This window comes from Streptomyces sp. NPDC046308, from assembly GCF_055588065.1.
On record NZ_JBVJFB010000004.1, the window covers coordinates 1 to 113,994 of the forward strand.

Annotated in this window: 99 protein-coding genes, 1 tRNA gene, 1 rRNA gene and 4 pseudogenes (1 of these 105 only partly in view); 44 read left to right on the plus strand and 61 right to left on the minus strand. The window is 71.5% G+C overall.

What is annotated here, in order from left to right; translation table 11 throughout:
• Positions 1-761 precede the first annotated feature (761 nt).
• Positions 762-1,760 (plus strand): tryptophan--tRNA ligase, encoded by a 999-nt coding sequence (gene trpS / locus ACZ6JT_RS17495; protein ID WP_469210748.1) that lies wholly within the window; start codon positions 762-764, stop codon positions 1,758-1,760.
• Between the two features lie 47 nt (positions 1,761-1,807).
• Here trpS and proC read toward each other — a convergent pair whose 3' ends face one another.
• From proC to ACZ6JT_RS17520, 5 genes are all read right to left on the minus strand, one after another.
• A complete protein-coding gene (gene proC / locus ACZ6JT_RS17500; RefSeq protein WP_030720587.1) occupies positions 1,808-2,617 on the minus strand; it encodes a pyrroline-5-carboxylate reductase in 810 nt (269 codons plus the stop codon).
• Between the two features lie 116 nt (positions 2,618-2,733).
• Complete coding sequence (locus tag ACZ6JT_RS17505) at positions 2,734-3,471, minus strand: ABC transporter permease (RefSeq protein WP_469210749.1); 738 nt, start codon at positions 3,469-3,471, stop codon at positions 2,734-2,736.
• Positions 3,468-4,265 (minus strand): ABC transporter ATP-binding protein, encoded by a 798-nt coding sequence (locus tag ACZ6JT_RS17510; protein WP_469210751.1) that lies wholly within the window; start codon positions 4,263-4,265, stop codon positions 3,468-3,470. The genes ACZ6JT_RS17505 and ACZ6JT_RS17510 overlap by 4 nt, the downstream gene beginning before the upstream one ends.
• 85 nt (positions 4,266-4,350) lie before the next feature.
• Positions 4,351-4,908 (minus strand): hypothetical protein, encoded by a 558-nt coding sequence (locus ACZ6JT_RS17515; protein ID WP_469210753.1) that lies wholly within the window; start codon positions 4,906-4,908, stop codon positions 4,351-4,353.
• A 96-nt stretch (positions 4,909-5,004) separates the two neighbouring features.
• Entirely contained in the window at positions 5,005-5,304 is a 300-nt protein-coding gene (locus ACZ6JT_RS17520; protein ID WP_469210755.1) for a peptidase, read from the minus strand.
• Between the two features lie 105 nt (positions 5,305-5,409).
• Here ACZ6JT_RS17520 and ACZ6JT_RS17525 point away from each other — a divergent pair, with 105 nt between their 5' ends.
• A complete protein-coding gene (locus ACZ6JT_RS17525; protein WP_469210757.1) occupies positions 5,410-7,554 on the plus strand; it encodes a serine/threonine-protein kinase in 2,145 nt (714 codons plus the stop codon).
• A 51-nt stretch (positions 7,555-7,605) separates the two neighbouring features.
• On the opposite strand, the gene ilvD is transcribed toward ACZ6JT_RS17525, so the two are convergent.
• The 3 genes from ilvD to ACZ6JT_RS17540 form a co-directional block, all read right to left on the minus strand.
• Complete coding sequence (ilvD, locus tag ACZ6JT_RS17530) at positions 7,606-9,456, minus strand: dihydroxy-acid dehydratase (protein WP_469210759.1); 1,851 nt, start codon at positions 9,454-9,456, stop codon at positions 7,606-7,608.
• Between the two features lie 124 nt (positions 9,457-9,580).
• Complete coding sequence (locus ACZ6JT_RS17535) at positions 9,581-10,204, minus strand: TetR/AcrR family transcriptional regulator (protein WP_385814124.1); 624 nt, start codon at positions 10,202-10,204, stop codon at positions 9,581-9,583.
• Positions 10,201-11,028, minus strand: coding sequence for a sugar phosphate isomerase/epimerase family protein (locus ACZ6JT_RS17540; RefSeq protein ID WP_365471861.1), 828 nt, complete (start codon positions 11,026-11,028; stop codon positions 10,201-10,203). The genes ACZ6JT_RS17535 and ACZ6JT_RS17540 overlap by 4 nt, the downstream gene beginning before the upstream one ends.
• A gap of 202 nt (positions 11,029-11,230) precedes the next feature.
• On the opposite strand from ACZ6JT_RS17540, the gene ACZ6JT_RS17545 reads away from it, so the two are divergent.
• Positions 11,231-12,340 carry an endonuclease/exonuclease/phosphatase family protein gene (locus ACZ6JT_RS17545; protein ID WP_469210761.1) on the plus strand — a complete coding sequence of 370 codons (1,110 nt, stop codon included), beginning with the start codon at positions 11,231-11,233 and terminating at the stop codon, positions 12,338-12,340.
• 31 nt (positions 12,341-12,371) lie between these two features.
• On the opposite strand, the gene ACZ6JT_RS17550 is transcribed toward ACZ6JT_RS17545, so the two are convergent.
• Entirely contained in the window at positions 12,372-13,307 is a 936-nt protein-coding gene (locus ACZ6JT_RS17550) for a Ppx/GppA family phosphatase (RefSeq protein ID WP_469210762.1), read from the minus strand.
• 63 nt (positions 13,308-13,370) lie between these two features.
• Here ACZ6JT_RS17550 and ACZ6JT_RS17555 point away from each other — a divergent pair, with 63 nt between their 5' ends.
• Positions 13,371-14,255 carry a DUF3109 family protein gene (locus tag ACZ6JT_RS17555; protein WP_469210763.1) on the plus strand — a complete coding sequence of 295 codons (885 nt, stop codon included), beginning with the start codon at positions 13,371-13,373 and terminating at the stop codon, positions 14,253-14,255.
• A 43-nt stretch (positions 14,256-14,298) separates the two neighbouring features.
• Here the strand turns inward: ACZ6JT_RS17555 and ACZ6JT_RS17560 are convergent, their stop codons facing one another.
• Positions 14,299-16,116: a BACON domain-containing protein gene (locus tag ACZ6JT_RS17560; protein WP_469210764.1), complete on the minus strand. Its 1,818-nt coding sequence runs from the start codon at positions 16,114-16,116 to the stop codon at positions 14,299-14,301.
• A gap of 170 nt (positions 16,117-16,286) precedes the next feature.
• Between ACZ6JT_RS17560 and radA the strand changes: the two genes are divergently transcribed.
• Both radA and disA read left to right on the plus strand, forming a co-directional pair.
• Positions 16,287-17,699, plus strand: a complete 1,413-nt coding sequence (gene radA / locus ACZ6JT_RS17565) for a DNA repair protein RadA (RefSeq protein WP_469210766.1) — start codon at positions 16,287-16,289, stop codon at positions 17,697-17,699.
• A gap of 188 nt (positions 17,700-17,887) precedes the next feature.
• A complete protein-coding gene (disA, locus tag ACZ6JT_RS17570) occupies positions 17,888-19,012 on the plus strand; it encodes a DNA integrity scanning diadenylate cyclase DisA (protein ID WP_469210767.1) in 1,125 nt (374 codons plus the stop codon).
• Between the two features lie 331 nt (positions 19,013-19,343).
• Here the strand turns inward: disA and ACZ6JT_RS17575 are convergent, their stop codons facing one another.
• The gene (locus tag ACZ6JT_RS17575; RefSeq protein ID WP_469210769.1) at positions 19,344-20,147 is read right to left on the minus strand and encodes a hypothetical protein; all 804 of its coding nucleotides are present in this window, start codon (positions 20,145-20,147) and stop codon (positions 19,344-19,346) included.
• A gap of 204 nt (positions 20,148-20,351) precedes the next feature.
• On the opposite strand from ACZ6JT_RS17575, the gene ACZ6JT_RS17580 reads away from it, so the two are divergent.
• From ACZ6JT_RS17580 to ACZ6JT_RS17605, 6 genes are all read left to right on the plus strand, one after another.
• Complete coding sequence (locus tag ACZ6JT_RS17580; RefSeq protein ID WP_376618147.1) at positions 20,352-21,269, plus strand: HhH-GPD family protein; 918 nt, start codon at positions 20,352-20,354, stop codon at positions 21,267-21,269.
• Between the two features lie 307 nt (positions 21,270-21,576).
• Positions 21,577-22,137, plus strand: a complete 561-nt coding sequence (locus tag ACZ6JT_RS17585; protein WP_030010715.1) for a SigE family RNA polymerase sigma factor — start codon at positions 21,577-21,579, stop codon at positions 22,135-22,137.
• The gene (locus ACZ6JT_RS17590) at positions 22,125-22,820 is read left to right on the plus strand and encodes a hypothetical protein (protein ID WP_469210771.1); all 696 of its coding nucleotides are present in this window, start codon (positions 22,125-22,127) and stop codon (positions 22,818-22,820) included. Before ACZ6JT_RS17585 ends, ACZ6JT_RS17590 begins: the two co-directional genes overlap by 13 nt.
• A gap of 34 nt (positions 22,821-22,854) precedes the next feature.
• The gene (gene cseB, locus ACZ6JT_RS17595; protein ID WP_469210772.1) at positions 22,855-23,568 is read left to right on the plus strand and encodes a two-component system response regulator CseB; all 714 of its coding nucleotides are present in this window, start codon (positions 22,855-22,857) and stop codon (positions 23,566-23,568) included.
• Entirely contained in the window at positions 23,565-24,881 is a 1,317-nt protein-coding gene (gene cseC / locus ACZ6JT_RS17600) for a two-component system sensor histidine kinase CseC (protein WP_469210774.1), read from the plus strand. Before cseB ends, cseC begins: the two co-directional genes overlap by 4 nt.
• A 105-nt stretch (positions 24,882-24,986) precedes the next feature.
• Positions 24,987-26,168, plus strand: coding sequence for a LamG-like jellyroll fold domain-containing protein (locus ACZ6JT_RS17605; protein ID WP_469210775.1), 1,182 nt, complete (start codon positions 24,987-24,989; stop codon positions 26,166-26,168).
• A gap of 58 nt (positions 26,169-26,226) precedes the next feature.
• On the opposite strand, the gene ACZ6JT_RS17610 is transcribed toward ACZ6JT_RS17605, so the two are convergent.
• Together ACZ6JT_RS17610 and ACZ6JT_RS17615 are read right to left on the minus strand one after the other, a co-directional pair.
• Complete coding sequence (locus ACZ6JT_RS17610) at positions 26,227-26,880, minus strand: M23 family metallopeptidase (RefSeq protein ID WP_469210777.1); 654 nt, start codon at positions 26,878-26,880, stop codon at positions 26,227-26,229.
• A 544-nt stretch (positions 26,881-27,424) separates the two neighbouring features.
• Positions 27,425-29,950, minus strand: a complete 2,526-nt coding sequence (locus ACZ6JT_RS17615) for an ATP-dependent Clp protease ATP-binding subunit (protein WP_183066669.1) — start codon at positions 29,948-29,950, stop codon at positions 27,425-27,427.
• Positions 29,951-30,412: 462 nt separating this feature from the next.
• Between ACZ6JT_RS17615 and ACZ6JT_RS17620 the strand changes: the two genes are divergently transcribed.
• The gene (locus tag ACZ6JT_RS17620; RefSeq protein ID WP_469210779.1) at positions 30,413-31,012 is read left to right on the plus strand and encodes an SCO3374 family protein; all 600 of its coding nucleotides are present in this window, start codon (positions 30,413-30,415) and stop codon (positions 31,010-31,012) included.
• Here the strand turns inward: ACZ6JT_RS17620 and ACZ6JT_RS17625 are convergent.
• From ACZ6JT_RS17625 to ACZ6JT_RS17655, 7 genes are all read right to left on the minus strand, one after another.
• On the minus strand, positions 30,991-31,329 hold the full coding sequence (locus ACZ6JT_RS17625; protein ID WP_030720514.1) for a histone-like nucleoid-structuring protein Lsr2: 339 nt from the start codon (positions 31,327-31,329) through the stop codon (positions 30,991-30,993). The genes ACZ6JT_RS17620 and ACZ6JT_RS17625 overlap by 22 nt on opposite strands.
• A gap of 164 nt (positions 31,330-31,493) precedes the next feature.
• A complete protein-coding gene (locus ACZ6JT_RS17630; protein ID WP_365471818.1) occupies positions 31,494-32,024 on the minus strand; it encodes an amino-acid N-acetyltransferase in 531 nt (176 codons plus the stop codon).
• A gap of 11 nt (positions 32,025-32,035) precedes the next feature.
• Complete coding sequence (locus ACZ6JT_RS17635; RefSeq protein WP_469210781.1) at positions 32,036-32,536, minus strand: BlaI/MecI/CopY family transcriptional regulator; 501 nt, start codon at positions 32,534-32,536, stop codon at positions 32,036-32,038.
• Between the two features lie 120 nt (positions 32,537-32,656).
• On the minus strand, positions 32,657-32,821 hold the full coding sequence (locus ACZ6JT_RS17640; RefSeq protein ID WP_351302752.1) for a hypothetical protein: 165 nt from the start codon (positions 32,819-32,821) through the stop codon (positions 32,657-32,659).
• A gap of 14 nt (positions 32,822-32,835) precedes the next feature.
• Positions 32,836-33,420: a hypothetical protein gene (locus tag ACZ6JT_RS17645; RefSeq protein WP_469210782.1), complete on the minus strand. Its 585-nt coding sequence runs from the start codon at positions 33,418-33,420 to the stop codon at positions 32,836-32,838.
• Between the two features lie 48 nt (positions 33,421-33,468).
• Positions 33,469-33,660, minus strand: coding sequence for a DUF397 domain-containing protein (locus tag ACZ6JT_RS17650; protein ID WP_030720495.1), 192 nt, complete (start codon positions 33,658-33,660; stop codon positions 33,469-33,471).
• Between the two features lie 142 nt (positions 33,661-33,802).
• Positions 33,803-34,933, minus strand: a complete 1,131-nt coding sequence (locus tag ACZ6JT_RS17655; RefSeq protein WP_469210785.1) for a threonine aldolase family protein — start codon at positions 34,931-34,933, stop codon at positions 33,803-33,805.
• Between the two features lie 111 nt (positions 34,934-35,044).
• Here ACZ6JT_RS17655 and ACZ6JT_RS17660 point away from each other — a divergent pair, with 111 nt between their 5' ends.
• The 5 genes from ACZ6JT_RS17660 to ACZ6JT_RS17680 are packed head-to-tail and all read left to right on the plus strand — an operon-like array spanning position 35,045 to position 40,483.
• Positions 35,045-35,956: a Rossmann-like and DUF2520 domain-containing protein gene (locus ACZ6JT_RS17660; RefSeq protein WP_469210786.1), complete on the plus strand. Its 912-nt coding sequence runs from the start codon at positions 35,045-35,047 to the stop codon at positions 35,954-35,956.
• Positions 35,953-36,942, plus strand: coding sequence for a pantoate--beta-alanine ligase (gene panC / locus ACZ6JT_RS17665; RefSeq protein ID WP_469210788.1), 990 nt, complete (start codon positions 35,953-35,955; stop codon positions 36,940-36,942). Before ACZ6JT_RS17660 ends, panC begins: the two co-directional genes overlap by 4 nt.
• Positions 36,939-38,699, plus strand: coding sequence for an L-aspartate oxidase (locus tag ACZ6JT_RS17670; RefSeq protein ID WP_469210789.1), 1,761 nt, complete (start codon positions 36,939-36,941; stop codon positions 38,697-38,699). Before panC ends, ACZ6JT_RS17670 begins: the two co-directional genes overlap by 4 nt.
• A gap of 2 nt (positions 38,700-38,701) precedes the next feature.
• Positions 38,702-39,670: a carboxylating nicotinate-nucleotide diphosphorylase gene (gene nadC, locus ACZ6JT_RS17675; protein WP_469211546.1), complete on the plus strand. Its 969-nt coding sequence runs from the start codon at positions 38,702-38,704 to the stop codon at positions 39,668-39,670.
• A gap of 3 nt (positions 39,671-39,673) precedes the next feature.
• Positions 39,674-40,483, plus strand: a complete 810-nt coding sequence (locus ACZ6JT_RS17680; RefSeq protein WP_319732869.1) for a type III pantothenate kinase — start codon at positions 39,674-39,676, stop codon at positions 40,481-40,483.
• 247 nt (positions 40,484-40,730) lie between these two features.
• Here the strand turns inward: ACZ6JT_RS17680 and ACZ6JT_RS17685 are convergent, their stop codons facing one another.
• Positions 40,731-40,940, minus strand: a complete 210-nt coding sequence (locus ACZ6JT_RS17685; RefSeq protein ID WP_030720471.1) for a hypothetical protein — start codon at positions 40,938-40,940, stop codon at positions 40,731-40,733.
• 198 nt (positions 40,941-41,138) lie between these two features.
• On the opposite strand from ACZ6JT_RS17685, the gene ACZ6JT_RS17690 reads away from it, so the two are divergent.
• Both ACZ6JT_RS17690 and ACZ6JT_RS17695 read left to right on the plus strand, forming a co-directional pair.
• Positions 41,139-42,263, plus strand: a complete 1,125-nt coding sequence (locus ACZ6JT_RS17690) for a DUF5937 family protein (RefSeq protein WP_469210792.1) — start codon at positions 41,139-41,141, stop codon at positions 42,261-42,263.
• A 260-nt stretch (positions 42,264-42,523) separates the two neighbouring features.
• A complete protein-coding gene (locus tag ACZ6JT_RS17695) occupies positions 42,524-44,074 on the plus strand; it encodes a M28 family metallopeptidase (protein WP_469210793.1) in 1,551 nt (516 codons plus the stop codon).
• An 88-nt stretch (positions 44,075-44,162) separates the two neighbouring features.
• On the opposite strand, the gene ACZ6JT_RS17700 is transcribed toward ACZ6JT_RS17695, so the two are convergent.
• On the minus strand, positions 44,163-45,110 hold the full coding sequence (locus ACZ6JT_RS17700; RefSeq protein WP_469211548.1) for an SAM-dependent methyltransferase: 948 nt from the start codon (positions 45,108-45,110) through the stop codon (positions 44,163-44,165).
• 154 nt (positions 45,111-45,264) lie between these two features.
• On the opposite strand from ACZ6JT_RS17700, the gene ACZ6JT_RS17705 reads away from it, so the two are divergent.
• Together ACZ6JT_RS17705 and ACZ6JT_RS17710 are read left to right on the plus strand one after the other, a co-directional pair.
• Positions 45,265-46,467: a sensor histidine kinase gene (locus tag ACZ6JT_RS17705; protein WP_376618180.1), complete on the plus strand. Its 1,203-nt coding sequence runs from the start codon at positions 45,265-45,267 to the stop codon at positions 46,465-46,467.
• A gap of 17 nt (positions 46,468-46,484) precedes the next feature.
• Complete coding sequence (locus ACZ6JT_RS17710) at positions 46,485-47,159, plus strand: response regulator transcription factor (protein ID WP_365471784.1); 675 nt, start codon at positions 46,485-46,487, stop codon at positions 47,157-47,159.
• Between the two features lie 213 nt (positions 47,160-47,372).
• Here the strand turns inward: ACZ6JT_RS17710 and ACZ6JT_RS17715 are convergent, their stop codons facing one another.
• Together ACZ6JT_RS17715 and ACZ6JT_RS17720 are read right to left on the minus strand one after the other, a co-directional pair.
• A complete protein-coding gene (locus ACZ6JT_RS17715; RefSeq protein WP_469210796.1) occupies positions 47,373-48,767 on the minus strand; it encodes a PH domain-containing protein in 1,395 nt (464 codons plus the stop codon).
• The gene (locus ACZ6JT_RS17720) at positions 48,764-49,255 is read right to left on the minus strand and encodes a PH domain-containing protein (protein ID WP_469210797.1); all 492 of its coding nucleotides are present in this window, start codon (positions 49,253-49,255) and stop codon (positions 48,764-48,766) included. Before ACZ6JT_RS17720 ends, ACZ6JT_RS17715 begins: the two co-directional genes overlap by 4 nt.
• Before the next feature lie 31 nt (positions 49,256-49,286).
• On the opposite strand from ACZ6JT_RS17720, the gene ACZ6JT_RS17725 reads away from it, so the two are divergent.
• The 4 genes from ACZ6JT_RS17725 (at position 49,287) to ACZ6JT_RS17740 (ending at position 52,595) form a co-directional block, all read left to right on the plus strand.
• Complete coding sequence (locus tag ACZ6JT_RS17725) at positions 49,287-50,429, plus strand: NADH-quinone oxidoreductase subunit D (protein WP_469210799.1); 1,143 nt, start codon at positions 49,287-49,289, stop codon at positions 50,427-50,429.
• 65 nt (positions 50,430-50,494) lie between these two features.
• Complete coding sequence (locus tag ACZ6JT_RS17730) at positions 50,495-51,439, plus strand: nucleoside hydrolase (RefSeq protein WP_469210800.1); 945 nt, start codon at positions 50,495-50,497, stop codon at positions 51,437-51,439.
• A 59-nt stretch (positions 51,440-51,498) separates the two neighbouring features.
• A complete protein-coding gene (locus ACZ6JT_RS17735) occupies positions 51,499-52,350 on the plus strand; it encodes an arylamine N-acetyltransferase family protein (protein WP_469210802.1) in 852 nt (283 codons plus the stop codon).
• 29 nt (positions 52,351-52,379) lie between these two features.
• Positions 52,380-52,595 carry a hypothetical protein gene (locus ACZ6JT_RS17740; protein WP_030720437.1) on the plus strand — a complete coding sequence of 72 codons (216 nt, stop codon included), beginning with the start codon at positions 52,380-52,382 and terminating at the stop codon, positions 52,593-52,595.
• A gap of 65 nt (positions 52,596-52,660) precedes the next feature.
• Here ACZ6JT_RS17740 and ACZ6JT_RS17745 read toward each other — a convergent pair whose 3' ends face one another.
• From ACZ6JT_RS17745 to ACZ6JT_RS17760, 4 genes are all read right to left on the minus strand, one after another.
• The gene (locus tag ACZ6JT_RS17745) at positions 52,661-53,665 is read right to left on the minus strand and encodes a hypothetical protein (RefSeq protein ID WP_469210804.1); all 1,005 of its coding nucleotides are present in this window, start codon (positions 53,663-53,665) and stop codon (positions 52,661-52,663) included.
• A 108-nt stretch (positions 53,666-53,773) separates the two neighbouring features.
• Complete coding sequence (locus ACZ6JT_RS17750; protein WP_469210806.1) at positions 53,774-54,751, minus strand: ABC transporter substrate-binding protein; 978 nt, start codon at positions 54,749-54,751, stop codon at positions 53,774-53,776.
• A gap of 32 nt (positions 54,752-54,783) precedes the next feature.
• Positions 54,784-55,452, minus strand: coding sequence for an ABC transporter permease (locus tag ACZ6JT_RS17755; RefSeq protein ID WP_469210808.1), 669 nt, complete (start codon positions 55,450-55,452; stop codon positions 54,784-54,786).
• Between the two features lie 4 nt (positions 55,453-55,456).
• A complete protein-coding gene (locus ACZ6JT_RS17760) occupies positions 55,457-56,155 on the minus strand; it encodes an ABC transporter permease (RefSeq protein WP_469210810.1) in 699 nt (232 codons plus the stop codon).
• Between the two features lie 147 nt (positions 56,156-56,302).
• Between ACZ6JT_RS17760 and ACZ6JT_RS17765 the strand changes: the two genes are divergently transcribed.
• Positions 56,303-57,265 (plus strand): ABC transporter ATP-binding protein, encoded by a 963-nt coding sequence (locus ACZ6JT_RS17765; RefSeq protein WP_469210812.1) that lies wholly within the window; start codon positions 56,303-56,305, stop codon positions 57,263-57,265.
• Between the two features lie 64 nt (positions 57,266-57,329).
• On the opposite strand, the gene ACZ6JT_RS17770 is transcribed toward ACZ6JT_RS17765, so the two are convergent.
• Positions 57,330-58,439: an alpha/beta hydrolase gene (locus ACZ6JT_RS17770; protein WP_376619274.1), complete on the minus strand. Its 1,110-nt coding sequence runs from the start codon at positions 58,437-58,439 to the stop codon at positions 57,330-57,332.
• Between the two features lie 152 nt (positions 58,440-58,591).
• Here ACZ6JT_RS17770 and ACZ6JT_RS17775 point away from each other — a divergent pair, with 152 nt between their 5' ends.
• The 6 genes from ACZ6JT_RS17775 to ACZ6JT_RS17800 all read left to right on the plus strand — a co-directional run bounded on the left by ACZ6JT_RS17775 (position 58,592) and on the right by ACZ6JT_RS17800 (position 63,503).
• Positions 58,592-60,439: a phosphatidylglycerol lysyltransferase domain-containing protein gene (locus ACZ6JT_RS17775; protein ID WP_469210814.1), complete on the plus strand. Its 1,848-nt coding sequence runs from the start codon at positions 58,592-58,594 to the stop codon at positions 60,437-60,439.
• Between the two features lie 84 nt (positions 60,440-60,523).
• Positions 60,524-61,396 (plus strand): dihydropteroate synthase, encoded by an 873-nt coding sequence (folP, locus tag ACZ6JT_RS17780; RefSeq protein WP_469210816.1) that lies wholly within the window; start codon positions 60,524-60,526, stop codon positions 61,394-61,396.
• An 82-nt stretch (positions 61,397-61,478) separates the two neighbouring features.
• A complete protein-coding gene (locus ACZ6JT_RS17785; protein ID WP_469211550.1) occupies positions 61,479-61,865 on the plus strand; it encodes a nuclear transport factor 2 family protein in 387 nt (128 codons plus the stop codon).
• Between the two features lie 130 nt (positions 61,866-61,995).
• Positions 61,996-62,355: a dihydroneopterin aldolase gene (folB, locus tag ACZ6JT_RS17790; protein ID WP_030010912.1), complete on the plus strand. Its 360-nt coding sequence runs from the start codon at positions 61,996-61,998 to the stop codon at positions 62,353-62,355.
• The gene (folK, locus tag ACZ6JT_RS17795; RefSeq protein ID WP_469210818.1) at positions 62,352-62,960 is read left to right on the plus strand and encodes a 2-amino-4-hydroxy-6-hydroxymethyldihydropteridine diphosphokinase; all 609 of its coding nucleotides are present in this window, start codon (positions 62,352-62,354) and stop codon (positions 62,958-62,960) included. Before folB ends, folK begins: the two co-directional genes overlap by 4 nt.
• 54 nt (positions 62,961-63,014) lie before the next feature.
• Positions 63,015-63,503 carry a DUF3180 domain-containing protein gene (locus tag ACZ6JT_RS17800; RefSeq protein ID WP_030720407.1) on the plus strand — a complete coding sequence of 163 codons (489 nt, stop codon included), beginning with the start codon at positions 63,015-63,017 and terminating at the stop codon, positions 63,501-63,503.
• 41 nt (positions 63,504-63,544) lie between these two features.
• On the opposite strand, the gene folE is transcribed toward ACZ6JT_RS17800, so the two are convergent.
• From folE to dacB, 6 genes are all read right to left on the minus strand, one after another.
• A complete protein-coding gene (gene folE, locus ACZ6JT_RS17805) occupies positions 63,545-64,153 on the minus strand; it encodes a GTP cyclohydrolase I FolE (protein WP_362801310.1) in 609 nt (202 codons plus the stop codon).
• A gap of 112 nt (positions 64,154-64,265) precedes the next feature.
• Positions 64,266-66,302, minus strand: a complete 2,037-nt coding sequence (gene ftsH / locus ACZ6JT_RS17810) for an ATP-dependent zinc metalloprotease FtsH (protein WP_376619280.1) — start codon at positions 66,300-66,302, stop codon at positions 64,266-64,268.
• A 225-nt stretch (positions 66,303-66,527) separates the two neighbouring features.
• A complete protein-coding gene (gene hpt, locus ACZ6JT_RS17815) occupies positions 66,528-67,088 on the minus strand; it encodes a hypoxanthine phosphoribosyltransferase (protein ID WP_030010907.1) in 561 nt (186 codons plus the stop codon).
• Between the two features lie 65 nt (positions 67,089-67,153).
• Positions 67,154-68,188 (minus strand): tRNA lysidine(34) synthetase TilS, encoded by a 1,035-nt coding sequence (gene tilS, locus ACZ6JT_RS17820; RefSeq protein WP_469210820.1) that lies wholly within the window; start codon positions 68,186-68,188, stop codon positions 67,154-67,156.
• Positions 68,189-68,483: 295 nt separating this feature from the next.
• Positions 68,484-69,620 (minus strand): zinc-dependent metalloprotease, encoded by a 1,137-nt coding sequence (locus ACZ6JT_RS17825; RefSeq protein WP_469210821.1) that lies wholly within the window; start codon positions 69,618-69,620, stop codon positions 68,484-68,486.
• A 60-nt stretch (positions 69,621-69,680) separates the two neighbouring features.
• Positions 69,681-71,165, minus strand: a complete 1,485-nt coding sequence (dacB, locus tag ACZ6JT_RS17830) for a D-alanyl-D-alanine carboxypeptidase/D-alanyl-D-alanine endopeptidase (RefSeq protein ID WP_469210822.1) — start codon at positions 71,163-71,165, stop codon at positions 69,681-69,683.
• A 134-nt stretch (positions 71,166-71,299) separates the two neighbouring features.
• Between dacB and ACZ6JT_RS17835 the strand changes: the two genes are divergently transcribed.
• The gene (locus ACZ6JT_RS17835) at positions 71,300-71,794 is read left to right on the plus strand and encodes an inorganic diphosphatase (RefSeq protein ID WP_008742522.1); all 495 of its coding nucleotides are present in this window, start codon (positions 71,300-71,302) and stop codon (positions 71,792-71,794) included.
• A gap of 222 nt (positions 71,795-72,016) precedes the next feature.
• Positions 72,017-73,657 (plus strand): threonine/serine exporter family protein, encoded by a 1,641-nt coding sequence (locus tag ACZ6JT_RS17840; protein ID WP_469210823.1) that lies wholly within the window; start codon positions 72,017-72,019, stop codon positions 73,655-73,657.
• A gap of 129 nt (positions 73,658-73,786) precedes the next feature.
• Here the strand turns inward: ACZ6JT_RS17840 and ACZ6JT_RS17845 are convergent.
• The 9 genes and pseudogenes from ACZ6JT_RS17845 to ACZ6JT_RS17885 all read right to left on the minus strand — a co-directional run.
• A pseudogene (locus ACZ6JT_RS17845) lies at positions 73,787-74,467 on the minus strand (DedA family protein); the annotation flags it as partial.
• A gap of 142 nt (positions 74,468-74,609) precedes the next feature.
• Positions 74,610-75,368, minus strand: coding sequence for a MerR family transcriptional regulator (locus ACZ6JT_RS17850; RefSeq protein WP_469210824.1), 759 nt, complete (start codon positions 75,366-75,368; stop codon positions 74,610-74,612).
• 82 nt (positions 75,369-75,450) lie between these two features.
• Positions 75,451-76,251, minus strand: coding sequence for an ABC transporter permease (locus tag ACZ6JT_RS17855; protein WP_469210826.1), 801 nt, complete (start codon positions 76,249-76,251; stop codon positions 75,451-75,453).
• Positions 76,248-77,183, minus strand: coding sequence for an ATP-binding cassette domain-containing protein (locus ACZ6JT_RS17860; protein ID WP_469210828.1), 936 nt, complete (start codon positions 77,181-77,183; stop codon positions 76,248-76,250). The genes ACZ6JT_RS17855 and ACZ6JT_RS17860 overlap by 4 nt, the downstream gene beginning before the upstream one ends.
• A 103-nt stretch (positions 77,184-77,286) precedes the next feature.
• Positions 77,287-77,901, minus strand: coding sequence for a PadR family transcriptional regulator (locus ACZ6JT_RS17865; protein WP_469210830.1), 615 nt, complete (start codon positions 77,899-77,901; stop codon positions 77,287-77,289).
• A 24-nt stretch (positions 77,902-77,925) separates the two neighbouring features.
• A complete protein-coding gene (locus ACZ6JT_RS17870) occupies positions 77,926-78,438 on the minus strand; it encodes a DinB family protein (RefSeq protein ID WP_469210832.1) in 513 nt (170 codons plus the stop codon).
• 109 nt (positions 78,439-78,547) lie between these two features.
• Positions 78,548-80,623, minus strand: a pseudogene (mrdA, locus tag ACZ6JT_RS17875) (penicillin-binding protein 2); the annotation flags it as partial.
• 41 nt (positions 80,624-80,664) lie between these two features.
• The gene (locus ACZ6JT_RS17880; protein ID WP_469210833.1) at positions 80,665-82,122 is read right to left on the minus strand and encodes an aldehyde dehydrogenase family protein; all 1,458 of its coding nucleotides are present in this window, start codon (positions 82,120-82,122) and stop codon (positions 80,665-80,667) included.
• Positions 82,123-82,211: 89 nt separating this feature from the next.
• Positions 82,212-83,090 carry a helix-turn-helix domain-containing protein gene (locus tag ACZ6JT_RS17885; protein ID WP_469210835.1) on the minus strand — a complete coding sequence of 293 codons (879 nt, stop codon included), beginning with the start codon at positions 83,088-83,090 and terminating at the stop codon, positions 82,212-82,214.
• Positions 83,091-83,451: 361 nt separating this feature from the next.
• Here ACZ6JT_RS17885 and ACZ6JT_RS17890 point away from each other — a divergent pair, with 361 nt between their 5' ends.
• Entirely contained in the window at positions 83,452-83,940 is a 489-nt protein-coding gene (locus tag ACZ6JT_RS17890; RefSeq protein ID WP_469210837.1) for an ATP-binding protein, read from the plus strand.
• A 102-nt stretch (positions 83,941-84,042) separates the two neighbouring features.
• Here ACZ6JT_RS17890 and ACZ6JT_RS17895 read toward each other — a convergent pair whose 3' ends face one another.
• On the minus strand, positions 84,043-84,288 hold the full coding sequence (locus ACZ6JT_RS17895) for a DUF397 domain-containing protein (protein ID WP_069920830.1): 246 nt from the start codon (positions 84,286-84,288) through the stop codon (positions 84,043-84,045).
• A gap of 148 nt (positions 84,289-84,436) precedes the next feature.
• Positions 84,437-85,615, minus strand: coding sequence for a DUF2786 domain-containing protein (locus tag ACZ6JT_RS17900; protein WP_376619293.1), 1,179 nt, complete (start codon positions 85,613-85,615; stop codon positions 84,437-84,439).
• Between the two features lie 219 nt (positions 85,616-85,834).
• Between ACZ6JT_RS17900 and ACZ6JT_RS17905 the strand changes: the two genes are divergently transcribed.
• Positions 85,835-87,535: a bifunctional 3'-5' exonuclease/DNA polymerase gene (locus tag ACZ6JT_RS17905; protein WP_469210839.1), complete on the plus strand. Its 1,701-nt coding sequence runs from the start codon at positions 85,835-85,837 to the stop codon at positions 87,533-87,535.
• A gap of 40 nt (positions 87,536-87,575) precedes the next feature.
• Here ACZ6JT_RS17905 and ACZ6JT_RS17910 read toward each other — a convergent pair whose 3' ends face one another.
• The 4 genes from ACZ6JT_RS17910 to ACZ6JT_RS17925 all read right to left on the minus strand — a co-directional run bounded on the left by ACZ6JT_RS17910 (position 87,576) and on the right by ACZ6JT_RS17925 (position 91,517).
• Positions 87,576-88,841: a hypothetical protein gene (locus tag ACZ6JT_RS17910; protein WP_469210841.1), complete on the minus strand. Its 1,266-nt coding sequence runs from the start codon at positions 88,839-88,841 to the stop codon at positions 87,576-87,578.
• Between the two features lie 129 nt (positions 88,842-88,970).
• A complete protein-coding gene (locus tag ACZ6JT_RS17915; RefSeq protein ID WP_469210843.1) occupies positions 88,971-89,492 on the minus strand; it encodes a SigE family RNA polymerase sigma factor in 522 nt (173 codons plus the stop codon).
• Positions 89,493-89,569: 77 nt separating this feature from the next.
• Positions 89,570-90,097, minus strand: coding sequence for a GNAT family N-acetyltransferase (locus tag ACZ6JT_RS17920; protein WP_469210845.1), 528 nt, complete (start codon positions 90,095-90,097; stop codon positions 89,570-89,572).
• 178 nt (positions 90,098-90,275) lie between these two features.
• Positions 90,276-91,517, minus strand: a complete 1,242-nt coding sequence (locus tag ACZ6JT_RS17925; RefSeq protein WP_469210847.1) for a serine hydrolase domain-containing protein — start codon at positions 91,515-91,517, stop codon at positions 90,276-90,278.
• Between the two features lie 142 nt (positions 91,518-91,659).
• Between ACZ6JT_RS17925 and ACZ6JT_RS17930 the strand changes: the two genes are divergently transcribed.
• The 5 genes from ACZ6JT_RS17930 (at position 91,660) to ACZ6JT_RS17950 (ending at position 95,736) form a co-directional block, all read left to right on the plus strand.
• Complete coding sequence (locus ACZ6JT_RS17930) at positions 91,660-93,279, plus strand: outer membrane protein assembly factor BamB family protein (RefSeq protein ID WP_469210849.1); 1,620 nt, start codon at positions 91,660-91,662, stop codon at positions 93,277-93,279.
• Between the two features lie 64 nt (positions 93,280-93,343).
• Positions 93,344-94,180 carry a DUF8017 domain-containing protein gene (locus ACZ6JT_RS17935; RefSeq protein WP_469210851.1) on the plus strand — a complete coding sequence of 279 codons (837 nt, stop codon included), beginning with the start codon at positions 93,344-93,346 and terminating at the stop codon, positions 94,178-94,180.
• A 463-nt stretch (positions 94,181-94,643) separates the two neighbouring features.
• The gene (locus tag ACZ6JT_RS17940; protein ID WP_469210853.1) at positions 94,644-94,934 is read left to right on the plus strand and encodes a hypothetical protein; all 291 of its coding nucleotides are present in this window, start codon (positions 94,644-94,646) and stop codon (positions 94,932-94,934) included.
• Between the two features lie 23 nt (positions 94,935-94,957).
• Positions 94,958-95,224 (plus strand): hypothetical protein, encoded by a 267-nt coding sequence (locus tag ACZ6JT_RS17945; protein ID WP_469210855.1) that lies wholly within the window; start codon positions 94,958-94,960, stop codon positions 95,222-95,224.
• On the plus strand, positions 95,221-95,736 hold the full coding sequence (locus tag ACZ6JT_RS17950; RefSeq protein ID WP_469210857.1) for a hypothetical protein: 516 nt from the start codon (positions 95,221-95,223) through the stop codon (positions 95,734-95,736). The genes ACZ6JT_RS17945 and ACZ6JT_RS17950 overlap by 4 nt, the downstream gene beginning before the upstream one ends.
• Positions 95,737-95,749: 13 nt before the next feature.
• Here ACZ6JT_RS17950 and ACZ6JT_RS17955 read toward each other — a convergent pair whose 3' ends face one another.
• Positions 95,750-97,816, minus strand: coding sequence for a sensor histidine kinase (locus ACZ6JT_RS17955; protein ID WP_469210859.1), 2,067 nt, complete (start codon positions 97,814-97,816; stop codon positions 95,750-95,752).
• Positions 97,817-98,179: 363 nt separating this feature from the next.
• Here ACZ6JT_RS17955 and rrf point away from each other — a divergent pair.
• A 5S ribosomal RNA gene (gene rrf, locus ACZ6JT_RS17960) occupies positions 98,180-98,296 on the plus strand.
• A gap of 57 nt (positions 98,297-98,353) precedes the next feature.
• On the opposite strand, the gene ACZ6JT_RS17965 is transcribed toward rrf, so the two are convergent.
• The 3 genes and pseudogenes from ACZ6JT_RS17965 to ACZ6JT_RS17975 form a co-directional block, all read right to left on the minus strand.
• On the minus strand, positions 98,354-99,331 hold the full coding sequence (locus ACZ6JT_RS17965; protein ID WP_469210861.1) for a BsuBI/PstI family type II restriction endonuclease: 978 nt from the start codon (positions 99,329-99,331) through the stop codon (positions 98,354-98,356).
• Positions 99,332-100,879 (minus strand): Eco57I restriction-modification methylase domain-containing protein, encoded by a 1,548-nt coding sequence (locus ACZ6JT_RS17970; RefSeq protein ID WP_469210862.1) that lies wholly within the window; start codon positions 100,877-100,879, stop codon positions 99,332-99,334.
• 223 nt (positions 100,880-101,102) lie between these two features.
• Positions 101,103-101,447: pseudogene (locus tag ACZ6JT_RS17975) on the minus strand (relaxase/mobilization nuclease domain-containing protein); the annotation flags it as partial.
• A 282-nt stretch (positions 101,448-101,729) separates the two neighbouring features.
• Between ACZ6JT_RS17975 and ACZ6JT_RS17980 the strand changes: the two are divergent.
• Positions 101,730-103,337: pseudogene (locus tag ACZ6JT_RS17980) on the plus strand (tyrosine-type recombinase/integrase).
• 117 nt (positions 103,338-103,454) lie between these two features.
• Here ACZ6JT_RS17980 and ACZ6JT_RS17985 read toward each other — a convergent pair.
• The 7 genes from ACZ6JT_RS17985 to ACZ6JT_RS18015 all read right to left on the minus strand — a co-directional run.
• A tRNA-Thr gene (locus ACZ6JT_RS17985) sits at positions 103,455-103,528 on the minus strand.
• 242 nt (positions 103,529-103,770) lie between these two features.
• A complete protein-coding gene (locus ACZ6JT_RS17990) occupies positions 103,771-105,369 on the minus strand; it encodes an alpha/beta hydrolase (RefSeq protein ID WP_469210863.1) in 1,599 nt (532 codons plus the stop codon).
• Between the two features lie 259 nt (positions 105,370-105,628).
• The gene (locus ACZ6JT_RS17995; protein ID WP_469210865.1) at positions 105,629-106,840 is read right to left on the minus strand and encodes a DNA polymerase III subunit delta'; all 1,212 of its coding nucleotides are present in this window, start codon (positions 106,838-106,840) and stop codon (positions 105,629-105,631) included.
• A gap of 71 nt (positions 106,841-106,911) precedes the next feature.
• Complete coding sequence (gene tmk / locus ACZ6JT_RS18000) at positions 106,912-110,112, minus strand: dTMP kinase (RefSeq protein WP_469210867.1); 3,201 nt, start codon at positions 110,110-110,112, stop codon at positions 106,912-106,914.
• A 143-nt stretch (positions 110,113-110,255) separates the two neighbouring features.
• A complete protein-coding gene (topA, locus tag ACZ6JT_RS18005) occupies positions 110,256-113,081 on the minus strand; it encodes a type I DNA topoisomerase (RefSeq protein WP_469210868.1) in 2,826 nt (941 codons plus the stop codon).
• A 346-nt stretch (positions 113,082-113,427) separates the two neighbouring features.
• Positions 113,428-113,565, minus strand: a complete 138-nt coding sequence (locus tag ACZ6JT_RS18010) for a hypothetical protein (protein ID WP_469210870.1) — start codon at positions 113,563-113,565, stop codon at positions 113,428-113,430.
• 112 nt (positions 113,566-113,677) lie between these two features.
• Positions 113,678-113,994: the final stretch of a DUF7059 domain-containing protein gene (locus ACZ6JT_RS18015; protein ID WP_469210872.1), read on the minus strand. 1,210 nt of this gene lie beyond the right edge of the window; the window shows 317 of its 1,527 coding nt (coding positions 1,211-1,527); the start codon falls outside the window, past its right edge; the stop codon is at positions 113,678-113,680.

A 113,994-nucleotide genomic window follows, 5' to 3' on the forward strand; every position in this document is an offset into this window, starting at 1 on the left:
TCTGGCGTTGATTTTTGGCACGCTGTTGAGTTCTCAAGGAACGGACGCTTCCTTCGTACTCACCCTCGCGGGCTTTCCTCCGGGCTTTCGTTCTGCGTTCTTGCTGTGTTCTTGCGTTTCCGACTCTATCAGACTCTTTCGGGCCTGACTTCCTCGGCGCTTTCCAGTTCCAGCCGCTTTCGCGCTTTCCCTTTCCGGCGATTCCGACTCTATCAGATCCTTTCGGGCCTGACTCCCGGTCAGCGGGCTTTGCCTCGGGGCTGTTTGGCCCCTTCGGCGAGTGAGACAGTAGCGGATTCCCTGCCCCCGAACCTAATCGGCGGCGGCGTCCTCGGACGCGGATTCCTCATTCGCAAATACGCATGAAAACAAGACGACGGAGTGCGTCGTTCGTTCGAATGTGTAGTGCGGGATGGCTGTCCGGGGACCGACCGAGGTCAGCGCTCACTTCGGACAACTCGAAGAACCTTACGGATCGGGCACACCTGTGTCAACCCCCGGCTGACCGGCGACGCGCGGCCTCCCGAAACCCGCCCCGTCCTCCTCCCCGGCCCTCTACCCTGGGCCCATGACTACGCATGTGCTCACGCCCAGCCTTCGCTGGTGGGCCGCCTGACGGCGGCCGACCTTCCACGCGAGCACGCATGCGCTCACGGCCGCCGCTACGGCGGCCGTTCTTGTTTCTCCCCTCCCGGGAGTGGCTCGGTCGCCCGACGCGGTGGCCCCGAGACCACTCACACCACACACAGGGAGAGCAGGACATGACGAGGATCTTCAGCGGGGTCAAGCCGACAGGTCATCTGACGCTGGGGAACTACCTGGGGGCCGTACGGCAGTGGGTCGCCACCGACCAGGAGCCGGACGAGGCGCTGTTCTGCGTCGTCGACCTCCATGCGCTGACCGTCGAACACGAGCCGGCGCGCGTGCGGAGGCTGAGCCGGCAGGCGGCGACGCTGCTGCTCGCCGCCGGGCTGGATCCGCAGCGGTGCACGCTCTTCGTGCAGAGTCACGTCGACGAGCACACGCGGCTGGCGTACCTCCTGGAGTGCACCGCCACCGACGGGGAACTACGGCGGATGATCCAGTACAAGGAGAAGGCGGCGAAGGCGCAGGCCTCCGGGGAGGGCGTCCGGCTGTCGCTGCTCACCTATCCCGTGCTGATGGCCGCCGACATCCTGGCGTACGAGACCCAGGAGGTGCCGGTCGGGGAGGACCAGCGGCAGCACGTGGAGCTGACGCGCGATCTGGCGGTGCGTTTCAACCAGCGGTACGGGCACACCTTCACCGTGCCCAAGGCGACGCTCCCGGCGGTGGCCGCGCGGGTCATGGACCTGCAGGAGCCGACCTCGAAGATGGGGAAGTCCCACGAGAACGGGGCGGGGATCGTCTATCTGCTGGACGAGCCCGGGGTCGTGCGCAAGAAGGTGATGCGGGCGGTGACCGACAGCGGGGACGGCGGCGTGGTCTACGACCGGGAGGCGCGGCCCGGTGTCGCCAATCTGCTGGACATCCTGGCGGCCTGTACCGGGGGTGATCCGGCCGTGCTGGCGCAGGGGTACAGCGGGTACGGGGCGCTCAAGCGGGATGTCGCCGACGCCGTGGTCGAACTGCTGCGGCCGGTGCGGGAGCGGCACGCGGAGCTGGCCGGCGATCCGGCGGAGGTGGAGAAGGTGCTGCGGCAGGGGGCAGGGCGGGCCCGGGAGCTGGCGCGGCCCGTGGTGGACCGGGCGTACCGGGCCATCGGGTTGCTGGAGCCGTGACGGGTGGGGGTCCCGCGTGCTGCGGGACCCCCACCGGTACGGGTGGCTCAGCTGTTGCCGGAGGCGAGCTCGCGGCTGCGGTCGCGGGCCGCTTCGAGGGCGGCGATGAGGGCGGCGCGGACGCCGTGCCGCTCCAGCTCGACGATGGCGTTGATCGTGGTGCCGGCCGGAGAGGTGACGGCCTCGCGGAGCTTGACCGGGTGCTCGCCGCTGTCGCGGAGCATCACGGCGGCGCCGATGGCGGCCTGGACGATCAGGTCGTGGGCCTGGGCGCGGGGCAGGCCGAGGAGGATGCCGGCGTCGGTCATGGCCTCGACGAGGAAGTAGAAGTACGCGGGGCCGGAGCCGGAGAGGGCGGTGGCCGCGTCCTGCTGGGACTCGGGGACGCGCAGGGTCTTGCCGACGCCGCCGAAGATCTCCTCGGTGTGGGCGAGGTGCTCGGCGGTGGCGTGGCTGCCGGCGGAGATGACGGACATGGCCTCGTCGACGAGGGCGGGGGTGTTCGTCATGACGCGGACGACGGGGGTGCCGGGGCTGAGCCGTTCCTCGAAGAAGGAGGTGGGGATGCCGGCGGCGCCGCTGATGACGAGGCGGTCGGCGGGGACGTGCGGGGCGAGCTCGTCGAGGAGCTTGGCCATGTCCTGGGGCTTGACCGTGAGGATGAGGGTGTCGGCGCGCTTGGCGGCCTCGGCGTTGGAGACGGCCTCGACGCCGTAGCGGGTGCGCAGTTCCTCGGCCCGGTCGGCGCGGCGGGCCGTGACGAGGAGCTTCGAGGCGGGCCATCCGCCGCGGATCATTCCGCTGAGCAGGGCCTCGCCGATCTTGCCGGTACCGAGGACTGCGACTGTCTGGGTCATGCCCGATCCACCTCGCCGAACTGTGTCTTGCGCGTGAGCTGCCTATACGTCTTCATCCTTGCACCCGGGCGGCCGGCGGGGCGGGGCCGTCCGGAGTGCGGTCAGGCCCGTAGGAGTCAAGGCGTCCGGCGGCGGAGGGTGGCCGCGCCGAGGGCGAGTACGAGCAGGGCGCAGGCGGCGACGATCACGGCGTCGCGGACGAAGTCGGCGGTCATGTCGGTGTGGGTGAGGACCTGGGTCATGCCGTCGACGGCGTACGACATGGGCAGGACGTCGGAGAGGCCTTCGAGGACCGGGTGCATGGTGTCGCGGGCGGCGAAGAGGCCGCAGAGGAGCAGCTGGGGGAAGATCACCGCCGGCATGAACTGGACGGCCTGGAACTCGGACGCGGCGAAGGCGGAGACGAAGAGGCCGAGGGCCGTGCCGAGGAGGGCGTCGAGGAGGGCGACGAGCAGGAGCAGCCAGGGGGAGCCGACGACGTCGAGGCCGAGGGTCCAGAGGGCGAGGCCGGTGGCGAGGAGGGACTGGAGGACGGCCACGGCGCCGAAGGCGAGGGCGTAGCCGGCGATGAGGTCGCCCTTGCCGAGCGGCATGGCGAGGAGGCGTTCGAGGGTGCCGGAGGTGCGCTCGCGCAGGGTGGCGATCGAGGTCACCAGGAACATGGTGATGAGGGGGAAGATCCCGAGCAGGGACGCGCCGATGCTGTCGAAGGTGCGGGGGTTGCCGTCGAAGACGAAGCGCAGCAGCGTGAGCATCAGTACGGGGACCAGGAGCATCAGCGCGATGGAGCGCGGGTCGTGGCGGAGCTGGCGCAGGACGCGGGCGGCGGTTGCGGTGGTGCGGGCAGTGTTCACGGCGTCGTCTCCTGGGCGGCGAGTGCGTTGGCTTCGTCGACGAGGCGGAGGAAGCCCTCTTCGACGGTGGCGGAGCGGGTACGGGTGCGCAGGGCGTCGGGGGTGTCCTGGGCGAGGATGCGGCCTGCGCGCATGAGGAGGAGGTCGTGGCAGCGCTCGGCTTCGTCCATGACGTGGGAGGAGACGAGGAGGGTGGCGCCGCGGGTGGCGGCGATGTCGTGGAAGAGGTTCCACAGGTCGCGGCGCAGGACGGGGTCGAGGCCGACGGTGGGTTCGTCGAGGACGAGGAGCTCGGGGGTGCCGAGCAGGGCGACGGCGAGGGAGACGCGGCTGCGCTGGCCGCCGGAGAGGTTGCCGGCGAGTGCGTCGGCGCGGGTGGTGAGGTCGACGTCCGCGATGGCCCGGGTGACGGTGTCGCGGCGGCGGTCCGCGGCGGCGCGGCCAGGGTCGAGGACGGCGGCGAAGTAGTCGAGGTTCTGCCGGACGGTGAGGTCGTCGTAGACGCTGGGGGCCTGGGTGACGTAGCCGATGCGGGAGCGGAGCTCGGGGTGGCCGGCGGGGCGGCCGAGGACGTCGAGGGTGCCGGTGACGTGGGCCTGGGTGCCGACGATGGCGCGCATGAGGGTGGATTTTCCGCAGCCGGAGGGGCCGAGGAGGCCGGTGATGCGGCCGCGGGGGACGTCGAAGGCGATGGAGTCGATGACGGTGCGGGGGGTGCGGCCGGTTCCGCGTCGGACGGTCAGGCCGTGGGCGTGCACAGCTGCCGGGGCTCCCCCGGACGGGTTATTCATCATGTGATGAATAATGCTCCTGGCTGTGCCGGACGTCAATCGCCCGTCGGTTACGGGTTCGGTTGCGGGGCCCGGGCCCGGGCTCGGGCTACTTCTTGCGCTTGGGGCGGCGGGCGGCCGGGTTTCCCGTACGGGAGCTGCGGCGGCGGGCGAAGTCGGCCCGGGCCCGCTCGTACTCGGCACGGCGGAGCTTCTCACCCGGGGCCTCGCCGAGGCAGCGCAGGAAGTACGCGATCAGGGAGCCGATGAAACCGATCGCCTTCAGGCCCTTGAGCGCGGCTTCGTCGGAGGACGGGGCGGGGCGGCGGCTGAAGGAGTCCCAGGTCTTGACGAAGGCGATGGCGCTGGCGATCGCGAAGAGGACGACGACCGAGATGCTGAGGAAGGGGCCGACGTTGCCGATCTCCAGGCCCTCGTAGGACAGGCGCAGCAGCAGGGCGGCGGCGACGGCGGTGAGCAGCGAGCCGATCGCGACGCCGGCGCGGCGCAGGGCGTAGCCGCCGTCGTGGTTCACCCAGGTGGTGCCGAAGAACGGGATCGGCTCCGGCTCGGGGCCGACGGCGTCCGGGGCCTGCGCGGCCGGCTCGGTCGGGGGTCCCCCCAGCGGTTGCCGGGGAAGGGGCTGGTCTCGCTGGTCGTCGCTCACGGCAGCGATTATCTCCCGCCGGGCCGGCCGGGCCGGGTGTGTCTCACGTGTCAGACGGGTCCCCGGACGGACACTCGCTCGGAAGGCCGGCGAACGTCAGCAGCGGGTGGCGACGTAGCCGTCGCTGCCCGTCTTGACGTAGGCGTCGGAGACGAACTGGCCGTTGCCGATGCAGTCCCAGATGTCCGTCGTGCCGTACGGACCGGAGACCGTCGTACCGGGACCCTGGCAGCGGATCGAGACGTACGAGTCGTACGGCAGGACCTTGACGATGGAGTAGCTGGTGCCCGGGCCGCTGCGGACGTTCACGCGGTAGCCGGGAGCGACCGGAAAGGTCTGGAAACCGGACTCCGCGGCGAGGCTCTGGACCTGGCCGGACTCACTCTTTTCGGACATGCGAAAACTCCCCCCTGAGCGTTGCGCTGCGCAACTCGCGCAGGGTAGCAGGACCTTGGAGATCGCCAGGTGCCATCGACTAGGCTCCGGCGGGGGTGGTCAGCGGTGCAGTCGCTGCACAGGGATCGGGCGGGCTTTCCGGAGTACGCCGGGCAGTACCGGCTGGAATCCGTCCTGGGTTCGGGCGGTATGGGCGTCGTCCACCTCGCCACCTCCGCGTCGGGACTGAAACTCGCCGTCAAGATCGTGCATCCCGAGCACGCGGTGGATCCGGAGTTCCGGGCCCGGTTCCGGCAGGAGGTCGCCGCGGCGCGTCGGGTGAGCGGGGCGTTCACCGCGCCCGTCGTGGACGCGGATCCGGACGCCGAGCGGCCCTGGATGGCCACCCTGTTCATCGACGCGCCGACACTCGCCGAGCGGGTGCGGGAGCGGGTGCTCGATCCGACCGAACTGGCCCGGCTCGGCGCCGGACTCGCGGAGGCGCTGCGGGACATCCACCGGGCCGGTGTGGTGCACCGGGACCTGAAGCCCAGCAACGTTCTGATGGCGCCCGACGGAGTGCGGGTCATCGACTTCGGGATCTCCCGGCCGACCGACAGCGACCTGCGGACCGAGACCGGGAAGCTGATCGGGACACCGCCCTTCATGGCACCCGAGCAGTTCCAGCGGCCCAGGGAAGTGGGACCCGCGGCGGACGTGTTCGCGATGGGCGCCGTACTCGTGCACGCGGCCACCGGGCGCGGCCCCTTCGACTCCGACAGTCCCTATCTGGTGGCGTACCAGGTCGTCCACCACGACCCCGATCTGACCGGTCTTCCGACGGCCCTGATCCCCGTCGTCGAGTCCTGCCTCGCGAAGAACCCCGCCGAACGCCCGACCCCCGACGCGCTGATCGGTGAACTGCGGGCCCTGGCCTATCCGACGTCGGAGGACACCCGGGCCTTCATCCCCGGGCCGCGCGGACCGAACCGGCTGGAAGAGGTCACCCACCGGCGGGACCGGATCGTCGCCGAGCAGGCCGTACCCACGCCGCGGCGGCGGTCACGGCTGGTCCTGTCGGTCTGCGGCGCGTTGCTGCTGAGCGGTGGGGCGCTCGGCGGATACCTCTCGTACGGGACGGACGCGGATCCGACCGCGCACTCCACCGTGCACGCGGGGACCGCGGAGCCCGGTCCCGGGGCGAAGGCCGGCCCGCCGTGGGCGGTGCGCCTGGGCGAAGGGAGCGGGGGCAATCCCGTTCCGGCCTGCTCGTGGTCGGCAGGAGCCCTCTACTGCTCGGGGCCGGGGCTGGCGGCCGCCCGGCTCGACCCCGCCAACGGCTCGGTGATGTGGTCCGTGCCGGGAGCGGCACCCGCATCGCGGATGACACCCCATACGGCTCCGCTGCACGCCGCGGGACTGGTGTTCGCGGTGGACGACGGCGGAAGGATCCTGCGGGCCCTGGACGCGGCAGCCGGTACGCAGCGGTGGAAGCGGGCCCTGCCGGAGGGCGGGCGGGTGGTGCCGGTGGGAAGTCTGCTGCTCGTCACGAGCGCGGACGGAAGGGCCACCATGCTCGACGCGGCCACGGGCGGGACACGCTGGGAGCAGCGCCTCGGCGGAGCCGGCGCCGCGTGGCTCGCCGAACCGGACCCGTCGGGGGGCGCCGGCCTGTACCTCTGCGCGCAGGGAGCCGACGGGAAGTCGACCCAGGTCTCCGCCGTCGATGCCGCGAACGGCTCGGTGCGCTGGCAGGTCCGCAGTCCGGCGCTGCTGGAACCGGTCGGCGCGGCGGCCGGCGGGCTCTACCTGCTGGAGGGTGACACGCGGTCCGCGTCCGGCGCTGTGAGCAGGGCGGTCGTGCGGGTGGACCTGACGACGCGGGCCGTACGCCGGATCCCGCTCTCCTCGCCCTTGCTGGAGGCCCAGGCCACGGTCGGCCCCGAGGGCCGGGTGTACGTCTTCGGTACCTCGGGCGCCCTGGCCGCGGTGGGGGCGGAGCGCGAGGAGTGGCGGCTGGAGACGGGCGTGGCCGTGGGCTCGCGGCCGGTGGTCCACGACGGCCGGATCCATCTGACGGCCTCCGACGGGCGGCTGCTGGCCGTCGACGGCGCGAGCCGGCTCCTGGGGCAGACGAAGCCCAGGCTGGGCGGTGAGCAGGGCTACACCTCCACGCTGCCCGCGCCCGTCGTCGGGGGTGGGCGGGTGTTCGCGGGGGCGCCCGACGGGTCGGTGTTCGCGGTGGCGGCGGGGGATCCGGGCGGGTGGTGAGACGGCGGCGCCCCCGCACCGGGGGGTGCGGGGGCGCCGTGGGGGTCGGTGTCAGCCCAGGCGGGTGACGTCGCGGACCGCGCCCTTGTCGGCGCTGGTGGCCATGGCGGCGTAGGCGCGCAGGGCCGCGGAGACCTTGCGCTCGCGGTTCTTCGGCGCGTAGATGCCACCGAGGGCCTGGTGGCGGGCGGCCAGCTCCGCTTCGGGGACGAGGAGCTCGATGGAGCGGTTCGGGATGTCGATGCGGATGCGGTCGCCGTCCTCGACGACGGCGATGTCGCCGCCCGAGGCCGCCTCAGGGGAGGCGTGGCCGATGGACAGGCCCGAGGTGCCGCCGGAGAAGCGGCCGTCGGTCACGAGGGCGCAGACCTTGCCGAGGCCGCGGCCCTTGAGGAACGAGGTCGGGTAGAGCATCTCCTGCATGCCGGGGCCGCCGCGCGGGCCCTCGTAGCGGATGACGACGACGTCGCCGGCCTTGATCTCCTTGCGCAGGATCTTGTCGACGGCCTCGTCCTGGGACTCGCAGACGACCGCCGGACCCTCGAAGGTCCAGATCGACTCGTCGACGCCGGCCGTCTTGACGACGCAGCCGTCGACGGCGATGTTGCCGCGCAGGACGGCGAGGCCGCCGTCCTTGGAGTACGCGTGCTGCACGGAGCGGATGCAGCCGCCCTCGGCGTCGAGGTCGAGGGTGTCCCAGCGCTCGGACTGGGAGAAGGCGGTGGCGGAGCGCTTGCAGCCGGGGGCCGCGTGCCACAGCTCCATGGCCGTGCCGGAGGCGGTGCCGGAGCGGGCGTCCCACTTCGCGAGCCAGTCCTCCAGGCCCTCGGAGTGGACCGTGGTGACGTCCTTGTTGAGGAGGCCGCCGCGGTGCAGCTCGCCGAGGATGGCGGGGATGCCGCCGGCCCGGTGGATGTCCTCCATGTAGTACGTGCCGCCGGGCGCCACGTTCGGGGCGACCTTGGCCAGGCACGGGACGCGGCGGGAGACGGCGTCGATGTCGGTGAGGTCGTAGTCCAGGCCCGCCTCCTGGGCGGCGGCGAGGAGGTGGAGGATCGTGTTCGTGGAGCCGCCCATCGCGATGTCGAGGGCCATGGCGTTCTCGAAGGCCTCGCGGGTGGCGATGTTGCGCGGCAGGACGGACTCGTCGCCGTCCTCGTAGTACCGTTTGGTGATCTCGACGACCGTGCGGCCGGCGTCCTCGTACAGGGCGCGGCGGGCGGTGTGCGTGGCGAGGACCGAGCCGTTGCCGGGGAGGGCGAGGCCGATGGCCTCGGCGAGGCAGTTCATCGAGTTGGCGGTGAACATGCCGCTACAGGAGCCGCAGGTGGGACAGGCGTTCTCCTCGATGCGCAGCACGTCCTCGTCGGAGACGTTCTCGTTGGAGGCGTCGACCATGGCGTCGATCAGGTCGAGCTTGCGGACGGTGCCGTCGACGAGGATGGCCTGGCCGGCCTCCATCGGGCCGCCGGAGACGAAGACGACGGGGATGTTGAGGCGCATGGCGGCCATCAGCATGCCCGGGGTGATCTTGTCGCAGTTGGAGATGCAGATCAGGGCGTCGGCGCAGTGCGCCTCGACCATGTACTCGACCGAGTCCGCGATCAGGTCGCGGGAGGGCAGGGAGTACAGCATGCCGCCGTGGCCCATGGCGATGCCGTCGTCGACCGCGATGGTGTTGAACTCGCGGGGGATGGCACCGGCGGCGCGGATGGCGTCGGAGACGATCCGGCCGACGGGCGCGAGGTGGGTGTGGCCCGGGACGAACTCGGTGAAGGAGTTGGCGACCGCGATGATCGGCTTGCCGATGTCCTCGCTCGCTACGCCCGACGCGCGCATCAGCGCACGAGCGCCTGCCATGTTGCGGCCGTGGGTGACGGTGCGGGACCTCAGCTCGGGCATGCGGTTTCACTCCCCATGAGTGCGGCTGTGGAAGGACAGCCGCGACTGCGGATATGGCTCAGATACGAGGCTACGCCCACCGCCCGCGATCCGGACGCCCTGTCCGCATGACGGGACGACCGGCTCACTCCTCGGTCAGGTACCGCTGCAGCGTGGGGGCCACGAGCGCCACGATGTCCTCGGCGTCCGCGGAGGCCAGGGGCTCGACCCGGACGACGTAGCGCAGGATCGCGATGCCGACCATGTGGGAGGCGGCGAGCTCGGCGCGGAAGGTCGGATCGGGGACGTCGAGGTCGGCGGCGACCCGCTCCAGGACCCGCCGCAGCACCAGCCCGCGCAGCACCTTCGCGGCCGCCTCGTGGGTGAGGGCGGAACGGATCACGGCGAGCAGCGGGGCCCGGGTGACGGGGTTCTCCCAGACGCCCAGGAAGTACCTGGCCAGCCGCTCCCCGATGCCGTCGGGTCCGCTGCCGACGATGGCGGGGACCACGAGGGCCGGCTCCAGGCTCATCTCGATGGCGGCGGCGAAGAGGTCGTCCTTGCTGCCGAAGTAGTGGTGGACCAGTGCCGGGTCCACCCCCGCCACCTTCGCGACGCCGCGTACGGACGTCTTGTCGTACCCGCGCTCCGCGAACACCTCGCGGGCGGCCAGCCGGATCCGCTCCTGGGTGCCGGGCCCCTCGTCGGCCTCGTCCTGCCGGGGCCGGCCGGGACCGCGGCGGCGCGGCTTCTCCGCTCCCGCCGTCATGCCCGCCGCGCCCCGTCCCGGGTGGCGGTGGCGAGGTGCAGCCGCGTGAAGGCCAGCGCCTCGGCGAGGTCGGCCTCGCGCTCGGCGGAGGACATCGCCCGCCGCGTGTTCACCTCGATCACCACGTGCCCGTCGAAGGAGGTCCGGGCGAGCCGCTCCAGCAGCTCGGCGCAGGGCTGCGTACCCCGCCCCGGGACCAGGTGCTCGTCCTTCGCCGAACCGTTTCCGTCGGCGAGGTGGACGTGCGCGAGCCGCTCACCCATCCGGTCGATCATGGCGGTGGCGTCCGTACGGGCGGTGGCGGTGTGCGAGAGGTCGACGGTGAAGTGCCGGTAGTCGTCCTTCGTCACGTCCCACTCGGGTGCGTACGCGAGCATCTCGCGGTCGCGGTAGCGCCAGGGGTACATGTTCTCCACGGCGAACCGGACGTCCGTCTCGTCGGCCATCCGCCAGATGCCGGTGACGAAGTCCCGCGCGTACTGGCGCTGCCACCGGAACGGCGGGTGCACGACGACGGTGGACGCGCCGAGCCGCTCGGCCGCGGCCTGCGCCCGCTGCAGCTTGGTCCACGGGTCGGTGGACCACACGCGCTGGGTGATCAGCAGACACGGCGCGTGCACGGCGAGGATCGGCACCTGGTGGTGGTCCGACAGCCGGCGCAGGGCGTCGACGTCCTGACTGACCGGATCCGTCCAGACCATGACCTCCACGCCGTCGTACCCGAGGCGCGAGGCGATCTCGAAGGCGGTCGCCGTCGACTCCGGATAGACGGAGGCGGTGGAGAGGGCGACTTTCGCGGTCGGGACGCGGACTGGTTCTGCCACGGAGACAGGGTACGGGGCCGACGCCCGCCCGGTACGTGACGGCCGCCACCTTGCGCCGGCCCGGGCCCGCCCGTGGCCGGTCTCCGCCCGCGACGGGCGTAGGCCGCCCGGCCCACATCTGGATCGCGACGCTCCGTCAACCGTCTTAGGTTGCGGCCAGGATGCGGGTGTCCGCCCGCTTTTCACCGAGAGGGCTGCCCGCATGACTCGCCGTTGGCTCACATCCGCCCTGTGCGCGCTCGCGCTGCTCGCGACCGGATCGCTCGGCACGGCCTCGGCCGCCGAGGGGGGCCGGACCCCCTTGCGGGTCACGACCCGCAACCTCCACCTGGGCGCCGACCTCGCCCCCGTCCTCGCCGCCACCACCCCGCAGGACCTCGTCGCCGCGGTGGGGGCGGTGTGGGCGGGCGTCCGGGCGACGGACTTCACGGAGCGGGCCGCGGCGCTGGCCGACGAGATCGCCGAGAGCGAGCCCCACCTCGTGGGCCTCCAGGAAGCGGTGCTGTGGCGCAGCCAGAGCCCGGCCGGACCGGGCGGCGCCACCCACGTCGAGTACGACTTCCTGCGGATCCTCCTCGACGAGCTCACCGCCCGCGGCAAGCACTACGCCGCCGTGGGCGTGAGCGTCGGCGGCGACTTCGAGGCCACCCGCTCCACGCCCGGCGGCCTCCAGGACATCCGCCTCACCGACCGCGACGTGCTCCTGGCCCGCACCGACCTGCCCGCGCGCGCCTTCTCCGTGGCCCACGCACGGGCCGCCCGGTTCCGCGACCACGTCTCCGTCTGCCGGCCCGCGCTGGGCTGCCCGCCCGGTCCGGCCCTCAAGAGCGAGCGCGGCTGGGTCTCGGCCGACGTCACGCTCCGCGGCCGCACCGCCCGGGTGGTCACCACCCGTCTCGAACCCGCCGCACCCGCCGTCCAGGAAGCACAGGCCGCCGAGCTGCTCGCGGGCCCGCTGGACACCGGGCTCCCCACCGTGCTGCTCGGCGACCTCAACTCGGCGGCCGGCGGGGTCGGCGCGACGCCGGCGACCGCCACCCGGAGCTACGAGCGCCTCCTGGCCGCCGGCTTCCAGGACGTCTGGACCGCCAACCGGCACCGCCCCCGCACCCCGGGCTTCACCTGCTGCCGGGCCCCCGAGCTGCGCAGCGCCGCCTCCGGCCTCACCCAGCGCATCGACTACGTCCTCTTCCGCGGCAAGATCAACGCGCTGACGGCCGAGCTGGTGGGCGAGACCCCGGCCGACCGCACCCCCTCGGGCCTGTGGCCGTCCGACCACGCCGGCGTCACGAGCGCGCTCCGGCTGGGCTGACCCCGGCGGGCGGCGGCCCCCGGTATCCCGATCAGGATCCCGTCGGCATGTGGTCCAGCCTGCGGAGGATCACGCCCTCGCGCAGGGCCCAGGGGCAGATCTCCAGCTCGTCGACACCGAAGAGGTCCATCGCGCCCTCCGCGACGAGCGCGCCCGCCAGGAGCTGGTTCGCCCGGCCCTCCGAGACACCGGGGAGGGCCGCGCGCTGGGCCGTGGTCATCGCCGCCAGGCGGGGCACCCACTCCTCCAGGGACTTGCGGCTCAGGTCCCGCTGCACGTACAGGCCCTCCGCCGAGCGGGCGGCGCCCGCGATCCGGGCCAGCTGCTTGAAGGTCTTCGACGTCGCCACCACGTGGTCGGGGACCCCGAAGCGGCTGAACTCGCGGACCGTGCGGGCGATCTCCGCCCGCACGTGCCGCCGCAGCGCCCGGATGTCCAGCGCGTCCGGCGGGTCGCCCGGGAGCCAGCCCGAGGTGAGGCGGCCCGCGCCCAGCGGCAGCGAGACGGCCGCGTCCGGGTCCTCGTCGATGCCGTACGCGATTTCCAGCGAGCCGCCGCCGATGTCCAGGACCAGCAGCTTCCCGGCGGACCAGCCGAACCACCGGCGGGCCGCCAGGAACGTCAGCCGGGCCTCGTCCTCGCCGCTCAGCACCGGCAGGTCGACGCCCGTCTCGGCCTTGATCCGCTTCAGGACCTCGTCGGCGTTCGTGGCCTCGCGCACGGCACTGGTCGCGAAGGGGAGGACGTCCTCGCAGCCCTTGTCCTCGGCGGCCTGCACGGCGTCGGCGATCACCGAGACGAGGCGCTCCACGCCCTCGGGGGTGACGGCGCCGCCCCCGTCGAGGAGCTCCGCCAGCCGCATCTCCACCTTGTGGGAGTGCGCCGGCTGGGGGCGCGCGCCGGGGTGCGCGTCCACCACCAGCAGATGGACCGTATTCGAACCCACATCCAGGACACCGAGTCTCATAGGGGGAAACGCTACTGCGAGGAACGCTCGGGGGTTCTGTAAGGGGCGCTTAGGCTTGGGTTTGTGCCAAATACGAAGAAGGCCAACAAGACCCGGTCGCAGAAGGACACGGGCAAGGACACCACCGCGGGCAAGAACGCCGGCGCCGAGAACGCCGCGGGCAAGAGCGGCGGCAGGAACGGCAAGGGCAAGCCCCCCGTCGTCTCCGACGAGAAGGGCCTCGACTTCCCCCGGGCGTGGGTGGAGTTCCCCGACCCCGCCGACGACGAGCAGGTCTTCCGCTGCGACCTGACGTGGCTGACCTCCCGCTGGACCTGCATCTTCGGCAGCGGCTGCCAGGGGATCCAGGCGGGCCGGGCGGCCGACGGCTGCTGCACGCTCGGCGCGCACTTCTCCGACGAGGACGACGAGAAGCGCGTCGCGCAGCACGTGGCCCGGCTGACGCCCGAGCTGTGGCAGTTCCACGACGTGGGCAGTGAGAGCGGCTGGACCCAGTACGACGACGACGGGGAGAAGCAGACCCGCCGCTGGGACGGCGCGTGCATCTTCCTGAACCGGCCGGGGTTCCCCGCGGGCGCCGGCTGCTCGCTGCACATCCTGGCGCTGAGGAGCGGCCAGGAACCGCTGGAGACCAAGCCCGACGTCTGCTGGCAGCTGCCGATCCGCCGGACGTACGACTGGATCGAACGGCCCGACGACACCCGCGTGCTCCAGGTGTCGATCGGCGAGTACGACCGCCGGGGCTGGGGTCCCGGCGGCCACGACCTGCACTGGTGGTGTACGTCGGCCACCTCCGCGCACGGCGCCGGGGACCCGGTGTACGTGTCGTACCGCGCCGAGCTGACGGAGCTGATGGGCAAGGAGGGGTACGAGGCGCTCGTGAAGCTGTGCGAGGCGCGGCTGGCCTCCCTGCTGCCGATGGCCCCGCACCCGGCGGACCCGGTCTGAGCTGCCCCGGCCGGTCCGGTCCGGTCGGCCGGGCGGTGTGCCGCTAGCCCGGGGAGCCCGACGGGTCCGGGCCCGGGGCCGGGGAAACCGTTCCGCCTGAGCCGTCCGGCGGCGTCGCGGTCGGCGTGGGCGTCGGGGACGGCGGCGGGATCGTCGGCTCCGTGGGCGTCGGGGTCGGCGTGGACGGCTGCGTCGGGTCCGGGGTCGGCGACGGCGGCGAGGGCTGCGTCGGGTCCGGCGTGGGCGTCGGGGTCGCTGCGGGGCGGCCGCGGCCCTGGACGGAGACCACCGCGCCGCTCGGATCGACGCCGACCCGGGCCGTCCAGGCGCCCACGGGCTGGGCCTCGGGGTCCACGGCGATCCGTAGGGTGACCGATTCTCCGGGGGCCAGCGTGCCCGCGGTGCGGCTCGCGCGCAGCCACGGCGCGTCGGACCAGAGCCGCCAGTCCACGGGGGCGCCGCCGGAGGCGGTGAGGGTCAGCAGCGTGAGGGAGCCGCGGGAGGACGCGGCGATGGAGAGGTGGCCGGCGTGTACTCCGGCGTGGTCGGCTCCGGCCGGCGGGCCGGTGCTGATCACCTCGACGGAGACGTCGGAGTCGTCGCTGCTCTGGGCGAAGCCGGGGCCGCCGGTGGTGCTGGCCGCGTTGCCGGTGTTCTCGTACGCCGTCAGGGGGCGCCCGTCGGTGCGCGCCGTCGGGAGTTCGGACTCGCTGGCGGAGATGCGGGTGGAGTCGCCGCCGACGGGCTCGCCCGTGCTGGGGGCGCCGCGGTACGCCGCCCACAGCGCGAGCACCGGGGCGGCGACGACGGTGGCGACGACGGTCGTGGTCACCGCCCGGGCTCGCAGCCGGTCGCGGCGGGCCGCGCGGTCCCTGGGGTCCATCGGGAAGCCGGTGCGGTCGAAGCGCGGGCCCGGCCCGCGGCCGCGGCCCCGGCCGGAGCGGAGCATCGCCGCGTGGACGGCGGTGCGGGGGGCGGGTACGAGCGGGAGGGCGGCGGTGTTGATGCCGCCGGAGCCGGGCCAGGGGGCGGCGACGCCCACGCGTTCGGCGACGCGGCGGCACCGCGGGCAATCGTCGACGTGGCGGACGAGTTCGGCGCGCAGGGTGCTGGACAGCAGCACGTTTCCGTCACCGTCCCCGTCCCCGTCGTCGCCCGTGAGCAGGGAGACGGCGGAGCAGTTCCCGGTCTCCACGACGGCGAGGGCGGCGCGGGTGCGCTCCACCTCGCAGGCGGCGCCGGACAGGAGCTCGCGGGCGGTCGCCGGGGGCGTGCCGAGGACGGCGGCGAGCTCGGGGACGCCGAGACGGTGGCGGACGGCGAGTTCGAGGGCCTCGCGCTGCGCGGGCGTGGTGCCGGCGGCCTCGGGCCAGGCGAGCCGGGCCAGCTCGGTACGGCGGTAGGCGTTCACGTCAACGGGCCGGTGTGCGTCCGGGGCGCGTCCGGCGTCCGGGCCGCGTCCGGCGTCCGCGGCGGCCCCCGGGGCCGTGTCACCCCCCGGCGCACGGTCGCGCTCGGTGTGCTCCGGCGCACGCCGGGCGGAATGCGCTCCCGGCCGGGTGCGCCGTTGCTCTGCCAGCCGGCGCAGACAGCCCCAGCGGGCGAGCGCGTAGAGCCAGGCCCGCCGGTCCCCCTCGTCGGGGCAGCGGCCGGGGTGCCGCTCGGCCACGGCGAGGACGTCGCCCAGCACGTCGGTGGCGGTGTCGTGGTCACACAGGACCGACAGGCAGTACGTGAACAGACCGTCCAGGTAAGGCTCGTGCCGGAAGGGGGGCGGCTGCTCCCCCTCGCTGTGCGTGCGCCCGTGCGCCCGGTGTGCGCCGGTGCGCGCTGAGGGGTGTGCCTGGTTGCTGCTGTTCACCTGGCGACCGTAGGCGGCACGCCGGTGGCGCCCTGGAAGCCTTCCCCACTTTTAGCCCTTACGGGTGAACAGATCGGTGGTCCGCTGACGTGGCCCCTGACGTGGGACGGCTCCGGCGGCCGCGGAGCCCTCCCGCCGCGTTGTCGGTGCGGGCGGCTACCGTGAGCGGCATGGCTGCCCGCACCGCTCGTTCATCCGCCAAGGACCGGCCGTCCTACCGCTGTACCGACTGCGGCTGGACGACCGCGAAATGGCTCGGGCGGTGTCCCGAGTGCCAGGCCTGGGGCACCGTCGAGGAGATGGGCGCACCCGCCGTGCGGACCACCGCCGCCGGCCGGGTCTCCACCGCCGCCCTGCCGATCGGCCAGGTCGACGGCCGGACGGCCACCGCCCGAAGCACCGGCGTGGACGAGCTGGACCGCGTCCTCGGCGGCGGGCTCGTGCCCGGCGCCGTCGTCCTGCTCGCCGGCGAGCCCGGCGTCGGGAAGTCGACGCTGCTCCTGGACGTCGCCGCGAAGGCGGCGAGCGAGGAGCACCGCACCCTGTACGTCACCGGCGAGGAGTCGGCGAGCCAGGTGCGGCTGCGCGCCGACCGCATCGACGCGCTCAGCGATCACCTTTACTTGGCCGCCGAGACGGACCTGTCCGCCGTGCTCGGACACCTCGACGCCGTGAAGCCCTCCCTGCTGATCCTGGACTCCGTACAGACCGTCGCCTCCCCCGAGATCGACGGCGCGCCCGGCGGCATGGCCCAGGTGCGCGAGGTCGCCGGGGCGCTCATCCGGGCCTCCAAGGAACGCGGCATGTCCACCCTCCTCGTCGGCCACGTGACCAAGGACGGGGCCATCGCCGGCCCCCGGCTGCTGGAGCACCTCGTCGACGTCGTCCTGAGCTTCGAGGGCGACCGGCACGCGCGGCTGCGGCTGGTGCGCGGCATCAAGAACCGGTACGGCGCCACCGACGAGGTCGGCTGCTTCGAACTGCACGACGAGGGCATCACCGGGCTCGCCGACCCGAGCGGGCTGTTCCTGACCCGCCGCGCCGAGGCCGTTCCGGGCACCTGTCTGACCGTGACCCTGGAGGGCAAGCGCCCGCTGGTCGCCGAGGTGCAGGCGCTGACCGTGGACTCCCAGATCCCCTCCCCCCGGCGCACCACCTCGGGCCTGGAGACCTCGCGCGTCTCGATGATGCTGGCGGTACTGGAGCAGCGCGGCCGGATCACGGCGCTCGGCAAGCGCGACATCTACAGCGCGACCGTGGGCGGGGTGAAGCTGACCGAGCCGGCCGCCGACCTGGCCATCGCCCTCGCGCTGGCCTCCGCCGCCAGTGACGTGCCGCTGCCGAAGAACCTCGTGGCGATCGGCGAGGTCGGCCTGGCCGGCGAGGTGCGGCGGGTGACCGGCGTGCAGCGGCGCCTCGCCGAGGCGCACCGGCTCGGCTTCACGCACGCGCTGGTCCCGGCGGATCCGGGGAAGGTTCCGGCCGGGATGAAGGTGATCGAGGTGGCCGACATGGGGGACGCGCTGCGGGTGCTGCCGCGCGGGCGCTCCCGTACGCCGGCCAAGGAGCGGGCCACCGACTGACGGGGCAGCGGCTGACGGGCCACCGGCCCTGGTCAGGGGGTCCGTACGGGGCCCCCGCACGCCCTACCTGGCCAAGCCACGGCGGGGCCGCAGCGCGCGCCGGTAGACTTTGGCCTGGTCCGCCCGGCCGTACGCACGTCCTCGTGCCCGCGGCGCGGGGCGGCGCAACCCGCGACCGGAGGAGTGCAGTGGCAGCCAAGGACGGGGCAGCAGCATCCGGAAAGTCGGGCGCGAGCTCCAAGCAGGAGGCCATGATGCGCGCCTCGCTGAGCGCGGTCGCACCTGGTCAGCCGCTGCGTGACGGCTTGGAACGGATCGTCCGCGGCAACACCGGCGGGCTCATCGTCCTCGGCATGGACAAGTCCGTCGAGGCCATGTGCACCGGTGGTTTCGTCCTCGACGTGGAGTTCACCGCGACCCGGCTGCGGGAGCTGTGCAAGCTCGACGGCGCGCTCATCCTCGACAAGGACATCACCAAGATCCTGCGGGCCGGTGTGCAGCTGGTGCCGGACGCGTCGATCCCGACGGAGGAGACCGGTACGCGTCACCGCACGGCCGACCGCGTCTCCAAGCAGTGCGGCTTCCCGGTGGTGTCGGTCTCCCAGTCCATGCGGCTGATCGCCCTGTACGTGGACGGCGAGCGGCGGGTCCTCGAGGAGTCCGGCGCGATCCTCTCGCGGGCGAACCAGGCACTGGCCACGCTGGAGCGGTACAAGCTGCGCCTGGACGAGGTCGCAGGCACGCTGTCGGCGCTGGAGATCGAGGACCTGGTCACGGTCCGCGACGTGACGGCGGTCGCGCAGCGGCTGGAAATGGTCCGCCGGATCGCGACCGAGATCGCCGAGTACGTGGTCGAACTGGGCACGGACGGGCGACTGCTGTCGCTGCAGCTGGACGAGCTGACGGTGGGCATCGAGCAGGAGCGTGAGCTGGTCATCCGGGACTACGTGCCGGAGCCGACGGCCAAGCGTTCCCGCACGGTGGACGAGGCGCTGGCGGAACTGGACGCGCTGACCCATCCGGAGCTGCTGGAACTGGCGATCGTGGCGAAGGCGCTGGGGTACACGGGCTCGCCCGAGACCCTGGACTCGGCGGTGTCGCCCCGCGGGTACCGGCTGCTGGCCAAGGTGCCGAGGCTGCCGGGCGCGATCATCGAACGGCTCGTGGAGCACTTCGGCGGCCTGCAGAAGCTGCTCGCCGCCGGCGTCGACGACCTGCAGACGGTGGACGGCGTCGGCGAGGCGCGTGCGCGCAGCGTCCGCGAGGGCCTGTCCCGCCTGGCGGAGTCCTCGATCCTGGAACGCTACGTCTAGCCGGGCTCGGCACCACACCCCGCGCGGGTGAAAAGACCTGGGGCTCCGCCCCAGACCCCGCTCCTCAAACGCCGGAGGGGCTGGGTTTTCCAGCCCCGCCGGCGTTTGAGGCGCGGGGGTCCGGGGGCGGAGCCCCCGCAGCGGCGCCGCGGACGCTAGTCCTGCTTCAGAACGAACGAGGTCCGGGCGACCGGCATGCCCGGGGACTTGACCTCGACCACATACGTATCGGGAGCCGCGGACCCCGCCGGAGGCGCTGGGTTTTCCAGCCCCGCCGGCGTTTGAGGCGCGGGGGTTCGGGGGCGGAGCCCCCGCAGCGGCGCCGCGGACGCTAGTCCTGCTTCAGGACGAACGAGGTCCGGGCAACCGGCATGCCCGGGGACTTCACCTCGACCACGTACGTGTCGGGAGCCGCGGACCCCGCCGGAGGCGCCTGGCACTGGTCGGCCGCGCTGAACCTGCGGTCCCATTCCAGCGACTGCTTCGTCTCCCCCTGCGCCGGCAGGCGGAAGAAGGCGTTGCCCGCGCCCGCCGGGCAGTCCGCCGAGGACCACACCGCCTTGCTGCTGCTCGCCTGAAGGATGGTCAGGACCGCCTGCCGCGGGCCGAGGTCGACCTTGCAGGTGGTGCCGGAGATGTTGCGGGCGACCAGTTCGAGCTTGGGCTTCTCGTTCGCCTCGTACTCGTTCTTCACGCTCTTGACCTCCCACTGCAGCGCACCCGGCGCGCACGTGGGCAGCGGGGAGTCCGCCGGGACCTGGGCCGGGCCGGGCGCCGCGCCCGCGCCGCCCGCGCCGGACCCGCCGCTCGCGGCCGTGCCGCTGCCCGGCTCGCCGTTCTTGCCCGCGCCGCCCGTTCCGCCGCCTTCGGAGCCGGTGGTTCCACCGCCCGACTCCGGGCGCCCGCCGGGGGCCGCGCTGATCGCGGGGCCCGTCCCGGCCGGCCCGGGGGTGATCGAGGCGACGGGGTCGGGGCGGCCCTGGCCCTTTCCGTTCGTACTCGTCCTCCCCCCACCGGAACTGACGGTCCATACGGCGAGGAGCGCGAGGAGCGCGACGACGGACGCCAGCACAGCCCTCCGTCGCCAGTAGATGGAGGAGGGGAGCGGCCCGACCGGATTGCGCAGAGATCCCACGGACGGAACTTTACGAGAGTTCGCGGCCCGATCAGTGCCCCACATGCCGCGCGGCAGGCTCGATTTGCCGATGATCATCCTGCGGGAGTACGCGGAACCGCCGGGAACCGGCCAGAGGTCCGACGTGCGGATCCGCCCGGCCGTCCGATTCACCGGCCCGGGCCCGACGGGGCGGCCCTGAAACGTGTCAGGATGCCGTATGTCATGACTGCATCCCCCGCTTCCGCCACGGCCACGTCCCCCGACTCCTCCCACGCGCTGCACTCCCCCGTCATCGCGTGGTTCGACGAGCACGCCCGCGATCTGCCCTGGCGCCGCCCCGAGGCCGGCCCCTGGGGGGTCATGGTCAGCGAGTTCATGCTCCAGCAGACCCCGGTGAGCCGGGTCCTCCCGGTCTACGAGCAGTGGCTCGCCCGGTGGCCCCGCCCCGCCGACCTGGCCGCCGAGGCCCCCGGCGAGGCCGTACGGGCCTGGGGACGCCTCGGCTACCCGCGCCGCGCCCTGCGGCTGCACGGCGCGGCCGTCGCCATAACGGAGCGGCACGGGGGCGACGTACCGCGGGAGCACGCGCAGCTCCTCTCGCTGCCCGGGATCGGCGAGTACACGGCGGCCGCCGTGGCCTCCTTCGCGTACGGGCAGCGGCACGCCGTCCTCGACACCAACGTCCGGCGGGTCTTCGCGCGCACCGCCACCGGCGTCGAGTACCCGCCGAACGCCACCACCGCCGCCGAGCGGCGCCTGGCCCGGGCCCTGCTGCCCGAGGACGAGGCGACGGCGGCGCGCTGGGCTGCGGCCTCGATGGAGCTCGGTGCGCTGGTGTGCACCGCGAAGAGCCCCGACTGCGGGCGCTGCCCGGTGGCCGGGCTGTGCGCGTGGCGCCTCGCCGGGAAGCCGGCGCACGAGGGGCCGCCGCGGCGCGGGCAGACGTACGCCGGGACCGACCGCCAGGTGCGCGGCAAGCTCCTCGCGGTGCTCCGGGAGGCGGTGGGCGCCGTTCCGCAGGCCGTGCTCGACACCGTGTGGGACGAGCCGGTGCAGCGGGCCCGGGCGCTGGACGGGCTGGTCTCCGACGGACTGGTGGAACCCCTCGACGGGGGCTTCTACCGGCTCCCGCAGACCTGAGCGCGACCGTCGCCGGGGGTCCGGACGCGGGTCCCGACACGGGTCCGGACGCAGGTCCGGGTGACGTGCGGATGGCCGCCCGGCGAGCGCTCGGCGACGGCTTCGCGACCACCCGTAGTCGACCTTGAACTGAGTCGACCATTCCGCTTCTCGCCGACAAACCGCAGCTCACGGCACTGTTACACAACCTATGGGTGTCCGTGCGTCCACCGAAGGCTGGCCCGCACAGGCCCGTGACAACCCCTCCGTACCTTCGAAATCCGTAAGGCAGCGGATGAGCGGTGGACGGTAGCGGAGGCGGTCTCAGATGGCGCACGGTGAGGTACTCGGATTCGAAGAGTACGTACGCACCCGGCAGGACGCGCTGCTGCGCAGTGCCCGGCGTCTGGTCCCGGACCCCACCGACGCCCAGGACCTCCTGCAGACCGCGCTCGTGCGCACGTACGGCCGCTGGGACGGCATCGCCGACAAGTCCCTGGCCGACGCCTACCTCCGGCGCGTCATGATCAACACCCGGACCGAGTGGTGGCGCGCCCGCAAGCTCGAAGAGGTCCCCACCGAGCAGCTCCCCGACGCCTCCGTCGAGGACGGCTCCGACCAGCGCGCCGACCGCGCCCTGCTGATGGACATCCTCAAGGTGCTCGCGCCCAAGCAGCGCAGCGTGGTCGTGCTGCGACACTGGGAGCAGATGAGCACCGAGGAGACCGCCGCGGCGCTCGGAATGTCTGCGGGTACCGTGAAGAGCACTCTGCACCGCGCGCTGGCCCGCCTCCGGCAGGAGCTGGAGAGCCGGGACCTCGACATGCGGGCGCTGGAGCGCGGTGACCACACCATGCGGTACGAGGGGCGTGAGCGGTGCGCGGCCTGAACGGCCAAGTCCTGACCAGCGGGAGATCGCTGGTACTCGTGTCGGCGGGGGCTGTCGTCCTCGTCGGCACTGCCGTGTTCGCGGTCGGTTGCGCGACCGGCGGCACCGGTCTGCGCGACGGCGGCCCCGCCCGCTCCGACGCGGTCGCGAAGGCCAGCCCGGTCAGTCCGTCCACACCCGTCGACCCCTCCTCGGGGGCGGCCTCCGCGTCCGGCCGGCCCGTCAAGAAGGTCGACCCCGTCGCGCTGCTCAAGGCGGACCCGAAGGTCAGCGCCGAGATCAAGCGGGACCTCAAGCCCTGCGCGGGCAAGGAGTACCCGGTGGACGTGAGCTACGGGAGGGTCACCGGCGGCCCCGTCGTCGACATCGTCGTCAACGTCCTGTCCTGCGCCGACGCCCTGGGCCGCGGCACGTACGTGTACCGGGCGGACGACGGCTCGTACGAGAATGTGTTCTCGGACGAACAGCCACCCGTCTACGCGGAGATCGACCGGGGCGACCTGGTGGTCACCAAGCAGGTCTACGGAAAGAGCGACCCGCTCTCCTACCCGTCGGGCGAGGACGTGATCACCTACCGCTGGAACGGGGAGACGTTCATCGAGCACGACCGAGTGCACTCGGAGTACAGCAACGTGATCGACGGCGGTGCCCAGCCCGCCCCGGCCACGAGTCAGAAGAACTGAGCACAGAAGAGAAGAACCGAGGCGAGGCTCCCGCATGGCCGAGACCCATGTCCTGTTCGTGGAGGACGACGACGTCATCCGTGAGGCCACGACCCTGGCGCTGGAACGCGACGGGTTCGTGGTCACCGCCATGCCCGACGGCCTGTCCGGCCTGGAGTCCTTCCGCGCCGACCGGCCGGACATCGCGCTGCTCGACGTGATGGTCCCCGGAATGGACGGCGTGAGCCTGTGCCGCCGCATCCGCGACGAGTCCACCGTCCCCGTGATCATGCTGTCGGCGCGCGCCGACTCCATCGACGTGGTGCTGGGCCTGGAGGCGGGCGCCGACGACTACGTCACCAAGCCCTTCGACGGCTCCGTGCTCGTCGCCCGGATCCGCGCCGTGCTGCGCCGCTTCGACCACTCCGGCGGATCCCAGAACGGCGGACCGGGCTCCTCCCACGAGGCCTCGGACCCGGAGCGCGGCGTGCTCTCCTTCGGCGACCTGGAGGTGGACACCGAGGGCATGGAGGTCCGCAGGGCGGGCGCCGCCGTGGCGCTGACGCCGACCGAGATGCGGCTGCTGCTGGAGTTCTCCTCGGCGCCCGGCACCGTGCTGTCGCGCGACCGCCTGCTGGAGCGGGTCTGGGACTACGACTGGGGCGGCGACACCCGCGTCGTCGACGTCCACGTACAGCGGCTGCGCACCAAGATCGGCCAGGACCGGATCGAGACGGTCCGGGGCTTCGGATACAAACTCAAGGCATGAGACGGTTCACCCTCCGTACGGGGATCCGCTGGAAGATCACGCTCGCCATCGCCGCCGTGGGCGCCCTCGTCACGATCGCCCTGAGCCTGGTCGTGCACAGCGCTGCCCGGGTGTCGATGCTGGAGAGCGCGCGCGAGGTGCAGCTGGACCGCGTGCAGTTCATCTCCCGCAACGCCGAGGCCGGGCGCAAGCCGCCGATGGGGGCCAAGCTCAACGATCCCGAACTCCCCGCCGAACTGCGGCACAAGGTGCAGTCGGGCCGGCGGGGGACCTACATCCAGGAGCGGCCGCACGGACTGCCCGAGGTGTGGGCCGCCGTGCCGCTGGAGAACGGGCAGGTGCTGTCGCTGCACACACAGTTCCGGGAGAGCGCCAACCTGATCCCCGACCTGGACCGGGCCCTGGTCATCGGCGGGCTCGCCGCCGTGATCGGCGGATCGGCGCTCGGCGTGCTCATCGGCGGGCAGATCTCGCGTCGGCTGCGCAAGGCCGCGGCCGCCGCGCAGCGGGTGGCGCACGGTGATCCCGACGTACGGGTGCGGGACGCGGTCGGCGGCGTCGTCCGCGACGAGACGGACGACCTGGCACGGGCCGTGGACGCCATGGCCGACGCCCTGCAGCAGCGGCTGGAGGCCGAGCGGCGGGTGACGGCGGACATCGCGCACGAGCTGCGCACGCCGGTGACGGGCCTGCTCACGGCGGCGGAGCTGCTGCCCCCGGGGCGGCCGACCGAGCTGGTCCGGGACCGGGCGCAGGCGCTGCGCGCGCTGGTCGAGGACGTGCTGGAGGTGGCCCGGCTGGACAGCGCCTCGGAGCGGGCGGAACTCCAGGACGTGGCGCTGGGCGAGTTCGTGAGCCGGCGGGTGACCGCGCTGATGCCGGAGGCGACCGTACGGATCGTCGCGGACGAGATCGTCAGCACCGACCCGCGCCGGCTGGAGCGGATCCTGGGGAACCTGCTGGCCAATGCGGCGCGGTACGGGCAGCAGCCGATCCAGGTCGACGTCGAGGGCCGGGTCGTACGGGTGCGGGACCACGGGCCGGGCTTCCCGGACGCGCTGCTGCGCGAGGGGCCGAGCCGGTTCCGGACCGGGTCGACGGACCGCGCGGGCGTGGGGCACGGCCTGGGACTGACCATCGCGGAGGGCCAGGCGCGGGTGCTGGGCGCCCGGCTGACCTTCCGCAACGTGGCGGCGCCGGGCGGCTTCGACCGCGAGGGCACGGCCGCCGGCGCGGTGGCGGTGCTGTGGCTGCCGGAGCACGCTCCGACGGCGACGGGCAGCTTCCCGGTGATCAAGCTGCCGCAGGGCTGACGACTGCGGGACCGCCACCGTCGCGGCGGGCCCAGGGCGGACCGGGGGTGGCCGGATCGGTACCGGGCGGTACGGCGCGGGGGCTCGTGTTTTAGCATCCCTGGCATGACCGACGCCGTGAATCCCCCGAGCAACCCGCAGCCCGAGCCCGCCCCCGGGAGCGGCGGATACGGGTTCCCGCCGGGTCCGCCCGCGCAGGGCGGCGGCTACGGCTTCCCGCCCGGCCCGCCCCGGCAGGGCGGCGACCAGGGCGGCTACGGCTACCCGGCCGGCGGCGAGGGGTACGGCTACGGCTACCCGCAGCAGGGGCAGCAGCCCAACCCGTACCAGCAGCAGGACGCCGGAGCGGGATGGGCGCCGACCCAGCCCGCCCAGCCGCTCATATCCTCGTCGCAGCCCGACTGGGAGGCCCTGGCTGACCGCTCCGCCGCCGAGCGGCGCAGGAAGAAGCTGTGGATGCTGGGCGGCGGGGTGACCGTACTGGCGCTGCTGGCCGGCGGCGGAACGTTCTTCCTGCTCGGCGCCGACGGCGACGGGCCGGGCGGGGCCGATGCCCAGCCCTCTACGTCCGCCTCGCCGGAGCCCGTCGACTCGAAGTCCCCCGCGGGCTACACCGCGACCGTCGAGGGCGACGCGACCCTGCTGCGCGACAGCTACGGCAAGACCGGCATCCGGCTCGGCCCCGACTTCCAGGTCGGCCCGCTGGGCAAGCGGTTCCAGATCGTCGGGAAGGGCAACGCGAACTCGTACGCCCAGTCCGCCGAGCCCGTCGTGGACGTGACCAAGAGCTTCACCGTCACGGCCCGCGTCTACAGCTCCGGCGCCAAGGGCTCGCGGATCGCGATCAGCCAGGGCGACGGGGAGTCGTTCTCCTTCGAGCTGGGCGTGAACGAGGTCGGCGGCAAGCAGGCCTGGATCTTCCGCGTGCAGACCGGCGACAAGGGCGCCGCGGCGACCACGAGGACCGTCACCGCCGAGGGGCCCACCGTGCTCAAGACGCCCACGATGCTGATGGCGACCTACGACGCCGAGAAGAAGACCATCGCCCTCTACGTCGATGGCAAGAAGGCCGGCGAGACCACCCAGGTCCCGCCGATCTGGCAGGCGCCCGGCCCGCTCCAGCTGGGCCGCTCCAAGCACCACAACATCTGGACCGGAGCCTGGCAGGGCGCCCTGCACAACATCAAGTTCTACGACACGGCCTTCACGCCGGAGCAGGCCGCCGCGTACAAGGAGGGCAAGCTCGGTCCGGAAACGAAGCCGGCCCACGCCTGGCTGCTCACCTGAGCAGCCGGCCGGGCCGGGTCGTGGGGTCGGTCACGGGGACCGTCGGGTCGGACGTCGGTCAGACGGTGACGCCGACGGTGCGCAGGAAGGCCACCGGGTTGACGGCCGAGCCGTAGTTCGGGGTGGTGCGGATCTCGAAGTGCAGGTGCGGGCCGCTGGAGTTGCCGGTGTTGCCCGACAGCGCGATGCGCTGGGAGGCGGCGACCTTCTGGCCGATCCTGACCTGGATCTTCGAGAGGTGCGCGTACTGCGAGTACGTGTTGTTCGCGTGCTTGATCACGATGGCGTTGCCGTAGGCGGGACCGTCGCCGCCGCCGTTCGGGCCGGCCTTGACGACCACGCCGGCGGCCGCGGACTTGACCGAGGTGCCGACCGGGACGGCGAAGTCCTGGCCGGAGTGCTTGTGCGACCACATGCTGCCGCCCTTGCCGAAGGTCGCGGACAGCGTGTACTTCTCCAGCGGCTTGTCCCACAGACCGGTCTTCGAGGCGGTCTTCGCGACGGGCTTCGCCTCGGCCTTGGCGGCCGCGGCGGCGGCGCCGGCCTGGGCGGAGGCCTGCCGGGCGACCAGCTCGGCGGTACCGGCGAGGGCCGTCTGCGCGGTGTCGGCGAACGCGGCGGTCGTCCCGGCCCCCAGGGCCAGCACCGCGCCGAGAGCGGTGGTGCCGACGGCGATACGGGTACGACGGGTGCTGACGCGCTTCGCGGACATGTGCAGACCTCCGGGGCCGGGGACAAGGGCGGTTCACGCCCGTCACGGGCATGAAGTGACCCGGCACGTTGGAACGTGTGCCGGGTTGGCTCACCTTTGGTAACCCGCGGGCCGGGACTTCCCCAAATGTCCCGATTACTACCGGGGCTCGTAGCCGGGCGGGTGTGATGCACCCGGTTGACGGCTCCACGCTGGGACGAAGGTCCCCCGCCGGGGCCTGTTGGATCTACGAAACCACCTAGTACGTCCGTTTTGTTCTGTGCGGCTTGTCACCGGCCAGGGACCTTCGGCCCACCCGCCCGGGACCTTCGGCGGGCAACCCCCACACACTCCGGGGCGCCGACCCCGCCTCCGCCCCCGCCCTCGCTGGACGGAGCGAGGCGAGGGCGCGGGCGCTCCGGGACCCGGGCGGAGGCCCACCGCGGGCCTTCCAGGGCCGCCCAGGGCCTTCAGGGCCCCCCGGGGGGCCAGAGGGCTGCCTACGGAAAAGGGGCGGCCCCGGGACTTCTCAGTCCCGGGGCCGCCCCTTCGTGCTCGCTCGCGCCTACGCGCCCTTCGACAGGTCCGGGCCGGAGCCCGTGGCCTCGATCGGCGGGAGGTCCGGCAGCGCCGACTTCTCCTCGCCGCGGAAGGTGAACTTGGCTTCCTCGCCCTCACCCTCCTTGCCGACGACCACGATGTGACCGGGACGCAGCTCGCCGAAGAGGATCTTCTCCGACAGGACGTCCTCGATCTCGCGCTGGATCGTCCGGCGCAGCGGCCGGGCACCCAGGATCGGGTCGTAGCCGCGCTTGGCGAGCAGGAGCTTCGCGTCACCGCTCAGCTCGATGCCCATGTCGCGGTCCTTCAGGCGCTCGTCGACCTTCGCGATCATCAGGTCGACGATCTGGATGATGTCTTCCTCGGTGAGCTGGTGGAAGACGACCGTGTCGTCGACACGGTTGAGGAACTCGGGCCGGAAGTGCTGCTTGAGCTCTTCGTTGACCTTGGCCTTCATCCGCTCGTAGCCGGTCTTCGTGTCACCCTGCGCCGCGAAGCCCAGGTTGAAGCCCTTCGAGATGTCCCGGGTACCCAGGTTGGTCGTCATGATGATGACCGTGTTCTTGAAGTCCACGACCCGGCCCTGGGAGTCGGTCAGACGACCGTCCTCCAGGATCTGGAGAAGGGAATTGAAGATATCCGGGTGGGCCTTCTCGACCTCGTCGAAGAGGACGACGGAGAACGGCTTCCGGCGCACCTTCTCGGTGAGCTGGCCGCCCTCTTCGTAGCCCACGTAGCCGGGGGGCGAACCGAAGAGACGGGAAACCGTGTGCTTCTCGCTGAACTCCGACATGTCGAGGGAGATCAGCGCGTCCTCGTCACCGAAGAGGAATTCGGCGAGCGTCTTCGAGAGCTCGGTCTTACCGACACCGGACGGGCCGGCGAAGATGAACGAGCCACCCGGGCGCTTCGGGTCCTTCAGACCCGCACGGGTACGGCGGATCGCCTGGGAGAGCGCCTTGATGGCGTCCTTCTGGCCGATGACCCGACGGTGGAGCTCGTCTTCCATGCGGAGCAGTCGCGAGGACTCCTCCTCGGTGAGCTTGAAGACGGGAATGCCGGTCGCGGTCGCGAGGACTTCGGCGATGAGCTCGCCGTCGACCTCGGCGACGACGTCCATGTCGCCGGCCTTCCATTCCTTCTCGCGCTTGGTCTTCGCCGCCAGCAGCTGCTTCTCCTTGTCGCGGAGAGACGCCGCCTTCTCGAAGTCCTGGGAGTCGATGGCCGACTCCTTGTCCCGGCGCACGGCCGCGATCTTCTCGTCGAACTCGCGGAGGTCCGGCGGCGCGGTCATCCGGCGGATGCGCATCCGGGAGCCGGCCTCGTCGATCAGGTCGATCGCCTTGTCCGGGAGGAAGCGGTCCGAGATGTACCGGTCCGCCAGCGTCGCCGCCTGGACGAGGGCCTCGTCCGTGATGGAGACGCGGTGGTGGGCCTCGTAGCGGTCGCGCAGGCCCTTGAGGATCTCGATCGTGTGGGGGAGGGAAGGCTCCGCCACCTGGATCGGCTGGAAGCGGCGCTCGAGGGCCGCGTCCTTCTCGAGGTGCTTGCGGTACTCGTCCAGCGTGGTGGCACCGATGGTCTGGAGCTCACCACGGGCCAGCATGGGCTTGAGGATGCTCGCGGCGTCGATCGCGCCCTCGGCGGCGCCCGCACCCACGAGGGTGTGGAGCTCGTCGATGAACAGGATGATGTCGCCGCGGGTGCGGATCTCCTTGAGCACCTTCTTCAGGCGCTCCTCGAAGTCACCGCGGTAGCGGGAACCGGCGACCAGGGCGCCGAGGTCAAGCGTGTAGAGGTGCTTGTCCTTGAGGGTCTCGGGAACCTCGCCCTTGACGATCGCCTGCGCCAGGCCCTCGACGACGGCGGTCTTGCCGACGCCGGGCTCGCCGATGAGGACCGGGTTGTTCTTCGTACGGCGGGACAGCACCTGCATGACCCGCTCGATCTCCTTCTCGCGCCCGATGACCGGGTCGAGCTTGGATTCGCGGGCCGCCTGGGTGAGGTTGCGGCCGAACTGGTCCAGGACGAGCGAGGTCGAGGGCGTGCCCTCGGCCGGGCCGCCGGCCGTGGCCGACTCCTTGCCCCCGCCGGTGTAGCCGGAGAGCAGCTGGATGACCTGCTGCCGGACTCGGTTGAGATCGGCGCCCAGCTTCACGAGGACCTGGGCGGCGACGCCCTCGCCCTCGCGGATCAGGCCGAGCAGGATGTGCTCGGTGCCGATGTAGTTGTGGCCGAGCTGGAGGGCCTCTCGGAGCGAAAGCTCCAGGACCTTCTTCGCCCGCGGGGTGAAGGGGATGTGGCCGGAAGGGGCCTGCTGCCCCTGTCCGATGATCTCCTCAACCTGCTGGCGAACAGCCTCGAGCGAAATCCCGAGGCTCTCCAGGGCCTTAGCGGCGACACCCTCACCCTCGTGGATCAAGCCCAGGAGGATGTGCTCGGTGCCGATGTAGTTGTGGTTGAGCATCCGGGCTTCTTCCTGAGCCAGGACGACAACCCGCCGCGCGCGGTCGGTGAACCTCTCGAACATCGTTTATCGCTCCTCAGAGCGGTCGGGCAGTTCGGGGTCGGTCCCCGCCCTGTCCTTCCGCATGCTAGTCCCGCGGGGCGGGACAGCTCATTCCAACTGCCGACATCCGTCCTCGGCTCACCCCTGCATCAGCGGGAAAACCGGCTTGAAGAGCCGACAACTGCTCCAACTCGATGGTGCGAGACGATGTTCCCGCAGGCCAGGCAGATACCCGTCATGCGTGTACGCCGACGGCGAACGGAAGCCCGTCAAATCAGCGTGTCGCCCCGATCCACTAGGAATGTCTTACCCGTAAGCACTGACACTCCATGCCGCCAGCACCGGTCCCCTCAGCTAAGGGCGAACACAGTTCCGTCCCGAATGTGGGACTCCGCCGCCGCGGATGTTTACGTTCCGCATATGAGTGAGTGCGGTGTGTCACGCCGACCGTAACCCCGGGGCGTTTCACGAGTTGCTCCGGGCATGGCCCTCACCGCTGTGCCGACCGCCCCCTCGCCCCGCGTCGCGTCCGAGGAGGGTGCGTACGCCTCCTGGTACGAGAGGGTGCTCGGCTGGGCCGTCACGGGCGGCCCGCCCGGCCTGCTCTCGACCGGGGTGCGGTTCGACGTGCTGGAGCTGCCGTCCGACGCGGGCGCGGCCCTGCTGCGCAGGCCGGTCGCCACGGGCCCGGTGGCGCTCATGGGGCGCCGGATGCGGTTCCTGGTGGCCGCGGGGAGCGCGGACGAGCTGGAGGGGTTGCTCGACTGGCTGGAGTGGGGCGGGGTCGCCCTGGACCTGACCGCCCTGGGTGCGGGTGGCCGGATCACCGCCCCGGCTCCCCCGGGGCAGCCCCTGGGAGAAAGCCCTCGGGGGGCCGCCGTGTGGCTGCGACCCCCCGAGCAGGGGTGTGAGGCACTGCTGCCGGCCCTGCCCGGTCCCGGGCGGGCCGCCGGACCCGGCCCCGGAAAGGGCACCGGTGGGCCCGATCTCGTACGCCTGGTGGCGGCGGCGGCGACGGAATGCCACCGGGCCCGCCTCGGGCGGCGTACGGCGGGGGTCCGTCAGCCCTTGGCCTTTTCGTAGGCCTCGCGGATCTCGGCCGGGACGCGACCGCGGTCGTTCACGTTGTAGCCGTTCTCCTTGGCCCAGGCGCGGATCTCCGCGGTGTCCGGGTTGCCCGTCGTCGCCGAGGCGCGACCCTTCGCACGTGCCGCGGTGGCACGGCCACCGGTGCGGCGGCCGCCCTTGGTGTACGGGTCGAGCAGACCGCGGAGCTTTTCAGCGTTGGCGGTGGTGAGGTCGATCTCGTAGGTCTTGCCATCCAGAGCGAACGTCACCGTCTCGTCCGCCTCGCCACCGTCGAGGTCGTCGACAAGAAGGACCTGAACCTTCTGTGCCACCGGGATTTCCTTTCATCGAAAAGCAGTACGTGGAAAGGAAACCGCTTTTGCCTGGAAAACACAAACCCCCGGGGAGAGGTTCAGGACCGCAACGAGGCGGGAAACGTGCGCGATTCGGACATAGGCCACAGGTTGCTGATCGACGGAAAAGCGTAGGCCATCGATCAGAGGTGCAGAAGCATCCGACTGTTGCCCAAGGTGTTCGGCTTCACTCGTTCGAGACCGAGGAACTCGGCGACACCCTCGTCATAGGAACGCAGGAGCTCCATGTAGACATCGGTGTCGACCGGGGTCTCGCCGATCTCGACGAAGCCGTGCTTCGCGAAGAACTCGACTTCGAAGGTCAGGCAGAAAACGCGGCTCACCCCGAGCGTGCGGGCGGTCCGCAACAACTGCTCCAGCACCTTGTGGCCGACGCCGGCGCCCTTCAAGCCGCGGTCCACGGCGAGAGTGCGCACTTCGGCGAGGTCTTCCCACATCACGTGGAGAGCGCCGCATCCGACCACCTGACTGTCGGAGTCGCGTTCCGCGACCCAGAACTCCTGGATGTCCTCGTAAAGGACGACCGGGGCTTTGTCCAGCAGGATGCGCTGCTGCACGTACTGGTCGAGGAGGCGGCGCAGCGCGGGAACATCACCGGTGCGGGCACGGCGGATCGTCACTGTTTCTGCGTGTGCAGAGGAAAACTCTCCCATGGCTGCGGACGCTATCGCCCCGGCTCCTGCGGGCGCTCGGCGGAGTCCCCTTCGGCTTCCTGCGGAGCGGGGGGTTCGGCAGGGGGTTCGGCAGCGGGTTCGGCAGCGCGTCCAGTGGCAGGTTCGGCGGGCGGTTCGGTGGCGGCCTCGCCGCCGGACTCTCCGTCGTGCTGGACGACCCGTACGGCGTCCCTGAGTGCTTCCCGCTGTTCCGCGGACATCATGCCGAAGAAGGCGACGAGGGCGGCCGCGGGGTTGTCGCTCGTCGACCAGGCTTCGTTCATCAGGGCGGCCGAGTAGGCGGCGCGGGTGGAGACCGCCGTATATCGATAGGCGCGGCCTTCGGCTTCCCGGCGGACCCAGCCCTTCTGATGAAGATTGTCCATAACGGTCATGACCGTGGTGTACGCGATGGACCGTTCCTGCTGGAGGTCTTCCAGTACTTCACGAACGGTGACCGGGCGGTTCCACTGCCACACCCGCGTCATGACGGCGTCTTCGAGTTCTCCCAAGGGGCGAGGCACAACAGCACGATAGTGCGGCTTGTGCGGAATTGCCCGACTATTCACTCGGCAACGCGCGACAAAATCGGGAGTGCGGCCGACGCGGCCGCACTCCCGTCGCCCCGAGGGCTACTGCTGCTGGCGCGCTGCCTCGGCGCGGGCGATCACCGCGTCGACCGCGGCGTCTTCCTTGGCCTTGTTGGCGCCGCCCTGGCTCTTCACGATCGTCACCACGAGAGCGATGAAGAACGCGGCCATCACGACGGGGGGCACGAGCGCGGAGACGTAGTCCATGCCCCCCAGCGTAGCTACCCGACGGCCCGCCCGGCCGCCGGGGGCGGGGCCGGCTTGCGGCGCGGCGGGAACACCTCGCCGGGGGTGGGAACCGGCCGCTCGGGACGCGGCGGCTCCTTGGGCTGCGGAGCCGGCTTCGGCTGCTCCTCCCGCCCGCCGGCCAGCGCCAGCAGCCGGGTCCGGGGCGCGGGGGCCGTCGAAAGCCGCCGGCGCACGGAGCGCTGCGCGACGGCCCGGGCCCGCTCCAGCAGCGCCGCGGCGAGCGGATTGGCGCGGAGCGCGCGCAGGGCGGCGAGGTCGTCGGGGGCCGGTTCGTAGCCGGCGGCCAGGGCGTCCTGCAGCAGCTCCAGGTAGCCGGAGAGGCTGCCGGGCAGGGCGCCCCGGTAGCGGGCGAGGTCGTCGAGGAGGAACGCTCTGAGCCGGCCCGCCTCCTGGACCGCGTCGTCCACCGACTGCGCGAGGTGCAGGCAGTCCTGGACCTCCGCGGCCGCCAGGGGGGCCGGGGAGGGCTGAAGGGCGTGGGCGAGGAGACGCCTGAGCAGGTGCAGCTCAGCAGCGCTGAACGCCATGCCGCCGCGGGATCCGTAAGGCGTGGGCATAGGCCGAAGATACGCGCTAATCGGACAAAATCCCCTGAGGGTGAGCCATTACGGCGCGGCGGTTTCCTTGACGGCCCGGATGAAATCGGCCCAGGCGGCCTGCGTCGTGGCGAGCACGAGGTGCGCGGGGTCGACGCGGTCGGCGACCTTGACGAGGGCTCCGGGGGCCGTGGCGACGTACACGCAGGCGTCGCCCTCACTGCAGAACGAGGACTTCCGCCACGTGGGCTGAGCGGTCATGGTGTCTCCTCCGGGCAACGGTGGCCGGTTATTGCCGTCGAGGGGACGGTAACTCCGACACCGGCCCCGACCGATGAGTTTCGCCGAATTCGGTGATTCGTGGCGAAGCCGCGCACAAGGCCGCCGCCCCCGGCCGAAAGACCTAGAGCCGCGCCACGAAGTCGGCGGCGGCCCGCTTCACGTCGGACTCCGTCCAGGAGAGCCCCGGCTCGGTGATGTCCAGTTCCGTCACCGCGAGACCCGGCGGCCCGTCGGCGGACCACCGGCGGAAGAGGACCGTGCCCGTCTCCTCCGCGAGCCGCAGGGCCGCCTCCGTCAGGCGGTCCGCGTCGTACGGCAGCCACACCTGGAACTGGTGCGTGTGGGGGTCCTCCGGGTGGATCCGGGCCCACGGGACCCGCGACTCCTCGAACGCCGAGCGCAGCGCCCCGGCCACCATCCGCGCCTGGGCCACGTACGACGGCAGCCGCGGAAGCTCCCGTTCCAGTCCGGCCAGCGCGGACAGGGCCTGCGGGAACTGCCGGAAGATCCGTCCGCCGTACCGGTGGCGCCAGACGCGGGCCTCCTCCACGAAGTCGCGCGGCCCGGCCAGGGCGGCCCCGCTGAGGCCGCCCAGCGACTTGTAGAAGGAGACGTACACCGAGTCCGCGAGCCCGGCGATCTCGGGCAGCGGGCGCCCGAAGTGGACGGTTGACTCCCACAGGCGGGCCCCGTCGAAGTGGACCACCGCCTCCCGCTCGCGGGCCGCCTCGACCAGCGCCTCCAGCTCCTCCCAGGAAGGCAGGAGGAAACCGGCCTCCCGCAGCGGCAGCTCCAGCATCAGCGTGCCGAAGGGCTCCCCGACCGCCCCGACCTCCGCGGGCGTCGGCTGGCGGGCCTCCGTCGTCGGGTGCACCACCCGCAGCCCTGACACGCTCGACAGCGCGTCGTCCTCCCACCGCTCCGGATGGCTCATCGGGTGCAGTGCCACCACCGGGTTCCCGGTGCGCCCCGCCCAGCAGCGCAGCGCGATCTGCTGGGCCATCGTCCCGCTGGGGAAGAACGCCGCGTCCTGCATGCCCAGCAGCTCCGCGACCCGGCGTTCCAGCATCTCGACGATCCCGTCGCCGTACACGTCGGCCGGTCCGTCCATGCCGTACGGGGCTTCGGCGAGCCCGGCGAGCAGCTCCCCCACCGTGGGTTCGAGCAGGCTGCGCGACAGCTTGCGCTCCGCTCCGCGCCAGGCCGCCACCTGCCGCTTCGTACGTTCCGTGTCGTCACTGTCGTCGCTCATGGAGCCCGATCCTCACCCACGTCGTCGCCGTCCGGCCAATTGCCCCAGGAGCTAGCATGGCGGCGTATCGTCCGGTACCCCCCGCGGACTGGAACGGAAGGCCCTCCCCGCGTGAATCCATCACAGCAGCCACGCCCTGCCCGGCTCGCCGTCGGCGTCGTCGGAGCCGGCCGGGTCGGTCCGGCGCTGGCCCGCGCGCTCCAGCAGGCCGGGCACCGGCCCGTCGCCGTCTCCGGAGTGTCCGACGCGTCCGTGCGCCGGGCCGCGCGGATGCTGCCCGACGTGCCGCTCGTGCCGCCCGCGCAGGTGCTGGAGCGGGCCGAGCTGGTGCTCCTCACCGTTCCCGACGACGCGCTGCCCTCCCTGGTGGAGGGCCTGTCCGAGACCGGCGCGATCCGGGCCGGCCAGCTCCTCGTGCACACCTCGGGCCGGTACGGGACCGCCGTGCTCGACCCGGCGCGCCGCGCGGGCGCCCTGCCGCTGGCCCTGCACCCCGCGATGACCTTCACCGGCACCGAGGTCGACGTGCAGCGCCTGGCCGGCTGCTCCTTCGGCGTCACCGCCCCCGAGGAGCTGCGCCTGGCCGCCGAGGCCCTGGTCATCGAGATGGGCGGGGAGCCCGAATGGATCGCGGAGGAGAACCGTCCGCTCTACCACGCGGCCCTCGCCCTCGGCGCGAACCACCTGGTCACGCTGGTCGCCCAGTCGATGGAGCTGCTGGGCAAGGCCGGGGTCGAGCACCCCGACCGGATGCTCGGCCCGCTGCTCGGCGCGGCCCTCGACAACGCCCTGCGCTCCGGCGACGGCGCCCTGACCGGCCCGGTGGCCCGCGGTGACGCCGGTACGGTCGCCGCGCACGTCTCGGAGCTGCGCCGGCACGCGCCGGCCGCGGTCGCCGGGTACCTGGCGATGGCCCGCACCACCGCCGACCGGGCCCTCGCGCACGGTCTGCTCAAGCCCGAACTCGCCGAGGACCTGCTCGGCGTGCTCGCCGACACGGACACCGACGGGGGCCACCAGTGACCCAGCTGCTGCACACCGCCGAGGAGCTGCACGGCCTCGCGCGATCCGGGCGCCGGGCCGTGGTGATGACGATGGGCGCCCTGCACGAGGGCCACGCCACCCTGATCCGCACCGCCCGCGAACAGGCGGGGCCGGGCGGCCAGGTCGTCGTCACCGTCTTCGTCAACCCGCTGCAGTTCGGGGCGAACGAGGACCTCGACCGCTATCCGCGCACCCTCGACGCCGATGTGCTGATCGCCGGTGGAGCGGGCGCCGACGCGGTGTTCGCCCCGTCCGTCGACGAGGTCTACCCGGGCGGCGACCCGCAGGTGCGGATCACTGCCGGGCCGATGGGCGAGCGCCTCGAAGGGGCCACCCGCCCCGGCCACTTCGACGGGATGCTGACCGTCGTCGCCAAACTGCTCCACCTCACCGGCCCCGACCTGGCCCTCTTCGGCCAGAAGGACGCCCAGCAACTGGCGCTGATCCGGCGGATGGTGACCGACCTGAACTTCCCCGTCGAGGTGGTCGGCGTACCGACCGTCCGCGAGGAGGACGGGCTCGCCCTGTCGTCCCGCAACCGCTACCTCTCCCCCGCCGAGCGGCACACCGCGCTGGCCCTGTCCCGCGCCCTGTTCGCCGGGCAGGACCGGCTCGCCGCGCAGGCGGCGCTGCGCGCCCGCGCGGAGGCCTCCCCGGCCAGCGACGAGCGGGCCACCGCCCTGGCCCGGCTGGGCGAGATCCGCGCCTCGGCCGACGCCCACGCCGTCTCGGCCGCGGGCGGGGGGCTGCCGGACGCCGTACGGGCCGCCGCGCTGCACGTCCTGGAGGAGGCGGGCCGCCACGAGCCGCCGCTCGACCTGGACTACCTGGCGCTGGTGGACCCGCAGGACTTCACCGAGGCCGGTCCCGACTTCACCGGGCAGGCCGTGCTGGCCGTCGCCGCGAAGGTGGGCGCGACCCGGCTGATCGACAACATCCCATTGGAATTCGGAGCACACTCGTGAGCACCCCAGGCAGAGGCCCCGCAGGCAGCGACGGCGGAGACACGGCCGCGGGCACCGGCATACGCCTGCACGCGCCCGCCCCCGGCTGGTCCCTCGACGCCGATGTCGTGGTCGTCGGCTCCGGCGTGGCGGGCCTGACCGCCGCCCTGCGCTGCGCCGCCGCGGGCCGCCGGACCGTCGTGGTCACCAAGGCCCGGCTCGACGACGGCTCCACCCGCTGGGCCCAGGGCGGCATCGCCGCGGCCCTCGGCGACGGCGACACCCCCGAGCAGCACCTCGACGACACCCTGGTCGCGGGCGCGGGCCTGTGCGACGAGGCGGCCGTACGGCTGCTCGTCACCGAAGGTCCCGACGCGGTACGGCGGTTGATGGCCACCGGAGCGGTCTTCGACACCTCCGCGGAGACCGGCGAGATAGAACTGACCCGGGAGGGCGGCCACCACCGGCGGCGCATCGCGCACGCGGGCGGCGACGCCACCGGCGCCGAGATCTCCCGGGCCCTCGTCGAAGCGGTCCAGGCCGCGGGCATCGAGACCGTCGAGAACGCCCTCGTACTGGACCTGCTGCACGACGCGCAGGGCCGCACGGCCGGAGTCACCCTGCACGTGATGGGCGAGGGCCAGCACGACGGCGTCGGCGCCGTCCACGCGCCCGCCGTGATCCTCGCGACCGGCGGCATGGGCCAGGTCTTCTCGGCCACCACCAACCCGTCGGTGTCCACCGGTGACGGCGTGGCGCTCGCGCTGCGCGCCGGCGCCGAGGTCTCCGACCTGGAGTTCGTGCAGTTCCACCCGACGGTGCTCTTCCTCGGCCCGGACGCGGAGGGGCAGCAGCCGCTGGTGTCGGAGGCGGTCCGCGGGGAGGGCGCGCACCTCGTCGACGCGGACGGCGTCCGCTTCATGGTCGGCCAGCACGAGCTCGCCGAACTGGCCCCGCGCGACATCGTCGCCAAGGGCATCATGCGCCGCATGCAGGAGCAGGGCGCGCAGCACATGTACCTGGACGCCCGGCACTTCGGCGCCGAGATGTGGGAGCAGCGCTTCCCGACGATCCTCGCCGCCTGCCGCTCGCACGGCATCGACCCGGTGACCGAGCCCATCCCGGTCGCGCCCGCCGCGCACTACGCCTCCGGCGGCGTACGGACCGACCTGCACGGGCGGACCACCGTACGCGGCCTGTACGCCTGCGGTGAGGTCGCCTGCACCGGTGTGCACGGCGCGAACCGACTCGCCTCCAACTCGCTGCTGGAGGGCCTGGTCTTCGCCGAGCGGATCGCCGACGACATCGCCGCTCAGCGCTTCGGCGGCAACGGCCCGGTCGTCCCGGTCCCGGCCACCGGCCCGCTGCAGCCCGCCACGGCCCGGCACGAGGTCCAGCGGATCATGACGGAGGGCGCGGGCGTGCTCCGCTCCGCCGCCTCGCTGGCCGAGGCGGCCGAGGCCCTCGAAGCGCTGTACGCGACCGCCCTGAACGACCTCGAGACGCACGGCAAGACCGCCGAACCGGGGGTGGACACCTGGGAGGCCACGAACCTGCTGTGCGTGGCACGGGTCCTGGTCGCCGCCGCGCAGCGGCGTGAGGAGACCCGCGGCTGCCACTGGCGCGAGGACCACCCGGACCGGGACGATGCCGACTGGCGGCGTCACCTCGTCGTCCGGCTCTCGGCGACCGAGAAGCGGGCCCTGGTCGTCGTACCCACCGACTCCGCGGACTTCCCGTCCGTGCACCCCCTGAGCACCCCGAGCCTGGAGCAGTGACCGTGAGCACCCCCGAACTTCCCCTGATCGACCAGAACGACGGCGGCTGCGGCGACGACTGCGCCTGCGGTGACGGCGAGGAGAGCGGCCTGGACCCGGCGCTCGCCCAGCTGCTGGCCGACGCGGGCCTGGACCCCATCGAGGTCGAGGACATCGCGCACATGGCGCTCTCCGAGGACCTGGACGGCGGCGTGGACGTCACCACCGTCGCCACGGTGCCGGAGGAGGCCGAGGCCATCGCCGACTTCGTCGCCCGCGAGAACGGCGTCGTGGCCGGCCTGCGGATCGCCGAGGCCGCGTTCTCCGTGGTGTGCACCGAGGCCTTCGAGGTGGAGCGGCACGCGGAGGACGGCGACAGGGTCGAGGCCGGGCAGCTGCTGCTCTCGGTGCGCTCGCGCACCCGCGACCTGCTCACGGCGGAGCGCAGCGCGCTGAACATCCTGTGCCGGCTGTCCGGCATCGCGACGGCCACCCGCCGCTGGGCGGACGTGCTGGAGGGCACCGGTGCGAAGGTCCGCGACACCCGCAAGACCACGCCGGGCCTGCGCGCGCTCGAGAAGTACGCGGTGCGCTGCGGCGGCGGCGTCAACCACCGGATGTCGCTGTCGGACGCCGCACTGGTCAAGGACAACCACGTGGTGGCGGCGGGCGGGGTCGCGCAGGCCTTCAAGGCCGTGCGGGAGGCCTTCCCGGAGCTGCCGATCGAGGTCGAGGTCGACACCCTGGAGCAGATCGGCGAGGTCCTGGAGGCCGGCGCCGACCTGATCCTGCTGGACAACTTCACGGTCGAGCAGACCGCCGAGGCCGTGGCCCTGGTGGCCGGGCGCGCGGTGCTGGAGTCCTCGGGCCGCCTCTCCCTCGACACCGCCCGGGCGTACGCGGAGACCGGCGTGGACTACCTGGCCGTCGGGGGGCTGACCCACTCCTCGCCGATCCTGGACATCGGCCTCGATCTGCGCGAGGCGGTGTAACCCGTGCTCCTCACCATCGACGTAGGCAACACCCACACGGTCCTGGGCCTGTTCGACGGTGACGAGATCGTCGAGCACTGGCGCATCTCGACCGACCCGCGGCGCACGGCCGACGAGATGGCCGTGCTCATGCAGGGCCTGATGGGCATGCACCCGATGCTCGGCAGCGAGCTGGGCGACGGCATCCACGGCATCGCGATCTGCTCGACGGTGCCGTCGGTCCTGCACGAGCTGCGCGAGGTCACCCGGCGCTACTACGGCGACGTGCCCGCGGTGCTGGTGGAGCCGGGCATCAAGACGGGCGTGCCGATCCTGATGGACAACCCGAAGGAGGTCGGCGCGGACCGCATCATCAACGCGGTCGCGGCGGTCGAGCTCTACGGGGGCCCGGCGATCGTGGTCGACTTCGGTACGGCGACCACCTTCGACGCGGTGTCCGCGAAGGGCGAGTACGTGGGCGGGGTCATCTCCCCCGGCATCGAGATCTCCATGGAGGCGCTCGGCGTCCGCGGCGCCCAGCTCCGCAAGATCGAGCTGGCCCGCCCGCGGAACGTGATCGGCAAGTCCACGGTCGAGGCGATGCAGTCGGGTGTGGTCTACGGCTTCGCGGGCCAGGTCGACGGGGTCGTGGCCCGCATGGCGAAGGAGCTGGCCGGGCCGAACGGCGACCCGGACGACGTCCGCGTCATCGCGACGGGCGGGCTCGCGCCGATGGTTCTGGGCGAGTCCTCGGTGATCGACGACCACGAACCGTGGCTGACCCTGATCGGACTGCGACTGGTCTACGAACGCAACGCGCCGAACTTCGACTGAGCCGATTCGGAGGCAGCCGGGCCGGTTGGGGCGGGGTCGGGTGTGTGTCGGGGTGATCCCCGCAGGGCGCCGAACGCAACGGGGCTCGGCTCAACGACCCCCCGCCACGTTCGGCGTCCGAGGAGACGCCCCGGCGCGCGCCCGACCCCGCCCCAACCGGCCCCAGCCGACCCCGCCCGGGCGGCGCAGCCACCCGGCGCCCGGCCCCGGCACGACCCGCCGGCCGGGTCCACCAGCCGGTGGCGGTTCAGCAAGCGCGCGGCCTGCTCAGCATCCGGCGTACGGCCGCGCGCCACGGGTGGTCGGCCGGACGGCCGTCCACCACGGCCTTGACCTGCTCGTACGACCGGATCTCGCGCAGGACGGCGACGTCGTCGCGGCCGGGGGGCGGGGGCATCGGCTCCGCGTGCTGGGAGGCCCGCCAGGTGTCTATGAGGTACTGCTCGATCGCGCTCATGGCTCTACCCTCACCCCGTCGGCGGCACCGCGCACGACAGTTGACGTTCCCCGTCAATCGACGGCTCCCCGCGGCCGCGCCACGGGCAAACGATCACTCGTCCGGCCGCCGCGCCGGACCGCCCGCGGCCACTCGTACGGCGGCGCCGCACGGTCCACCCGGCACCACCCTCGGTGAGCGGGACGACAGAATGGCCAGATGAGCGTCACCATCGACATCGCCGGACTCCCCGCAGAGCGGATCACCTTCGCGCCCTCCCCCCTCGCGGAGCTCTGCATGGCGCTGCACGCGCTCTCCCAGCCCGCCCATCACCCGGCGCTCACCTCCTGGACCACGGCCACCACCGCCTCGCTCGATCCGTGCCTCGCGGACCGGCTGCTGGAGGGCGAGTTCATGTGGCGGAGCTCCTTCTCCGACCTCTTCATGGCCTTCGCCGGGATCGCCGGCGGGACCGGGGTGCCCGCCGGGACCCTGGCCGAGGAGCTCGACGTACTCGACCGGCTGGACGACGAGCAGTTCGTGATGGCCGCCCTGGAGCACTGCTGGCTGAGGCTCTACAACGAGGGCGGCGGCCCTTCCCCGCTCACGAACCCGGCGGCCCGGGCCAAGGCGCTGGAGGTGGCCGCCGCCCGCGGCCCCCACCAGCTGGAGTTCTCCGTACGCCTGCTGGACGACACCGCCGGCGTACGGGTGTGGATGCGCCGGCTCCTGGAGGACTGCGACGAGGCCTTCTTCGCGGAGACCTGGAAGCGCGTGGAGCCGGGGCAGAGCGCCGACACCCGGCACAAGGCGGAACTGCTGCGCCGCAAGGGGCTGCCGGCCGCGCTGAGGGAGGTCTCGACGGCCCTCAGCGTCGACGAGGGCCTCACCACCATCACCGTCGACAAGATGGTCCACGGGGCGGCGACCGCGACCGACCCCCGAATAGGCAGCGGCCTCGTCTTCGTGCCGACCAACTTCGGCTGGCCGCACCTGCTCGTGGTGCACGCTCCGCGCTGGCGGCCGGTGGTCCACTATCCGCTCGGCACTCCCGAGCCGGTCTCCGCGCCGGGCTCGGTGGAGCTGCTCCAGCGGCGGATGGAGGCCCTGGCCCATCCCATGCGGATGCTGCTGTGCCGGAGCCTGGCGCGGGCCCCGTACACGACGAGCGAACTGGCGACCGTCTACGGGATCACCGCGCCGGAGGTGTCACGGCACCTGGCCGTCCTGAAGAAGGCCGGCCTGATGCACACGCGAAGGCAAGGCCGCTACGCCCAGCACCAGTTGGACCTCGGTGCGGTCGCCCGCATCGGCTCCGACTTCATCGAGGGCGTCCTGCGCTAGCCGGAACCGGCGGGCGGTTGGCCGGATTTGATCGGCGCAGAGTCACCGATATACGGAATTCATAAACCGAAAACAGCGAAAGCTCTGGCCTTGGTGGCCACTTCCTGTCTAACGTGCGCTCACTGTTTCCCCACCTGACGCACACCGATTCTGCGTTCCGGCTGCACCACGCCCCACCACGCAGCGCCCTGCTGTGCCTTGCTGTGCCTGCTGTGCCCAGATCCGCCCGCCCTGCTCGTCTTTGCCGTGGAAGGACCTTCATGCCCTCACGCCGTATAGCCGCAGCAACCGCCGCCCTGGCCGCAGCGGCCCTCGTCTCACCGCTGCTCCTCGCCGGACCGGCCGGAGCCACCGGGAGCCCGCAGAGCGACGCCGCCCGCGGTGACGCGCTCGCCAGGAAGCTGGTCAAGGACGCGACCGGCAAGGGTGCCTACAACCACCTCAAGGTCCTGCAGTCCCTGGCCGACTACAACAACGGCACCCGCGTGGCGGGTTCCAAGGGCCACGAGCAGTCGGCCAAGTACGTCGAGGCCGTGCTGAAGGCGGCCGGATACACGGTCACGCGCAACGAGTTCGACTTCGTCTACGTCGAGACGATCGAGGAGAAGCTGACGGTGGGCGGCGCGAACCAGCGCGACGTACCGATCCACCTGATGTCGTACACGGCGAACAGCCCGGAGGGCGGCGTGACCGCCCAGGTCGCCGTCGCCCCGGTCGACGCGGACGGCTCGAACGGCTGCCAGCCGGACGACTTCGCCTCCGGCACCTTCACCGGCAAGATCGCCCTGATCAAGCGCGGCGGCTGCACCTTCGCGGTGAAGCAGCAGAACGCGGCCGCGGCCGGCGCGGTCGGCGCGATCATCTACAACAACACCGCGGGCGCCCTCAACGGAACCCTCGGCGACCCGGCCGCGGGCAAGGTCCCGACGGGCGGCATCACCCAGGAGGACGGCGAGAAGCTCGCCGCCGAGGCCGCGGCCGGCCCCGTGGAGGCCACCCTCGACATCCGGCAGCTGCGCGAGAACCGCAAGACGTTCAACGTCATCGCCGAGACCAAGGGCGGCGACGAGAACAACACCGTCTTCCTCGGCGCGCACCTCGACTCGGTCGCGGCCGGCCCCGGCATCAACGACAACGGCTCCGGCTCGGCGGGCATCCTCCAGGTCGCCCAGCGGCTCGCGAGCGAGCAGAAGAAGGTCAAGAACAAGGTCAAGTTCGCCTGGTGGTCGGCGGAGGAGTTCGGCCTGCTCGGCTCGGAGGCGTACGTCGCCGGGCTGACGGACGCCCAGAAGAAGCAGATCAAGCTCTACCTGAACTTCGACATGATCGCCTCGCCGAACTCCGCGTACTTCGTCTACGACGGCGACGACTCGGACGCCACCGGCGCGGGCCCCGGGCCGGCCGGCTCCGCCCAGCTGGAGAAGGGGATCACCGACTTCCTCGACTCCAAGAAGATCCCGCACGAGGGCACGGACTTCTCCGGCCGCTCGGACTACGGCCCGTTCATCGAGGTCGGCATCCCCTCCGGCGGCACCTTCACCGGCGCCGAGGGCATCAAGACCCCGGCGCAGGCCGCGAAGTTCGGCGGGCAGGCGGGCGTCGCCTACGACGTGAACTACCACGGCAAGGGTGACGACATCACCAACATCGACCAGAAGGCGCTCGACATCAACGTCGACGTCATCGCGGACGCGGTCGGCCACTACGCGCATGACCTGGCCCCGCTGTCGAAGCCGGTCACCTCGACGCCGACGAACGGCTCGGGCAGCGGCGGCGGCCTCCACGAGGGCCACGACGAGGTCAACCAGTAAGGAGTCCGGCCTCGCCGGAGTTCGAGGCGCGGGGACCCGGGGCGGAGCCCCGGACCCCGCGCCGGCCGGGACCCGCACCCGGCCCGCGTCAGCCGGCGGCGGCCCCGGGCCAGGCCGCCCGGATCCCGACGGGCTGGCACAGCCACAGGAAGTCGCCGAGGCCGCCGCGGGCGGTCAGCTCGGCCGCCTCACCCGCGGCGGCCAGCCCCCGCACGTACGCCACCGGATCCGCCGAGGCGAGCGCCAGAGCGGGCCGGGAGCCCGAGACACCGAGCCCCGCCAGCGCCTCGCGCTGCGTCAGCAGGACCGCGCCCGGCCCCGCGCAGGAGTCGAGCGCCACGTGCGCGGTGACGTCGCGGGCGCCGTCCGGGACGGGCGGGACCTCCCGGCCCGCACGGAAGCCCGTCAGCGTGCCGTACGGGGGCCGCGCGTCCCGCGTGTGGCCGTAGTCCACCGCCACCGCCAGCCCCCGCTCCAGGCTCGCCACGGCCCCCGCCCAGGCCTCGTCGCGGGCCCGACCGATCTCGGCCCGGCCGGTCTGCGTACCGCCGGGCCACCACCGCTCCAGCCAGGTCCGGTCCGCGCGGTCCAGCGGGCCGCCCGGGCTCTCCGTACCGTCCGGGGCGACCAGGACGTAGCGCCCGTCCTCCGCGATCTCCAGCGGCACGTTGTCGAGCCACTCGTTGGCGAACAGCAGGCCCGTCGTCCCTTCGGGCGGCGCCCCGACCCAGCGGATCCGCGGGTCGAGCCCCTCGGGCCGCTCCGCGCGCTCCACGGCGTACGGACGCACCCGCGCGGCCGTCTCCGGCTCCAGCGCGGCCAGCACCCCGGCCAGCAGCTCGCCCCGCCCGGCCCCCACGTCGACCAGGTCCAGCCCCCGCGGGTGCCCGAGCTCCGCGTCCACCCACCGCAGCAGCCGGGCCACGGCTCCCGCGTACAGCGCGGAGGCGTGCACCGAGGTGCGGAAGTGCCCGGCCGGCCCGGGCCCGCCCGGGCGCACGTAGAAGCCGCCGGGCCCGTAGAGGGCGGCGTCCATCGCGTCGCGCCACCGGACCGGAGTCGGATGTCCACCCTGCGTGCTCACCCCACAAAGGCTAAGCTCAACTCCACCTTCGGGAGTACGCCCCCGAGGCCAGGTTCGAACCTCTGGTTGACTCCAGCACCTATCGCCGTTCCCTACGCTGGGTGACGTGCAGCGCCTCTACGACTTCCTCCGCAGACACCCGACGGGCGTCGACAGCTTCTGGGCTGTCCTCCTCTTCGGGGTCTCGATGCTGAACGTCGTGGGCGAGCCCGACATCAGCCGGCCCCTGAAGTTCGCCGCCGTCCCCGTGGTGCTCGCGCTGAGCACGGCCGTGGCCCTGCGCCGCAAGTGGACGCAGGCGATGTTCTGGCTCACCCTCGGGGCGGGCGTCTTCCAGCTCTCCCTGGGAATCATCGCCGGGGTCTGGGACCTCGCCATGTTCGTGATCCTCTACACCGTCGCCGCGAGCGAGGTCCCGCGCTGGGTCTCCCGCACCGCGCTCGGCTGGGGGCTCGCGGCCGCGCCGCTCTACTTCGTCCGCTTCGGCGTGGACAAGGGCAGCAACGACGTCGACAACCTCCTCTTCGCCATCTTCATGATCATTCCGTTCGTGCTGGCGTGGGTGCTGGGCGACTCGCTGCGCACCCGCCGGGCCTACTACGCCCAGCTGATCGAGCGGAACCAGCGGCTGGAGAAGGAGCGCGAGGCCCAGGCCAAGGTGGCCGTGGCCGGCGAGCGCGCCCGGATCGCCCGCGAGCTGCACGACGTCGTCGCGCACAACGTCTCGGTGATGGTGGTCCAGGCGGACGGCGCGGCGTACGTCATGGACGTGGCGCCCGAGCAGGCCAAGGAGGCCCTGCAGACCATCTCCGGCACCGGCCGCCAGGCCCTCGCGGAGATGCGCCGGCTGCTGGGCGTGCTGCGCACCGGCGAGCCCCAGGAGTCCGAGGACTACGTGCCGCAGCCCGACGTCGAGCAGATCGAGGTCCTGGTCGAGCAGGTACGGGCGGCCGGGCTCGTGGTGGACTTCGAGGTCGAGGGCGCGCCGCGGCGGCTGCCCAGCGGGGTCGAGCTGACGGCGTACCGGATCGTCCAGGAGGCGCTCACCAACACCCGCAAGCACGGCGGCCCCGAGGCGAAGGCCAGCGTCCGGCTGGTCTACTTCGACGACGGGCTCGGCCTGCTGGTCGAGGACGACGGCCGGGGCGCGGCCCACGAACTGTACGAGGACGGCGGTGCGGACGGCGCCGGGCACGGACTGATCGGCATGCGCGAGCGGATCGGTATGGTCGGCGGAACCCTGGACGCGGGCCCGCGTCCCGGCGGCGGCTTCCGCATCAGCGCACTGCTTCCCCTGAAGAAGAGATGACGAGGACGAGGTAACCGATGTCCATCCGAGTGATGCTGGTCGACGACCAGGTGCTGCTGCGCACCGGCTTCCGGATGGTGCTCGCCGCCCAGCCGGACATGGAGGTCGTCGCCGAAGCCGGCGACGGCCTGGAGGCGCTGGAGGTGTTGCGGGCCACGAAGGTGGACGTGGTGCTGATGGACGTCCGCATGCCGAGGCTGGACGGTGTCGAGGCGACGCGGCGGATCTGCGAGCCGGAGGAGCACCCCAAGGTCATCATCCTGACCACCTTCGACCTGGACGAGTACGCCTTCTCGGGCCTGAAGGCCGGGGCGAGCGGCTTCATGCTGAAGGACGTCCCGCCGGCCGAACTGCTCGCGGCCATCCGCTCGGTGCACAGCGGGGACGCGGTGGTCGCCCCGTCCACGACGCGGCGGCTGCTGGACCGCTTCGCGCCGATGCTGCCGACGACCACGCAGGAGCCGCAGAACAAGGAGATCGAGCGGCTGACGGACCGCGAGCGCGAGGTCATGCTGCTGGTGGCCCAGGGGCTGTCGAACGGGGAGATCGCGGCCCGGCTGGTCCTGTCGGAGGCGACCGTGAAGACCCATGTGGGCCGCATCCTGACGAAGCTGGGGCTGCGCGACCGCGTCCAGGTGGTGGTCCTGGCGTACGAGACGGGCCTGGTCCGCGCGGGCGGCGGCGCAGGCTAGATCGTCTCTTTTGGATCTTGCCGGTTAAGCCCGCGTCGGCTGGCGCCATGCATCGCAAGGCGGAGGGGCGCCCGGTGTTCTGCTCGCCGGGCAGGGCCGCGAAGCGGACCTCATTCGCCCGACCGCATCACGAACGAGGGATCGGCGGCCGCGGGGCCCGCGAAGGCCAGCGTCATCGCGAGCGCCGCCGCGGCGGGGGCGGCCAGTCGCGGCTCACGCGCCCGGCCGCGTCATCCAGCGGTCCGGGCGGGCCGAGGCGCGGGAGGTGCGGGCGCGGACGGCCTGGTCGGCCAGCAGGGCGGCGGCTTCGTCCGCCGCCCGCAGCCGGGCCGTGACCGTACCGTTCGCGCCGGTGTCCACGTGCACGTCGGCGAGGCCGCAGGCGCGGGCCCACGGGCCCTGGCCGAGGCGGACGCTCTGCACCTTGGCGTGCGGGACGATCTCCGTACGGCGGCACAGGCGGCCGTGCCGGGCCGCGAACACCTCCGGGGAGACGGCCAGCGCGTAGCCCTTCCACCACACCGGGACCACCCGGCGCGAGCCGGCCGGCGGTGAGCCGGAGAAGGCCAGGGCCGCCAGGTCGACCCCGGGCAGCACCCGGGCGATCACGGCGTACGCGGCGGCCCGCGCGGCCACCGGGACCAGGACCTCGTTCTTCGAGCCCGCCACGGCCAGCTCCACGCGGACCAGGTCGCGCCGCCGCCACAGCAGCGGCTCCACGATCCGTACGGTCTGCACGCGCCCCGGCGGCACGGTCTCGTGGGCCCGGTCCAGCATTCCGTGGTCCAGGCGCAGCCCGTCCGGGGACTGCGCGACCCGCCAGTCGTACTCCGCGAGGAAGCGGCCGGCGGTGCCCGCCCAGACCGCGCCGAGCAGCGGGAGGAGGGCGACGACGGCCGCCCACGGGCTGGAGCTGAACCACCACACGGCCACCGGCCCGACGATCCCGGCCGCGAGCGCGCCCAGGACGCCGAGGCTGAGCAGCAGGGACACGACGAGCTCGCGCGGGCTCACGCGCAGCAGCTCCGTGTCGGGGGCCTCGCCCAGCCGCACGGCCTCCTCGGGGGCGAAGCCCGCCGCGCGGGCGAGGAGTTCGGCGCGCAGGGCGACGGCCTCCTGCTCGCCGAGGAAGGACAGCTGGTCCTTGTCGTCGGTGCCGATGACGTCAAGGCGCAGGCTGGCGACACCGGTCAGCCGGGCCAGCAGCGGGCGGGTGACGTCCACGGCCTGGAGGCGGTCGAGGCGGATGTGCGCGGTGCGGCGGAAGAGCAGTCCGGTTCGGATGCGCAGTTCGGTATCGGTCACGGCGTAGTGGGTGAACCACCAGCTCAGGAAGCCGTACCCGGCGAACACGAGGACGATTGCGGCCAGCGCCACCAGCCGGAGCAGGACGGACAGGTCCGCGACCCACTTCTGGGCCTGGTCGCCCTGCTGGGCGACCACGCCGGCGGTCGCGGCGATCGGCACCCAGGCGCGGCGCAGCGGCGTGAAGGGGTGCAGCCGCCGTCCGCCTCCGCCGGGTTCGACGCCGGGTGCGGCGGCCGCGGCGGCTGCGGCGGGTGCGGTTGCGGGGGTCAGCGGGTCGCCGCCCGCCGGACCGGCGGTCACAGGCCCGCCGACCTTGCCTCGCCGAGGGCGGTGAGGCGGTCGCGCAGTCGCTCCGCCTCGGCCGGCGCCAGGCCCGGGATCTTGGCGTCGGTGGCCGCCGCCGCCGTGTGCAGCTGGAGGGAGGCCAGTCCGAAGCGCCGCTCCAGCGGGCCGGAGGTGACCTCGACCAGCTGCATCCGCCCGTACGGGACCACGGTCTCCTCCCGCCACAGCACCCCGCGGCTGATCAGCAGGTCATCCGCCCGCTCGGCGTACCGCCAGGACCGCCAGTTCCGGCCGAGGAGCGCCCAGCCCCAGCCCAGGACGGCGAGCCACATCACCCCGACGGCCGCCCACCACGGGCCGACCGTCAGCCCCAGTACGACGGCGGTCACGACGGCGGACGCCGTCGCCCAGAGCACCAGCAGCAGCCGCCGCAGAGTGAGCAGCCCGCCCGGCAGCCCCACCCACACGGGCCCACCCGTCTCACCCTCTGTCCCCGTTTCCATCCACCCAGCGTAGGGCTGAGACAATGCCCGCATGACGGAGACCACGGTCGGCATCGGCGGAGCGGCGGAGAGCACCGACATGGTGCTCAACATCGGCCCCCAGCACCCTTCCACGCACGGCGTGCTGCGCCTGCGCCTCGTCCTGGACGGCGAGCGGATCGTCAGCGCCGAGCCCGTGGTCGGCTACATGCACCGCGGCGCCGAAAAACTCTTCGAGGCCCGCGACTACCGGCAGATCGTGATGCTCGCGAACCGCCACGACTGGCTGTCCGCGTTCTCCAACGAGCTCGGTGTGGTCATGGCCGTCGAGCGGATGCTCGGCATGGAGGTCCCCGAGCGGGCCGTGTGGATGCGGACCCTGCTCGCCGAGCTGAACCGGGTGCTGAACCACCTGATGTTCCTCGGCTCGTACCCCCTCGAACTGGGCGGGATCACCCCGATCTTCCACGCGTTCCGCGAGCGCGAGGAGCTCCAGGCCGTCATGGAGGAGATCTCCGGCGGCCGCATGCACTACATGTTCAACCGCGTCGGCGGCCTCAAGGAGGACCTCCCGGCCGGCTGGCTCGACCGGGCCCGCGCCGCCATCGCCGACGTCCGCACCCGCATGGACGTCTACGACAAGCTGGTCCACGGCAACGAGATCTTCCGCGCCCGTACGCGCGGCGTCGGCGTCCTGTCCGCCGAGGCGGTGCACGCGTACGGGGTGTCCGGCCCGATCGCCCGCGCCTCCGGCGTCGACTTCGACCTGCGCCGCGACGAGCCGTACCTGGCCTACGGCGAGCTCCAGGACGTCCTCGAGGTCGTCACCCGCACCGAGGGCGACTGCCTGGCCCGCTTCGAGTGCCTGCTGGACCAGACCCACAACGCGCTCGACCTGGCCGTGGCCTGCCTGGACCGGATGGCGGAGCTGCCGCCGGGGCCGGTCAACCAGCGGCTGCCCAAGGTGCTGAAGGCGCCCGAGGGCCACACCTACGCCTGGACCGAGAACCCGCTCGGCATCAACGGCTACTACCTCGTCTCGAAGGGCGAGAAGACCCCGTACCGGCTGAAGCTGCGCAGCGCCTCGTACAACAACATCCAGGCCCTGGCCGTACTGCTGCCGGGGCAGCTCGTCGCCGACATGGTGGCGATCCTGGGCTCGCTGTTCTTCGTGGTCGGGGACATCGACAAGTAGGGGCCACCCGAGCGGCTCTCCGGCGGCAGACTGGACGGGTCAGCACTCCGACGAGGAGGTCGCCCGTGCCCGTTCCGATCATCATCGACTGCGATCCCGGGCACGACGACGCCCTGGCGATCATGCTGGCGGCGGCGAACCCGGCGGTCGACCTGCTCGCGATCACCACGGTCGCCGGCAACCAGACGCTGGAGAAGACCTCCCTCAACGCCCGCCGGGTGTGCACCGTCGCCGGGATCACGGACGTGCCCATCGCCGCCGGGTGCGACCGGCCGCTGCTCCAGCCGCTGGCCGTGGCGGACGACGTGCACGGCGCGTCCGGGCTGGACGGACCGCGGTTCCCCGAACCCACGGTCGACCTGGTCCCCGAGCACGCGGTGGAACTCATCCACCGGATCCTCGTGGACCACCCCGAGCCGGTCACGCTGGTCCCCACCGCCCCGCTGACCAACATCGCCCTGCTGCTGACCCGCCACCCCGACAGCGCCGCCCGCATCCGCGAGATCGTGCTGATGGGGGGCTCCACGGAGCGGGGCAACCGGACTCCGGCGTCCGAGTTCAACATCCACACCGACCCGGAGGCCGCGGACATCGTCTTCCGCAGCGGGGTCCCGGTGACCATGTGCGGGCTCAACGTCACCCACCAGGCCCTGGCCACGCCCGAGGTCCTGGCCCGCTTCGAGGCCCTCGGCACCGAACTCGGCGACATCTGCGCCGGACTGCTGGCCTACTTCGCGTCGGCGTACAGCCGGCTGTGGAACATGCCCCACCCCCCGCTGCACGATCCCGTCGCCGTGGCCCGCGTGATCGACCCCGCCGTCGTCCGGTGCGTGGAGGCGAACGTCACCGTGGAACTGCACGGCCGGTACACGCGCGGGGCCACCGTCGTGGACCTCCACCGGTACCTGGACCGGCCGGTCAACGCGAAGGTCGCCGTGTCCCTCGACACCGGGCGCTTCTGGGACCAGATGGTCGACGCCGTCGCGACCCTCGGCAGGCCCGGCGCCTAGGCCGGCGGCGCGCGGGTAATTCCCGGGGGCCGCGTGCGGCCGGCGCCTACGCTGACCGGATGATCTCTGACATATTCGACGGCTACCTGCGCCGGCTCGGCGTCACCGATCCCGGAGCCCCCAGCGCGGAAGGGCTGTTCGCGCTCCAGCGCGCCCACCTGGAGCGCATCGCCTACGACAACATCGACGTCCAGCTCGGCCGGCCGCCCGGCATCGACCCCGAGCTGTCGGCCCGCCGCTTCGCCGCCGGGCGCGGCGGCTACTGCTTCCACCTCAACGGCGGCCTCGCGCTCCTCCTGGAGACCCTCGGCTACGAGGTGACCCGGCACGTCGGCGGCGTGTGCGACGACGCCGCCTCCCGCGAGGTCGGCGGCGGCCACCTCACCTTGACCGTCCACGTCGACGGGACCCCGTACTGGGTGGACGCCGGGCTCGGGGACGGCCCGTACGAGCCGCTGCCGCTGCGCGAGGGCACGTACGAGCAGGGCGGTCTGCGGTACCGGATGGAGCGGCTGGAGCCGCTCGCGGGCGAGGGCGCGGGCTGGAGCCTCCTCAGCCCCGACATGCACATGCCCCGGATGAACTTCCGGGACGCCCCGGCCGCGACGGCCGACTTCGAGGCCATGCACACCTGGCTGTCGACCGCCGAGGACTCGGTCTTCGTACGGACTTTCGCGCTGTTCCGCCGTGACGCGGAGGGCGCGGACGTGCTGCGCGGCCGGGTCCTGACCCGGCTGGACTCCGCGAAGGGGACCAGCGAGCGGGAACTGGCCGACGCCGATGAACTCTTCGAGGTCATCGGGAGCGTCTTCGGGCGCGACCTGGACGACCTGACCGCCGCGGACCGGGCGGCGCTGTGGGCCCGGGTCCAGCAGGCCCACCAGGTCTGGCTCGCCGACCGGCCGGGCTGATGTCGGCGGGGCAGGGCAGACTGGGGTCCATGTCCCACTCCCCCCGTCGGGCCTGCCCCTCCTGCGGCCGCGACTGCGCCGTCACCGCCGGCCGGATCGCCCGCCACGACCCCCCGGCCGGGCGCGGACGCGGCGACCTGGTGTCCTGCCCCGGATCGCGGGCCCGGGTGGTGCTCGGCGCCTCCGCGCCGACGCTGGACGGCTTCGTGCTGCCCGAACACCCCGGACAGCTCCCGCTGTTCTGAGGATCCGCCCCGTCCCGACCCACCCGGCCGGGAACCGGGCGCCGGGAGCCGGACGACGGCGGGTGCTACGAGATCGCGGTGCGCAGCCGGACCACGTCGATCGGCTCGGTCTCGTCGTGGGCCGTCAGATCGATGACCTGGCCCACCGCACGGGTCTCCGCGGTCTCCGGCTTGAACTCCGGCCCGGGGGCCTCCTCCGCGGACTCCGCCTTGTGGACGGCGAGGGCCTCGGCGCCGACCACGTCGGCCAGGTCCTCGTTCTGGACCGCCTCGATCACCGCGCGGGCCTGCGCCGCGTTCTTGGTGCCGAAGAAGTCGAAGCCGCCCTCGACGCGGGAAGCCGTACGCCGCTGGGCCGCGTACGGGGCCACCGCCGCGGCCGGACGCCGCGCGGGGACCGAGGACGCGGGGGCCGACGGCGCGAGGGCTGCGGGTGCGGGGGCCGGGGACGCCGCGCCGGGGGCCGCGGGCAGGGCCGCCTGGGTCTGCCTCCTGCGGGCCAGCGCCCCCAGGGCTGCGTGGGCCCGGGCGTAGCCGACCGAGGTGGGCGCACCCGCCGAGGTGCGCTCCTCGGAGACGGCCGGAAGTTCCTTCTGCGCGGCGGCCGGAGCCGCGGAGGCCTCGATGGCCAGCAGCCGGCGGCCCTCCAGGGCGCTGGCACGCTCGGTCTCGGCCGTCGCGTAGCGCCGCAGCAGCGCCGCGTGCTCGCCCCGCAGCCCGGCCAGTTCGACCCGCTTGGCGCGCAGCTTGGCGTCGAGTCGGCCGCGCAGCACGCGGGCCTCTTCGAGATCGGATTCGAGCTCGGCTATGCGCTCGTCCGTCCGCCACTCGTCCTTGACCCGCTCGCGGGCGAGCTCGGCGACGCGGCGGCCCGCCGAACGGTCCCAGGCGCGCATCACGACGGCGCCGCCGACCCCGGAGGCCGCGGTGAGGGCCACGAGCAGCCTCAGCGCCAGCGGTTCCGCGAGCAGCCAGGCCGCTCCGGCGCTGATGACGGACACACCTGCGATGGTCGTCGGCGTGAGCAGCCGGTGCAGGGGTTCGGGATTGCGGTGGCGTCCACGGGGCATGGCCCGAAATTTACAGGGCGCGGAGGTCCAGCGGGATACCCGCCCGGCAATCTCTTGCCGCTCTTCCCGGGCAGGTACTCGACATTCCTCCCGCAACCCCCGTGAGTTCTACTTCTTGAGGAGGCCCTTGGACTCCAGGTAGGCCTTCGCGACGTCCGCCGGCTTGGCGCGCTCCGCGTCCACCTTCCGGTTCAGGTCGACCAGATCGGCCGTCGTGAGGGCCTTGGTCAGCTTGTCGAGGGCGGCCGCCACCTCGGGGGCGCCGGCGTCCTTGGCGTTGACCACCGGGAGCACGTTGTCGGCGTTCTGGAGCTTCTTGTCGTCCTCCAGCAGGACCAGGCCGAAGCTGTCGAGGGTGGCGTCCGTGGTCGTGGTCAGCACGAGCTGGTCGGCGCCGTCCTTGACGGCCTGCTTGGCCTGCGGGGTGCCGACGCCCTTCGGGTCAATACCGGAAACCTGAATTCCGTACGTCTTCGTCAACCCCGGTGCGCAGAAGGGCCGTACGGAGCATTCGTCGCCCGCCGCGATCTTCACCTTCAGCCCGGACTTACCAAGATCGGAAAGCGTCTTCAGGTTGTTCTTCTGGGCGAATTCCTTGGTCACCGCGAATGCGTTCTGGTCGACCGCCGCGCCCGCGGGCAGCGCCTTCAGCCCGAGCGGGGCCGCGAGCCCGTCCAGGGCGGCCACCGTCGCCGCGACGTCGCTCGACGCCACCGGCTTCTCCTCGGGCGCCTTCGGACCGTTGACCTTGGCGTTGAGGAACTCCGCGAGCGTGGCCGCGTACTCCGGGACGACGTCGATCTCACCCTTCTCCAGCGAGGGTTCGTACAGCTCGCGGTTGTTGACCGTCTTGACGGACGTGCCGTAGCCCGCGTCCTTGAGGACCTGCGCGTACAGCTCCGCCAGCACGTTCGACTCGGTGAACCCGGCGGCGCCGATCACCAGGCTGCCCTTGGCGTCCGGAGCCGCGGCGGACGAACCGCCGTCCTTGCTCTTCTCCAGGCTGTCGCCGCCGCACGCGGCCAGCGACACGGTCAGGGCCAGGGCGCCCAGGGACGCGCCGAGGACGCGCGTGGTCTTGGTCATGGAGCAACTCCGTTTCGAGCGATGGACAGGAATCAGCGGTGGCCCGCGGCCCGCGGCAGCAGCCGGTCCGCCGCCACCAGCGCGCCCTCGACCAGCAGTGCGAGCGCCGCCACCAGCAGGGCGCCCGCGACGACCTGCGGGGTGTTGTACGTGTTGAAGCCGGCCGTGATGATCCGGCCGAGGCCGCCCTGGCCGACCATGGCGGCGATCGTGGCCGTGGCGACGACCTGCACCGCCCCCGAGCGCAGCCCGGTCATCACCAGACCGCGTGCGAGCGGGAGTTCGACGCGCAGGAAGAGCTGTCCGCCGGACATGCCCATGCCCCGGGCGGCCTCCACCACCGCGCGGTCCACCTCGCGCATGCCGACGTACGCGTTCGTCAGCAGCGGCGGGAGGGCGAACAGCACCAGGGCGGCGATGGTCGGCACGTAGCCGGCGTTGCGCAGCGGGGAGACCATGAACAGCGCCAGCACCGCGAAGACCGGAACGGCCCGGCCGATGTTCGAGACGTTGACCGCGAGGGCGCCGCCCTTGCCGAGGTGGCCGAGGTACAGGCCGAACGGCAGCGCCAGCGCGCAGGCGATCGCCAGGGCGACCCCGCTCACGTAGACGTGCTCGCCGAGCCGGTGCCAGACCCCGCTCTCCCCCGACCAGTTGGCGCCGTTCGCCAGCCAGTCCCAGGTCTCTCCCAGTACTCCCACGGCCTCAGGCCCCCTTTCCCGCAGCCGCCGGCCGGGCTCCGGCCCTCGTCCACGGCGTGAGCAGCCGCTGTACGCCCAGCAGCAGCAGGTCGGCCACGAGCGCGAGCAGCACGCACAGCACCGAGGCCGTCAGCACCTGGGCCTTGAAGGAGCTGTTCACCGCCGGGGCGATGAGGTTGCCGAGGCCACCCTTGCCGACGATGGAGCCGACCGTGGTCAGCGCGACCGTCGAGACCGTGGCGATCCGTACGCCGGCGAGCAGCGCGGGCAGCGCCAGCGGCAGTTCGACCTGCCACAGCAGCCGGCCCGGGCCGTACCCCATGCCGCGCGCGGCCTCCCGTACCTCTTCGGGCACGGCCTCCAGGCCGGCCAGCACGTTGCGCACCAGGATCGTCAGCGAATACAGCACGAGCCCGGTGACCACGAGCGCCGCCGAGAGCCCGAAGACCGGCAGCAGCAGGGAGAACATGGCCAGCGAGGGGATCGTGTAGAGCAGCGTGGTGAGCGCCAGCACGGGCGCCGCCCAGCGGCGGCTGCGGCGGGCCAGCAGGGCGAGCGGCACGGACACGGCTATGCCGATCAGGACGGACACGCCCGTGATCCAGATGTGTTCGAGGGTGGCGTCGGTGAGCTCCTGGGAGCGGGAGGTGACGTAGTCCCAGCAGATCCAGTCGTTCGCCACCAGGCAGTTCCGCCCGGCCATGCACCCCACCCCCCGTCATCGAACACACGCTTGCCGGTCACATCCACGAGCGACCATAACCCGCACCGCCCTCCATGGCCGGAATCCTTCGCACCGGAGCAACACGCCCTTCACAAATCCGCACCGCCCGTGCGGAAGGATGGACCCGTGATCCGATTCGAGCACGTGACCAAGCGCTACCCCGACGGGACGACAGCCGTCGAGGACCTGTCCTTCGAGGTGGCGGAGGGTGAGCTGGTCACGCTCGTGGGACCGTCCGGCTGCGGCAAGACGACCACGATGAAGATGGTCAACCGGCTGATCGACCCGACCTCCGGCCGGATCCTGCTCGGCGGCGAGGACATCGCGGCCGCCGACCCGGTCGAGCTGCGCCGCCGCATCGGGTACGTCATCCAGCAGGTCGGGCTGTTCCCGCACAAGACGGTGCTGGAGAACACGGCGACCGTCCCGCAGCTGATCGGCACCCCGAAGGCCAAGGCCCGCGCCCGGGCGGCCGAGCTGCTCGAACTGGTGGGGCTGGATCCGGCCGTGTACGGGGGCCGGTACCCGGAGCAGCTGTCCGGCGGGCAGCGCCAGCGCGTCGGCGTGGCCCGCGCGCTCGCCGCCGATCCGCCGGTGCTGCTGATGGACGAGCCCTTCGGCGCGGTGGACCCCGTGGTGCGCGAACGGCTGCAGAACGAGTTCCTGACCCTGCAGAAGACGGTGCGCAAGACGATCCTGCTGGTCACCCACGACCTGGAGGAGGCCATCCGGCTCGGCGACCGCATAGCGGTCTACGGCACGGGCACCATCGAGCAGTTCGCCCGCCCCGCGGCGGTCCTCGGCTCGCCGGCCACCCCGTACGTGGCCTCCTTCGTCGGCTCGGACCGGGGCCTGAAGCGGCTCGCGGTCACCGCGGTCGAGGCGACCGACCTGGCGGCGGCCGAGGGCGAGGCCCCGGCGGCGGCCGTGGAGCTCGGCGCGACACTGCGCGAGGCGCTCGCGGCCCTGCTCCAGGAGGACTCGGGCCGGATCGGCGTCACGGACCCGGACTCCGGCGCGCTGGTCGGCGTACTGACCCCGGAGGGCGTGCACCGCGCCCTGCGCCGGGCCCAGTTGCAGGAGGCTTAGGGGCAACGCGGAAGGGCCCGGCTCTCCCGAGCCGGGCCCTTCCGCCGTGCGCGCGTCGACGGCCTCAGGCCTGGATGCGCCCGCTCATCCACATCAGCATCGGCGGGATCTCCCGTCGCCACGTGTTGAAGTTGTGGCCACCGCTGTCGAGGATGATCGAGGAGACCCGGTCCGGGCCCTGCACCTTCTTGATGAACTTCCGGGTGTCGCCGAGGTTCGGCTCGCCCTTCTCACTGCTCGTCACGAGGAAGGACGTACCGCTCGGCTTCTTGTTCTCGATGCTGTGCAGGACGTCCGCGCGCTTCTTCAGCTTCTCGTCCCCGTGGAACAGGTCGCCGGTCGTCGGGTCGTCCGGGGCGTCGTAGTACGCGGACAGGCCGGCGGCGGCGCCGAACGTCTGCGGGTAGTGCGCGGCGATCTTCAGGGCGCAGTAACCGCCCGTGGAGTTCCCGATGAAGCCCATGTTCTGCGGCTTCTTGCCGACCCGGAAGGTGTTCGTGATGGCCTGCGGAAGGTCCTCGCCGAAGAAGGTCTCGGTCTGCGGGCCACCGGGTATGTCGACGCACTCGGTGTCACGCGGCGGCGCGATGGTCGGGCGCAGCATGACCAGGATCATCGGCTTCATCTTGCCCGACTTGGACAGGCTGAAGGCCTTCATGGGGTAGTCGAGCCCTTTGATCAGGTTCTCGGCGGTGCCCGGGTAGCCCGTCAGGACGATGGAGGCGGGGAAGTTCTGGTCCTTGTGCTGCGGCTGGAAGTACTCCGGCGGGAGCCAGACGTAGCCGGGGCTCGTTATCTTCGACTTCTGCCCGGTTATGGCAACCTTCAGGATCTGACCGCCGACCTGGGGCTTGGCGCCACCGGGGACGTCCAGCTTCTGCTTGTCGACGACCTTGATGTCGTCGCTGCTCATCGAGTGGTCGACGACCTTGCCCATGGACGTCTCCTGGCCGAACAGGTCGGCCCAGGAACCGTAGAAGAGGAACGACTTGTTAGCCGCGAGACCCACAGCCGAGAACAGCGCCAGCTGCGTCGCCAGCAGGAGCCCGATCCGGCCGGCGACGGCACGCCAGGTGCGGCCCGACAGCTTCGGCCACAGCCAGACCGTGGCGGCGAAGAGCAGCACACCGGCCAGGATGGCCAACGCCAGAACCGTAGTACTCGTGAGACCCATGAGCAGTCAGTCGACTTTCTGATGGCAGGACTTTTTTTTTCCGACGAAAGAGTGAACCCGCTCCTCGTCGATGTCGTCCTAAGGGACGCACCACACACCGGAGGCTGTCGCGGCCTTCGGCCACATGATCTCTCGCGGAGCAACGGGAAGCGATGTCTAGCAGGATAGATGGCGATAAGTCGGGACAGGTTCCGAGCAGGGTCCGCCGAATCCTCCGAGGCCCACAGCCGGAGTCGGTGCCCGGCCTGGTAGGTACGGCCGTCATGATCGTCGGCCTTCTGGACATCGCGGCAGGAGTCTTCCCGCGCTTCCGGCACAGCAGGATCCACGCCGTGGCGGAGGTGCTGCCGGTCTTCGGCCCGTTCGCGGCCGCCCTCGCCATCAGCGCGGGCGTCCTGCTCCTGCTGCTCGCGCACGGCCTCAAGCGCCGCAAGCGCCGGGCCTGGCGGGCGGCGGTCGTCCTGCTGCCGGCCGGCGCGGCGGCGCAGTTCCTGTACCGCCACTCGATCCCCGGCGTGGTCATCGCGGCGCTGCTCTTCGCGCTGCTGCTGCGCCACCAGGGTGAGTTCAAGGCGCTGCCCGACCCGCGCAGCCGCTGGAAGGCGCTCGCGAACTTCGTGCTGATGAGCGCCGGCTCCATCGGCCTCGGCCTGCTCATCGTCAACGTCCACCCGAACCGGGTCGTCGGCAACCCGGGCCTGTACGAGCAGATCAAGCACGTCGTCTACGGCCTCTTCGGCTTCGAGGGCCCCGTCGCCTACGCCGGCCAGGTCTCCTGGACCGTCGGCTACTCCCTCGGCGCGCTCGGCATGCTGACCGCGCTCACCACCATGTACCTGGCCTTCCGCCCCGAGCACCCCGCCGCCCGGCTCACCGCCGACGACGAGGGCAAGCTGCGCGAGCTGCTCGCCAAGCACGGCGGCCGCGACTCCCTCGGGCACTTCGCGCTCCGCCGCGACAAGGCCGTCGTCTTCTCCCCCAGCGGCAAGGCCGCCGTCACCTACCGCGTCGTCTCCGGTGTGATGCTCGCCTCCGGCGACCCCATCGGCGACGTCGAGGCCTGGCCCGGCGCCATCGAGCGGTTCATGGACGAGGCCAAGGCCCACTCGTGGACCCCGGCCGTCGTGGGCTGCAGCGAGACCGGCGGCGAGGTCTGGACCCGCGAGACCGGCCTCGACGCCCTGGAGCTGGGTGACGAGGCGATTGTCGATGTCAAAGACTTCTCCCTTTCGGGCCGCGCCATGCGCAATGTCCGCCAGATGGTGAAGCGCATCGAGCGCAACGGCTACACCACCAAGGTCCGCCGGGTCAGCGAGCTGACCGAGGAGGAGCTGGAGCAGGTCCGCGGCGCCGCCGAGGCCTGGCGCGGCACCGACACCGAGCGCGGTTTCTCCATGGCCCTGGGCCGGGTCGGCGAGGAGGGCGACGGCGACTGCTTCATCGCCACCGCGCACCGCGTGGAGGAGGGCGACAACAGCCCCTTCGGCGACCTCAAGGCCGTCCTGCACTTCGTCCCGTGGGGCAAGGACGGCATGTCGCTGGAGCTGATGCGCCGCGACCGCGCCGCCGACCCCGGCATGAACGAGCTGCTCATCGTGGCCTCCCTGGAGGCGGCCCCGTCCCTGGGCATCGAGAAGGTCTCGCTGAACTTCGCGATGTTCCGCGCGGCCCTCGCCCGCGGCGAGAAGATCGGCGCCGGCCCGGTGCTGCGGATGTGGCGCGGCCTGCTGGTCTTCCTGTCGCGCTGGTTCCAGATCGAGTCGCTGTACAAGTTCAACGAGAAGTTCCGCCCCCGCTGGGAGCCGCGCTTCATGGTCTACCGCAGCACCCGCGACCTACCCCGCATCGGCTTCGCCGTGATGCAGGCCGAGGGCTTCGTGACGCTGGCCCTGCCGCGCCTCTTCGCGAGCCGCCGCCGCCCCAAGCCGGTCCGCACGTGCGCGCACAACCACATGACGACCGTCCCGAAGCAGACGGAGCGCGAGGTCCAGGCCGCCTAGCGGCCCCGTACGCCCACCGGGGCCCCGGCGCTCGCGAGACCGCCGGGGCCCTTCCGTATCCAGGTCAGCCCTACCCTTGGACCTATGAACACGAAGCGCGGAGCCACCGGCAGGGGCCGGGTCTCAGGTCTGCCGGAGTGGGACCGCTGCGCGGTCATGGGCGTCGTCAACGTCACGCCCGACTCCTTCTCCGACGGCGGCCGCTGGTTCGACACCACGGCGGCCGTCAAGCGCGGCCTCGACCTCGTCAAGCAGGGCGCCGACCTCGTCGACGTCGGCGGCGAGTCCACCCGGCCCGGCGCCTCCCGCGTCGACGAGGAGGAGGAGCTGCGCCGGGTCGTCCCCGTGGTGCGCGGCCTCGCCTCCGAGGGCGTCACCGTGTCCGTCGACACCATGCGCGCGGCCGTCGCCGCCCGGGCCGTCGCCGCGGGCGCCGCACTCGTCAACGACGTCAGCGGCGGCCTCGCCGACCCCGGCATGATCCCGGCCGTCGCCGCCGCCGAGGTGCCCTTCGTGGTGATGCACTGGCGCGGATTCAGCGCCGGCATGAACAGCCTCGCCGTCTACGACGACGTGCTCGCCGAGGTCACCGCCGAGCTCCGGGCCCGCATCGACGCCGTCGTGGCCGGCGGGATCGCCCCCGAGCGGCTCGTCGTCGACCCCGGCCTCGGCTTCGCCAAGAACGCCGAGCACGACCTGGCCCTGGTCGCCCACCTGCCCGAGCTGCGAGCGCTGGGCTTCCCGCTGCTGGTCGCCGCGTCGAGGAAGCGTTTCCTCGGCCGGGTCCTCGCCGGCGCGCGGGACGCGGCCCCGCCGCCCGCCCGCGAGCGCGACGCGGCGACGGCCGCCGTCTCGGCCATCGCCGCCCACCAGGGCGCCTGGGCCGTACGGGTCCACGAGGTACGGGCGACCGCGGACGCGGTTCGGGTGGCCCGTGCCGTGGAAGGGGCACTCTGATCCTCAACGACCGACAAGGAGCACTGTGAGCAGAACCGACATCGAAGCGGTCGAAGAGGTCAACACGGCCTTCTACGAGGCAATGGAGCGGGGGGACTTCGACGCTCTGTCGGCGCTCTGGCTGGAGGACGAGATCTCCTGCGTGCACCCCGGCTGGCCCGTGCTCTCCGGCCGCGGCGAGGTGCTCCGCTCGTACGCCCTGATCATGTCCCACACGGACTACATCCAGTTCTTCCTCACCGACACCAAGGTGGCCGTGATCGGCGACACCGCCCTGGTGACGTGCACGGAGAACATCCTCAGCGGGGGACCCGCCGAGGACGGCGGGGAGCTCGGCCCGCTCGTCGGCCAGCTCGTCGTCGCGACGAATGTGTTCCGACGCACATCCGAGGGCTGGCGCCTCTGGTCCCACCACGGTTCTCCGGTCCTCACGGAGTCCGAGGACGAGGATGAGGACGACGCCGCCTGACCCCTTCGGCGGGACCCGGACTGTTTCGCAGGTAAATTCGAAGTCGGACGACGCCGACCGCACTCGGCGTAGGCCCATGGCCCCGGGGAGTCCCGGGACCGGAAGCACTACGAAAGCAGGAGTGATTCGCGTGGATCGTGTCGCGCTGCGCGGCCTCAAGGCTCGCGGGCACCACGGCGTCTTCCCCCGGGAGCGCGAGGAGGGCCAGACCTTCATCGTCGACCTGGTGCTGCACCTCGACACCCGCCCCGCGGCGGCCGGGGACGACCTGGCGAAGACCGTGCACTACGGGGTGGTCGCCGAGGAAGTCGTCGACGTGGTCCAGGGAGAACCCGTGGACCTGATCGAGACCCTTGCCGAGCGGATCGCCCAGCAGTGCCTCAAGCACGAGGCGGTGGCGCAGGTGGAGGTCGTCGTCCACAAGCCGGACGCGCCCATCACCGTCCCGTTCGACGACGTGACCATCACGATCACCCGGAGCCGCGCATGAACAACGGACTGAACGCCCAGAGCGACCCCACCGTCCAGCCGGTACCCGCCTCCGTCGTGGAGACGGTCGACGCGGCGGACGTCACCCTGTCCAACCCGAAATGGGCCGTCATCGCGCTCGGCGCGAACCTCGGCAACCGGCTGGAGACCCTCCAGGGCGCCGTCGACGCCCTCGGCGACACCCCGGGCCTGCGGGTCAAGGCCGTCTCCCCCGTCTACGAGACGGAGCCGTGGGGCGTCGAGCCCGGCTCGCAGCCCTCGTACCTCAACGCGGTCGTCGCGGTGAAGACCACGCTGCCCCCGTCCTCGCTCCTGGAGCGCGGCCACGCCATCGAGGAGGCCTTCGACCGCGTCCGCGAGGAGCGCTGGGGCCCCCGCACGATCGACGTGGACATCGTCGCGTACGCCGACCGGGTCTCCGACGACCCCGTCCTCACCCTGCCGCACCCGCGCGCCCACCAGCGCGCCTTCGTGCTGGCCCCCTGGCACGACATCGACCCGGAGGCCCTGATCCCGGGCCGCGGGCCGGTCGCCGCGCTCCTGGCCGAAACCGGCCTGAGCGGCGTCACGCCGCGCCCGGACCTGGAACTCCACCTCCCGGAGTAGTCGTTACCCTGTGGACTGCCTGACGGATCAGCGCGGAAAGCGGGGAACGGGCAAGTGAAGCAACTGAGGCCGGCGGTCCTGGCGGGCATCTTCGTGGTCGCCGGCGTCCTGTCCTGGGCGGGTGCCCGGCTGTGGAACGCGTACGGCACCCTGCCGGGCGTTCCGCTGGCCGCGCCGATCGTCCTGGGCGTCATCGCGGCCGTGCTGCTGGCCACGGCCCTGTCCATGCGGTCCCGGCTCAAGGCGCAGCGCGAGCGCCGGCCGGGGGCCAAGGGCGTGGAGCCGCTGATGGCGGCCCGTGCGGTGGTCTTCGGCCAGGCCAGCGCGCTCGTGGCGGCGCTGGTGGCCGGCATGTACGGCGGGGTGGGCGTCTTCCTGCTGACCGACTCCCTGGACATCCCCGCCCGCCGCGATCAGGCCTGGTACGCCGGCGCCTCGGTCCTCGCCGGAGTGGCCGTCATCGCCGCCGCCCTCTTCCTGGAGCACGTGCTCAAGCTTCCGGAGGACGACGACACCACGCCGGAGGCCCCGGCCCGCGCCTAGGCCCTGTCTGGGCGACGGCGCGGTGGGGGGCGTCGGCCGGCTCAGCGGGCCATGATCAGCGACATGGCCTCGTTGCGGGTGGCGGGGTCGCGGAGCTGGCCGCGGACCGCCGAGGTGATGGTCTTCGCACCGGGCTTGCGGACGCCGCGCATGGTCATGCACATGTGCTCGCACTCGATGACCACGATGACCCCGCGCGGGTCCAGGATCTCCATCAGGGAGTCCGCGATCTGGGTGGTCAGGCGCTCCTGCACCTGGGGGCGGCGGGCGTACACGTCCACCAGGCGGGCCAGCTTCGACAGGCCGGTGATCTTGCCGTCGGTGGACGGGATGTAGCCGACGTGCGCGACACCGTGGAAGGGCACCAGGTGGTGCTCGCACGAGCTCATGACCTCGATGTCCTTCACGAGGACCATCTCGTCGTGGCCGATGTCGAACGTCGTGGTCAGGACCTCTTCGGGCCGCTGGTACAGGCCGGCGAATATCTCCCGGTACGACCGCGCCACGCGCGCCGGGGTCTCCAGGAGACCCTCCCGGTCCGGGTCCTCGCCGACCGCGATCAGGAGCTCGCGAATCGCCGCCTCGGCACGCTTCTCGTCGAACTCGCCGATCGTGCCCTCGTCGCCGGTCAGGGTCACTGGGTCGGTCATCTCTTCCTCGTTCCTGTGTGCACAGCGCTCGCGGCCACCCAAGCATGACCAGATGAAAGTGCCGCGCCCCCCAGGCTAGAACCTGGGGGGCGCGGCTTCCATTCCGGGTGGATCAGGCCTCAGGGCGGTCCTCGGGGGCCACCTCGATGCCCTTCTCCGTCGAGACCGGCGAAACGGCGGTCGTCGCCGAGGTGCCGTTCGCCGAGTTCGTCAGCTGGAGCTCCTTGGGAGAGAGCACCGGCGGACGGGTGGAGGGGGTGCGGCGGGAGGAACCGGTCCACGCGGGACGGGCCGGACGCTTCACGATCGTCGAGAAGATCTCGGCGATCTGCTCCTTGTTCAGCGTCTCCTTCTCCAGCAGCGCGAGGACCAGGTTGTCGAGGACGTCACGGTTCTCGACGAGGATCTCCCAGGCCTCGTTGTGCGCGGTCTCGATGAGCTTCTTGACCTCTTCGTCGACCAGCGCCGCGACCTCTTCCGAGTAGTCCCGCGGGTGCGACATCTCGCGGCCCAGGAACGGCTCGGTGTTGTCGCCGCCGAACTTGATCGCACCGAGACGCTCGGTCATGCCGTACTGCGTGACCATGGCCCGCGCCGTGGCGGTGGCCTTCTCGATGTCGTTCGCCGCGCCCGTGGTCGGGTCGTGGAAGACCAGCTCCTCGGCCGCGCGCCCACCCAGCATGTACGCCAGCTGGTCGAGCATCTCGTTGCGCGTGGTGGAGTACTTGTCCTCGTCGGGGAGGACCATGGTGTAGCCCAGGGCCCGGCCGCGGGACAGGATCGTGATCTTGTGGACCGGGTCGGAGTTCGGGGAGGCCGCCGCGACCAGGGCGTGTCCGCCCTCGTGGTACGCGGTGATCTTCTTTTCCCGGTCCGACATGATCCGGGTCCGCTTCTGCGGGCCCGCCACGACGCGGTCGATCGCCTCGTCCAGCGAGTGGTTGTCGATCAGCTTCTTGTCCGAGCGGGCCGTGAGCAGCGCGGCCTCGTTCAGGACGTTGGACAGATCGGCACCGGTGAAGCCGGGCGTACGGCGGGCGACGGCGCCCAGGTCGACGTCCGGGGCGACCGGCTTGCCCTTCTGGTGGACCTTGAGGATCTCCAGACGGCCCTGCATGTCCGGACGGTCGACCGCGATCTGCCGGTCGAAGCGGCCGGGGCGCAGCAGTGCCGGGTCGAGGATGTCCGGACGGTTCGTGGCGGCGATCAGGATGACCCCGCCCTTCACGTCGAAGCCGTCCATCTCGACCAGCAGCTGGTTGAGGGTCTGCTCGCGCTCGTCGTGACCGCCGCCGAGACCCGCACCGCGATGCCGGCCGACGGCGTCGATCTCGTCGACGAAGACGATCGCCGGGGCGTTGGCCTTGGCCTGCTCGAACAGGTCGCGGACACGCGAGGCACCGACACCGACGAACATCTCGACGAAGTCGGATCCGGAGATCGAGTAGAAGGGAACACCGGCCTCGCCCGCGACGGCGCGCGCGAGCAGGGTCTTGCCGGTGCCGGGCGGGCCGTACAGCAGCACGCCCTTGGGGATCTTGGCGCCGACGGCCTGGAACTTCGCCGGCTCCTGGAGGAACTCCTTGATCTCGTGGAGTTCCTCGACGGCCTCGTCCGAGCCCGCCACATCGGCGAACGTCGTCTTCGGGGTGTCCTTGGTGATGAGCTTGGCCTTGGACTTCCCGAAGTTCATGACCCGGGAGCCGCCGCCCTGCATCTGGTTCATCAGGAACAGGAAGACAACGACGATGAGGACGAAGGGCAGGAGCGAGAGGAGAACGCTCAGGAACGGGCTGGTCTTGTCCGGAGTGACGGAGTACCCGTCCGGGATCTGACCGGCGTCGTACTTGGTCTGGAGGCTCTGGGCGAGCTGGACGCCCTGATCCCCGATGTAGTTGGCCTGGAACTTGGTGCCGTCATGCTTGCCGAGCTTCTGGCCGTCGCGCAGCTCGATCTTGATCATCTGGCTGTCGCCGGTGGTCAGCTTCGCTGTCTCCACCTGGCCAGTGTTGATCGCCTTGATGACCTCGCTCGTGTCCACCGACTTGTAGCCGCCGCCGGAGCCGACGACATTCATCAACACGACCACGGCGAGGACGGCCAGCACGATCCACATGACCGGCCCACGGAAGTATCGCTTCACGTCCATCCATACGGGGCGCCAGGCGCCCCGTCCCTCCTGCCCGTAGGTAAATGCTGCTGTGAGTAAAGACTGTTCTTCGGAATGTACCCCTGTATTGTCACCCGCGGCCCTGTGGGACGGCTGACAGACCCGCCTTCCCCTGCTCCAACGGCGGGAATCGCCCACAGGTTCCCCGGAGCCTCCGGTGCTTTCCCGCGAGGCCCCGGAGACCGGGAGCGGCCGGGAGCGGGATCAGCCGCCGTAGACGTGCGGGGCGAGCGTGCCGACGAACGGCAGGTTGCGGTACTTCTCCGCGTAGTCGAGGCCGTAGCCCACCACGAACTCGTTGGGGATGTCGAAGCCGACCCACTTCACGTCGATCGCGACCTTCGCGGCCTCGGGCTTGCGCAGCAGCGTGACGACCTCGAGGGAGGCCGGCTGGCGGGAGCCCAGGTTCGACAGCAGCCAGGACAGCGTCAGACCGGAGTCGATGATGTCCTCGACGATCAGGACGTGCTTGTCCTTGATGTCGGTGTCCAGGTCCTTGAGGATCCGGACCACACCCGAGGACTGGGTCCCGGCGCCGTACGAGGACACCGCCATCCAGTCCATGGTGAGCGGGGTGGACAAGGCGCGCGCCAGGTCCGCCATCACCATCACGGCGCCCTTGAGCACACCGACGATGAGCAGGTCCTTGCCCGCGTACTCCGCGTCGATCTTCGCGGCCAGCTCGGCCAGCTTCGCGTCGATCTCTTCCTTGGTGATGAGCACCGACTGGAGGTCGTTGCCCATGTCCTTCTCGTCCACCCGCATCACTTTCGTTGTCGGCCGGGGCTCCGGGGGTGTCCCCGGAGGACTCAGCCGTGTTTCAGCACCAATCAGCCCTGCCGGATGACAAGTCTGCCACCCTGCCGCTGGGCCTCGACCCGGCCGGGCAGGTTGATGGCGCCCTGGCCGCGCCATCCGGTGATGAGCCGGTCGACTTCCTCGATGTGGCGGGCGAAGAGGGAGCCCGCGGGAGAGCCGGCGGCGACCACGGCCCTGCGCAGCACCCGGCGGCGGACGGCCGGGGGCAGGGCGTACAGCTTGGCGCACTCCAGGCGGCCGTCCGCGTCCCGTACGCCGGTCTCGGCCTCGGCGGCCCAGGCGTCGAGGGCGTCGGCGTCGTCGCGGGAGAGCTGGGCGGTGCGGGCCAGTGCCTCGACGACCCCCTTGCCCAGCGCCTTCTCCAGGGCGGGCAGTCCCTCGTGGCGCAGCCGGGAGCGGGTGTAGGCGGGGTCGATGTTGTGCGGGTCGTCCCAGACGGCGAGGGACTGGACCATGCAGGCCTTGCGGGCGGTCTGCCGGTCGACCTGGAGGAAGGGGCGGCGGTAGCGGTGGCTGCGGCCCGGGCCTCCGGACTTTTCGGCCATGCCGGACAGCGAGCGGATCCCGGAGCCGCGGGCGAGGCCCAGCAGGACGGTTTCGGCTTGATCGTCCCGGGTGTGGCCCAGAAGCACGGCGACGGCTCCGAGGCGGTCTGCGGCCTCGTCCAGGGCCCCGTAGCGGGCATCGCGGGCGGCGGCTTCGGGTCCGCCGTCACGGCCGACGCGCACGGCGACGGACTCCACCGGGTCGAGGCGGAGTGCGCTCATGCGGGTGACGACCTCGGCGGCGCGCAGGTCGGAGCCGGCCTGGAGCCCGTGGTCGACGGTGATGCCGCCGGCCCGGATCCCGAGTTTGGGGGCCTCGAAGGCGAGGGCGGAGGCGAGCGCCATGGAGTCGGCGCCGCCGGAGCAGGCGACGAGGACGAGTGGCCGGCTGCCCGCTGCGGTGCGAGGGTCGGCGGGGGTGTCGGTGAGGTCGGTGAGGACGTCGTGGAGTACGCGGCGGACCGCCAGGCGTATCGCCGCGACCGCAGGATGGGGACCCATGTCCGGTGCCCTTCGATGGAGTTCGGATGCCTCGGAGGCGTTGGGGTGTGGTGCGCTGGGGGTGGTGCCCGGTGCCCCCGCGGGGCGGGGGCCGTCGCTCAGAGATGTCACTCAGAGTGCGTCGATGGTGACAGAAGTGAGCCGTTCCCCGAGCATCGCACGCCCTTCCACGGCCCACGGTCCCTCGGATGGGTGATGCTGCTTCCCCCAGTGAGACAGGTTCAGGCCTGTCCGTCACGTGGGGGGCGGCGGCGCCCCGCACGGGGCGGACAGGCCTGAGCTCCTCGAGCCACCCTCATTCGCTTCCGTCGCTCCCCTTGCGGTGGACCCGGGCCACCCACTCGGCGGGCTTGGCGATCTCGGCCTTGGTCGGCAATGTGTTCGGGGAGGTCCAGACCCGGTTGAAGCCGTCCATGCCGACCTGGTCGACGACGGCGCGCACGAAGCGCTCGCCGTCGCGGTACTGGCGCAGCTTGGCGTCGAGGCCGAGGAGCTTGCGCAGGGCGGAGTCGAGGCGGCCGGCTCCGCTGGCCCTGCGCTGCTGGAACTTCTCGCGGATCTCGGCGACCGAGGGCACCACCTGCGGGCCCACGCCGTCCATGACGAAGTCGGCGTGGCCCTCCAGGAGGGACATGACGGCGGTGAGGCGGCCCAGGATCTCCCGCTGCTCGGGGGTCTGCACGAGCTCGACGAGGGAGCGGCCCTCCTCGCCGTGCTCGGCGTCCGGGCGGGCTCCCACGAAGGACTGGGCGGCCTCCCGGATGCGCTCCAGCACGGTCGCCGGGTCCACCTCGGTGGCGCCCAGGAACGTCTGGATTTCGCCTTCGAGGTGGTCCCTCAGCCACGGGACGGCCGTGAACTGTGTACGGTGCGTCTCCTCGTGCAGGCAGACCCACAGCCGGAAGTCGTGCGGGTTCACCTCCAGCTCGCGCTCGACGTGCACGATGTTGGGGGCGACGAGCAGCAGCCGGCCGCCCGAGGCCGAGGCCGGCAGGTCGCGCGAGACCGGGGCGAAGGTCTCGTACTGGCCGAGGACCCTGGAGGCCAGGAAGCTCAGCAGCATGCCCAGCTCGACGCCGGTGACCTTGCCGCCGACCGCGCCGAGCACGGCTCCGCCGGGGGCGCCCGCGCGGCGGTCCTGCATCTTGGCGAGGAGCGGCTGGAGCAGCTCGCGGAACCCGGCGACATTGGCCTTGACCCAGCCGGCGCGGTCGACGACCAGGACGGGGGTGTCGGGGGCGGCGGACCCCTCCGGGATCATCCCGGTGAACTCGCGCACGTGTCGTTCCGAGATCCTGGCGTGCCCGCGCAGCTCCGCGACGACCGCCCGTGCCTCGTCCCGGGTGACCTCCGGCCCGGGACGCACCAAGCGGGTCGCGGTCGCCACCGCGAGGTTCCAGTCGACCATCTCCGCACCACTGATGCTCGTCATGCGTCAACCGTACGTGGGCAGGGCGCCCTGCGGACCCCCTCGGGCCCGGCCCGGACGGACCTACGACGTGGTGGCGACGGCCGCGGCCAGCTTGTCGAGGGCCTTCTCCGCGCCCTCGGGACCGGGTGCGTTCGCAGTCAGGAAGGCGAAGGCGAGCAGTCGGCCGGAGGAGTCGACGACGGTCCCGGAGAGCGAGTTCACGCCGGTCAGGGTGCCCGTCTTGGCCCGGAGCAGGCCCGCGGCCGGGGAGGTGCCCGCGTTGCGGCCGCGCAGGGTCCCGGTGAAGCCGGCGACGGGCAGTCCGGTCAGGACCGGCCGCAGCTCCGGGCGCTGCGGGTCGGCGGCCTTGGTGAGCAGACCGGTCAGCAGGCCGGCGCTGACCTTGTCGGCGCGACCCAGGCCGCTGCCGTCGGCGAAGCGGGAGCCCGCGGTGTCGACGCCGAGGGCGGCGAGCCTGGCGGCGACGGCCTTCTCGGCGCCTTCGAAGCTGGCGGGCTGCCCGGAGGCGAGGGCGGTCTGGCGGGCGAGGGCCTCGGCGATGTCGTTGTCGCTGTTGGTCAGCATCCGCTCGACGAGCCCGGCCACCGGGGTGGAGAGGGTGGTGGCGAGCGGTTGGGCGGCGGCGCCCGTACCGGCGGCGGCCTTCGCCCTGGCGGGTTCGCCGGTGACCTTGATGCCGCGCTCGGTGAGCAGGGTCCGGAAGGCGCGGGCGGCGTCCTTGGACGGGTCGTCGGTCCGGTCCACGGGTCCGGAGGTGGAGTCGTCGGGGCGGCCCTCGTCGGCCGTCAGGGCGGTCACCAGCGCGATGTTGGGGTTGACGCCGATCGGGTGGCGGGCGGGGCCGGTGTAGAGGCTGTCGTCGTAGCCGAGGGTCACGGTGTCGGTCCCGGCGGCCTTGAGGGCCTGCGCGGTGTCGGCGGCGAGCGCGACGAGGCTGCCGCCGGATCCGGCGGGGCTCTTCTTCTTCGCGGTGAGGGAGGGGTCGCCGCCTCCGACCAGGACGATCTGTCCGGGGGCGGCTCCGGGCACGACGGTGGTCCTGATCCGGTGCTCGGGCCCGAGCGCGGACAGCGCGGCGGCAGCGGTGACGATCTTGACGGTGGAGGCGGGGGTCATGGCGTCCCGCGCCCCCGACTCGTAGAGGACCTGCCCGGTGGCGGTGTCGACGACCGAGGCGGTACGGACGGTGCCGAGCGCGGGGTCGGCCAGCAGCGGCCCGAGCGCGGCGGCGAGCTTCCCGGAGGCGGCGGGGACGGCCGCCTGACCCTGCGCGACGCCGGGGCCGATCGCGCCGAGCACCCCGGGGGCGCTGGGGGCGGCCTGGGGCAGGAGACCAGAACCGGGCCCGCGGCCGTGATCTGCGCCACCCGTGAGGCCCCAGGAGGCGGCTCTGTCCCGCTCGGCCTTACGCTGGCCGGAGTCCCAGGGACCGGCGGCGGCCACCGCTGCCACCGACAGGGCGAGGCCGGCGACGGCCGCACCCGCGATGAGCTGCCACGACTTGACCAATGGCACCTCGGACCAGCCCCTTTCGCGATCACACATATGCGTGAGGGACACTTAACCATTGCGTCTTGCCGCGAGCATGGCACCCCACCCGGCAGGGCCGGGGCGGTCGCGCACGCAGGTGAGTCACACGCAGTCTCGAAGCAATGAAGCTGATCATGGAGGAGCAGGACGTGGAGTTCGACGTCACCATCGAGATCCCCAAGGGTTCGCGGAACAAGTACGAGGTGGACCACGAGACCGGCCGGATCCGTCTGGACCGTCGCCTCTTCACCTCGACCAGCTACCCGGCCGACTACGGCTTCGTCGAGAACACCCTCGGCGAGGACGGCGACCCGCTGGACGCGCTGGTCATCCTGGACGAGCCGACCTTCCCCGGCTGCCTGATCAAGTGCCGCGCCATCGGCATGTTCCGCATGACGGACGAGGCGGGCGGCGACGACAAGCTGCTCTGCGTGCCGGCCTCGGACCCGCGTGTCGAGCACCTGCGCGACATCCACCACGTCTCCGAGTTCGACCGCCTGGAGATCCAGCACTTCTTCGAGGTCTACAAGGACCTGGAGCCGGGCAAGTCGGTCGAGGGCGCCAACTGGGTCGGCCGCACCGAGGCCGAGGCCGAGATCGAGGCCTCGTACAAGCGCCTCGAGGCGCAGGGTGGCCACCACTAGGCTCCGCCGGTGAGCAGGGTCGGGGAATCCCCCGGCCCCTTGGCTTCGACAGTGGGCGGCACCCCGCGACGGGGGTGCCGCCCACTGTCGTTTTCATGCCTCCGGCGCGTTTCCCGGGCTCTGCCCGGACCCGCACGGCACGGGCACGGCACCGGCCGGCTTCGCCATGGAGCAAACGGTTCCGCATACTGATACGGCAGGTGATCACGGACTGGAGGACGCGTGGCGGAGGCCGACGGGGCAGAGGACAGGAAGCCCCAGTCCGACGAGGCGCACAGCGCCTTCACGCCGCCGCCCGGGATGGAGCCGGACGCCCTCGACGACGACCAGCCCACCTCGGAGTTCGCCCGTCCGGCCGGCGCCGAGCCGGTGCAGCCCGAGCCCGAGGGTTCGGCCTTCGCCACCCCGGCCACCTACAGCGCCGCGCACTCCCCGCCCGCCTACACCCCGGGCCAGGACTTCCACGTCGTCCAGCTGAAGGAATCCCCCTGGCAGGACCGCATGCGCACGATGCTGCGCATGCCGGTCGACGTGCGTCCGGTACCGGACCTCGTGCAGCGGCCGAGCGAGGCCGGGCCCGCCGTGGGCCGCGTGCTCGACCTGACCCTGCGCATCGGCGAGCTGCTGCTCGCGGGCGGCGAGGGCGCCGAGGACGTGGAGGCCGCCATGTTCGCGGTGACCCGCTCCTACGGGCTGGACCGCTGCGAGCCCACCGTCACCTTCACCCTGCTGTCGATCACCCACCAGCCCTCGCTGGTGGACCACCCGGTCTCGGCGAACCGGACCGTGCGCCGCCGCGGCACCGACTACAACCGGCTCTCGGCCGTCTACCGCCTGGTGGACGACATCAGCGCCCCCGAGATCGACATCTCGCTGGAGGAGGCCTACCGGCGCCTCGCCGAGATCCGCCGCAACCGGCACCCCTACCCCGGCTGGATGCTCACCTGCGCCGCCGGACTGCTCGCCGGCGCCGCCTCCACCCTGGTCGGCGGCGGGGTGCTGGTGTTCATCGCGGCGGCGCTCGGCGCGATCCTCGGCGACCGGCTGGCCTGGCTGTGCGCCGGCCGCGGGCTGCCGGAGTTCTACCAGTTCGTGGTCGCGGCCATGCCTCCGGCCGCGATCGGGGTGGCGCTGAACATGACCGCGATCGACGTCAAGGCCTCCGCGGTCATCACCGGCGGACTCTTCGCGCTGCTGCCCGGGCGGGCCCTGGTCGCGGCGGTGCAGGACGGCCTGACCGGCTTCTACATCACGGCCTCCGCCCGCCTGCTGGAGGTCATGTACCTCTTCATCGGCATCATCATGGGCGTGCTGGTCGTGCTGTACGTCGGCCTGCAGTTCGACGCCTCCCCCCGGCCCGAGGAGGTCCTGGAGATCCAGGAGCGGCCGCTGATCCAGATCGCGGCCTCGATGGTGCTGGTCTTCACCTTCGCGGTCCTGCTCCAGCAGGAACGTTCCACCGTGTGGATCGTGACCCTCAACGGCGGGGTCGCCTGGGTCACCTTCGGCGCCCTGCACTACGCGGGCGGGATTCCGCCCGTGCCGTCCACCGCCGTCGCCGCCGGGCTGGTGGGCCTCTTCGGGCAGCTCTTCTCCCGCTACCGCTTCGCTTCCGCCCTGCCGTACGTGACGGCCGCCATCGGCCCGCTGCTGCCCGGCTCTGCGACGTACTACGGCCTGCTGCTGATCGCCGAGAACCGGCTGAACGAGGGCCTCGGCTCCCTGGTGAACGCGGCGGCCATCGCGCTGGCCATCGCCATCGGGGTCAACCTGGGGTCGGAGACGTCCCGGCTGTTCATGCGGATCCCGGGGGCCGCGAGCGCCGCGAAGCGCCGCGCGGCGAAGCGGACCAGGGGCTTCTAGCCCGGCTGGGCACAGGTACGCCCCCACGGGCTCTCGCGTGCCTGTGGGGGCGTACGTGACGGCTCACCGATTCGGGGCGCTCCGCCCCGAATCGCGGGCCTAGCGCTTCGCGTGGCGGCCGCGGGTCCCGGGGGCCTGGGGGCCCGGGCCTTCGACGGCCGCGGCCTCGGGCTGCGCCTCGCCGCCGTTCGCCTTGTTCTCCTTGCGGGCCTTGAGCACCTCGAAGATCACCGGAATGACCGAGATGAGGACGATGGCCACCAGGATCGGCTCGACGTTCGTCTTGATGAACTCGATCTGGCCGAGCCAGTACCCCGCCATCGTGACGCCCGCGCCCCAGCCGATGCCGCCGATGACGTTGTACGTCAGGAAGGTGCGGTACTTCATCGAGCCGGCGCCGGCGACCATCGGGGCGAAGGTGCGGATGATCGGCACGAAGCGGGCGAGCACGATGGCCTTCGGGCCGTGCCGGTCCATGAACTCGTGCGCCTTGTCGAGGTTCTCCCGCTTGAAGAGCTTGGACTTCGGCCGGTTGAAGATCTTCGGCCCGAAGAACTTGCCGATCATGTAGCCGACCTGGTCGCCGAGGATCGCGGCCCCCACGATCAGGGTGCAGACCAGCCACAGCGGCTGCTTGATGTACTGCCCGTCCGCGACCAGCAGGCCCGCCGTGAACAGCAGGGAGTCGCCGGGCAGGAACGCGAAGAGTCCCGACTCGGCGAAGACGATGACCAGGATGCCGATCAGGCCGAAGTGCGAGATCAGGTAGTCCGGGGACAGCCACTCAGGGCCGAGCGCAATCGTGTACACGGGTTCCGGACTCTCCTGGATCGGGGGGCGTGCCGGGGGCAGCAGGCGGTTGCGGGCAGGGTAAAGGCGGTTTCAATTATCAACGCACACGACCCCCTCCCGGTTCCAGGTACCGGAGGGGGTCGGATGCGCGAGGTTCCGCTTACCCCTTGCGCACCGCGTTCGCCATGATCGCGTCCCGCAGGTGCTCGGCCAGACCGGGCTTCATGGAGTCGTAGTACTCCTTGAACCGCTCGTCCGCCACGTACATCTCACCGAGGCCCGTGTGGATCTCGTACGTGCAGTCGTAGTACCAGGTGCCGATGTGCCGGCGGTGTTCCTCGGCCAGGTCCATCGCCGCCTCCCCGTCCGCGGGCTCGCCGGCGTCCATCAGGGCGGCGTACCGCGCGCCCCAGTCGGCGACCTCGTCCTGGATGCGCCGCCAGTCCTCCTTGGTGTAGGTGGCGACCCGCCGCTGCGACTCCGCGTAGGCCTCGGTGCCGCCCCAGCGTTCCTCCGCCTCCTGCGCGTACTGCTCGGGGTCCTTGTCCCCGAAGACCTCGAACCGCTCCTCGGGCGTGAGGTTGATGCCCATCTTCTTCGCCTCCATGGCGTGCTCAACGGCCTTGGCCATCTGCTGGAGCCGGGCGATCCGGTCGGTCAGCAGGGCGTGCTGCCGGCGCAGATGCTCCCGCGGATCCGATTCCGGGTCGTCCAGCAGGACCGCGACCTCGTCGAGGGGGAAGCCGAGCTCCCGGTAGAACAGGATCCGCTGCAGCCGGTCCAGGTCGGCGTCGTCGTACCGCCGGTGACCCACGTGGCTGCGGCCGCTCGGCGAGAGCAGCCCGATCTCGTCGTAGTGGTGCAGGGTGCGCACCGTGACTCCGGCGAATCCGGCGACCTGGCCCACGGAGTAGCCCATCGTCCCGTCCCCCTCCTCTGGTTGGGTACGCCCTTCACTGTGGTCCCTCACGTGGCGTGAGGTGCAAGTCCGCGCCCCGGGCCTACCGGCTCAGGCCGCGGAACCTCGCCACGGCCAGCGGGAAGAAGACCGCCAGCAGCAGGACCGGCCACCCGACGGCGAGCAGGGCGGCATGGTCGCAGGCCCAGGACGGGGAGGCCGCCGCCGGGTTGCCGAACAGGTCGCGCACGGCCGTCGCCGTCGCCGACATCGGGTTCCATTCCACCACCGTCCCCAGCCAGCCCGGCATGGCCTGCGGCGTGGCGAAGGCGTTGGAGAGGAAACCCACCGGCCACACCAGGATCTGCACCGCCTGCACCATCTCGGGCCGGCCCGCGACCATGCCCAGGAAGATCCCGATCCACAGCATCGCGAAGCGCAGCAGCAGGAGCAGGACGAAGGCCAGCAGCGCGGCCGCCGGGGATCCGTGCCAGCGCCAGCCGAGCAGCAGGCCGACGCCCGCCAGGACCGCGAGCCCCACGGCCGACTGGAGCATGTCCGCCGCGCTGCGGCCGACCAGTACCGCCGCGGAGGACATCGGCATGGCACGGAAGCGGTCGATCACCCCCTTGCCCAGGTCCTGGGTGACCGCCGTCATCGTCGCCTCCAGTCCGAAGGCCATGGTCAGCGCGAACATGCCGGGCACGAGGAACTCGACGTACTCGCCGTCGATCCCGCGTCCGCCGCCGACCAGGAAGCCGAACATCAGCAGCAGCATCACGGGGAAGACCAGTCCGACGACCACCTGCACCGGCTGCCGCGCCCAGTGCGCGAGCTCGCGCCGGGTCATCGTCCAGGAGTCCACGGCCACCCAGCCCGCCGCGGACGTCGTGTGCGGCGTCATGCGGCCACCTCCGTGGTGTTCGTACGGTCCGTCAGGTGCAGGAAGACCTCGTCGAGCGTGGGCCGCCGGACCGAGAGGTCCGCCGCCTCGATGCCCGCCCCCTCCAGCGCGCGCAGGGTCAGGGCCAGGCCCGCCATGCGGTCCTCCACCGGAAAGCCCAGGGTGAGGGAGTCCGGGTCCACGGTCGGGTCCGGCAGCAGCGCCGCCGCCTGCGCGAGCCGCGCCGCGTCGCGCAGGACCACGACGATCCGGTCCGGCCCGACGCGGGACTTCAGCTCGTCGGCCGTGCCCTCGGCCGCGACCCGCCCGGCGTCGATCAGCGCGATGCGGTCGGCCAGCTGGTCGGCCTCCTCCAGGTACTGCGTGGTCAGCAGGACGGTCGTGCCGCCGCCCACGAGTGAGCGGACCGCGCTCCACACCTCGGCGCGGCCGCGCGGGTCGAGCCCGGTGGTCGGCTCGTCGAGGAAGAGCACCTCGGGCTCGGTGATCAGGGACGCCGCGAGGTCGAGCCGGCGCCGCATGCCGCCGCTGTACTGCTTGACCGGCTTGCGGCCGGTGTCCGCGAGGCCGAAGCGGTCCAGCAGCGCGTCGGCCCGCAGGCCGGCCCGGCGCCCGCCCAGGTGGTGGAGGCGGCCGAACATCTCCAGGTTCTGCCGCCCGGACAGTTCCTCGTCGAGCGCCGCGTGCTGGCCGAGCAGCCCGATCCGGGCGCGGACGGCCGCCGGGTCCTTCCGTACGTCGTGGCCGGCCACCCGGACCACGCCCTCGTCGTGCCGGAGCAGGGTGGTCATGACGCGGACCGCCGTGGTCTTCCCGGCCCCGTTGGGGCCGAGCACGGCGTGCACCGTGCCGCGTGTCACCTCCAGGTCCAGCCCGGACAGGGCCGACTTGTCGCCGTACCGCTTGTGGACACCTTCGACGAAGATCGCCAACGCGCTTCCAACTCCTCACGCTCAGCTCATTAGTCAAATTTGAGTAGCAGGCTGCGCCAAGGTACTACCCGAAACCAGGCTAGTCAAACTTGATTACGGCCGATCAGGCGTACGGATTCTCCTGGCCGTCCGCCAGGACCCCCACGAACGGGTCGCCGCCCTCACCCGCGAAGGAGTACGCGCCGCCCGCGATCCGGGCGATCAGCCCACGGGTCCACTCCGCCTCGGCGTCCGCGGAATGGACCCAGCGGTGCATGATCTCGCCGATGTGTCCCAGCGCCTGGGGGCCCTCCTCGGGCGTGTAGTAGTCCGTCACCGACGTCCGCCAGGCCGCCAGCTTCTCCAGCCGCTCCCCCAGCAGGGCCAGGACCTCCGCCCGGGGCAGGTCGACCATGAAACCGATCGCCGCCGAGAGGAGGTCCGTCTTCTGGTCGAAGGCCGCCAGGGCCTCGCGGAGCAGCTTGAAGTACTCCTCGCGGCCCGCGTCCGTCACCTCGTACTCCGTGCGCGGCGGACCGCCCGCCGCGCTCGGCGCCACCTCGTGGGCGTGCAGGACGCCCTGCTTCGCCATCTGCTTGAGCGCGTGGTAGATCGAGCCGGGCTTGGTGTTGGACCACTCGTGCGCGCCCCAGTACTCCAGGTCGTTGCGCACCTGGTACCCGTGCGCCCGCCCGTGCTGGCGGACCGCGCCGAGGACGAGAAGCCTGATCGCTGACATGCGGCCAGGCTAGTGGCCGGACCCTCAGCCCATGGCGCGGGTGCCGTCGAGGGACTCCCGGATGATGTCCGCGTGGCCCGCGTGCCGGGCGAACTCCTCCACCAGGTGCAGGAGCATCCAGCGCATCGAGACCCTGGCGTCCTTGGGGAACCAGGGCGCCGGCGGGAGCGGGAAGGTCTCGTCGAGGCTGGGCACGGCCGCGATGAAGGCCTCCGTCTCCTTCACCACCCCGTCCCAGAAGGCCAGTACGTCCGGCACGGACTCGCCCTCGACCAGCCGGAAGGCCTCGGCCCAGCTCTCCTCGCCGCGCTGCCGCTCGTTCGGCGCCTGCTGCGCCAGGCGCAGCCAGGACAGCTCGCAGTCCGCCGCGTGCTTGAGGAGCCCCGACAGGGAGAGCTCGCTGACGCTGGGGCGGCTCGCCGCCTGCTCCTCCGTCAGCCCCTGCGCCGCCTCGCGCAGCGCGACCCGCTGGGCCTCGACGAAGGCGAGGAGCGTGCCGCGCTCGTCGCCGGGCACCTCGGTGGAAATCTGGGCCATGACCGGACCGCCTCTTCGTGTGGAGTGCCGAGGGCCCTCCCCCCGACACCTCACACGCTACGGAGCCTTGCGGTCAGCTCCTGTCCTAGATGGCCGCTCAGTTCGGGGAAATCTCCCCGTCCGGCCGAATCGCGGGCAGCTCCTCGGCGGGCTTCGGGAGCAGCGCCTTGGTGAGGTCCTGCCTGCCCGTCGGGTCCAGCCCGTACATCGCCTCGTAGATGCTGCGGACCGCCGGTCCCGACGCACCCGATCCGGTGCCGCCCTGGGAGATCGTCATGACGATCGCGTAGTCCTCGGTGTAGGAGGCGAACCACGAGGTGGTCTGCTTGCCCTGGACCTCGGCCGTGCCCGTCTTGGCGTGCATCGGGATCTGCTTCTGCGGCCAGCCACCGAAGCGCCAGGCGGCGCTGCCGTTGGTGGCCACACCGGCGAGGGCCTCGTCGATGTCGTCGCGGGTCTTGCGGTCCATCGGCAGCTTGCCCTGCTCCTTCGGCGCGATCTCCTGGACCGACTTCCCGTCGGCGCTGACGATCGCCTTGCCGACGCTGGGCTGGTGGAGGGTGCCGCCGTTGGCGATGGCCGCGTAGACGGAGGCCATCTGGATCGGGGTGACGAGGGTGTCGCCCTGGCCGATCGAGTAGTTGATGGCGTCGCCCTCGCGCAGCTGGTTGCCCTGCCGGCAGTTCTCGTAGGCGATCTTCTCGGCGAAGCTGCCGTTCTTCTTGCCGTCCCGGCACCAGGCGTCCTTGTTCGCCTCGAAGAAGTCCTGCTTCCACTTGCGGTCGGGGACCCGGCCGGGCACCTCGTTCGGCAGGTCGATGCCGGTGCGCTTGCCCAGCCCGAACTCGTGCGCGGTCTTGAGGAACCAGTCGTTCGGGTCCTTCTTCGGCCTGATGCCGCCGTCCTTCTTCCACTCCTGGTCGGCGAGGGCGTAGTAGACCGTGTCGCAGGAGACCTCCAGGGCCCGGCCGATGGTGATGTCACCGTGGCCCTGCGACTCGAAGTTCGTGAAGGTCTGGCTGCCGACCGAGTAGGAGCTGGGGCAGGGGTAGCGGTTGTCGAACGGGTACCCGGCATTGACCGCCGCGGTCGAGGTGACCACCTTGAAGATGGAGCCCGGCGCCGCCTGGCCCTGGATGGCCCGGTTCAGCAGCGGATAGTTGGACTCCTTGTCGGTGAGGCCGGCGTAGTCCTTGGCGGAGATCCCGCCCACCCAGGCGTTCGGGTCGTAGGTCGGGTTCGAGGCCATCGCGACGACGCGGCCCGTCTTGGTCTCCATCACCACGACGGCGCCCGAGTCGGCCTCGTAGTTCCTGCGGGTGTTCTTGTCGTACGTCTTGCGGGCTTCGACCATCGCGTGGTTCAGCTCGCGCTCGGCCACCGCCTGCACCCGCGAGTCGATCGACGTCACGATGTTCGAGCCGGGCTGCGCCGGGTCGGTCTCGCCCTGCCCGATGACCCGGCCCAGGTTGTCCACCTCGTAGCGGGTGATGCCCGCCTTCCCGCGCAGCTCCTTGTCGTACGTGCGCTCCAGGCCGGAGCGGCCCACCTGGTCGGAGCGCAGATACGGCGAGTCCGACTTCTTGGCCTTGGCGATCTCCTCGTCGGTGACCGGCGAGAGGTAGCCGAGCACCTGGGAGGTGTTGGCCTCGTCCGGGGCTGCGTAGCGGCGCAGGGCGGTCGCCTCGGCCGTGATGCCCGGGAAGTCCTCGGGGTGCTCGCGGATCTGCAGGGCCTGTTCGGTGGTCGCCTCGTTGCTGACCGGGATCGGCTGGTACGGCGACCCGTTCCAGCAGGGCTGCTTCGTCTTGGCGTCGCAGAGCCGGACCTTGTCGACGACCTCCTGGGGGTCCATGCCGAGGACCCCGGCGAGCCGGGTCAGCACGGACTTGCCCTTGTCCTTCATCGTCAGCAGCTCGGTGCGGCTGGCGGAGACCACGAGGTGGGTGGCGTTGTCGGCGAGCGGGACCCCGCGCGCGTCGAGGATCGAGCCGCGGACGGCGGGCTGGACCACCTGCTGGACGTGGTTGTTCTTCGCCTCGTCCGTGTACTCCTGGCCGTTGCGTATCTGGAGGTACCAGAGCCGGCCGCCCAGGGTGAGCAGCAGCGAGAAGACCACGATCTGGATGACGACGAGCCGGTTCTGGACCCGAGGGGTCCGGCCGGTCTCCGGTATGTTGCTCAACGCTGATCTCCCCCGGACGCATGCCGTACGCCCGGCTGAGTCTAGAACGGGAAGCGGCTCCGTCCGTGCTGCACGGAGATCCACTTTTGGGTGGTGAAGGCCTCGATCGTGGCCTCGCCGTTGAGTCTGCCCAGGCCGGAGGCTTTCTCACCGCCGAACGCGGCCAGCGGTTCGTCCCCGATCGTGGAGTCGTTGACGTGCATCATGCCCGTCTCGATGCGCTGCGCGAAGCGGACGCCCCGCTCCACGTCCCGGGTGTGGACGGCGCCGCTCAGTCCGTACGGGGTCGCGTTGGTCAGCCGTACGGCCTCGTCCTCGCCGTCGAAGACCACCAGCAGGGCCACCGGGCCGAAGATCTCCTGGCCCAGCAGCGGGGAGTCCTCGGGGAGTCCGGCGAGCACGGTCGGTTCGACGAGGTTGCCGCGCGTAGATCCTCGTACGAGCGCCTGCGCCCCGGATTCCACGGCCTGGTCCACGAGGGCGGTCAGCGCGTCGGCCTGGAAGGAGTTGATCAGCGGGCCGATGTGGGTGTCGGCCTCGTGCGGGTCGCCCGTCTTCAGGCCGCGCACGCGGGCGATGAACTTCTCCGTGAACTCCTCGGCGATGGAGGCGTCGACGAGGATGCGGTTGGCGGCCATACAGACCTGACCCTGGTAGACGAAGCGGCTGAAGACGGCCGCGTCCACCGCGTAGTCGAGGTCGGCGTCGTCGAGGACGACGAGCGCGCTGTTGCCGCTGAGTTCGAGGACCGTGCGCTTGAAGTGGCGGGCGGCGACCGCCCCGACGTGCCGGCCGACCCGGTCCGACCCCGCGAAGGAGATGACCTTGGGGACGGGGTGGGTCAGGAGTGCGTCGCCTATCTCGGCTATGTCGGTGACCAGGACGTTCAGCAGGCCGGCCGGCAGTCCCGCGTCCTCGAAGATCTTGGCTATGAGGCCGCCGCCCACGACGGGGGCGTTCTGGTTCGGCTTGATGACGACCGCGTTGCCCAGCGCCAGCGCCGGGGCGATCGACTTCAGGGTGACGAGGAAGGGGAAGTTGAAGGGGCTGATCACGGTGACGACGCCGACGGGGAGCCGCTGGACGCGGTTCTCCTTGCCCTCGACCGGCGAGGCGAGGATCCTGCCCTCGGGCCGGACGGCCAGCTGGATCGACTCGCGGATGAACTCCCTCGCGAGGTACACCTCGTACTCGGCCTTGGGACGCGTCCCGCCGAGCTCGTCGATCATCGCCTCGACGATCTCCTTCTCGCGCTCCTCGGTGATCCGCAGGGCACGCTCCAGGACCGCGCGTCTGGTGTACGGGCTCGTGGCCGCCCACTCCGACTGGGCGCGCTCGGCGCCGCGGTAGGCCTGGTCCACCTGCTCGACGGTGGCCACGGTGATGGCCGCGAGCTTCTCCCCGTTGTACGGGTTGACGTCGATGATGTCCCACGAACCGGTGCCGGCCAGCCATTCGCCGTCGATGTACTGGTGAGCCAGGTCGCTGAATATGGACATGCCATCCCTTACTGCGAGCGCGCACCCGTGCGCTGCACCGGAGACCGATCGGTCATCATGCACTGATCAGACGTCATACTACGTGCGAATCAAGACAGTTGGAGCAGGCCACGGAGAAGATCCCTGGTCCCGCCGGGGTCGGGGCAGTCGGCCTGGAGCCGCTCCATCGCCCGCCCGTACTGGCCCACTTCCTCGTCTTTGTCCAGGTAGAGGGCGCTGGTGAGCTGTTCCAGATAGACGATGTCCTGGAGGTCGGACTCGGGGAAGCGCAGCAGGGTGAAGGCTCCGCTCTCGCCCGCGTGGCCGCCGAAGGAGAAGGGCATCACCTGGAGCTGCACGTTGGGCCGCTGGGAGACCTCGATGAGGTGCTCCAACTGACCGCGCATGACGTTGCGGTCGCCGTACGGGCGGCGCAGCGCGGCCTCGTCGAGGACGGCGTGGAAGACCGGGGCGTTCTCGGAGACGAGGACCTTCTGCCGCTCCAGGCGCAGGGCCACGCGGCGGTCGATCTCGGCGGCGGTGGCACCGGGCATGCCGCGGCTGACGACGGCGTGGGCGTAGGCCTCCGTCTGCAGCAGGCCGTGGACGAACTGGACCTCGTAGATCCGGATGAGCGAGGCGGCGCCCTCCAGGCCGATGTACGTCTGGAACCAGCCCGGCAGCACGTCGCCGTAACTGTGCCACCAGCCCGTCGCGTTGGCCTCGCGCACCAGTCCCAGCAGGGACTCGCGCTCCGCGGTGTCCGTGACCCCGTAGAGCGTCAGGAGGTCCTCCACGTCCCTTGCCTTGAAGCTCACCCTTCCCAACTCCAAGCGGCTGATCTTCGATTCGGATGCGCGGATCGAGTAGCCGGCCGCCTCACGGGTGATGCCGCGGGATTCTCGGAGTCGCCTGAGCTGGGAGCCCAGGAGGATGCGGCGCACCACAGAACCGCTTGCTTCTGCGGTCACTAGTACTGCCCTCCCCATCGCATTGGCGTGCGCGTGGTGTGCGCGTGCGTCGCGGGGCCCCCGTACCCCAGGGGCCGCAGTCTGCCACCAAAACGCATCGGCTCGTACTCGTTCTGTAACGGAATCCCGTCTCCGGGAAAAGAAGTCCGTAAGTATGCGTAGGAAGAAATGAGCAAGAACCGTCACGGGAGGGGACAGGTCCGGCGCGTGCACGTGCATCTGCCCTTGCATCCGGCTCGCGCATTCGGAACGATGGTCCCCGCGCACCTGCGTGCTCTTCGCGCCGGCGCCGGACCCACCCCGCAGTTCTCTTTGGACAAAGCCGCCGCTTCGTCCGCGAATCCCGGGAGTGCCTCGCATGGGGACGAATGGATCGACCATGCTCGAGCCGTTACGGCAGGGGCTTCCCCCGGTCGACCCCACGGCTGTCTCCGGGTCCGCCTCCTGCGCTCTGCCCGCACGGTTCGACGCAGTGCGGGGCGCGCGCACTTTCACCCGCTCGACGCTCTGCCAGTGGGGCCTCGACGACCGCTTCGACGATGTGTCCCTCGTCGTCTCCGAGCTCGTCACCAACGCGTTGCGCCATGCCCTGCCGGACGACGCGCGGTGCGCGGACGCCGAGCCGGAGCCGCCGGTACGGCTGCACCTGATGCGGTGGAGCACCCGGCTGGTGTGCGCGGTGCGCGACCCCAGCGAGGACCGGCCCGGCGGGGCCTTCTCGCCGGAGCGCACGGAGGAGAACCTCGACCTGGAGTCCGGGCGCGGGCTGTTCCTGGTGGACTCGTACAGCGACAGCTGGGGCTGGCACCCGCTCGCGGGGCGGCTCACCGGCAAGGTGGTCTGGGCGCTGTTCCTGCTCCACGACTGAGCCGCCCGCGCAAGAGGCGGACACAGGACAACTGGCCGGGATCGATCACTGCGATCGGTCCCGGCCAGTGCACGTGCATGGCTTGATGAATGCGCCGTTCCGTCAGCCGATCAAGTGATCGAACTCGCCGTCCTTGACGCCCAGGAGCAGGGCCTCTATCTCGGCCGGCGTGTAGACGAGCGCCGGTCCGTCCGGAAAGCGCGAGTTGCGCATGGCGACGTCGCCTCCCGGCAGCCTCGCGAACTCCACGCAGGAACCCTGCGAGTTGCTGTGTCTGCTCTTCTGCCACGTCAGCTCAAACAAGGAAGCGAGTTCTGCAGCTGCCATCCCGTTGTACGCGTGGTCCACAGGAAGCCCCCGATAGTGCAGATGTCAACTCCTCCGGATCATAGCTGTGTTCAATGGCGCCTGCACGGGCAGATGCACGTGCACGCGGGGTGCTCCATTGATCACAGACAGGTCCGCCCTTGCGGACGAAGGGCCTCCGCCCCCCCGGCTACCGGGGCAGGGGTTTGCGCCTGCCGCCCATGTGGGCGCGGTCGGCGGCGGCCGTGCCGTCCTCCCAGCCCGCGTGGTCGGTGGCGCCGCGCAGCCGGGTGGTCGTGGTGCGGGGGAACATCTCGTCCGCCCGCGAGGTGACCGCGACGTCCCGCGCCACGAGCGCGGGCAGGTTGTCCGGGGCCTCGCTCGCCGTGTGCTCGGCCGTCTCGGCGAGCCGGTGGCCGAGCCGGCTGGCGTAGGCGAGCAGGAAGGACTGCCTGAAGGTCTTCGTCCGCTTACGCCCGCCCGAGCGCTGCGCGGCCTCGGCACGGGTCATCGCCGCCGTGCCCTGGACGAGCAGCGAGGTGTACAGCAGCTCGACCGCCTCCAGGTCGCTCTCGAAGCCGACCACCGTGGAGAACTCGAACCCGCTGTTCCACACCGCCCGGCAACGGTTCGCGGTGGCCACCGCGTCGAGCAGCACCGCCTTCGCCTCCTCGTACGGCGGCTCCACCCCGATCCGGCAGGCACCGGGCACCTGAGCCGGTCCCCTGCCGCTCGCCGCGAGGAGCGCCTCGTCCACGGTGTGCCGGGCCATCAGCTCCTGGGCCTTGGCGCTGAGCGCCTCCGCCTCCTCCGGGAAGGTGGTCGCCTCGGCCTTGGCGAGCAGCGCCCGGATCCGTCCCAGCATGCGCGGCTCGATGTGCGCGTGCTCCAGGGCGTCGGCAGCCGGGTCCCCGGGAACCGGACCCACCGGTTCGATGGAGGGCAGCCGGATCAGCAGCCGCAGCACCTCCAGGAAGGCGGTGGCCAGCGTGAACCGGTCCGCCCGTTCCCGCTGCGCGAGCCCTTCGGCGTACGTGTCGTCGCCGGTCCACCACACCTCGGCGTCGGTCCACCGCTCCGGAAGCCGCGCGTAGCGGCGCGCCTCGGCGGCGATCAGGTCACCGGTGATCCGCAGGTGCCGCTCGTCGAGGTCCCGCCGGACGAGCCGCAGCACGTCCGCCGGCTGCCACCCCCGCTCCCACCCCTGCCGTACGTACGCCTCCCCGCGCGCCAGCAACTCCCGCCCGACCCCGCCCCACCGCCCCTGATCGGCGACGAGCAGGGAGGCCCCGGTGTCCAGCCCGGCATCGTCCTGGGCATAGAGGGCGGCGGCAAAGGCCCGATCCACGATCTCGGCAAGCTCTCTCACACCTCCCAGCTTGGCATGTCCCCACCCCAGCCCCGCCGGGCGAACCCATCCCCGCCCGGCCAACCCATCCCCGCCCGGCCAACCCACCCCCGCTCGGCCAACCCAGCCCCGCCGGCGTTTGAGGCGCGGGGGCCCGGGGGCAACGCCCCCGGCAACGTCGCCGCACCCGCCCGGCCCGGCGGGACCCCCCTGTCAGACCCCGGTGGGACACTCGCACCCATGAGCGACCCCACCCCCCGCTGGGCCCTCGCCGAGGACGCCGACGGCTGGTGGCACGCGGCCCCCGTACCCCCCGCGGAGGGAGCCCGGCTCCGCGTCCGCGACCCCGCCGACGCGGTCCGTGCCGCCCCGCCCGGCACCCGCTGGGTCTGGCGGTCCACCGCCGCCGTGTACCCCCGCCTGCTCGCGGCCGGCGCCCGCGTCGAGCGCTGCCACGACATCGAGGCCGCCGAGCTGCTGCTCCTCGCCCACGAGGGCCGCTTCGGCGAGCCCCGCTCGGCGGCCGCCGCCTGGGCCCGCCTCACCGACGCCCCCGTACCCCCCGATCCGCGCCCGCGCGCCGCCGAGCCCCGCACCCAGGACTCCCTCTTCGAGCCGCAGCCGACCCCCGTCCCCCTGGACGCCCTCCTCGCCGTCCACGCCGACCAGGCGAAACGGCTCGGCGCCACCGCCCACCCCGACCGGATGCGGCTGCTCACCGCCGCCGAGTCCGCGGCCTTCCTCGTCGCCGCCGAGATGAACCGCGCGGGCCTGCCCTGGCGGGCCGACGTGCACCGCGCCCTGCTGACCGAACTGCTCGGCGAGCGGTACGCGGGCGGCGGGGAGCCCCGGCGCCTCGCCGAGCTGGCCGACCGCGTCTCGGCCGCCTTCGGCAGGCGGGTGCGTCCCGAGCTGCCGGCCGACGTCATCAAGGCCTTCGCCGAGGCCGGGATCAAACTCAAGTCCACCCGCCGGTGGGAGATCCAGGAGCTGGACCACCCCGCCGTGGAGCCGTTGCTCGCGTACAAGAAGCTGTACCGGATCTACACCGCCCACGGCTGGAGCTGGCTCGCGGACTGGGTCCACGACGGTCGCTTCCGCCCGGAGTTCATCCCCGGCGGCACCCTGACCGGCCGCTGGGTCACCAACGGCGGCGGCGCCCTGCAGATCCCCAAGGTGATCCGCCGGGCCGTGGTCGCCGACCCGGGCTGGCGGCTCGTCGTGGCCGACGCCGACCAGATGGAACCGCGCGTGCTCGCCGCGATCTCCCGCGACCCCGCCTTCATGGAGGTGGCGGGGCGGCCGGAGGACCTCTACACCGCCGTCTCCCGGCAGGGCTTCTCCGGCGACCGGGACAAGGCCAAGATCGCCGTCCTCGGCGCCGTCTACGGCCAGACCTCCGGGGACGGCCTGAAGAACCTGGCCGCGCTCCGCCGCCGCTTCCCCCGGGCCGTGGCGTACGTGGACGACGCCGCGAAGGCGGGCGAGGAGGGCCGGCTCGTACGGACCTGGCTCGGCCGCACCTGTCCGCCGCCCGTCTCCGCCCGCGACGACGACAGGGCGGGCGACGGCGACCCGGGCGGGGGCGAGGCCGGGATCCCCCAGGACGGGGACGGCGACGGTTGGACCCCGAGCTACGCCTCCACCAACTCCCGGGCCCGCGGCCGGTTCACCCGTAACTTCGTGGTCCAGGGCAGCGCCGCCGACTGGGCCCTGCTGCTGCTCGCGGCCCTGCGGCAGGCGACCGCCGGGATGCGGGCCGAGCTGGTGTTCTTCCAGCACGACGAGGTGATCGTGCACTGCCCGGCCGAGGAGGCCGGGGCCGTCGTGGAGGCGATCCGCGCCGCCGGCGACCGGGCCGGCCGGATCGCCTTCGGCGACACCCCGGTCCGGTTCCCGTTCACCACGGCGGTCGTGGAGTGCTACGCCGACGCCAAATAGCGGCCGGGCAGGGCCCGGAAGACGTCGGAATCACTCGTCCCTAGCTCCGGGTCCGGTTCCATCCCGGGGCGAGCGCGAGCTCCTTCAGCCGGTCCAGCGTCAGCGCGGGCTCCTCCCGGGTGGCCGTGCCGTTCTGGTCGGCGGTGTTGAAGGCGGAGACCGTCACCCGCAGCCCGTCCGTGCGGATCGTGTCCACCTTCCACTCGGTCACGCCCTTGCCCTTCTCACCGGGCCCCTGCGTGACCCGCACCAGGGTGCCGTCCGCCAGCGGGGGCAGGTTCGGGCCCGTGAAGCCGGAGTGGCCGGAGTCCCGGTCCTCGCTCACGTTGAGCTGGAGCAGGGACTTGCCCTTGCCGTCGTCGAACACGACGTAGCCGTAGCGCCCCTCCCCGCCCCTGGAGACGACCGGGATCCTGACGCCCAGCCCGGCCAGCAGGTCTTCCAGTGCCTCCACGGCCTGCCGGTCCCGCAGCGCGGCCGACGACCCGGTCGCGGCCTCCGATCCCGGCCCCGCCTCCGGTTCGGCCGCCGGCAGGTCCTTCAGCGCCGGGTACCACACCTCCGAGGTGACCAGGGACTTCAACTGGTCGATCGGCAGCGGCGGGTTGCTCCGGGAGACGGCCGCCCCCTTCTCGGCGGGGGCGTTCCACTCGTTCGCCTCGACCATGAAGCCCTGCGGGGTCACGCGCACGGCCCGCCAGAGCTTGGTGTCCTCCCGCCGGTCCGTGTACTCGTACCCCTTGTGGAGCATCACCGTCGAACCGTCCGCCAACTGCTCGGTCCGGCAGAAGTCGTACTGCTCCAGGTTCTTGTCCCCGCACTCGCCGGCCGCACGGGCCTCGCTGCCGTACGGGGCCACCCGGCTGAGGCTGACGCTGACGGCCGCCTTGCCCTTCCCGTCGTCGTACACGCCGGAGGCCGTCGGCACCTGGTCGTCGCTCCCCCGCCCGACCGGCCCGGTCAGCTGCCCACCGGGCAGGAGAGCCCGCAGGTTCGCGATCATCTGCTCGGCCGTGACGCTGCCGGAGCCGGCCCGGGGCCCCTTGTCGTCGCCGGTCGGGGTCGGCGGCGCCGCGACGTACACCGAGGTGGCGCCTGCGTTGCCGTCGAGCAGGCCGGCGGAGTAGGCGCCCGCCGCCGCGATCAGGGCCAGGGCCAGCACCGATCCGCCGGCCACGGCGGCCCGGCGGCGCACCAGCAGCCGTCGGCCGCGCTGCTCGCCGGCCTCCGCGAGGGCGTCCCGATCGGCTGTGAAACCGTCCCCCGCACGCCGGAGGGCTACGCCGAGTTCATCTTCGAAGGGCATGGGGAAGCAGACCTTCCGTTTCAAGGATTGGGGTGAGGGATGAGAAGGAACGGGACCCGGAGACCCGGTCCGGCCGGTCGTGCCCGTCCGGACGCGCCCGCCCGGACGCGCCCGGCCGGACCGGCGCCCTCAGAGGTCCGCGAACGCGGTGAGGCTCCCGCCCAGTTGCTCCCGCAGCCGCGCCAGCGCCCGCGAGGTCCGGGTACGGACCGCCGCCGAGCTGGCGTTCATCGCGTCCGCGGTCTCCTCGACGCTGCGGTCCTCCCAGTACCGCAGCACCAGCACCGCCCGGTCCTTGGGAGCCAGCCGCCCCAGCGCCTCCAGCAGCGTCAGCCGCAGCTCCGGATCGGCGCCACCGCCCGCGGCCGGCGGCGCACCCGAGTCGGGGAACCCCCCGACCGGGCGCTCCCCCGCCGACCGGCGGCGCTGGTGCGTGAGAAAGGCCCGTACCAGCACCGTCTGCGCGTACGCCGCCGGATTGTCGATACGGGAGATCCGCCCCCAGTGCAGGTACATCCGGCCCAGGGTCTCCTGCACCAGGTCCTCCGCGAGATGGGTGTCCCCGCTCGCCAGCAGACATGCCGACCGGTACAGATGGCCCGAGCGGCCCGCCGCGAACTCACGGAACCCGTCTCTGCGACCGTGCCGCATTCGTTCCCCCTCGCGTCCGTCTCACCCCATTGACGCGGCCACCGTGCGGGAATGTTTCATCCCGCGGCCGGAGCCGGTCAGCCCAGGTCGTGGAAGTACACGTGGAACTCCTCACGGACGAACCCCTCCGCCTCGTACAGCCCCTGCGCGACCGTGTTGTCGTACGCGGTCTCCAGCTGTACGCCGGACACCCCGGCCTCGCGGGCCCGGCGCAGCACCTCGCGCAACAGCGCCCGGCCGGCGCCGGTGCGGCGGCCGGCGGGGGCGACGTAGAGGTCGTTGAGCACCCACGCGGTGCTCAGGGAGAGGGACGAGAAGGCGCGGTAGACCTGCGCGAAGCCGACCGTGCCGAGCCCCGGCACCTCGGCGAGCAGGACGAGCGACTCGTCCTTCGCGATCCGCTCGGCGAGGAAGTCCCGGGGGCCGTTCGGGTCTTCCACGTCCACCTCGTAGAAGTCGAGGTAGCCGCGGAACAGCGCGGCCGCCGTGTCGACGTCCGCCTCGCCGGCGGCCCGGACGGCCACCGCCGCCGCACCCGCACCCGCTGCCCCGTCCCGCCCCTGCGGGGGCTGGATGTCCTGCCGTGCTGCTGTCTGACCGTCCATGTACGTCTCACATCTCCCTGGGGGGTGTCTCGCGCCGCCGCGACCATGGTGCACGGACGGCGCGGATCCGCACCAGCGGCCGCGGGAAGGCCAGTTCGGCCGGGGGAGGGGCCGTTCCGGCTGCGGAGAGGCCCGTTCCGGCTGCGGGGAGGCCCGTTCCGGCTGCGGGGAGGCTCGTTCAGTGCCCCGTGACGGGCTGGGCGGGCAGGGTGTAGACGTGCTCGGGGGTCACGATCTCGGTGATCGCCCGGCCGAACAGCGTGCTGGGCTCGCTGCCCTGGTAGGTGGTGTCGGTGTTGAGCAGCACGACCAGCGTGGCCTGCGCCTGCGGCAGGTACACGGTCAGCGACTCGTAGCCGGGCAGTGAGCCGTTGTGCCCGATCCATCCGTGGACGTTGAAGATGCCCAGGCCGTAGCCGGCGCCCGGGAGCGAGTCGATCACCTTCAGCCGCTCGGCCTGGGTGGCGGGGGTCAGCAGGGTCCCGGTCGCCAGGGTCTTCGCCCAGCTGCGCATGTCGGTGAGGTCGGAGATCATCGCGCCGGCCGCCCAGCCCCAGGACGGGTTCCAGTCGGTGGCGTCCTCGGTCTTGCCGGTGGCCGTCTGGTCCGTGTAGCCGTGGGCGTGCGGTTCGGGGAACTCCGCGCCCGTCGGGAAGAGCGTGTGCTTCAGCCCGGCAGGTTTGACGACCTCTTTGTCGATGTAGTCGGCGAGGGGCGTCCCGCTGACCTTCTCCACCACCAGCCCGAGCAGGATCAGGTTGGTGTTGTCGTAGTAGAACTTCGCGCCCGGCTCGAAGAGCACCGGGTGCTTGAAGGAGTACGCGAGCAGTTCCTGTGGGGTGAAGGGCCGCCGGGGATCACTGGTCAGCGCCTTGAAGAAACCTTCGTCCGCGGAGTAGTTGAAAAGCCCGCTCCGCATCTCGGCCAGCTGGCGCAGGGTGATCCGGTCGCCGTTCGGGACCCCCGCGACGTACTTGCCGATCGGGTCGTCCAGTCCGACCTTGCCCTCGTCCACCAGCTTCAGCAGGGCCGTCACGGTGAAGGTCTTCGTCTCGCTGCCGATCCGCATGTTCAGACCGGGGGTCATCGGCGCGCCCGTCGCCTTGTCGGCGACGCCGAAGGCCCGTACGTACTCGCCCTTGCCCGGCGCCGACAGGGCCACGATCACGCCGGGGACCTTGGCCTCGGTCATGACCTTGCGGACCGCGTCGTCCAACTGCCGGGCCACGGCGGGGGTCAGCCGCGGGAACTCGCCGGAGACGGGCGTGGGCGACGGAACCGGGACCGTCACGGCCGGCGCGGGCGCCGCCGCGTCCCGCGCGTACGCGGCCGCCGGTGCGACCCCGGCCGCGACGGGCAGCGCCAGGAGGCCGGCCGCCACCGCCGCCACGGCGGCTGACCTGTGCCGATGCGTAGTCATACCCGGCCTCCTCGCACACCAGGGACAGGAGCCCACTCCGTCCAACGTAGCCCTGCGGCCCCGGCCGGGCGACCCGAAGGGCACGGCGAAGTAGTCTAGAAATCTATTCTGGAAAGGGTCTTGTACCGGCCAGACTCTCCCCATGAGCGATGAGCAGTGGCGCGGCGGTTTCGGACCCCCGCCCGAACCGTTCGAACCGCAGCCGCGGCCGCAGCCGCAGTCGCCCGCGGAGGCACAGCCACGGCCACCGGCGCAGCCGCCGTTCCCGGCACCGTCACCGCCGCAACCGGTCCCGGTACCCGGCGCTCCCGGGGGGCGCGGCGGGCGCGGCGGCCCGTTCAAGGGCCGGCCGGTCGTCCTGACGGCACTGGCCGTGGCCGTCCTGCTCACCGTCGGCGGCGGCGTGTACCTCGCGACCGGCGGCGGTCGCGGCGAGTCGTCCCGCGCCGAGCCCTCGTCCTCGCCCTCGATCGACAAGGGCGACGGCAAGGGCCCCGGCGTCGGGCCCGACACCTACGACCCCAACGCCGGCATCAAGCCCGGTGAGGCCAAGGTCTGGCTGCGCGACAACGAGATCGAGCTCGCCGGCTCGGGGACCTCCCAGTACGGCCCGTGGCGGGTGGGCGACGTGGTGGTCAAGGCGATCGCCACCGAGTTCACCGCCTACGGGGCGGCCGACGGCCAGGACAAGTGGAAGATCCCGCTCCCGACCCCGCTGTGCGCGGTTCCGCCGGCCCCGACCGCGGACGGCAAACTGGTCGTCGGGCTGAAGGAGAGCGCCTCGGACAGCTCGCACTGCACGCACCTCCAGCTGATCGACCTCGCCACGGGCAAGACCGGATGGAAGACGGCCGTGCCCGCGGAGAACGCGTACGACTCCTCGACGGAGTTCGAGATCGCGATCAGCGGCGACACCGTGGCCCTCGCCCGGTCGGCGGTCATGAGCGGCTTCTCGGTCACCGACGGCAGGAAGCTCTTCGGCAACTCGAAGACGGACGGCTGCACCGCGTCCGGCTTCGCCGGGGGATCCCGGCTGATCGGCGTACGCAACTGCTTCGACCCGAAGGACCCCACCGCACGCGGGCAGTCGATGGTCGAGGAGCTGGATCCGGCCACGGGCGCTTCCAAGTGGGCCTACAAGTACGACAAGGGCTGGACCGTCGGCCGGGTGCTGTCCGTGGACCCGGTGGTGGTCGCCGCGCACCACGAGGACCGCAAGACCTGGAACCTCACGGCGTTCGCGGCCGACGGCAAGGTCCGCTCGCAGAGCGCCCCCGGGTTCGGTGTCAGCGGCCGGTGCAACGGCTTCGGCAACGCGGGCCGGTTCCAGGAGTGCTACGCCTCCGTGGCCGACGCCGACACCCTCTACATCGGCGCCGGCAAGCCCGCCACCACCCTCGACACCGAGGACACCAACCAGGTCGTCGCCGTCGACCTGAACACGGGCAAGGAACGGTGGCGCTCCGCGGAGCAGCCCAAGAACCGCACCATGTGGCCGCGGGCGATCGAGGAGGGCCGGGTCCTCGTCTACGTCTCCCCCGGCAGCGGAGCGGCGGCCTCGGTCGTCTCGCTGGCACCGGCGGACGGCACCTCGCAGCCCGTCCTGCAGAGCCCGGCGGTGTCCGCCGGCGCGGCGAGCGTCTTCTACTCCCACGGCGTCCGCATCACCTGGTCGGGCGGACGGCTGTTCCTGCTCAACGGCCGGGTCTACGGCCCGGAGCCCAAGAAGAAGAGCCGCGCGATCCTCTCGTTCGGCAAGTAGCGTCCCGGCCGCCCGCAGTCCCGCAGTCCCGCAGTCCCGCAGTCCCGCACCCCAGGAGGGGCACGTGCAGAACCCGTACCAACAGCCGAACGAGCCGGGCGCCCTGTACCAGCCGCCCCTCCCACAGCCCCCACAACCCCCGCAAACCCCGCAGAAGCGCACCAACCGGCTCATGATGACGCTCACGGCACTGATGGCCGTGGGGGCCATCGCCGCGGTGACCGCCGTCATCATGACCAGAGACGAGCAGGAAGGCCCCCCGGACCCGTCGAAACCGCTCATCGCGGGCTGGAAGACCGTGGTCAACCCCAAGCACGGCACCGCGTTCGACGTCCCGCCGGACTGGGAGGTCCTGTCACCGGACGTCTTCAGCGGCCACGGGGACGACAACGACCCGGACAAGCTCCTCATCGGACACACGGCTCCCGCCTTCTACAAGTCCGAGTGGTGCAGCATCGACGCCGACGGCGACGGCACGGTCTCCGACTTCCCGCTCGGCAGCGTCGGCACCAAGGGCGCCGAAGGCGCCAAGGACACCACCGAGGTCGCCGAGAAGAACGCCCCGACCTGGGTCTACGCCGCCTACACCCAGCCCGACAAGAGCGTCGTGAAGTGGGACAAGCCCGTCGAGTACACGACGAAGTTCGGCCTCAAGGGCACCTACGTCAAGGCCCACTCCGAGGGCGCCAAACAACCCAACCGCTGCGCCGGCGACGGCCACTCGATCGTCTTCGCCTTCAAGAACGCCGAAGGCGCCTTCGCGGCCTGGGACTTCTACGGCCGCACGGGCGTCCCCGGCGCCATCCCCGACTCCCTGATCATGCGCATCCTCAGCACGGTCCGCCTCACCCCCACCACCCCCACGGCCACCCCCACCCCGACCTCAACGGCGGCCAGGTAGCACCTCCGGGGAAAGCTCGCCGACGCCCGGATCATCTCCACGCCGGCCGAGCCGCACGCCGGCGCCCTCGCCCACCGGGCCAGGCAGTCCCACCTGGCCCCTAAGGCCCCGCGCCGACCGACCCCGCAAATAGCAAAAGCCCCAGGTCACGGCGAGTGAGTCCTGGGGCTTCTACAGAGCCGCCTTCGGGATTCGAACCCGAGACCTACGCATTACGAGGCCCCACACGATCATCCCGACTGGTGCCGGGCAGTGCCACAGAATCCCGTTTCCACAGGTCAGAGACCGAGCCGCTGAACCCTCATGTCGCCAAATCCACCGTGTGCCGCCCCGTCCGCTCACGCACGGCTCACGCAAGGCGGGCTCGCCGACTGGCGGCGGACCTCGGTTTTCTCCCCTCTCCAGGAGCGACCACCCCCTACGAGTCATTGCACCCGACCAACTCCCGGGGGCAGCTGTTGCCATGCATCGCTGGTCTCCCCTGAACGAACGGCAGCTCACCCTCCTCACCCAGCTCGCGAACAGCGAGGACCTCGGAACCTCCTGGGACCCCGGCGAGTGGCGCTCCGCCTACGCGCTACGCGACCGCGGGCTGGTGATGATCAAGCGGAGCAGCGGCGAGGTGCAGACCCAGGTCACCGAGGCGGGCAAGTTCTACATCCAGCACGGCCACGGAGGCAGGCGCCGGATCATACCCCGCCCATCCAGGTCCCGACTCAGTTGCGCTCCCCGCATCCGGCTGTTGCCGCACTGAGGGACGACGACTGCCGACTGGTCATGCCGGCTCCGCTTCGTCGTCGCTCCTTGCTGCTGCTCCAGGGCCTGGCCGCCTGGACCGTACGCCGCGGATACGAGGTGAAGGAGCACCGCGTCCCCAACCGCTACCGCAGCCGTGCCTACACCTACGCGGGCAAGCACTACCCCTCGGGATACTCGCGTCGCGAGGGCGAGCTGAACGTGATCGTCGGCGGCTTTACCTATACCGTCACGATCCAGCAGGAGCTCCGCAGTCCACCGATCCAGAGCGTTCGAAGAGCCTCGTGATCGAACTCGGCTACAGCCGGTCCAGCCGGCAGTCCCGCTGGGCCGATCGCAAACGGTGGGTGCTGGAGGACATTCTGGGGGCCGTTCTGCGGGAGATCGAAAGCCGCGCCGTGGAGGACGCTCAGCGCCAGGTGGACGAGGAGCGCGCGGAGGCCGAGCGCGAGGTCCGCTGGAGAGCGGCCATGGAGCAAGCGAAGGAGCAGGCCGCCCACGATCAGTTCGCCGAGGTACTCCGTTCACAGGCTCGCCAATGGCAGGAAGTGACGGCACTGAGCGCGTATGCCAACGCCCTGGAGCGCCGAATCGAAGCGGACCCGGGAAGGGGACGACGCGGAAGTGGCCTCGACGCGACAGTGGCTGGCATGGATGCACCAGTACACCCGGCACCTCGACCCGCTGACCCAGCTCCCCGCAATGCCCGCCGCCCCGAACCGAAGGCAGAGGAACTGAGGCCGTACCTGAACGGCTGGAGTCCACACGGCCCCCAAGCGCACCGAGGATGGGGGGCCTGAGGAGAGATCCAGGCTACTCGCCAGCGATCCGCATAGGGAGGCGGATGCGGAAGGTCGCGCCTCCCAGCTCCCCGTACGCGTCGGCGGCGAGATCCCCATCCTCAACCACCGACCTCCTGCCACACATGTCGGCAACGGCATCACGGACGACTGTCAGACCGAATCCGGCGCTCTCGTTCTCCGGACCAGTTACGCCCGGACGCCACATGTGTGCGACGTCGACGTCGACAATCCCCGGACCTGAATCGGAGAAGTCGAACGCCGCGCGGCCCTCCTCAACCCGAGTCCGGACCTGCACGACTCGGTCCCCCAACAGATCGCCGGCACGCGCGAATGAGCTCATGGCATTGGCGGCCAGATTGAAGACGATCGCTTCCAGGTCCGACACTGCGGCCGCGACATGGATCGGCTCGTCCCAGTACTCCTCGTTGATAGAGATGCCGCGTCGCTCCAGCTGGGGGCGTACCACGCCCAAGGCACGGCTGACCACCTCGTTCAGATCGGCGATGTCGACGCGGAAACCATCTCCCCGGGCCGCTCGTGTAGCGATTCCGACAAGGTCGATCACCCCGCGACCTACTTCGCTGGCATCGCTTCCAGCTGCTGTCTCACGCCCGAACGCGGAAGCAAGGATCCCAGCAGTGGCGAGGGACCGGTACAAGAGGTGCTCCGGTCGCATCGCTGGCAAGGGTGCCTCGTCGCGCTGCGCAGGCAGACTCGGCGCTAGCGTCAACAGCTCCGGCTGCGATGCCGTCTCCCAAGCCTTACGGTCGTCCGCCGAGCTCCTGGGCGTCTCGGGGCGGTCGGTGACAGGGACAGGCGCGGGACGCTGGGCAGGCGAAGGACGCTGGGCGGGCAAAGGAATCCCGAGCTTCTCACCGTCTCGGATCCTCTTTCGTTCCCTTGCCGCCCACTCTGTGGCGCCTCGGGCAAAATCACGTAGTTCAATGAACGCGACGTTCTCCTGGAACCCCATCCGGTCTGTCTTCGGAATGAGAAGGCCATCCGGGTCATCGACCGATACACGCCCGATGCTGTTGTTGGTGGAGGGGCGAAGTTGCGGGTTACGGGCCCTCAAGAGGTTCAGGTCTAGCCAATCGAAGCCCTGATCACCGTAGGGATGCACACGCAGGCCTCGGTGGAAGAGGTGAACGCCACCGACAACCTTGAGCCACGGACGCAGGGCAGTGAACTGATTCTTCGAGCCACGAAGTTCGAACGAGCGCTTGTCCAGCAGGAACATCCACAGCTCGAAGGACGCCGCTGGCGCTTGATACCTCAGAGGGGGCTGGAGTCGCCCTCCGCGGCTATCCGGCGCGATGTCGACGTGCTCCCCTCGGGTGATTACGCGGCCTTTCCAGTCGTAGAGGACGGTACTCGCGTACCCCTCTTCGTCGAGATTGGCTTCGAGCTTGTATTCATACTCGTCGAAGAAACTTCGATTTACTGCGTCCGAGACCCGATCAAACTGGGGCGCAATGAGCGTCGCGGTGAAACCTGTGTCCTCGTCATTGAAGAACCCGGTGACCAAGCGCATGGCACGAGCAAGCCGATCCATCTGCTCTTTCTCGAAGCCCTGCCGCAACTGGTGCACAGTCAATGAGGTGCCGGGCTTCTTCGATGTTGCCTGCGTAACAACCGTGAGCTCGACCTCTTCGACCGAGCCAACCGACTCGTAGTCGGACCAGTCGATGACGAGCCTGTGCTCTACGCCGGGCTCGCTACGCGGGCGGGACAGCAGCTCCACCCGGCGCCCAAGGCGCAGTGCCGCCAGGCGGCCCAACCCCTTCTCACCGATGCGACGACGCTTGGAGTGGCTTTCTGTTGCACCGGACTTCTGCGACCTCCCAATAAGGAGGAAGCCCTCGCGGATGTCCTCGGCCGTCATGCCGTCGCCGTCATCCTCGACCACAAGGGTGCCGCCGGCTTGGGTGGCGTTGTGGAGCTGAACGATGGCCTTCGTCGCATCCGCGTCGTAGGCGTTGCGGACGAGTTCAATCACCCCGAGGTCGGGGTGTGGGATCAGCTCCTCCCCAAGGCGGATCAGGATCTCCGGCGCAAAGCGCAGATGCGTGTTCAAGCGTCCTCCTTCAGGTCAGATCCGCCCGCGTCACAAGATCTCGGGAGGCACGCAGCGTAGCCACCTGTACGCACAGCGCAGGCCGATTGGCTAGATAACCTCGCTACCCAGCGGCACACTTGGCCGGTTCTCACCTACTACCGACACACGGACCACGACCGTTAGGCCTTCACCTGCCACTTCGGGGACCTCCGGGAGCCGAGGGCGACCAGCCCATCGGCCGGCTGGAACGCCGTCGCCAGCCGCCTCCGGGCCAGCCCTGTCGGCCTTCGCGGCAGGACAAGCCAGGTGCACAGCGGCCACTATGCGCCTGTATACTCAGCCAACGAAAGCGCTTCTACGCTAGGAAGTGCTCACCAAATTTTCGGTGACCATAGCGGCGAGGAAACGCCCGGTAACATTTCGAACCCGGAAGCTAAGCTTGCCAGCGCCGATGGTACTGCGAGGGGGACCTCGTGGGAGAGTAGGTCGTCGCCGAATTAAACCCGAAGGGGCCGTTCCGCAAATTTGCGGAACGGCCCCTTTTTTGCCTCGATCCTAGATGTACGGACCCAAGAAGCGCTCACCGTTAAAGTGAATCAGATGTGTGGGGTTATCCGCGCACCAGACATCCGTCTCCCAAGCAATTTCCTTCAGATACTTACGCAGCTCAGCACGCGACGGCAGCGCTGAGATGAAGACGAGGCCAGCCGATGAGCCTCGGAAGAGTTCGCTGAGCTCCCTGTGTCTTTTGGCATCCACCGGCCCATGGGAGGACGCTGCTTCAATCAGGACGAGCCAGTTCCGATCCCGAAGAAATATTACGACGTCCGGCATTTTTCCATGTGAATCGACCTCCACACCGAGCTCAGCGAGTGAACCTTCTTCGAAGATCGCCCACTTGTTGTCGGCATCACCAACATAGAGCACTTCACCATTGGGCGTGTACCGCTCACAGAACTCGTTTATGATCTGCACGATCAGGGTGTTCTGACCACCGGGACTGAGGTCGATCTTCTTGCCCCCGGGAAGCTGGACCGGAATCCTATTCATCTCCCGCTCCCGCGCGTACAACGCCTGAAGACCGGGCCGCTCTGCAAGGTACTCGGCAAGACGCTCATCGAACCCCTCCTGCCCGAACGATGTAATGAGGCCATAGGCAGCGGGCTCTATCTGATAGCACCACTTCGGCGAGTTCACCGGCCGGTCCGGCTGATCTGGATTCTGCACAACGAGGCCGGCATCGACGAACTGGTGCAGCGTGAACCGGCGAATTGTCTCGCGGCTGTTTGCAGCGTAATCCTTCTCGTAGAAGTCGCGCAGCCACTGCATGATCTGCACAGTCCGAAGCATGGACCGTTCAGCTTGCGTCCAGTCCTGATCAGGGCCAAGTTCCAGAAGGGCTAGGAGCACATAGGCCGAGCGCTCATTGGAGCGCTCCGCGTCGAAGCCAAGAAGCTGGAGAATCCTACGGGCCTCCGTAAGTTTATTTTCACGCGCGCCTCCATCGAATGCAATAACGGTCTGCTCGGTCATCTAATTTTCAGTCTCCGCTTTCTCGATATTCCGCTCGACGACTTCGTCGATCTTTTCCTGCCCCAGCCAGACGCCACTATCCCAGCCCCGCCCCATTTCAGAGAGTTGCTCTCGACTTGGATAGCGAAGGTTCCGCAGGTCTGTAGCATTTACCTGAGTGTGGCCGCTAAACCGTCGAACGAACCGATCCAGCAGCGTTGAATTCAGCCACAGACAAAGGCCTCTCGCAACGTCTTCAGGCAAGCCTTCCCCACCCTCGTGGAAGACGTTCACATGATTCTCGAATCCAATTCGGTCGCACTGAACCTGGCTCGGATCGAAAACGGCAGCCACGACGCGACGCTTCTCCTCTTTGGAGGAGAGGCGCTTCACTACGACGTAATAACCGCGAGGGAACGTCATCCTCTCGGTGTCCCCGTTTAGCATGATGGCGTTGTTCTTCTTCGCGCCCGGTACGGGCCAAGAAATGCCACCCTCGCGCATATGCAAGGGGTAGATCAGAGGAACAGATCCAGGGACGGGGTCAGGCCGGAGGTGCTCCTTACTGCGGAAGTCGACCACACGCCCAGTAGAGACCTGAAAGCGAAGGTCAGCTAGGGCGGCCGGCAGGCTGGCATGGGCCTGCGCTAGCTGCGTGTCCTCTTCGTCGGCGCTGATGTGAATAAAGAATTCTCGATCCTCCGGGTGGACCATTTCCGCATAACGAACGCTGCGGCTTCGAATCTCGCTCGAGTAGCTCTTGCTGGCCGAAACCGTTACCGGGCCGCGGCCACTTGCATCGGTGCGCGTCGCCGAGAAGATGATATTCTCTTGCAGCACATCAGTGTCGGCGAAGACCTTGTTGCGAGCTTCGAATACATGCACATGATCGAGGTGCATTCGGTCCAAGAAATACTTCCGGAACGGCCGGAAGTAAGGTCCGTTAGCAAAGCTCCGAGGCGTGATCGCCACCAACTGGCCTCCAGGCGCCAGCAGATGAACACCAAGCGCCATGAAGGCCGAGTAAAGATTCGACGTCTCGGTGCATTTTTCGGTGACCGCCCTGCGCTCCCGCGAGTTTGCAGCGAGTTTCTTGTAGGGCGGATTCATGATCACCAGGTCGAAACGCTCTCGCGTCTCAGCGAACAAGCCTTCGTCCTCCGTCGCCCACGCAATGAAGTCGCCAGGTACAAGGTTCACCTCGACCGAACCGCCGACTGCTTCCGCTGTGCTGACGCAGTCGGCGAGCGTGGCAGCCAGAGTCGCATGCATCTGCGGATCCACCTCGCATGCCGTGACAGAGATGTGCGACCGCGGCTGCTCGCACAAGATCCGCATGACAAGGGATGCCGTGAGGGAGCCGGCACCGGCACCAGGATCCAGAACGCGGATCGTCTCAGACGCTTCCAACCTGGCGAGGGAGGCGATGAAGTCCGCGGCAGGGGCAGGGGTGAAGTACTGACCGAGCTTCGCACGCTGCTTAGCGTCCAACGCCGAGGACGATTCCTGCCTGCGCGCTTCCGTGCGGATCACAAGATCCGTTACCGCTGCTGGTGCTCCTGTTGCCATAGACACAGCCTAGCCAGCAGTGGCTCCGGTCCTGCGTGCCTGTGGATAACACGAGGGGCTGGCGTTCGTGGCGAGCCATGGGGAGCGGGTTACGACCCGAACGGGTTTCGAAGATCATGGCCGACCATGGGCGAGGCGATGGTGCAGGTAGCGGCCTAGACGAAGGCGTGATTCAGCCAGGTCGCATACCAGCGCCGTGATTCCGTTGCGGGGGGCCTTGTCGGGCGCGCAGGTAGTCGTTCCAATGACGCGGCTGGGTGAGGTCGCCGCAGACCTTGGTAGCGACGATGTGGATGTGGTCCGCCGCGTGACGGACCGCGACCCAACGGCACGCGTCGGGGTCGCCGGCGGGGGGCGATGCCGGTGGCGTTCAGGATGCGGCGGCGATCGTCGCCCACTGCTCGTCGGTGAGGACCGGGTCTTCCGGCGCGGTCCGGACCGAGCAGTGCCACACGTGCTTGGCGGGTGCGCGGTCCCCGGCTTGTTTAACGCGCAGGTCGAGGACGGTGGCGAGCTGGGCGAGGGTGGCGGCCTCGTCGCGGCCGGGGTCGGGGGCGAAGCCGTCCCACTGCCAACCTGCCTCTGGTGGACGTCATGGTCCTGGCCGCCGCCCTGTACACGTCCCCGATCTGCCTGATCTTCCCGGTCGGCTACGTCGTACCTCTACGCGCCCGGTCGCGCCAACGAGCACACCGACCCCCACCCGACGGGCCGACGAGACCAAGGGGCAGCTCCTCTACGTCCGTAGTCACATCCGCGACGAAGGTGCCACCCCGCCAGACCTGCCATCTGCACTCGCCGACATCGACCCGCCCGATACCGATACCGATACCGACCAAGAGGATGAGATTTGAAGGGCTCCGCCTACCGCCGCTATTCCTGTCGCAACCCCAAGACCGGGAAGGAGCTCGGCACTTCCTGCCCCAAGCGCAACAGCAGGAATTACTGCACCTACTCCATACGCCAGGAGCTGCCAGCCCACGAGGACGGCAGCCGTCGGTCCTTTGCCCGTGGCGGGTACAGCAGCCTCAAGGCGGCCCAGGCCGACCTCCATCACGTACGCGCCCTTCTGGGTCTCGTGGAGGCCGACGACCCCGAGGGCATCCAGCTGGTCGCCGAGATGCTGGCTGAGGTCAGCGGCGAGCAGCTGCCCCTGCCCGACGTGGAAGAGACCCGATGGCGGCTCAAGGCCGGCCAGGACCTCGTCGGCAGCCTGACCGTCGCCGAATGGCTGGACCGGTGGCTGGGGGGCAAGCGGATCCGGAAGTCGGGCATCAGCCGGTACGAGACCGACATCCGCGTGCACCTGAAGCCATACATCGGGCACCGGCGCCTTGACCGGCTGCGGGTCAGCCACCTGAGCGAGATGTTCACGGCCGTCGCCGATGGCAACGCGGAGATCCTGGAGCAGAACACCCAGCGGCATGCAGGCGTGGAGGAGTTGGCGACGATCCCGTGGAAGGGCGCCGAGAACCGTGCTCGCCGTAAGGCGCTGAAGGCTGCGCTCGACGCGATGCCAGCCTTCCGTCAGGTGATAGGTCCGGCGACGCGCCAGCACGTGAAGGCCACACTCCGCGCGTCCCTGAACGACGCGATCGGGCAGCAGCTCATCACGTTCAACCCGGCGGCCCACGTCGAGATCGGCTCGGTGCGCAAGCCGAAGGCGCTGGTGTGGACGGAGGAACGGGTCGCCAAGGGGGAGCAGACCGGCGAGAAGCCCTCCCCGGTGATGGTCTGGACGCCGGAACAGACCGGCGCCTTCCTCGACTCCGTCGCCGAGGACCGTTTGTACGCCATGTGGCACCTCATCGCCCTCCGCGGCCTGCGGCGCGGGGAGGCGTGCGGGCAGCCCTGGTCGGAGACAAACCTCGACCGCCACTTTCTCACCGTGGCGGGGCAGCTCGTCCACGACGGCTGGGGGTCGAGGCGTCGGAGCCAAAGACGGACAGCGAGTTCCGGGTGGTCGCGCTCGATGACGACACTGTCGGCGTCCTTGAGCGGCACCGTAAGCAGCAGGAAGCCGACCGCGCGGAGTGGGGGTCGGCCTGGGTGAACACCGGGCTCGCCTTCACTCAGGAGGACGGCTCCTGGCTGCACCGAGGCAAGGTGACCGATCTCTTCGAGCGGCTCGTCGCGGCGTCCGGACTCCCTCCGATCCGGCTGCACGACCTCCGCCACGGCGCTGCGACGCTCATGCTGGCGGCCGACATCGACATCAAGATCGTGTCCGACACCCTCGGCCACAGCGACACCCGGATCACGCGCGACATCTACTAGAGCGTGCTCTCCCACGTCGGCAAGAGCGCCGCCGAGGCCACCGCCAAGCTGGTCCCATCCAACCAAGGCGGAGCAGGAGGAGCAGGCCCGCAGGGCCGCCAAGAAGGCCAAACAAGCCGCGAAGGCGAAGGCCAAGGGGGAGAAGAAGGGCAAGGCCGAGAAGGCCGCTAAGAAGGACTGACGCCCCCTCCGCTCACGCATCGCTCACGGTTTCGGGCCCGGCCGCTGCATGCGCCGACCGACTCCGGACATAGCAAAAGCCCCAGGTCACGGCGAGTGAGTCCTGGGGCTTCCACAGAGCCGCCTTCGGGATTCGAACCCGAGACCTACGCATTACGAGTGCGTTGCTCTGGCCAACTGAGCTAAGGCGGCACCGCTGGTCAGACAAGTATTCCCTCGAAGAGGGGCGCTCATCAGCAGCGGCGCCAAGTCTACAGGGTGTGGACGGGTGCCCTGAACCGGGTTCTGCGGGGGTGAGGCGGAGGTCACATACAGGGACGTACACGCCGCATTCGGTGCATCACTCACCCCCGCCGCCCTGGTGCTCGTCCCGGCGGTCCCCGCGGAGCGCGCCGGGCAGGCCGGAGCACCCTAGGCCGGACGGGGCGGCGGCTTCAGCACTTCTTGCCGTCCGCCGGGGCCTTGCCCTCCAGCAGGTAGCGGTTGATCGCGGTGTCGATGCAGTCGCTGCCGCGCCCGTACGCCGTGTGGCCGTCGCCGTCATAGGTGAGGAGGGTTCCCGAATCGAGCTGGCCGGCCAGCGCCTGCGCCCACTTGTACGGGGTCGCCGGGTCCCGCGTGGTGCCCACGACCACGATCGGCGAGGCGCCCTTCGCGGTCAGCTTCTCCGCCTTGCCCGTGGCCGCCACCGGCCAGTACGCGCAGTTCAGCGAGGCCCAGGCCAGACCCGCGCCGAAGACCGGGGAGGCCTTCTCGAAGGAGGGCAGCGCTGCATCGACCGCGGCGGGGTCCTTGAAGGCGGGGGGCTGGTCCAGGCAGTTCACGGCGGCGTTCGCGAACATCAGGTTGGCGTACTTGCCGTCGGCGTCGCGCTCGTAGTAGCTGTCGGCCAGGCTCAGCAGGCCCGATCCGTCGCCGTTCATCGCCGATGTGAGCGCCTCGCGCAGCTGCGGCCAGGCGCTCTCGTCGTACAGCGCCGCGATCACCCCTGTCGTGGCGAGGGACTCGCCCAGCGGGCGGTTCGCGTCCCCGCTGGGCACCGGCTGGGCGTCGACCTTGCGGAAGAAATCCTTCAGGCGCGCCGCCACCGCGTCCGGGTCGCCCTTGCCGAGGGGGCAGTCGGGCTGCTTCGCGCAGTCCTTGGCGAAGGAGGTGAAGGCCGTCTCGAACCCGGCCGTCTGATCCCGGTTCAGGTCGATCGCGGACCGGGAGGGGTCCATCGCACCGTCCAGGACCAGCCGGCCGACGCGGTCCGGGAACAGGTCCGCGTACGTCGCCCCGAGGAGGGTGCCGTACGAGGCCCCGACGTAGTTGAGCTTCTTGTCGCCGAGCACGGCGCGCAGCAGGTCCATGTCGCGGGCGGCTTCGACGGTGGAGACGTGCGGCAGCACCCGCTGCGAGCGCTCGTGGCAGCCGGCCGCGAACTTCTTGAAGGCGGCCACCAGCGCCGCCCGCTCGGCCGGATCGTCCGGCGTCTGGTCCACTTGCGTGTACGCGTCCATGGCCGGGCCGGTCAGGCACTCGACGGGGCTGCTGCGGTCCACCCCGCGCGGGTCGAAGGAGACCATGTCGTACCGGGCGCGGACCGGCGCGGGGTAGCCGATGCCCGCGTACGCCTGGAGGTAGCCGATGCCCGAGCCGCCCGGGCCGCCCGGGTTGACCACGAGCGAGCCGATCCGCTTGCCGGGACCGGTGGCCACCCGGCGCGCCACCGCGATGTCGACGTCCTCGCCGGAGCGGGGGTTCGCGTAGTCCAGGGGGGCCTTCATGGTGGAGCACTGGAATCCGGGGACACCGCATTCGCGCCAGGTCAGCTTCTGCTCGTAGTACGGGCGCAGCGCGGCCGCGTCGGGTGACGGCCGGGCCGACCGCTCGCCTGACGCCGCCCCTGAGGACTCGCCGGCGCGCGGGGCCTCCGACCCGCCCACGGCGGCGCGGGGGGCGTCCAGACCGCCCGAGGTGCACCCGGAGAGCAGCAGCCCGGCGGCCGCGATCACGGTCCCTGTCGTACGCAGCAGGCGGCTGGTGTCCATCCCCGGAGCCTACGACTGCCGGAGGAGCCCGGGAGGCTCTTCCGCGGCGGACGGCTGCGGGCCTTCCGTGCCCCCGCCGGGCAGAGCAGGGACCGAGCCCGTCCTGTCCGCAGCGGTCGGTCCGCCCATACGGGTGAGTCCGTCAACCGGATGTGGACCCGGGGCGACAGCCGAGCGGCGGACGGACGCTCTCCCGGCCGCGCCGCGGAGGTGGCCCGGCAGTGGCCGACGGTGACCCGCCGGCGCCCCGACAGTGGGGTCAGCCCGCGCGCAGCGACATCGTCATCGCCTCGACCGCGAGGAGGGGAGCCACGTTGCGGTCGAGGGCCTCCCGGCAGGCGATGATCGCCTCGATCCGACGCAGGGTCCGCTCGGGACCCGAGGCCCGCGCGATCCGGTCGAGGTCGTGCCGTATCTCCTCATTGGCGATGGCCACGGACGAGCCGAGCTGCAGGGCCAGGACGTCCCGGTAGAAGCCGGTGAGGTCGGTCAGCGCGAGGTCGAGGGTGTCGCGCTGGGTCCGGGTGCGGCGGCGTTTCTGCCGGTCCTCCAGCTCCTTCATCACACCGGCCGTGCCGCGCGGCATCCGGCTGCCGGCGCCCGCTCCGGCGCCGAGCGCGGCCCGCAGCTCCTCGGTCTCCTTGGTGTCGACCTCCTCGGCGACCTGCTTGGCGTCCTCGGCGGCGGCGTCCACCAGCTCCTGGGCGGCCTTGAGGCAGGCTCCGACGTCGTCCACCCGGAGCGGAAGCTTCAGGACCGTCGCCCTGCGCGTCCGGGCCTCCTCGTCGGTGGCCAGCCAGCGGGCACGGTCGACGTGCCCCTGCGTGGCCCGGGCGGCGGCCAGCGCGAGCGACGGCTCGACGCCGTCCCGCCGGACGAGCATGTCGGCGACGGCGGCGACCGACGGGGTGCTGAGGTTGAGGTGGCGGCAGCGGGAGCGGATGGTGGGCAGCACGTCCTCCACGGAGGGCGAGCACAGCAGCCAGACCGTACGGGGCGCGGGCTCCTCCACCGCCTTCAGGACCGCGTTGGCGGACTTCTCGTTCAGCCGCTCGGCGTCCTCGACCAGGATGACCTGCCAACGGCCCGTGGCGGGGGACGTGTAGGACTTGCGGACGGTGTCGCGCATGTCGGCGACGAGGATCTGGCTGCCGACCGCGACGACGGTGGAGACGTCCGCGTGCGTGCCGACCATCGTGGTGTGGCAGCCGTCGCAGAACCCGCAGCCGGGCTCACCCCCGAGGGCGCGGTCGGGGCTGGTGCACTGCAGGGCGGCCGCGAAGGCCCGGGCGGCGGTGACCCGCCCGGATCCGGGCGGGCCGGTGAACAGCCAGGCGTGCGTCATCTTGGACGCCGCGGGCGGGGCGGTCCCGTTGGTGATGGCCGTGACCAGGGCGTCGGCGTCGCGGGCGGCAGCGGCCAGCTGCGTCTGGATCCGCTCCTGTCCCACCAGGTCGTCCCATACGGGCATCCCGCCCACCACCTTTCGCTCTCCGTGCACCCATTGTGGCGGGCGCCACTGACAATCCCGGCCCGCCGAGGTCAGCGGCGGCGGCGCGGTCCTCGTTCGCCCTCGTCGCCGTCCTCGTCGTCCCGGTGGCGGCCCAGCAGTTCGTCCGCCAGCGTCGGCAGATCGTCCAGCGGGGTCTCCTCGGCCCAGTCCGGGCGCGGCCGCTGCGACCGGCCGTCCTCGCCGAGCACGGGCAGCTCCCGCGTCCGGTCGTTGGCCGAGTCCCGGAAGATGCCCGACGGCACCCGGTCGGCCGGGTCCTCCTCGGGGCGCCGGGCCGTAGGCCGCGAAGCGGACCGGGCCCGGCCGGTACCGGCGCCGCCCTGTGGAGCTGCCCCCGGGCGGACCGGCGGCAGCACGGCCGTCTCGTCGGCCGGGCGAACGGGCGGCAGCACGGCCGTCTCCTCGGCGGACGTCCGGTCGACCTTCGGCACCGGGACGGTCTGGGTGACGTCGTCGGGCTGGACGACCCGCTTGACCACCGGGGTCTCGACCGTCACCGCGTCGTCCGGGTGCGGCTCCTTCGTCATGGGCACCTTGGGAGCGGGAGCCGGAGCCGGAGCAGGCGCAGGCTCGGGAGCCGGAGCCGGAGCAGCCGCCGAAGCCGCAGTGGCCTCCGCCGCGGCAGCAGCCGCGGCGGCCTTCGCGGCAGCCTCGGCCGACGCGGCCTCCACCAGCCGGCGTGCCTCCTCGGCCTTCAGCAGGGCCTCCTCGGCCCGCCGCTGCTTCTCCAGCCGCCGCTCCTCGGCCTCGGCCCGCAGCCGTGCCTCTTCCTCGGCCTGCCGACGCAGCCGCTCGGCCTCCGCCGCGCGGGCCTTCTCCTCGGCCTCCAGGCGCAGCCGCTCGGCCTCGGCCCTGGCCCGGGCCTCCTCCTCGGCGCGCTGCCGCTCCTCGGCGGCCTTCCGCGCGGCCTCGGCCTCCGCCTTGATCCGCGCTTCTTCGGCCTCGCGGGCCAGCCGGGCCTCTTCCTCGGCCCGCAGCCGCGCTTCCTCGGCCTTGCGGGCCGCCTCCTCCTCGGCCTTGCGCCGCGCCTCCTCCTCGGCGAGGCGCCGGGCCTCCGCCTGGGCGGCCACCTCGGCCTCGGAGAGCGGGAGCATCCGGTCCAGGCGGTGGCGTACGACGGTGGTCACCGAGTCCGGGTCCTGGCCCGCGTCGACCACGAGGTAGCGCCCGGGGTCGGACGCGGCGAGCGTCAGGAACCCGGACCGCACCCGCTGGTGGAACTCCGCCGGCTCCGACTCCAGCCGGTCCGGCGCCTCCGTGAACCGCTCCCGCGCCGCCTCCGGCGACACGTCGAGCAGCACGGTCAGGTTCGGCACGAGCCCGTCCGTCGCCCAGCGCGAGATCCGCGCGATCTCCGTCGGGGAGAGGTCGCGGCCCGCGCCCTGGTAGGCCACCGAGGAGTCGATGTAGCGGTCCGAGATGACGACCGCGCCGCGCTCCAGGGCCGGCCGCACCACGGTGTCCACGTGTTCCGCGCGGTCGGCGGCGTACAGCAGCGCCTCGGCGCGGTTCGAGAGTCCGGCGGAGGACACGTCGAGCAGGATCGAGCGGAGCCGCTTGCCCACGGGGGTCGCGCCGGGCTCGCGGGTCACGACGACCTCGTGGCCCTTGTCCCGTATCCAGGCGGCCAGCGCCTCGACCTGGGTGGACTTGCCGGCGCCGTCGCCGCCCTCCAGGGCGATGAAGAACCCGGCGTCGGACGGCGCCTGCACCGGCTCCCCGCCGCGCAGCGCCTCGCGCAGGTCGCGCCGCAGGGGTACGCCGCTGCGGTCGTCGGCCTTGGTGAGCACCACCACGGCCACCGGCAGCAGCAGGGCGCCGGCCAGCATCAGGGTGAAGGCGGCGCCGCCGTGCGCGAAGACGACCTCGGCGCCGGTCAGCCGGTGCGGGCCGATCACCGCGGCCAGGACCGGGGCGCCGACGGCGCCGAGCCCCACGGCCACCCGTACGACCGCCTGGAGGTGCTCGGTGACCCGGGCCCGGCGGAATTCCTCGGTCTCCTGGTCCAGCAGGGTGTGGCCGGCGTTGGCCGCGATGCCCGCGGCGACGCCGGCGAGCAGCGAGAGGAAGAGCACCGTCGCGGTGTCCGGGACCAGGCCGGTCAGCAGCAGCGCGAGCCCGGTCACCGCTATGGCTAGGGCCAGCAGCCGGCGCCGGGACAGGCTCGGCAGCACCTTGCCGGCCTGGGTGGCGCGGATCCCGACGGCGGTGCCGCCGACCAGCGCGAGGACGAACAACGCGAAGGCGGCCGGACCGCCGCCCAGGTCGAAGGCGTGCAGGACGGCCACGGCCACGGCGCAGGACACCGCCCCGGCGACCGCGGCGCAGCTGAGGACCAGCAGGGGGATGGCGCCCGTACGGCCCTTGTCGGGCCGGTCGCCCGCCTTGGGGGCGCGCAGGCCCTCCAGCGGGGAACGCGGGCGCGGGGTCGCCCCGGTGGGCAGCACCAGCGGGAGCAGCAGCGAGACCGACGCGGCGAACAGCCCGGCGGCAACGTACGAGCCGAGGGCGGCCTGGTTCGCGGCGAACCAGTCCACGCCGAGGCCGAGCGCCTTGCCCAGCAGGGTCGCGGCGAGCAGCGCGGCCGCCGCGACGGGGAGCGCCGCGAAAGCCGTACGCAGGGTCAGCCGTCGCAGCGCGTCCAGGTGGTCCGGGAGCGGCCGTACGGTCGCCCCCTCCGGCGGCGGCGCGGGCAGCAGGGCGGGCGCCGCGCTCTCCTTGGCGAGGGTCCACAGCCGCTCGGCGGCGCCGGAGACGAAGACGGTGGCCAGCAGCGCGGTGAGCGCGTGGGCGGGGATCCAGTCGAGCCACAGCGGGGCGACGACGAAGAGGCCGATGCGGACCCCGTCTGCGCCGACCATCGTCCAGCGGCGGTCCAGCTTGCCGCCCGAGCCGAGGAGTCCGGCGAACGGGCCGAGGAGGACCGCGCCGAAGAGCAGGGTGGCGAGGATCCGGACCCCGAAGACGGCGGCGACGGCGAGGGCCGCGCCGCGGTATCCGCCGCCGAAGGCCCCTTCCGTGGCCGCGGCCTGGAGGGCCAGCAGCACCAGCACCAGCAGGGCGAGGGCGTCTCCGATGCCGCTCACCAGCTGGGCGCTCCACAGCCGGCGCAGCCTGGGGGTGCGCAGCAGTGCGCGCACCGCGCGCTCGCGGGAATCCGCGGCTAGGGCTTCGTCGTAGGTGGGCTTCGCCGGGGCGGTCACGACCGTTGGCTGCTCGGCTCGCGTCATCCGCCCAGCCTATCCGCTGCGCTTGGCGGGTGCGGAAGCCTGTGGACAAGGCCGGGTGTGACTCCGGACCCACCTCCCGGGGCCACGCACCGAGCCCCCGTGCCAGGCACGGGGGCTCGGTGCGGCCGTGACTGCTCGACCGACTACTCGTCCGCGGGAACGGCGGCGGCCTTCTTGGCCACCGTCTTCTTCGCGGTCGTCTTCTTCGCGGTCGTCTTCTTCGCCGCCGTCGTCTTGGCCGCCGTCGTCTTCTTCGCGGCGGTCTTCGTCGCCGTCGCCTTCTTCGCCGGGGCCTTCTTGGCGGGGGCCTTCTTCGCCGTCTTCTTCGCCGGGCCCTTCGCGCGCTTCTCCGCGAGCAGCTCGTAACCCCGCTCCGGCGTGATCGTCTCGACGTCGTCGTCCCGCCGCAGCGTCGCGTTCGTCTCGCCGTCCGTCACGTACGGCCCGAAGCGGCCGTCCTTGACGACCACCGGCTTCTCGCTCACCGGGTCCGTGCCCAGTTCCTTCAGCGGCGGCTTGGCCGCGGCGCGGCCCCGCTGCTTCGGCTGCGCGTAGATCGCGAGCGCCTCGTCGAGCGTGATCGAGAAGAGCTGGTCCTCGGTCTCCAGGGACCGCGAGTCCGTGCCCTTCTTCAGGTACGGGCCGTAGCGGCCGTTCTGGGCCGTGATCTCCACGCCCTCCGCGTCCGCGCCGACCACGCGCGGCAGCGACATCAGCTTGAGCGCCTCGTCCAGGGTCACCGTGTCGAGGGACATCGACTTGAAGAGCGAGGCGGTGCGCGGCTTGACCGCGTTCTTGCCCGTCTTCGGGGTGCCCTCGGGCAGGATCTCCGTCACGTACGGCCCGTAGCGACCGTCCTTCGCGACGATTTGGTTCCCGCTCACCGGGTCCTTGCCCAGCTCGAACTCGCCGCTCGGCTTCGCGAAGAGCTCCTCCGCATACTCGACCGTCAGCTCGTCCGGAGCCATGTCGTCCGGCACGTCGGCCCGCTGGTGGCCCTCCGCGTCCTTCTCGCCGCGCTCCACGTACGGCCCGTAGCGGCCGACCCGCAGCACGATGCCCTCGCCGACCGGGAAGGAGGAGATCTCCCGGGCGTCGATCGCGCCGAGGTCCGTGACCAGCTCCTTCAGACCGCCGAGGTGGTCGCCGTCGGCGGGCACGACCTCGGTCGCGTCCTCCGAGCCGAAGTAGAACCGCTTCAGCCACGGCACGGACTGGGCCTCGCCCCGCGCGATGCGGTCGAGGTCGTCCTCCATCTTCGCGGTGAAGTCGTAGTCGACGAGGCGGCCGAAGTGCGTCTCCAGCAGGTTGACCACGGCGAACGACAGGAAGGACGGCACGAGCGCCGTGCCCTTCTTGAACACGTACCCGCGGTCGAGGATCGTGCCGATGATCGACGCGTACGTCGACGGGCGGCCGATCTCGCGCTCTTCGAGCTCCTTGACCAGCGAGGCCTCGGTGTAGCGGGCCGGCGGCTTGGTCGAGTGCCCGTCCGCCGTGATCTCCTCGGCGGCGAGAGCGTCGCCCTCCGCGACCTGCGGCAGCCGCTTCTCGCGGTCGTCGAGCTCGGCGTTCGGGTCGTCCGCGCCCTCGACGTACGCCTTCATGAAGCCGTGGAAGGTGATCGTCTTGCCGGAGGCGGTGAACTCGGCGTCGCGCCCGTCGGCCGCCCGGCCGCCGATCTTCACGGTGACGCTGTTGCCGACCGCGTCCTTCATCTGGGAGGCGACGGTCCGCTTCCAGATCAGCTCGTACAGGCGGAACTGGTCGCCCGTCAGACCCGTCTCGGCCGGAGTGCGGAAACGATCACCCGAAGGCCGGATCGCCTCGTGCGCCTCCTGCGCGTTCTTCACCTTGCCGGCGTAGACGCGCGGCTTCTCCGGCAGGTAGTCGGCCCCGTAGAGCTGGGTGACCTGCGCCCGCGCCGCCGACACCGCGGTGTCGGACAGCGTGGTGGAGTCGGTACGCATATAGGTGATGAAGCCGTTCTCGTACAGCTTCTGCGCCACCTGCATCGTCGCCTTCGCACCGAAGCCCAGCTTGCGCGAGGCCTCCTGCTGGAGCGTCGTCGTACGGAAGGGGGCGTACGGGGAACGGCGGTACGGCTTGGACTCGACCGAGCGGACGGCGAACGAGGTGTCCGCCAGCGCGGCGGCCAGCGCCCGGGCGCCTCCCTCATCGAGGTGCAGCACCTCGCTCTTGAGCTGCCCGTTCGAGCCGAAGTCGCGGCCCTGCGCCACGCGCTTGCCGTCCACCGTGTTCAGGCGGGCGACCAGCGTCGAGGGGTCGGACGCGTCACCGGCACGCCCGGTGGAGAAGGTTCCGGTCAGGTCCCAGTACTCGGCGGAACGGAAGGCGATGCGCTCGCGCTCCCGCTCGACGACGAGGCGGGTGGCGACGGACTGGACGCGGCCGGCCGACAGGCGCGGCATGACCTTCTTCCACAGGACCGGCGAGACCTCGTAGCCGTAGAGGCGGTCGAGGATGCGGCGGGTCTCCTGGGCGTCGACCATGCGCTGGTTCAGCTCGCGCGGGTTGGCGACGGCGTCGCGGATCGCGTCCTTGGTGATCTCGTGGAAGACCATCCGGTGGACGGGGACCTTGGGCTTGAGGACTTCCTGCAGGTGCCACGCGATGGCTTCGCCCTCGCGGTCCTCATCGGTGGCGAGGAAGAGTTCGTCGGACTCGGCCAGCAGCTCCTTGAGCTTCCTGACCTGGGCCTTCTTATCGGCGTTGACGACGTAGATGGGCGCGAAGTCGTGCTCGACGTCCACGCCGAGACGGCGGACCTCGCCGGTGTACTTGTCGGGAACCTCGGCCGCGCCGTTCGGGAGGTCGCGGATGTGCCCGACGCTCGCCTCGACGACGTATCCCGGGCCGAGGTAGCCCTTGATCGTCTTCGCCTTGGCTGGGGACTCGACGATGACGAGTCGGCGGCCGCCCTTTGCGGTCTCGCTAGTCGGGGACAACTTGGCTCTTCTCTCCGGTCGGCACTCGGTCGCGGTACGGCGACGCTGCGGAGTGTGACGGTACAACCCGCCCCCGTGTCAAACGGCGGAAGCCCGCAACGGCCACTCGAACGGTAACCCGACAAGTGCCGTTTCTGCCGCCCGGATGCCGCGCCGGGGCGTTCCCGATCACCGGGCAGGGTGGCCGCGGGGCCGTCTGGCCCCGCTCGCGCACCCCGTCCCACGTCGGCTTTCGCTGCCGGATCGGGGCCGGACCGGACCCTCGTACGGACCCTCGCACTCCGGTGTCAGAGCCGGGCGGGGCACCCTGCCCCCAGGGCCGGCGAGCCCCCGCGGGCGAGCGGGATCAGCGGATCGCCACGACGGGGCGCACGCCCCCGGCCACCGGCTCGCGGTGCAGGGCGCGCGCCCCCGTCCAGGACGACAGAGCGGCCCCGAACAGCAGGAACACGGCCGCCGCGAAGATCGCCGGACCGTTCTCCATGCCGCTCCCCGTACCCCCGGGCCGCCCTCGGATTCCCCCCGGAACCCGCTGCGCAGGAGACTGCCAGCCTCGGGGGTACAGCGGGCGAACCCCGGGTTACATCCCGGCGCCGCTACTGCGCGGGGCCCCGCCGCGGCTCCAGGAATCCCTGCTCGACCAGCATCCGGATGGACTCGGGCGTCCGGTCCCGCAGCACCACCGGATCCTCCTGCACCAGCTGGGCGATCGCGTCCAGGATCCGGCCCGCGGTCAGTGAGCCGTCACACACTCCGGCGAAGCCCGCGCCGACCGTGTCGACCTTGGTGGCGCGCCGCATCCCGCGGTTCTGCCGGAGCACGACGTGCTCGGGGTCTTCCGCGCCGGGCGCGCCGACCTGCTCCTGCACCACTTCCTCGGCCAGCACGAAGTACGCCTCCAGCAGCGCCGCGT

Bases quoted from the DNA above. Each gene is read 5' to 3' on its own strand.
- trpS (WP_469210748.1), top strand. From the start codon at position 762: ATGACGAGGATCTTCAGCGGGGTCAAGCCGACAGGTCATCTGACGCTG.
- proC (WP_030720587.1), bottom strand. From the start codon at position 2,617: ATGACCCAGACAGTCGCAGTCCTCGGTACCGGCAAGATCGGCGAGGCC.
- ACZ6JT_RS17510 (WP_469210751.1), bottom strand. From the start codon at position 4,265: ATGATGAATAACCCGTCCGGGGGAGCCCCGGCAGCTGTGCACGCCCAC.
- ACZ6JT_RS17520 (WP_469210755.1), bottom strand. From the start codon at position 5,304: ATGTCCGAAAAGAGTGAGTCCGGCCAGGTCCAGAGCCTCGCCGCGGAG.
- ilvD (WP_469210759.1), bottom strand. From the start codon at position 9,456: ATGCCCGAGCTGAGGTCCCGCACCGTCACCCACGGCCGCAACATGGCA.
- ACZ6JT_RS17535 (WP_385814124.1), bottom strand. From the start codon at position 10,204: ATGACGGCGGGAGCGGAGAAGCCGCGCCGCCGCGGTCCCGGCCGGCCC.
- ACZ6JT_RS17545 (WP_469210761.1), top strand. From the start codon at position 11,231: ATGACTCGCCGTTGGCTCACATCCGCCCTGTGCGCGCTCGCGCTGCTC.
- ACZ6JT_RS17550 (WP_469210762.1), bottom strand. From the start codon at position 13,307: ATGAGACTCGGTGTCCTGGATGTGGGTTCGAATACGGTCCATCTGCTG.
- radA (WP_469210766.1), top strand. From the start codon at position 16,287: ATGGCTGCCCGCACCGCTCGTTCATCCGCCAAGGACCGGCCGTCCTAC.
- ACZ6JT_RS17580 (WP_376618147.1), top strand. From the start codon at position 20,352: ATGACTGCATCCCCCGCTTCCGCCACGGCCACGTCCCCCGACTCCTCC.
- ACZ6JT_RS17585 (WP_030010715.1), top strand. From the start codon at position 21,577: ATGGCGCACGGTGAGGTACTCGGATTCGAAGAGTACGTACGCACCCGG.
- cseB (WP_469210772.1), top strand. From the start codon at position 22,855: ATGGCCGAGACCCATGTCCTGTTCGTGGAGGACGACGACGTCATCCGT.
- cseC (WP_469210774.1), top strand. From the start codon at position 23,565: ATGAGACGGTTCACCCTCCGTACGGGGATCCGCTGGAAGATCACGCTC.
- ACZ6JT_RS17605 (WP_469210775.1), top strand. From the start codon at position 24,987: ATGACCGACGCCGTGAATCCCCCGAGCAACCCGCAGCCCGAGCCCGCC.
- ACZ6JT_RS17610 (WP_469210777.1), bottom strand. From the start codon at position 26,880: ATGTCCGCGAAGCGCGTCAGCACCCGTCGTACCCGTATCGCCGTCGGC.
- ACZ6JT_RS17615 (WP_183066669.1), bottom strand. From the start codon at position 29,950: ATGTTCGAGAGGTTCACCGACCGCGCGCGGCGGGTTGTCGTCCTGGCT.
- ACZ6JT_RS17620 (WP_469210779.1), top strand. From the start codon at position 30,413: ATGGCCCTCACCGCTGTGCCGACCGCCCCCTCGCCCCGCGTCGCGTCC.
- ACZ6JT_RS17630 (WP_365471818.1), bottom strand. From the start codon at position 32,024: ATGGGAGAGTTTTCCTCTGCACACGCAGAAACAGTGACGATCCGCCGT.
- ACZ6JT_RS17640 (WP_351302752.1), bottom strand. From the start codon at position 32,821: ATGGACTACGTCTCCGCGCTCGTGCCCCCCGTCGTGATGGCCGCGTTC.
- ACZ6JT_RS17645 (WP_469210782.1), bottom strand. From the start codon at position 33,420: ATGCCCACGCCTTACGGATCCCGCGGCGGCATGGCGTTCAGCGCTGCT.
- ACZ6JT_RS17650 (WP_030720495.1), bottom strand. From the start codon at position 33,660: ATGACCGCTCAGCCCACGTGGCGGAAGTCCTCGTTCTGCAGTGAGGGC.
- ACZ6JT_RS17655 (WP_469210785.1), bottom strand. From the start codon at position 34,933: ATGAGCGACGACAGTGACGACACGGAACGTACGAAGCGGCAGGTGGCG.
- ACZ6JT_RS17685 (WP_030720471.1), bottom strand. From the start codon at position 40,940: ATGAGCGCGATCGAGCAGTACCTCATAGACACCTGGCGGGCCTCCCAG.
- ACZ6JT_RS17690 (WP_469210792.1), top strand. From the start codon at position 41,139: ATGAGCGTCACCATCGACATCGCCGGACTCCCCGCAGAGCGGATCACC.
- ACZ6JT_RS17695 (WP_469210793.1), top strand. From the start codon at position 42,524: ATGCCCTCACGCCGTATAGCCGCAGCAACCGCCGCCCTGGCCGCAGCG.
- ACZ6JT_RS17700 (WP_469211548.1), bottom strand. From the start codon at position 45,110: ATGGACGCCGCCCTCTACGGGCCCGGCGGCTTCTACGTGCGCCCGGGC.
- ACZ6JT_RS17710 (WP_365471784.1), top strand. From the start codon at position 46,485: ATGTCCATCCGAGTGATGCTGGTCGACGACCAGGTGCTGCTGCGCACC.
- ACZ6JT_RS17720 (WP_469210797.1), bottom strand. From the start codon at position 49,255: ATGGAAACGGGGACAGAGGGTGAGACGGGTGGGCCCGTGTGGGTGGGG.
- ACZ6JT_RS17725 (WP_469210799.1), top strand. From the start codon at position 49,287: ATGACGGAGACCACGGTCGGCATCGGCGGAGCGGCGGAGAGCACCGAC.
- ACZ6JT_RS17735 (WP_469210802.1), top strand. From the start codon at position 51,499: ATGATCTCTGACATATTCGACGGCTACCTGCGCCGGCTCGGCGTCACC.
- ACZ6JT_RS17740 (WP_030720437.1), top strand. From the start codon at position 52,380: ATGTCCCACTCCCCCCGTCGGGCCTGCCCCTCCTGCGGCCGCGACTGC.
- ACZ6JT_RS17745 (WP_469210804.1), bottom strand. From the start codon at position 53,665: ATGCCCCGTGGACGCCACCGCAATCCCGAACCCCTGCACCGGCTGCTC.
- ACZ6JT_RS17750 (WP_469210806.1), bottom strand. From the start codon at position 54,751: ATGACCAAGACCACGCGCGTCCTCGGCGCGTCCCTGGGCGCCCTGGCC.
- ACZ6JT_RS17760 (WP_469210810.1), bottom strand. From the start codon at position 56,155: ATGGCCGGGCGGAACTGCCTGGTGGCGAACGACTGGATCTGCTGGGAC.
- ACZ6JT_RS17770 (WP_376619274.1), bottom strand. From the start codon at position 58,439: ATGGGTCTCACGAGTACTACGGTTCTGGCGTTGGCCATCCTGGCCGGT.
- ACZ6JT_RS17775 (WP_469210814.1), top strand. From the start codon at position 58,592: ATGTCTAGCAGGATAGATGGCGATAAGTCGGGACAGGTTCCGAGCAGG.
- folP (WP_469210816.1), top strand. From the start codon at position 60,524: ATGAACACGAAGCGCGGAGCCACCGGCAGGGGCCGGGTCTCAGGTCTG.
- ACZ6JT_RS17785 (WP_469211550.1), top strand. From the start codon at position 61,479: ATGGAGCGGGGGGACTTCGACGCTCTGTCGGCGCTCTGGCTGGAGGAC.
- folK (WP_469210818.1), top strand. From the start codon at position 62,352: ATGAACAACGGACTGAACGCCCAGAGCGACCCCACCGTCCAGCCGGTA.
- folE (WP_362801310.1), bottom strand. From the start codon at position 64,153: ATGACCGACCCAGTGACCCTGACCGGCGACGAGGGCACGATCGGCGAG.
- ftsH (WP_376619280.1), bottom strand. From the start codon at position 66,302: ATGGACGTGAAGCGATACTTCCGTGGGCCGGTCATGTGGATCGTGCTG.
- hpt (WP_030010907.1), bottom strand. From the start codon at position 67,088: ATGCGGGTGGACGAGAAGGACATGGGCAACGACCTCCAGTCGGTGCTC.
- tilS (WP_469210820.1), bottom strand. From the start codon at position 68,188: ATGGGTCCCCATCCTGCGGTCGCGGCGATACGCCTGGCGGTCCGCCGC.
- ACZ6JT_RS17825 (WP_469210821.1), bottom strand. From the start codon at position 69,620: ATGACGAGCATCAGTGGTGCGGAGATGGTCGACTGGAACCTCGCGGTG.
- dacB (WP_469210822.1), bottom strand. From the start codon at position 71,165: ATGTGTGATCGCGAAAGGGGCTGGTCCGAGGTGCCATTGGTCAAGTCG.
- ACZ6JT_RS17850 (WP_469210824.1), bottom strand. From the start codon at position 75,368: ATGGGCTACTCCGTGGGCCAGGTCGCCGGATTCGCCGGAGTCACGGTG.
- ACZ6JT_RS17855 (WP_469210826.1), bottom strand. From the start codon at position 76,251: ATGACGCCGCACACGACGTCCGCGGCGGGCTGGGTGGCCGTGGACTCC.
- ACZ6JT_RS17865 (WP_469210830.1), bottom strand. From the start codon at position 77,901: ATGTCAGCGATCAGGCTTCTCGTCCTCGGCGCGGTCCGCCAGCACGGG.
- ACZ6JT_RS17870 (WP_469210832.1), bottom strand. From the start codon at position 78,438: ATGGCCCAGATTTCCACCGAGGTGCCCGGCGACGAGCGCGGCACGCTC.
- ACZ6JT_RS17880 (WP_469210833.1), bottom strand. From the start codon at position 82,122: ATGTCCATATTCAGCGACCTGGCTCACCAGTACATCGACGGCGAATGG.
- ACZ6JT_RS17885 (WP_469210835.1), bottom strand. From the start codon at position 83,090: ATGGGGAGGGCAGTACTAGTGACCGCAGAAGCAAGCGGTTCTGTGGTG.
- ACZ6JT_RS17890 (WP_469210837.1), top strand. From the start codon at position 83,452: ATGCTCGAGCCGTTACGGCAGGGGCTTCCCCCGGTCGACCCCACGGCT.
- ACZ6JT_RS17905 (WP_469210839.1), top strand. From the start codon at position 85,835: ATGAGCGACCCCACCCCCCGCTGGGCCCTCGCCGAGGACGCCGACGGC.
- ACZ6JT_RS17910 (WP_469210841.1), bottom strand. From the start codon at position 88,841: ATGCCCTTCGAAGATGAACTCGGCGTAGCCCTCCGGCGTGCGGGGGAC.
- ACZ6JT_RS17915 (WP_469210843.1), bottom strand. From the start codon at position 89,492: ATGCGGCACGGTCGCAGAGACGGGTTCCGTGAGTTCGCGGCGGGCCGC.
- ACZ6JT_RS17920 (WP_469210845.1), bottom strand. From the start codon at position 90,097: ATGGACGGTCAGACAGCAGCACGGCAGGACATCCAGCCCCCGCAGGGG.
- ACZ6JT_RS17925 (WP_469210847.1), bottom strand. From the start codon at position 91,517: ATGACTACGCATCGGCACAGGTCAGCCGCCGTGGCGGCGGTGGCGGCC.
- ACZ6JT_RS17930 (WP_469210849.1), top strand. From the start codon at position 91,660: ATGAGCGATGAGCAGTGGCGCGGCGGTTTCGGACCCCCGCCCGAACCG.
- ACZ6JT_RS17940 (WP_469210853.1), top strand. From the start codon at position 94,644: ATGCATCGCTGGTCTCCCCTGAACGAACGGCAGCTCACCCTCCTCACC.
- ACZ6JT_RS17945 (WP_469210855.1), top strand. From the start codon at position 94,958: ATGCCGGCTCCGCTTCGTCGTCGCTCCTTGCTGCTGCTCCAGGGCCTG.
- ACZ6JT_RS17965 (WP_469210861.1), bottom strand. From the start codon at position 99,331: ATGACCGAGCAGACCGTTATTGCATTCGATGGAGGCGCGCGTGAAAAT.
- ACZ6JT_RS17970 (WP_469210862.1), bottom strand. From the start codon at position 100,879: ATGGCAACAGGAGCACCAGCAGCGGTAACGGATCTTGTGATCCGCACG.
- ACZ6JT_RS17990 (WP_469210863.1), bottom strand. From the start codon at position 105,369: ATGGACACCAGCCGCCTGCTGCGTACGACAGGGACCGTGATCGCGGCC.
- ACZ6JT_RS17995 (WP_469210865.1), bottom strand. From the start codon at position 106,840: ATGCCCGTATGGGACGACCTGGTGGGACAGGAGCGGATCCAGACGCAG.
- tmk (WP_469210867.1), bottom strand. From the start codon at position 110,112: ATGACGCGAGCCGAGCAGCCAACGGTCGTGACCGCCCCGGCGAAGCCC.
- ACZ6JT_RS18010 (WP_469210870.1), bottom strand. From the start codon at position 113,565: ATGGAGAACGGTCCGGCGATCTTCGCGGCGGCCGTGTTCCTGCTGTTC.